This window comes from Streptomyces sp. AM25 (assembly GCF_058146165.1).
Window position 1 is genome coordinate 110,253 of record NZ_JBKIWN010000017.1, and the last position, 113,496, is coordinate 223,748.

At 71.1% G+C, this 113,496-nt stretch carries 94 protein-coding genes, 2 tRNA genes and 2 pseudogenes (2 of these 98 running past the window's edge); 38 read left to right on the forward strand and 60 right to left on the reverse strand.

Annotated elements, in window-relative coordinates; all coding sequences use genetic code 11:
• Nucleotides 1-1,130 carry the 3' portion of an MFS transporter gene (locus ACLHRZ_RS23785; RefSeq protein ID WP_490420514.1) on the forward strand. The gene continues 409 nt to the left of window position 1, outside the view, so 1,130 of the gene's 1,539 nt are visible here — the last part of the coding sequence; the start codon falls outside the window, past its left edge; it ends in the stop codon at nucleotides 1,128-1,130.
• A 57-nt stretch (nucleotides 1,131-1,187) separates the two neighbouring features.
• On the opposite strand, the gene ACLHRZ_RS23790 is transcribed toward ACLHRZ_RS23785, so the two are convergent.
• The 4 genes from ACLHRZ_RS23790 to ACLHRZ_RS23805 form a co-directional block, all read right to left on the reverse strand.
• Nucleotides 1,188-1,508, reverse strand: coding sequence for a hypothetical protein (locus ACLHRZ_RS23790; RefSeq protein ID WP_490420515.1), 321 nt, complete (start codon nucleotides 1,506-1,508; stop codon nucleotides 1,188-1,190).
• Nucleotides 1,509-1,933: 425 nt separating this feature from the next.
• Nucleotides 1,934-3,424, reverse strand: coding sequence for a glycoside hydrolase family 18 protein (locus tag ACLHRZ_RS23795; RefSeq protein ID WP_490420516.1), 1,491 nt, complete (start codon nucleotides 3,422-3,424; stop codon nucleotides 1,934-1,936).
• 60 nt (nucleotides 3,425-3,484) lie between these two features.
• Nucleotides 3,485-4,918: a sensor histidine kinase gene (locus tag ACLHRZ_RS23800; protein ID WP_490420517.1), complete on the reverse strand. Its 1,434-nt coding sequence runs from the start codon at nucleotides 4,916-4,918 to the stop codon at nucleotides 3,485-3,487.
• Nucleotides 4,915-5,604 carry a response regulator transcription factor gene (locus ACLHRZ_RS23805; protein WP_490420518.1) on the reverse strand — a complete coding sequence of 230 codons (690 nt, stop codon included), beginning with the start codon at nucleotides 5,602-5,604 and terminating at the stop codon, nucleotides 4,915-4,917. The genes ACLHRZ_RS23800 and ACLHRZ_RS23805 overlap by 4 nt, the downstream gene beginning before the upstream one ends.
• A 73-nt stretch (nucleotides 5,605-5,677) precedes the next feature.
• On the opposite strand from ACLHRZ_RS23805, the gene ACLHRZ_RS23810 reads away from it, so the two are divergent.
• Nucleotides 5,678-6,283, forward strand: coding sequence for a hypothetical protein (locus ACLHRZ_RS23810; RefSeq protein ID WP_490420519.1), 606 nt, complete (start codon nucleotides 5,678-5,680; stop codon nucleotides 6,281-6,283).
• Between the two features lie 135 nt (nucleotides 6,284-6,418).
• Complete coding sequence (locus tag ACLHRZ_RS23815; RefSeq protein ID WP_490420520.1) at nucleotides 6,419-6,601, forward strand: hypothetical protein; 183 nt, start codon at nucleotides 6,419-6,421, stop codon at nucleotides 6,599-6,601.
• On the opposite strand, the gene ACLHRZ_RS23820 is transcribed toward ACLHRZ_RS23815, so the two are convergent.
• A complete protein-coding gene (locus tag ACLHRZ_RS23820) occupies nucleotides 6,589-6,960 on the reverse strand; it encodes a WhiB family transcriptional regulator (protein ID WP_490420521.1) in 372 nt (123 codons plus the stop codon). The genes ACLHRZ_RS23815 and ACLHRZ_RS23820 overlap by 13 nt on opposite strands.
• Before the next feature lie 202 nt (nucleotides 6,961-7,162).
• Here ACLHRZ_RS23820 and ACLHRZ_RS23825 point away from each other — a divergent pair, with 202 nt between their 5' ends.
• The 7 genes from ACLHRZ_RS23825 (at nucleotide 7,163) to ACLHRZ_RS23855 (ending at nucleotide 14,273) form a co-directional block, all read left to right on the forward strand.
• A complete protein-coding gene (locus ACLHRZ_RS23825; protein ID WP_490420522.1) occupies nucleotides 7,163-8,047 on the forward strand; it encodes a peptidoglycan-binding domain-containing protein in 885 nt (294 codons plus the stop codon).
• A gap of 45 nt (nucleotides 8,048-8,092) precedes the next feature.
• Nucleotides 8,093-9,169: an alpha/beta fold hydrolase gene (locus tag ACLHRZ_RS23830; RefSeq protein ID WP_490420523.1), complete on the forward strand. Its 1,077-nt coding sequence runs from the start codon at nucleotides 8,093-8,095 to the stop codon at nucleotides 9,167-9,169.
• Nucleotides 9,170-9,250: 81 nt separating this feature from the next.
• Nucleotides 9,251-10,153, forward strand: coding sequence for a hypothetical protein (locus tag ACLHRZ_RS23835; RefSeq protein WP_490420524.1), 903 nt, complete (start codon nucleotides 9,251-9,253; stop codon nucleotides 10,151-10,153).
• A 112-nt stretch (nucleotides 10,154-10,265) separates the two neighbouring features.
• Nucleotides 10,266-11,183, forward strand: coding sequence for an FKBP-type peptidyl-prolyl cis-trans isomerase (locus ACLHRZ_RS23840; protein ID WP_490420525.1), 918 nt, complete (start codon nucleotides 10,266-10,268; stop codon nucleotides 11,181-11,183).
• Nucleotides 11,170-12,486 carry a ferredoxin reductase family protein gene (locus ACLHRZ_RS23845; protein WP_490420526.1) on the forward strand — a complete coding sequence of 439 codons (1,317 nt, stop codon included), beginning with the start codon at nucleotides 11,170-11,172 and terminating at the stop codon, nucleotides 12,484-12,486. The genes ACLHRZ_RS23840 and ACLHRZ_RS23845 overlap by 14 nt, the downstream gene beginning before the upstream one ends.
• A 369-nt stretch (nucleotides 12,487-12,855) precedes the next feature.
• Nucleotides 12,856-13,590 carry an RNA polymerase sigma factor gene (locus ACLHRZ_RS23850; RefSeq protein WP_490420527.1) on the forward strand — a complete coding sequence of 245 codons (735 nt, stop codon included), beginning with the start codon at nucleotides 12,856-12,858 and terminating at the stop codon, nucleotides 13,588-13,590.
• Nucleotides 13,587-14,273: a response regulator transcription factor gene (locus tag ACLHRZ_RS23855; RefSeq protein ID WP_490420528.1), complete on the forward strand. Its 687-nt coding sequence runs from the start codon at nucleotides 13,587-13,589 to the stop codon at nucleotides 14,271-14,273. Before ACLHRZ_RS23850 ends, ACLHRZ_RS23855 begins: the two co-directional genes overlap by 4 nt.
• A gap of 5 nt (nucleotides 14,274-14,278) precedes the next feature.
• Here the strand turns inward: ACLHRZ_RS23855 and ACLHRZ_RS23860 are convergent, their stop codons facing one another.
• From ACLHRZ_RS23860 to ACLHRZ_RS23880, 5 genes are all read right to left on the reverse strand, one after another.
• Nucleotides 14,279-14,947: a response regulator transcription factor gene (locus tag ACLHRZ_RS23860; protein WP_490420529.1), complete on the reverse strand. Its 669-nt coding sequence runs from the start codon at nucleotides 14,945-14,947 to the stop codon at nucleotides 14,279-14,281.
• A gap of 28 nt (nucleotides 14,948-14,975) precedes the next feature.
• A complete protein-coding gene (locus ACLHRZ_RS23865) occupies nucleotides 14,976-16,187 on the reverse strand; it encodes a sensor histidine kinase (protein WP_490420530.1) in 1,212 nt (403 codons plus the stop codon).
• 45 nt (nucleotides 16,188-16,232) lie between these two features.
• A complete protein-coding gene (locus tag ACLHRZ_RS23870) occupies nucleotides 16,233-16,664 on the reverse strand; it encodes a roadblock/LC7 domain-containing protein (RefSeq protein WP_390776921.1) in 432 nt (143 codons plus the stop codon).
• Nucleotides 16,661-18,922: a sensor histidine kinase gene (locus ACLHRZ_RS23875; protein ID WP_490420531.1), complete on the reverse strand. Its 2,262-nt coding sequence runs from the start codon at nucleotides 18,920-18,922 to the stop codon at nucleotides 16,661-16,663. Before ACLHRZ_RS23875 ends, ACLHRZ_RS23870 begins: the two co-directional genes overlap by 4 nt.
• Nucleotides 18,923-19,120: 198 nt before the next feature.
• Nucleotides 19,121-19,807, reverse strand: a complete 687-nt coding sequence (locus tag ACLHRZ_RS23880; RefSeq protein WP_490420532.1) for a response regulator transcription factor — start codon at nucleotides 19,805-19,807, stop codon at nucleotides 19,121-19,123.
• Nucleotides 19,808-20,013: 206 nt separating this feature from the next.
• On the opposite strand from ACLHRZ_RS23880, the gene ACLHRZ_RS23885 reads away from it, so the two are divergent.
• The gene (locus tag ACLHRZ_RS23885) at nucleotides 20,014-20,802 is read left to right on the forward strand and encodes a peptidoglycan-binding domain-containing protein (RefSeq protein ID WP_490420533.1); all 789 of its coding nucleotides are present in this window, start codon (nucleotides 20,014-20,016) and stop codon (nucleotides 20,800-20,802) included.
• A gap of 81 nt (nucleotides 20,803-20,883) precedes the next feature.
• Here the strand turns inward: ACLHRZ_RS23885 and ACLHRZ_RS23890 are convergent, their stop codons facing one another.
• From ACLHRZ_RS23890 to ACLHRZ_RS23915, 6 genes are all read right to left on the reverse strand, one after another.
• Nucleotides 20,884-22,947, reverse strand: coding sequence for an ATP-binding cassette domain-containing protein (locus ACLHRZ_RS23890; protein ID WP_490420534.1), 2,064 nt, complete (start codon nucleotides 22,945-22,947; stop codon nucleotides 20,884-20,886).
• 136 nt (nucleotides 22,948-23,083) lie between these two features.
• A complete protein-coding gene (locus tag ACLHRZ_RS23895; protein WP_490420535.1) occupies nucleotides 23,084-24,193 on the reverse strand; it encodes a hypothetical protein in 1,110 nt (369 codons plus the stop codon).
• Between the two features lie 154 nt (nucleotides 24,194-24,347).
• Nucleotides 24,348-26,441, reverse strand: coding sequence for a glycosyltransferase (locus tag ACLHRZ_RS23900; RefSeq protein WP_490420536.1), 2,094 nt, complete (start codon nucleotides 26,439-26,441; stop codon nucleotides 24,348-24,350).
• Nucleotides 26,438-27,208, reverse strand: coding sequence for an HAD family hydrolase (locus ACLHRZ_RS23905; RefSeq protein WP_490420537.1), 771 nt, complete (start codon nucleotides 27,206-27,208; stop codon nucleotides 26,438-26,440). The genes ACLHRZ_RS23900 and ACLHRZ_RS23905 overlap by 4 nt, the downstream gene beginning before the upstream one ends.
• Nucleotides 27,205-29,379 (reverse strand): non-hydrolyzing UDP-N-acetylglucosamine 2-epimerase, encoded by a 2,175-nt coding sequence (wecB, locus tag ACLHRZ_RS23910; RefSeq protein ID WP_490420538.1) that lies wholly within the window; start codon nucleotides 29,377-29,379, stop codon nucleotides 27,205-27,207. Before wecB ends, ACLHRZ_RS23905 begins: the two co-directional genes overlap by 4 nt.
• 63 nt (nucleotides 29,380-29,442) lie before the next feature.
• Nucleotides 29,443-30,204 carry a PIG-L deacetylase family protein gene (locus ACLHRZ_RS23915; protein ID WP_490420539.1) on the reverse strand — a complete coding sequence of 254 codons (762 nt, stop codon included), beginning with the start codon at nucleotides 30,202-30,204 and terminating at the stop codon, nucleotides 29,443-29,445.
• Between the two features lie 467 nt (nucleotides 30,205-30,671).
• On the opposite strand from ACLHRZ_RS23915, the gene ACLHRZ_RS23920 reads away from it, so the two are divergent.
• Together ACLHRZ_RS23920 and ACLHRZ_RS23925 are read left to right on the forward strand one after the other, a co-directional pair.
• Nucleotides 30,672-31,325, forward strand: a complete 654-nt coding sequence (locus ACLHRZ_RS23920; RefSeq protein ID WP_490420540.1) for a response regulator — start codon at nucleotides 30,672-30,674, stop codon at nucleotides 31,323-31,325.
• Between the two features lie 5 nt (nucleotides 31,326-31,330).
• Nucleotides 31,331-32,500, forward strand: coding sequence for a sensor histidine kinase (locus ACLHRZ_RS23925; protein ID WP_490420541.1), 1,170 nt, complete (start codon nucleotides 31,331-31,333; stop codon nucleotides 32,498-32,500).
• Between the two features lie 338 nt (nucleotides 32,501-32,838).
• Here the strand turns inward: ACLHRZ_RS23925 and ACLHRZ_RS23930 are convergent, their stop codons facing one another.
• Nucleotides 32,839-35,655 carry an RICIN domain-containing protein gene (locus ACLHRZ_RS23930; protein ID WP_490420542.1) on the reverse strand — a complete coding sequence of 939 codons (2,817 nt, stop codon included), beginning with the start codon at nucleotides 35,653-35,655 and terminating at the stop codon, nucleotides 32,839-32,841.
• 305 nt (nucleotides 35,656-35,960) lie between these two features.
• Between ACLHRZ_RS23930 and ACLHRZ_RS23935 the strand changes: the two genes are divergently transcribed.
• Nucleotides 35,961-36,626, forward strand: a complete 666-nt coding sequence (locus ACLHRZ_RS23935; protein ID WP_490420543.1) for a response regulator — start codon at nucleotides 35,961-35,963, stop codon at nucleotides 36,624-36,626.
• A gap of 35 nt (nucleotides 36,627-36,661) precedes the next feature.
• Here ACLHRZ_RS23935 and ACLHRZ_RS23940 read toward each other — a convergent pair whose 3' ends face one another.
• From ACLHRZ_RS23940 to ACLHRZ_RS23950, 3 genes are all read right to left on the reverse strand, one after another.
• Complete coding sequence (locus ACLHRZ_RS23940; RefSeq protein WP_490420544.1) at nucleotides 36,662-36,976, reverse strand: WhiB family transcriptional regulator; 315 nt, start codon at nucleotides 36,974-36,976, stop codon at nucleotides 36,662-36,664.
• Between the two features lie 38 nt (nucleotides 36,977-37,014).
• A complete protein-coding gene (locus tag ACLHRZ_RS23945; protein WP_490420545.1) occupies nucleotides 37,015-37,452 on the reverse strand; it encodes an ATP-binding protein in 438 nt (145 codons plus the stop codon).
• Nucleotides 37,453-37,709: 257 nt separating this feature from the next.
• Nucleotides 37,710-38,876: an esterase/lipase family protein gene (locus ACLHRZ_RS23950; protein WP_490420546.1), complete on the reverse strand. Its 1,167-nt coding sequence runs from the start codon at nucleotides 38,874-38,876 to the stop codon at nucleotides 37,710-37,712.
• Nucleotides 38,877-39,109: 233 nt separating this feature from the next.
• On the opposite strand from ACLHRZ_RS23950, the gene ACLHRZ_RS23955 reads away from it, so the two are divergent.
• Both ACLHRZ_RS23955 and ACLHRZ_RS23960 read left to right on the forward strand, forming a co-directional pair.
• On the forward strand, nucleotides 39,110-40,261 hold the full coding sequence (locus ACLHRZ_RS23955; RefSeq protein ID WP_490420547.1) for a sensor histidine kinase: 1,152 nt from the start codon (nucleotides 39,110-39,112) through the stop codon (nucleotides 40,259-40,261).
• A 105-nt stretch (nucleotides 40,262-40,366) separates the two neighbouring features.
• Nucleotides 40,367-41,032 (forward strand): response regulator, encoded by a 666-nt coding sequence (locus ACLHRZ_RS23960; RefSeq protein WP_490420548.1) that lies wholly within the window; start codon nucleotides 40,367-40,369, stop codon nucleotides 41,030-41,032.
• Between the two features lie 33 nt (nucleotides 41,033-41,065).
• Here ACLHRZ_RS23960 and ACLHRZ_RS23965 read toward each other — a convergent pair whose 3' ends face one another.
• From ACLHRZ_RS23965 to ACLHRZ_RS23975, 3 genes are all read right to left on the reverse strand, one after another.
• A complete protein-coding gene (locus ACLHRZ_RS23965) occupies nucleotides 41,066-41,761 on the reverse strand; it encodes a response regulator (RefSeq protein ID WP_490420549.1) in 696 nt (231 codons plus the stop codon).
• Nucleotides 41,758-42,984 carry a sensor histidine kinase gene (locus ACLHRZ_RS23970; RefSeq protein WP_490420550.1) on the reverse strand — a complete coding sequence of 409 codons (1,227 nt, stop codon included), beginning with the start codon at nucleotides 42,982-42,984 and terminating at the stop codon, nucleotides 41,758-41,760. The genes ACLHRZ_RS23965 and ACLHRZ_RS23970 overlap by 4 nt, the downstream gene beginning before the upstream one ends.
• Nucleotides 42,985-43,247: 263 nt before the next feature.
• A complete protein-coding gene (locus tag ACLHRZ_RS23975) occupies nucleotides 43,248-44,501 on the reverse strand; it encodes an FAD-dependent oxidoreductase (RefSeq protein ID WP_490420551.1) in 1,254 nt (417 codons plus the stop codon).
• Between the two features lie 262 nt (nucleotides 44,502-44,763).
• Here ACLHRZ_RS23975 and ACLHRZ_RS23980 point away from each other — a divergent pair, with 262 nt between their 5' ends.
• From ACLHRZ_RS23980 to ACLHRZ_RS23995, 4 genes are all read left to right on the forward strand, one after another.
• On the forward strand, nucleotides 44,764-45,396 hold the full coding sequence (locus ACLHRZ_RS23980; protein WP_490420552.1) for a chorismate mutase: 633 nt from the start codon (nucleotides 44,764-44,766) through the stop codon (nucleotides 45,394-45,396).
• A 193-nt stretch (nucleotides 45,397-45,589) separates the two neighbouring features.
• On the forward strand, nucleotides 45,590-46,750 hold the full coding sequence (locus tag ACLHRZ_RS23985) for an acyl-CoA dehydrogenase family protein (protein ID WP_490420553.1): 1,161 nt from the start codon (nucleotides 45,590-45,592) through the stop codon (nucleotides 46,748-46,750).
• On the forward strand, nucleotides 46,747-47,013 hold the full coding sequence (locus ACLHRZ_RS23990) for a MoaD/ThiS family protein (protein ID WP_490420554.1): 267 nt from the start codon (nucleotides 46,747-46,749) through the stop codon (nucleotides 47,011-47,013). The genes ACLHRZ_RS23985 and ACLHRZ_RS23990 overlap by 4 nt, the downstream gene beginning before the upstream one ends.
• 1 nt (nucleotide 47,014) lies before the next feature.
• Entirely contained in the window at nucleotides 47,015-47,878 is an 864-nt protein-coding gene (locus tag ACLHRZ_RS23995) for a hypothetical protein (RefSeq protein ID WP_490420555.1), read from the forward strand.
• A gap of 62 nt (nucleotides 47,879-47,940) precedes the next feature.
• Here ACLHRZ_RS23995 and ACLHRZ_RS24000 read toward each other — a convergent pair.
• The 10 genes from ACLHRZ_RS24000 to bldG all read right to left on the reverse strand — a co-directional run bounded on the left by ACLHRZ_RS24000 (nucleotide 47,941) and on the right by bldG (nucleotide 64,311).
• Nucleotides 47,941-48,014, reverse strand: a tRNA-Thr gene (locus tag ACLHRZ_RS24000).
• A gap of 111 nt (nucleotides 48,015-48,125) precedes the next feature.
• On the reverse strand, nucleotides 48,126-49,766 hold the full coding sequence (locus ACLHRZ_RS24005) for an alpha/beta hydrolase (protein WP_490420556.1): 1,641 nt from the start codon (nucleotides 49,764-49,766) through the stop codon (nucleotides 48,126-48,128).
• A 217-nt stretch (nucleotides 49,767-49,983) separates the two neighbouring features.
• Nucleotides 49,984-51,189 (reverse strand): DNA polymerase III subunit delta', encoded by a 1,206-nt coding sequence (locus tag ACLHRZ_RS24010; RefSeq protein WP_490420613.1) that lies wholly within the window; start codon nucleotides 51,187-51,189, stop codon nucleotides 49,984-49,986.
• Between the two features lie 84 nt (nucleotides 51,190-51,273).
• Complete coding sequence (gene tmk / locus ACLHRZ_RS24015) at nucleotides 51,274-54,699, reverse strand: dTMP kinase (protein WP_490420557.1); 3,426 nt, start codon at nucleotides 54,697-54,699, stop codon at nucleotides 51,274-51,276.
• A gap of 136 nt (nucleotides 54,700-54,835) precedes the next feature.
• Complete coding sequence (topA, locus tag ACLHRZ_RS24020; protein WP_490420558.1) at nucleotides 54,836-57,730, reverse strand: type I DNA topoisomerase; 2,895 nt, start codon at nucleotides 57,728-57,730, stop codon at nucleotides 54,836-54,838.
• Between the two features lie 423 nt (nucleotides 57,731-58,153).
• Entirely contained in the window at nucleotides 58,154-59,683 is a 1,530-nt protein-coding gene (locus ACLHRZ_RS24025) for a DUF7059 domain-containing protein (RefSeq protein WP_490420559.1), read from the reverse strand.
• Between the two features lie 108 nt (nucleotides 59,684-59,791).
• Entirely contained in the window at nucleotides 59,792-60,364 is a 573-nt protein-coding gene (locus ACLHRZ_RS24030) for a small secreted protein (RefSeq protein ID WP_490420560.1), read from the reverse strand.
• A gap of 223 nt (nucleotides 60,365-60,587) precedes the next feature.
• Nucleotides 60,588-62,990, reverse strand: a complete 2,403-nt coding sequence (locus ACLHRZ_RS24035; protein WP_490420561.1) for a sodium-translocating pyrophosphatase — start codon at nucleotides 62,988-62,990, stop codon at nucleotides 60,588-60,590.
• A 332-nt stretch (nucleotides 62,991-63,322) separates the two neighbouring features.
• Nucleotides 63,323-63,796 carry an ATP-binding protein gene (locus tag ACLHRZ_RS24040; RefSeq protein ID WP_490420562.1) on the reverse strand — a complete coding sequence of 158 codons (474 nt, stop codon included), beginning with the start codon at nucleotides 63,794-63,796 and terminating at the stop codon, nucleotides 63,323-63,325.
• A gap of 173 nt (nucleotides 63,797-63,969) precedes the next feature.
• Nucleotides 63,970-64,311: an anti-sigma factor antagonist BldG gene (gene bldG / locus ACLHRZ_RS24045; RefSeq protein WP_490420563.1), complete on the reverse strand. Its 342-nt coding sequence runs from the start codon at nucleotides 64,309-64,311 to the stop codon at nucleotides 63,970-63,972.
• A 54-nt stretch (nucleotides 64,312-64,365) separates the two neighbouring features.
• Between bldG and ACLHRZ_RS24050 the strand changes: the two genes are divergently transcribed.
• Nucleotides 64,366-66,861: a DEAD/DEAH box helicase gene (locus ACLHRZ_RS24050; RefSeq protein ID WP_490420564.1), complete on the forward strand. Its 2,496-nt coding sequence runs from the start codon at nucleotides 64,366-64,368 to the stop codon at nucleotides 66,859-66,861.
• 5 nt (nucleotides 66,862-66,866) lie between these two features.
• Here the strand turns inward: ACLHRZ_RS24050 and ACLHRZ_RS24055 are convergent, their stop codons facing one another.
• From ACLHRZ_RS24055 to ssd, 7 genes are all read right to left on the reverse strand, one after another.
• Complete coding sequence (locus ACLHRZ_RS24055) at nucleotides 66,867-67,202, reverse strand: Rv3654c family TadE-like protein (RefSeq protein WP_490420565.1); 336 nt, start codon at nucleotides 67,200-67,202, stop codon at nucleotides 66,867-66,869.
• A gap of 7 nt (nucleotides 67,203-67,209) precedes the next feature.
• Nucleotides 67,210-67,554: a TadE family type IV pilus minor pilin gene (locus ACLHRZ_RS24060; RefSeq protein WP_490420566.1), complete on the reverse strand. Its 345-nt coding sequence runs from the start codon at nucleotides 67,552-67,554 to the stop codon at nucleotides 67,210-67,212.
• Complete coding sequence (locus tag ACLHRZ_RS24065) at nucleotides 67,541-67,738, reverse strand: DUF4244 domain-containing protein (protein ID WP_490420567.1); 198 nt, start codon at nucleotides 67,736-67,738, stop codon at nucleotides 67,541-67,543. The genes ACLHRZ_RS24060 and ACLHRZ_RS24065 overlap by 14 nt, the downstream gene beginning before the upstream one ends.
• A 126-nt stretch (nucleotides 67,739-67,864) precedes the next feature.
• A complete protein-coding gene (locus tag ACLHRZ_RS24070) occupies nucleotides 67,865-68,605 on the reverse strand; it encodes a type II secretion system F family protein (protein WP_490420614.1) in 741 nt (246 codons plus the stop codon).
• Nucleotides 68,606-68,763: 158 nt separating this feature from the next.
• Nucleotides 68,764-69,444 (reverse strand): type II secretion system F family protein, encoded by a 681-nt coding sequence (locus ACLHRZ_RS24075; RefSeq protein ID WP_490420568.1) that lies wholly within the window; start codon nucleotides 69,442-69,444, stop codon nucleotides 68,764-68,766.
• 221 nt (nucleotides 69,445-69,665) lie between these two features.
• Nucleotides 69,666-70,823, reverse strand: a complete 1,158-nt coding sequence (locus tag ACLHRZ_RS24080) for a TadA family conjugal transfer-associated ATPase (RefSeq protein ID WP_490420569.1) — start codon at nucleotides 70,821-70,823, stop codon at nucleotides 69,666-69,668.
• On the reverse strand, nucleotides 70,820-71,893 hold the full coding sequence (gene ssd, locus ACLHRZ_RS24085) for a septum site-determining protein Ssd (RefSeq protein WP_490420570.1): 1,074 nt from the start codon (nucleotides 71,891-71,893) through the stop codon (nucleotides 70,820-70,822). The genes ACLHRZ_RS24080 and ssd overlap by 4 nt, the downstream gene beginning before the upstream one ends.
• A 487-nt stretch (nucleotides 71,894-72,380) precedes the next feature.
• Here ssd and ACLHRZ_RS24090 point away from each other — a divergent pair, with 487 nt between their 5' ends.
• Nucleotides 72,381-73,280 (forward strand): HAD family hydrolase, encoded by a 900-nt coding sequence (locus tag ACLHRZ_RS24090; RefSeq protein WP_490420571.1) that lies wholly within the window; start codon nucleotides 72,381-72,383, stop codon nucleotides 73,278-73,280.
• 279 nt (nucleotides 73,281-73,559) lie between these two features.
• Here the strand turns inward: ACLHRZ_RS24090 and ACLHRZ_RS24095 are convergent, their stop codons facing one another.
• Nucleotides 73,560-74,381, reverse strand: coding sequence for a Fic family protein (locus ACLHRZ_RS24095; RefSeq protein WP_490420572.1), 822 nt, complete (start codon nucleotides 74,379-74,381; stop codon nucleotides 73,560-73,562).
• 101 nt (nucleotides 74,382-74,482) lie between these two features.
• Between ACLHRZ_RS24095 and ACLHRZ_RS24100 the strand changes: the two genes are divergently transcribed.
• Complete coding sequence (locus tag ACLHRZ_RS24100; protein ID WP_490420573.1) at nucleotides 74,483-75,472, forward strand: ATP-binding protein; 990 nt, start codon at nucleotides 74,483-74,485, stop codon at nucleotides 75,470-75,472.
• On the opposite strand, the gene ACLHRZ_RS24105 is transcribed toward ACLHRZ_RS24100, so the two are convergent.
• Entirely contained in the window at nucleotides 75,453-76,775 is a 1,323-nt protein-coding gene (locus ACLHRZ_RS24105) for a polysaccharide deacetylase family protein (RefSeq protein ID WP_490420574.1), read from the reverse strand. The two genes, ACLHRZ_RS24100 and ACLHRZ_RS24105, sit on opposite strands and share 20 nt — an antisense overlap.
• Nucleotides 76,776-77,081: 306 nt before the next feature.
• On the opposite strand from ACLHRZ_RS24105, the gene ACLHRZ_RS24110 reads away from it, so the two are divergent.
• The 6 genes from ACLHRZ_RS24110 (at nucleotide 77,082) to ACLHRZ_RS24135 (ending at nucleotide 84,917) form a co-directional block, all read left to right on the forward strand.
• A complete protein-coding gene (locus ACLHRZ_RS24110; protein ID WP_490420575.1) occupies nucleotides 77,082-79,274 on the forward strand; it encodes a carbonic anhydrase in 2,193 nt (730 codons plus the stop codon).
• Between the two features lie 143 nt (nucleotides 79,275-79,417).
• Nucleotides 79,418-81,391 (forward strand): acetate--CoA ligase, encoded by a 1,974-nt coding sequence (gene acs / locus ACLHRZ_RS24115; RefSeq protein WP_490420576.1) that lies wholly within the window; start codon nucleotides 79,418-79,420, stop codon nucleotides 81,389-81,391.
• Between the two features lie 224 nt (nucleotides 81,392-81,615).
• On the forward strand, nucleotides 81,616-83,013 hold the full coding sequence (gene nhaA, locus ACLHRZ_RS24120; RefSeq protein WP_490420577.1) for a Na+/H+ antiporter NhaA: 1,398 nt from the start codon (nucleotides 81,616-81,618) through the stop codon (nucleotides 83,011-83,013).
• Nucleotides 83,014-83,129: 116 nt separating this feature from the next.
• Complete coding sequence (locus ACLHRZ_RS24125) at nucleotides 83,130-83,588, forward strand: phage holin family protein (protein ID WP_490420578.1); 459 nt, start codon at nucleotides 83,130-83,132, stop codon at nucleotides 83,586-83,588.
• The gene (locus tag ACLHRZ_RS24130; RefSeq protein ID WP_490420579.1) at nucleotides 83,585-84,583 is read left to right on the forward strand and encodes an alpha/beta fold hydrolase; all 999 of its coding nucleotides are present in this window, start codon (nucleotides 83,585-83,587) and stop codon (nucleotides 84,581-84,583) included. The genes ACLHRZ_RS24125 and ACLHRZ_RS24130 overlap by 4 nt, the downstream gene beginning before the upstream one ends.
• 133 nt (nucleotides 84,584-84,716) lie before the next feature.
• Nucleotides 84,717-84,917, forward strand: a complete 201-nt coding sequence (locus ACLHRZ_RS24135) for a hypothetical protein (RefSeq protein WP_336410603.1) — start codon at nucleotides 84,717-84,719, stop codon at nucleotides 84,915-84,917.
• Between the two features lie 58 nt (nucleotides 84,918-84,975).
• On the opposite strand, the gene ACLHRZ_RS24140 is transcribed toward ACLHRZ_RS24135, so the two are convergent.
• From ACLHRZ_RS24140 to nth, 3 genes are all read right to left on the reverse strand, one after another.
• Nucleotides 84,976-86,175: a MarP family serine protease gene (locus tag ACLHRZ_RS24140; RefSeq protein WP_490420580.1), complete on the reverse strand. Its 1,200-nt coding sequence runs from the start codon at nucleotides 86,173-86,175 to the stop codon at nucleotides 84,976-84,978.
• Between the two features lie 84 nt (nucleotides 86,176-86,259).
• Nucleotides 86,260-86,961 (reverse strand): NUDIX hydrolase, encoded by a 702-nt coding sequence (locus ACLHRZ_RS24145; protein ID WP_490420615.1) that lies wholly within the window; start codon nucleotides 86,959-86,961, stop codon nucleotides 86,260-86,262.
• A 13-nt stretch (nucleotides 86,962-86,974) separates the two neighbouring features.
• Entirely contained in the window at nucleotides 86,975-87,808 is an 834-nt protein-coding gene (nth, locus tag ACLHRZ_RS24150) for an endonuclease III (RefSeq protein WP_490420616.1), read from the reverse strand.
• A gap of 250 nt (nucleotides 87,809-88,058) precedes the next feature.
• Here nth and ACLHRZ_RS24155 point away from each other — a divergent pair, with 250 nt between their 5' ends.
• Complete coding sequence (locus ACLHRZ_RS24155; protein WP_004939715.1) at nucleotides 88,059-88,733, forward strand: Crp/Fnr family transcriptional regulator; 675 nt, start codon at nucleotides 88,059-88,061, stop codon at nucleotides 88,731-88,733.
• A gap of 87 nt (nucleotides 88,734-88,820) precedes the next feature.
• Here the strand turns inward: ACLHRZ_RS24155 and ACLHRZ_RS24160 are convergent, their stop codons facing one another.
• From ACLHRZ_RS24160 to sp36, 4 genes are all read right to left on the reverse strand, one after another.
• The gene (locus tag ACLHRZ_RS24160) at nucleotides 88,821-89,657 is read right to left on the reverse strand and encodes an MBL fold metallo-hydrolase (RefSeq protein ID WP_490420581.1); all 837 of its coding nucleotides are present in this window, start codon (nucleotides 89,655-89,657) and stop codon (nucleotides 88,821-88,823) included.
• On the reverse strand, nucleotides 89,654-90,568 hold the full coding sequence (locus tag ACLHRZ_RS24165) for an NUDIX hydrolase (RefSeq protein ID WP_490420582.1): 915 nt from the start codon (nucleotides 90,566-90,568) through the stop codon (nucleotides 89,654-89,656). Before ACLHRZ_RS24165 ends, ACLHRZ_RS24160 begins: the two co-directional genes overlap by 4 nt.
• A 79-nt stretch (nucleotides 90,569-90,647) precedes the next feature.
• Nucleotides 90,648-91,112 (reverse strand): RidA family protein, encoded by a 465-nt coding sequence (locus tag ACLHRZ_RS24170; RefSeq protein WP_490420583.1) that lies wholly within the window; start codon nucleotides 91,110-91,112, stop codon nucleotides 90,648-90,650.
• Entirely contained in the window at nucleotides 91,109-91,267 is a 159-nt protein-coding gene (gene sp36 / locus ACLHRZ_RS24175; RefSeq protein ID WP_171085219.1) for a Sp36 family protein, read from the reverse strand. The genes ACLHRZ_RS24170 and sp36 overlap by 4 nt, the downstream gene beginning before the upstream one ends.
• 172 nt (nucleotides 91,268-91,439) lie before the next feature.
• On the opposite strand from sp36, the gene bagA reads away from it, so the two are divergent.
• Nucleotides 91,440-92,417: an ATPase BagA gene (bagA, locus tag ACLHRZ_RS24180; RefSeq protein ID WP_490420584.1), complete on the forward strand. Its 978-nt coding sequence runs from the start codon at nucleotides 91,440-91,442 to the stop codon at nucleotides 92,415-92,417.
• A pseudogene (bagB, locus tag ACLHRZ_RS24185) lies at nucleotides 92,414-93,829 on the forward strand (ATPase BagB); the annotation flags it as partial. The gene bagA and the pseudogene bagB, both read left to right, overlap by 4 nt.
• Nucleotides 93,830-94,115: 286 nt before the next feature.
• Here the strand turns inward: bagB and ACLHRZ_RS24190 are convergent.
• Entirely contained in the window at nucleotides 94,116-94,451 is a 336-nt protein-coding gene (locus tag ACLHRZ_RS24190) for a WhiB family transcriptional regulator (RefSeq protein WP_336410594.1), read from the reverse strand.
• Nucleotides 94,452-94,836: 385 nt separating this feature from the next.
• Here ACLHRZ_RS24190 and ACLHRZ_RS24195 point away from each other — a divergent pair, with 385 nt between their 5' ends.
• Complete coding sequence (locus tag ACLHRZ_RS24195) at nucleotides 94,837-97,152, forward strand: transglycosylase domain-containing protein (RefSeq protein ID WP_490420585.1); 2,316 nt, start codon at nucleotides 94,837-94,839, stop codon at nucleotides 97,150-97,152.
• An 84-nt stretch (nucleotides 97,153-97,236) separates the two neighbouring features.
• Here the strand turns inward: ACLHRZ_RS24195 and ACLHRZ_RS24200 are convergent, their stop codons facing one another.
• Entirely contained in the window at nucleotides 97,237-97,701 is a 465-nt protein-coding gene (locus ACLHRZ_RS24200) for a GatB/YqeY domain-containing protein (protein WP_490420586.1), read from the reverse strand.
• 140 nt (nucleotides 97,702-97,841) lie between these two features.
• Between ACLHRZ_RS24200 and ACLHRZ_RS24205 the strand changes: the two genes are divergently transcribed.
• Together ACLHRZ_RS24205 and ACLHRZ_RS24210 are read left to right on the forward strand one after the other, a co-directional pair.
• Entirely contained in the window at nucleotides 97,842-98,768 is a 927-nt protein-coding gene (locus ACLHRZ_RS24205; protein WP_490420587.1) for a metallophosphoesterase, read from the forward strand.
• A 119-nt stretch (nucleotides 98,769-98,887) separates the two neighbouring features.
• Nucleotides 98,888-98,961: transfer RNA gene (locus ACLHRZ_RS24210), tRNA-Pro, on the forward strand.
• 77 nt (nucleotides 98,962-99,038) lie between these two features.
• On the opposite strand, the pseudogene ACLHRZ_RS24215 reads toward ACLHRZ_RS24210, so the two are convergent.
• The 7 genes and pseudogenes from ACLHRZ_RS24215 to ACLHRZ_RS24245 all read right to left on the reverse strand — a co-directional run.
• A pseudogene (locus ACLHRZ_RS24215) lies at nucleotides 99,039-99,215 on the reverse strand (site-specific integrase); the annotation flags it as partial.
• Nucleotides 99,216-99,362: 147 nt separating this feature from the next.
• Nucleotides 99,363-99,647, reverse strand: a complete 285-nt coding sequence (locus ACLHRZ_RS24220) for a helix-turn-helix transcriptional regulator (RefSeq protein ID WP_490420588.1) — start codon at nucleotides 99,645-99,647, stop codon at nucleotides 99,363-99,365.
• The gene (locus tag ACLHRZ_RS24225; protein WP_490420589.1) at nucleotides 99,628-100,287 is read right to left on the reverse strand and encodes a hypothetical protein; all 660 of its coding nucleotides are present in this window, start codon (nucleotides 100,285-100,287) and stop codon (nucleotides 99,628-99,630) included. The genes ACLHRZ_RS24220 and ACLHRZ_RS24225 overlap by 20 nt, the downstream gene beginning before the upstream one ends.
• 131 nt (nucleotides 100,288-100,418) lie before the next feature.
• Nucleotides 100,419-101,681: a hypothetical protein gene (locus tag ACLHRZ_RS24230; RefSeq protein ID WP_490420590.1), complete on the reverse strand. Its 1,263-nt coding sequence runs from the start codon at nucleotides 101,679-101,681 to the stop codon at nucleotides 100,419-100,421.
• A complete protein-coding gene (locus ACLHRZ_RS24235; RefSeq protein ID WP_490420591.1) occupies nucleotides 101,678-103,429 on the reverse strand; it encodes a hypothetical protein in 1,752 nt (583 codons plus the stop codon). The genes ACLHRZ_RS24230 and ACLHRZ_RS24235 overlap by 4 nt, the downstream gene beginning before the upstream one ends.
• Nucleotides 103,430-103,654: 225 nt before the next feature.
• Nucleotides 103,655-104,434, reverse strand: coding sequence for a toll/interleukin-1 receptor domain-containing protein (locus tag ACLHRZ_RS24240; RefSeq protein ID WP_490420592.1), 780 nt, complete (start codon nucleotides 104,432-104,434; stop codon nucleotides 103,655-103,657).
• A 160-nt stretch (nucleotides 104,435-104,594) separates the two neighbouring features.
• Nucleotides 104,595-105,803 (reverse strand): helix-turn-helix domain-containing protein, encoded by a 1,209-nt coding sequence (locus tag ACLHRZ_RS24245; protein ID WP_490420593.1) that lies wholly within the window; start codon nucleotides 105,801-105,803, stop codon nucleotides 104,595-104,597.
• A 252-nt stretch (nucleotides 105,804-106,055) separates the two neighbouring features.
• On the opposite strand from ACLHRZ_RS24245, the gene ACLHRZ_RS24250 reads away from it, so the two are divergent.
• Together ACLHRZ_RS24250 and ACLHRZ_RS24255 are read left to right on the forward strand one after the other, a co-directional pair.
• Nucleotides 106,056-106,532: a hypothetical protein gene (locus ACLHRZ_RS24250; protein WP_490420594.1), complete on the forward strand. Its 477-nt coding sequence runs from the start codon at nucleotides 106,056-106,058 to the stop codon at nucleotides 106,530-106,532.
• A 50-nt stretch (nucleotides 106,533-106,582) separates the two neighbouring features.
• The gene (locus ACLHRZ_RS24255) at nucleotides 106,583-110,521 is read left to right on the forward strand and encodes an NACHT domain-containing protein (protein WP_490420595.1); all 3,939 of its coding nucleotides are present in this window, start codon (nucleotides 106,583-106,585) and stop codon (nucleotides 110,519-110,521) included.
• A 367-nt stretch (nucleotides 110,522-110,888) separates the two neighbouring features.
• On the opposite strand, the gene ACLHRZ_RS24260 is transcribed toward ACLHRZ_RS24255, so the two are convergent.
• Together ACLHRZ_RS24260 and ACLHRZ_RS24265 are read right to left on the reverse strand one after the other, a co-directional pair.
• Complete coding sequence (locus tag ACLHRZ_RS24260; protein ID WP_490420596.1) at nucleotides 110,889-111,494, reverse strand: hypothetical protein; 606 nt, start codon at nucleotides 111,492-111,494, stop codon at nucleotides 110,889-110,891.
• The gene (locus tag ACLHRZ_RS24265) at nucleotides 111,491-112,705 is read right to left on the reverse strand and encodes a Shedu anti-phage system protein SduA domain-containing protein (protein WP_490420597.1); all 1,215 of its coding nucleotides are present in this window, start codon (nucleotides 112,703-112,705) and stop codon (nucleotides 111,491-111,493) included. The genes ACLHRZ_RS24260 and ACLHRZ_RS24265 overlap by 4 nt, the downstream gene beginning before the upstream one ends.
• 658 nt (nucleotides 112,706-113,363) lie before the next feature.
• Here ACLHRZ_RS24265 and ACLHRZ_RS24270 point away from each other — a divergent pair.
• Nucleotides 113,364-113,496, forward strand: partial view of a S9 family peptidase gene (locus ACLHRZ_RS24270; RefSeq protein WP_490420617.1) — the 5' end (the start) only. It continues 1,676 nt past the right edge of the window; only the first 133 of its 1,809 coding nucleotides appear in the window; its start codon is at nucleotides 113,364-113,366; its stop codon lies off the right edge, out of view.

Genomic DNA, 113,496 nt, shown 5'->3' on the forward strand with positions numbered 1-113,496 from the left:
TGCAGGTCTTCGACGCCGAGGAACGCCCCCGGGCCATCGGCATCTGGAGCGCGGTGAGCGCCCTCGGCTTCGCCGCCGGGCCGCCGATCGGCGGCGTGATGCTCGCCCACTTCTGGTGGGGCTCGATCTTCCTCCTCAACATCCCGGTCGTGCTGGCCGGCCTGATCGCCGTCAAGTTCCTCGTCCCGGAGTCGAAGAACCCGGGCAGCGGCCCGCCCGACCTGTTCGGCGCCCTCCTCTCCGCCGCGGGCATGACCGCGCTCGTCTACGCGATCATCCAGGTGCCCGAGACGGGCTGGGGCTCGGCCGAGGTCCTCGTGCCGGCGGCGACGGCCGCCGTCCTCCTGGCGGCCTTCGCATGGTGGGAGCGGCGCGTCCAAAACCCCATGCTGGACCTGCACTTCTTCCGCAACCGGCAGTTCGTCGGAGCGGTCTCGGGCGTCGTCCTCATCACCTTCGGCGCCAGCGGCGTGCTCTATCTGCTCACCCAGCAGCTGCAGTTCGTCCGCGGCCACACCCCGCTGGAGGCCGGGCTGCGGATGGTGCCGTTCGCCGCCACCATCGTGGCCCTCAACTTCACGGGCGTCGCCGCGCGGGTGGGCGCGCGCCTGGGCCGCCCGCTGTCCATCGCCGCGGGCATGGCCCTGGCCGCGGCGGGCTTCGCCGTCGTCGCCTGCCTGACGACGGACGCCTACCCGCCGCTGCTGCTCGGCCTCCTCCTCATGGGAGCGGGCTGCGCCCTCGCCAACCCCGCCATCGTCGAGGCGGTCATGAGCGCCATCCCCGAGGACAAGGCCGGCGCCGGAGCCGGCGTCGACGGCACCATGAACGAGGTCGGCAACAGCCTGGGCGTCGCCGTCCTGGGCGCCGTCATGAACTCCCGCTTCACGGCCCTCCTCCCGGCGGCCTCCGCCGGCGCCGCCTCCCTCCCCGCGGCCCAGGCCGCGGCCCCCACGGAGGCGGACCGCGCAGCCGTCCTCGACGCCTTCGCGACGGGAGTCCGCGATGCCCAACTGGCGGGCGCGGCCGCCGTACTGGTGGGCGGCTGCGTGGCGGGACTGCTGCTGTGGCGGGCGGACCGGGGGGAAGGGGGCGGCAGCGAAGACCCACGGCACCACGAAGCGGCCTGACGTCCGTGAACAACCGGCCCCGCCAAGGGGCCGGTTGTTCACGCGTGAGGGTCGAGCTCAGACCTTGTAGCCGATCGGGCGATAGTTGAAGACCTGGTTCGGGTGACCGTTCCACTCGTTGAGTGCGATGTTCCCCTTGCCTTCCTCGGTGTCGAACACCGCCTTCGCCCGGTTGCCCGAAAAGCGGCCGTCACCGATGAATGGTGTGGTGGTCGTCATGATCGGAATCACGTGACCCTTTTTACCGTCGTCATAGTTCGGCATGACGAACGAGGTGTTCTTCTCGCACGGGATTGCCCTCGCCAGCCTGCCGTCCGGGTCCCGGCCGAGGTCCCGGCCGACGCACTCCCCCTTGTGCGGACCCTGGGTGATGATCATGCGATACAAAGGCCAATTGCCGCCATCGGCCTGGTAGGTCCCTCCCGTCCTCTGGTAGGCAAACATGCTGGCGGGGCGCTGCGCATTTTCCGAGTCGTTCCGACCGCGAGCGGAGCAGCGGCCGCAACAGCGAGAAGGCCGAGGACGGCCTTCCTGGATCGGGGGATTCTCGTCATCATTGGCAAGCCTTGTCGTTGGTAGACTTTTGCCGTTCACCAGACCTCATGCACCGGTGCGCCGCGTGGGCGGCGTGGAATCGACGGATGCCGAGGCCTGTGCCTTGAGCGTGACAGCCAGGGGCACGCCGACCGACCCGACTTCGGGCAGTTTCTTGACCCTACGAAAGGCGGGTCCGGAATTTACCGGCGCCCCGGAAAACGCATGCGAAGGGCGCCCGGCCTCGGCCGGGCGCCCTTCGTGCGACATCAGCCGGTGTACTTGGCGAACTCCTTGCTGAACTCCAGCGGCTTCTGCAGGATCGAGCTGCACGTGGCGTCGGCCCACTGGGTCTCGCCCTGCGGGCACTGCTTGTCCCGCGTGCCGGACCACATGGACAGCCAGGCCAGCTTGTTCTGCTGGGCAAAGTCGACGAGCTTCTTCGCATCGGCGGGACGGAAGATCTCGCCCTGGACGTCGTTCTGGCCGATCATGGGGGTGACGGCGAGCTTCTTCCACGCCTGGGCGTCGTTCAGGCCGAACACGCTCTTGACCGTGGACTGGGTCGCCTTGGCGGCGCTGATGGCGTAGTCGCCCATGTTGCCGCTGTAGGCGGGGCCGTAGTCCATGGCCATGATGTTGACGGTCGGGTCGCTCACGCCGTTGGCCCTGGCGTTCTTCAGCAGCTCCGTGCCGTCGTTCGTCAGGCCCTCCGGCATGACCGGCAGGGTGAAGCTGACGTCGAGCTTCTCACCCTTGGCCGCCGCCCTCTTCTGCAGCTCGGTGATGGCCTGCGCACGGCGGGTGTTGGAGGTGCGGTCGGCCAGGGCGCCGCCCTCGATGTCGAAGTCGACCTTGGTGAGCCCGTAGGCGTCGATCACCTTCTGATAGGCGTCGGCGAGCGCACCGGCGCTGGTGCACGCCTGCCCCAGCTCCATGCCGTTGGCACCGCCGAAGGAGGCGCGCACATCGCCGCCGTTCTTGCGGAACGCGCCGATCTGGGCGGCCACCGCATCCTTGTCGAGGCCGGTGACACCGCCCCACTTCGGAGTGCAGGAGTTGTCGGCGGCGACCACGAACGCCAGGTTGAACTCCTTGACCCCGGCCTCCTTGCCCGTGGCGGCGAGGTCGAAGGGCGGGTAGAGGGATGTGTCGACGTACGGGGTGAAGGACGCCTGACCGCCGTTGCCGGGTGGCGGCGTGGTCGGCGGGGTGGTCGGAGGCGTGGTGGGCGGCGTGGTCGGATGAGTCGGATCCGGGGTCGGGGTGGAAGTGGGGGGCGGCGTGGTCGGGGGTGTGGTCGGCGGCGTGCTCGCCGAGCACTTGTCGCCGTTGATCAGGCAGCCCGTGGGATCGGCCCCCGAACCGCTGCCGTGCGCCGCGCTGAAGCCGATGGTCACCTTCCCGCCGGGCTGGATCTTCTCGGTCCAGCTCTCCGGGGTCACCACCACATGACGGCCGTCGACGGTGTACTTGCCGTTCCACAGCGACTGGATGCTCAGCCCGGCCGGCAGGTCGAACTCCAGCTTCCAGCCGGACTGCACGGAGCCGGTCCCGTTGGCTATCTCGTAGACGCCTGTGTAACCGGTGTCCCACATCGAGGACTTGGAGAACGCGACGCCCGGCGCCGATGCGTTCGCTGTCGCCGGCACGAGCAGCGCCATGCCGCCGACGGCCAGGGCGGTCAGTGAACCGCCGATCACCTTTGCCTTCCGGGAACGCCTCTCCCGGTGCAGCGCGGGCTTCTTCGACTTCGACATGGGGGTGCTCCTCGATCGCCTCGTGACGTCCAGCCGCCCGCAAGGCTAGGAAGTCCGATGTCAATTCGGCGATCGCCAAAGGTGCCTTCTCCGTGCCCGCCGTCCGTCGTGCCGGACGGCCCGCCTGCTGCGCATGCGTCGTCCGTGCCCGCGGCCGGGTTCCCGCCCGCCGCCGGCGCCGTGCAGGCAGAGCCGGACCCGGATCTCCGCACCGCCGAGCACGGAAGGTCCGATGCGCACGTCGCCTCCGGTCGACTCGGCCACCCGCCGCGCGATGTCGAGGCCGAGCCCCGTGGAGCCGTCCTCGGCACCGCTGTTGCCCCGGGCCAGTGCGGCCTGCGGGTCGGCGATGCCGTGACCCGCGTCCGACACCAGCACGATCACCGCTTCGTCGGCACGGTGCACGTCGACCGCGAAGGCCGTGCCCTCCGGCGTGTGCCGGAAGACGTTGCCGAGCAGCGCGTCCAGGGCAGCGGTCAGTTCCGGCCGGGCCACGGGGACGTGCACCGGGCGGTCCACGCCTGCGGTCCGGGCCGCACGTCCCTCGTCCTCGGCGAGCGCCGACCAGAACGCCATCCGTTCCCGGATGACCTCCGATGCGTCGCAGCCCGCACCGGCCGCGGCCGGCCCGGCCGCCGGCCGGGTCTCGCGGGCGGTCCGGATGATGGCGTCGACGGCGCGTTCCAGCTGCTCCACCGCCGACCGCGTCTGGTCGGCGGCGGGACCGCCGCCCAGCGACGCCGCGTTGAGCCGCAGCACGGTCAGCGGGGTCCTCAGCCGGTGCGACAGGTCCGCCGCGAGTTCCCGTTCGTTCTCCAGGAGCCGGACGACCTGCCCGGCCATCGCGTTGAACGCGGTGGCGGCGGAGCGCAGTTCGACCGGCCCTTCCTCCGGCACCCGGGTGCCGAGCCGCCCGTCTCCCAGCTCGTGCGCCGCTGCCGCGAGTCGCCGGGCCGGGCCGACCAGCCGGGTGCCGAGCCGGTCGGCGACGGCGACGGATCCGACGACGAGGGCGACGCCGACGCCTGCGAGCGCCAGCCACGCGGTGGCGACGCCACGGGTGGCCTCCGCCGCCGGTACGAACGCCTCGACGACCGCGACCGCCCCGGATCCGAGCAGCACCGGCTGGAGCAGCGCCCATCCGCCCGGCACGCCGACCCGCGTCGTCCGCCCGTTGCGGCGGGCGGCCTCCTGGTCCCGGGGCGCCGACCGCAGGGTCCCGACCCGGACGTCGTCCCCCTGCGCCCCGGCGCCGGGAACGTGCACCCCGATCCGCCCCCGGGCGCCGAACCCGGTCGCGGCGAGGGCCTTCTCCAGCGCGCTCCGCTCGGTGGTCACGGTCAGGGCGGGGCCGATGGCCGCCGCCTGCCGTTCGGCGTTGGTGAACGCCCGGTCCCGGGCCATCTCCTGCACGACCAGGCCGAGCGGCACCGCGAAGGCGATCACCACCATGGCCGTGACCGCGAGGCAGACCCGGACCAGCGCCCATCTCACCGAGGTGGCTCCAGCTTGACGCCGACCCCCCGGAGCGTGTGCAGATAGCGGGGCGCGGCCGCGGTCTCCCCGAGCTTCCGCCTCAGCCAGGACAGATGGACGTCGACCGTCTGGTCGTCGCCGTAGGGCTGCTGCCACACCTCGGTGAGCAGTTCCTTGCGCCCCACCACGACACCGGGACGCCCGGCGAGGAAGGCCAGGAGGTCGAACTCGCGCCGGGTCAGCTCCACCGGGCTGCCGTCGAGCTCCACGAGGCGGCGCAGGGGGTCGACGGTGAGACCGCCGACGCGGAGGTGGGGCGCGGCCTGCCCGCTGCCGGCCGCCGCCCGGCTCCGGCGCATCACGGCGGCCATCCGGGCCGAGAGGTGCTCCACGGAGTAGGGCTTGGTCACGTAGTCGTCGGCACCGTCGTTGAGGACCCGTACGATGCCGGCCTCATCGTCCCGGGCGGTCGCGACGATGACGGGCACGTCGGTGATCCCGCGCAGCATCTTCAGCGCCTCCGCCCCGTCGAGGTCGGGCAGCCCGAGATCGAGGACGACGACGTCGAAGCGGTGGTGGGCCACCTCGCGCAGCGCCTCCAGCGCCGTGCCGACGCTGCGCACGGCGTGCGAGGCCTCGGTGAGGTGCCGGATGAGGGCGGAACGCACGGACGGATCGTCCTCGACCACGAGCAGGCTTGCCATGGTTCGCACCGTACGCTGACCGGGTCAATCGGTACTAGCGCCATAAGTCGGGACTGCTCAGGGTGATGTGGACATGATGCGCAGAGCGCTGATATCGGTGCTGTCGTGGTCGCTCGCCACCACGGCGGCGGCCACCCTCTGCTGGTGGAGCGTGCGGACGGTCATGGCCGGCACGGCGTACGACGAACCGGGCGCGGTCCCGCTCGCGAGCTCGGACGGTGCCGGTGCCGGGTCCCCGCCGCCCCTCTCCGGACTTCCCGGCGGACGAGGCGCCGCCCCGGCACCGACGGACGCATCCGGCTCCCCGCTGCCCGGAGGGCCGCCGTCCCGCCAGCCGTCCGGTCCGGCGACGGCATCCGGCGACGGGAGCACGCCCCGGCCCGGCCCGGAAGCCGGCGCGGCACCGGACGCCCCCGCTCCGTCCTCGCCCGCACCGCCCGCCGCTCCCGCCGCGCCGGGGAAGGTGGAGTCCTACGACGTCACGGGCGGGCAGGTCGTCCTCGAACTCTTCGCGGATTCGGCCCGGTTGGTGTCGGCGACACCGGCACCCGGCTGGCAGATGCAGCACTGGAAGCAGGACAAGTGGATCCGGGTCATGTTCAGCCGGGGCGAGGACGCGGTCTCGGTCTTCTGCACATGGCACGACCACGCGCCGCTGGTCACGGTCGACGGCGGATGACGACTGCCGCGGTACAGCCCGTCAACCCCGCATCAACATAACGGGATCCGGGTCGACTTCCGGGTGTTCCGGGGACCGGAAGCGCCTGCCTACCGTGTGCTCGATCCCGACCCCGATCCCGTCGAAGGCCCGATCATGCACGCATCCGATTTCCACGGCGCCCAACAGACGGCTCCCGCCGCCCCGTTCAGCGAGACGCCGATCTACGACGAACTCCTCACCGCCCTGGGCGACCCCCGGATGAACCCCATCCCGCTCGAGCCGCCGGAACTCGACCGGGAGAGTTCGCTGGGCTATCTGCCCTCCTACGCGGCCTGACCGGACACGCCCGGCGGCGGCTGCGTGTCCGCCCGCCCGGGCCGGGTACCCGTGGCCCGGTGCGGGCCGGACCGGTTCCGGATGGCGGGCGGATGACCGGCCGCGGCACGTCCGGCCTCGGTCTCACCTCCCCAGATCCCGTACTCGCGTCCCGCACGGCCCGCCTCGCGACAGGGCTCCCAGAGGTGGCACCGGCCGCACTGCGCGACGGCCCGCGCACGCGACTTCGCATCCTCGGCGTACCAGAGTTCCGGCTGCTCCGCACACGGCAGCCTCCCGGCGAAACCACCCAGCAGAACCCCGAGTTCATTCCTGCCGCCCGTATCGGCGGAAGACCTTCCCGGCCGTTCGGCAACCATGTGCGGCCTCCCTTTCCGATGTCGCGGCCTTCGCACTCGGCAGCCTAGGGCGGCGGTTTCGCGCCGATTGCAACCTTTCGTCAACGGGCGGTCATCCTTCGCAGGCAATTGAATTCCCTTCTGCGCAGCCCGTCATATTTCCGGGGCCCATCGGCTTCTTATGTGTGAAGTCCCCATCCGCGATCCGCCGACAGAGGTCCCCATGTCCGAACTCCCCGGCATTCCGGCCCACCTGGTCACCGTGGTGCCCGCCTCGTCCGGTGCCCACCGCAGGAACGTCCTCAGGAGGAGGCCCCGTCGCTGGTGGACCGCCGCCGTCGCACTGTGCGCACTGGCCGGCACCGGCGCGCACACGCTGCTGTCCGGCCCCGGGAACAAGTCCGACGGCCGGCGGATGGAACCGGCGCTGTCCCAGCCGGACTTGATGACGGCGGCCGACGCCGACACGGGCGGGGACCGGGGCCGGGCGGGGAGCGGCCAGGAGCAGTCGGCGGGCAGGGCGCAGCCCGCAGGCGGCACGGCCGACAGCACGGACGGCAGCCCCGAGCAGGCAGGCGGAACCGCGTCCGGTGCGTCCAGTACCTCCAGGAACGGCCGCAGCACACCCGTGGCCGTGGCCCGGCCGGCCGTCGACGCACCTCCCCCGGCGCCCGTGCAGGCGCCGGAGCCTCCCGCCCCTCCGGCGCCCCCGGCCCCGCCCCTGCCGGAACCGCCCGCAGCGCCCGCCCCCGCCGTCCCGCCGGAGGTCCCCGCGGACCACGTCACGCTCGCCAAGGGCGATGTCGGTCCGCAGGTCCGGGATCTCCACACCAATCTGCGGGCGTTGAGCCTGCTCTCCATCGAACCGTCCGACACCTACTGCGATACGACGGCGGAGGCCGTACGCACTTTCCAGGAGCAGGAAGGCGTGAGCGGCGACGCACCCGGGGTCTACGGCCCTCACACGCATCGAGCACTCACCACGAAGGTGGCCGCGCTTCCGGAAAACACCGGCGAGCCGGCGGTTCCGGCCGGTCCCGGAAATCCGCCCGCGGCGCGTCCCGGGGACATCGCGGTCTCCGGCCCGGATACCGCACCCGCTCTCTGAACACCCACCCCCCTTCTCGGATCCCAGAGAAAGCACGGATTCACCATGCGCCTCGTCAGCGGCGGAATCACCGCCGTCCTCCTCGGCCTGGCCGTTCAGGGCGTCGCCGCACCCACGGCCTCGGCGGCGGACAGCCCGGCTGTCGCCGAGGCCAGGAAACTCCAACTGCCCAATGTCACCAAGGACATCAACGACTGGTCCTGCCACGCCGAAGCGGGCAAGGAACCCGTCGTGATGGTGCACGGCACCTTCGGCCTCACCGGCTACGGCGACGAGGACCCCCTCGACCGCTGGGGCCGCATGGCCGAGCCCCTGAAGAAGGACGGGCACTGCGTCTACGCGCTGCAGTACGGGGTCGGGCTGCTGGACACGCCCGGCGTCACCGAGATCGAGAAGTCGGCCGCGCAGCTGAAGACGTTCGTGAACGGGGTCAAGGAGTCCAGCGGCGCGTCCAAGGTGAAGCTGGTGTCGCACAGCCAGGGCGGGCTCGTCTCCCGCTATTACCTCAAGGACCTCGGCGGTACGGAGTCCGCCGACGCCCTGATCGGGCTCGGCACCCCGAACAGGGGCACCGAGTACTTCGCCGCAAAGGTCGGGGCGTTGGTCTATCCGGCGGTCAAGCAGATGCTGCCGGACTCGGACTTCCTCAAGAAACTGAACAGCGGCGGAGACCTCCGCCCCGGGGTGGCGTACACGATGATCGCCACGGAGGCCGACGAGACGGTGACGCCGTACACCAGCGCGCACCTCCAGGGTCCGGCCTCGCAGCTCACCAACGTGACGCTCGGCGGGAAGAACCCGCCGTCGCACGACCACCTGCCCAACTCGGCCGAGGCGATCGCCTGGGTCAGGGAAGCGGTGCGCTCCGACGGGCCCGCGTCCCCCTCCTTCCGCCCGGGGCAGGACGCCCCCGACGGCACGCCCCCGGCCACGCCGTCGCCCGCCCCCTCGGACACCCCCTCGGCCGCCCCGGGCGAAGGGTCCGGCGGCTCCGACGGCGGCGACAGCATCGACGCGCCCCTCGCCCAGCCCACCGTGCTGGCCGCCGCGGCCTCCGTGGTCCTTCTCGTCGGCGGCCTCCTCGCCTACCTGGGCAACCGCCGGTTCCGGTCCGGCCGCTGAGCACAGCCTTCCCCTTCCCGAAGAGCCATCCCGAAGCGCCATCCCGAAGCGCATTGTCAACGCCCTCTCGCTGGAGATCCCATGTCGAAGCGGAACCACCTCGTCCGACGCTCGCTCGCGCTGACGGGAGCAGCCGGAATCATCGGACTGCTCTCGGCCGGCACCGCCCAGGCCATCGACTGGCCCACGTTCGGCTACCAGTCGGGCTGGGGCTACGTCCAGGACCGCGGCGGCAACCTGCCGCAGGCGTACGGCCACCTCGTGGCGGTCAAGGCCCCCCTCTTCGAGACCGGCATCACCTACGGTGCCGCGCACTCGCCGACCGTCCCGGGCAAGTACCCGAACGACTCGTACAAGCCCGACCTGGACGTCAGCATCCTCGGCGTCGTCGAGGCCAGTTCGCCCAGCTTCACGCTGAAGCACGACGACACCAAGGGCACCGCGTCGTACGAGGGTTCCGTCGGAAAGCTCGATCTGACCGTCCCGGCAGGCCTGGCGAACGTCCGGTTCGTGGCGAGCGGCCTGGACTACGGCCTGAAGGCCGAGCCCGGCAAGGACCTGGAGACCAGCCACCAGATCCTCGGCGCGAAGTTCCAGCAGAAGAACTCGGCCGGCGAGTGGGAGACGAAGAACGAACTCTCCGTCGGCGCCACGGTCAAGGTGGGCATCCCGAACGTCGTCGAGGGCGTCTACGCCGAGACGATCTACACCGACAAGAACGGCAAGCCCACCGCGGACAACAAGCCGTCCGAGAACGGGTACTTCAACGCCTTCCGTGCGTCGGCGCTGGGCGGCATCGCAGGGGAGATCTCCTGCTGCCACGGCGCCGTGATCGCCGGCGAGAAGCCCACCGACGTCCCGGTTCCGCTGATCGGCACGGCGACCGCGGCGGCGGCCGCCGGACTGATCGGCGGCGCCATCGCCCTCAAGCGCAAGCGCCGGGCAGCCGCCCAGGGCACCGTCACCACCAACTCGGCCCAGTAGGGCCGCACACCGTGTGCTCGGGGCCCCGGGCAGCACCGCCCGGGCCCCGGGCGCATCCCTGTCCCGGCGCGGCCACGCGACCGGGGCACACCCATCGAACCCGGAGAGTGTCATGCAACACCGTGTCATCGGCGGACTCATCGGCGCCGGGCTTGCCGTCTCACTGCTCGCGGGCTGCGCCGGGCAGGGCACGGCACGCGCGGACGTCACCGTCACCGGCACGTACGGAGAGCGTCCGGCCGTGGAGCGGAAGGGCACTCCCCCCAGGTCCCCGCAGATCGACGTGGTGAGCAACGGCGACGGCAGGACCGTCGAAAGCGGCGAGATCGTCATCGCCGACATCGACATACGCGTCTGGAAGGACAACCGGGAATACCTGACCACGTTCTCGGAGAACGGCCACCCCAACAGCGTGATCATGGACGGCACCCACGTGAGCCGCACCTGGGACAAGGCGCTGATCGGCAAGAAGGCGGGCAGCCGTGTCGTGCTCACCTCCCCGGCGAGCGAGGGCTTCGGCCCCAACCAGCTGCCGCCCACGGGCACCACCGCCGCCGACACCCTCATCGTCGTCTTCGACATCCTCGGGTCGTACGCCCCCACCGCGGCGGCCGAGGGGGAACCGGTCGAGGACCAGGAGAGGCTGCACCTCCCGTCCGTCTCCTACGACTCCGCCGGTGTGCCGGCCCTCGGATTCCCCGACGGCCCCGCCCCGGAGGAGCCGTCGGCCGGCACCCTCATCGAGGGCAAGGGGAAGAAGGCCGGGGAACACGACGCCGTCGTCGTCCAGTTCTCCCACCAGCCGTGGGATTCCCCGACCCCCGACCAGACCTCGTACAGCCCCAGGGCACCCCGCGCCTTCAACCTCGACGGAGAAGGCGTCCCCGCGTCCTGGAAGCAGTTCGTGGCCGGAGCCCGTGTCGGCAGCCGCCTCGTCGTCGCCGAGCCCGGCGACCCGCAGAACCCCGAGGACAAGGGCGGGGCGTACGTCATCGACATCATCGACTCCGTTCCCCATGGCAACCGCTGACCCGGCCGTCTCCCCCAGAGTCCTGGGCACCGCCCTCGCGGCCGGTGCCGTCGCCGTGTCCGGGCTGTGGGCGGCCGGGGTCCGGCCGGCGTGGCAGGCCGATGTGCTGTGGTCGGCGGCGGCCCGCTGGTGCGGCCTGCTCGGGGGCTACGGGATCCTGGTCATGCTGTTCCTCATGGCCCGGGTGCCCGCGGTGGAACACGGGGTGGGCGCCGGCCGGCTGGCACGCTGGCACGCCCGGGGCGGCCGCCATGTGCTGTCGCTGTGCGTGGCGCATGCGGTGTTCGCCGTGCTCGGTCACGCCGCGGCCGCGGGACTCGGCCCCGTCGACGCCGCCGTCGCCCTGCAGCGCTATCCGGCGATCGCCGCCGCCTCCGTGGGCACGCTCCTCCTGCTGCTCGTGGGCGCCGTCTCCGTCCGGGCCGTGCGCCGCAGGGTCAGCCACGAGACGTGGAGCCTGGTCCACCTCTTCAGCTACGCGGGCGGCGCACTGGGCTTCCTCCACCAGCTCGCCGGACCGGACGTCTCGGTCTCCGACGTCAGCCTGTGGGTGTGGTCGCTCCTGCACTCGGTCGTCGCAGTGGTCCTCGTCTGGTACCGCATGGTGGTACCGGTCGCCCGGGCGGTGCGGCACCGGCTGCGGGTGACGGAGGTCCTCGACGAGGCGCCCGGCGTCGTCTCCGTCGTCATGGAAGGGCGCCGGGTGGAGGAACTGGGCATCGCACCCGGCCAGTTCTGCCGCTGGCGCTTCGCCGGCCGCAGACTGTGGCGCACCGCCCTCCCGTTGTCCCTGTCCGCTCCCGCCGACGGCGACAGGCTGCGCATCACCGTCAAGGCGGCCGGCGACCACACGCGCCGGCTGCGCCGACTCCGTCCGGGTACCCGGGTGTTCGCCACGGGACCGTTCGGGGCGATGACCGCCCGCCGGCACGACGGCGGCAAGGCGCTGCTCCTCGCCGGAGGAATCGGCATCACCCCCATGCGTGCGCTGTTCGAGGCGGTACCCACGCCACCGGGAGGACTCACGCTCCTCTACCGGGCCTCGCACGAGGGCCAGTTGGTACTGCGCCGGGAGCTCGAAGCGATCGCCGGGCAAAGGGGCGCGGAGCTGCACTACCTGCTCGGCCGGCGCTCCGACGCCGATCCGCTGGCGCCCGCGGCGCTGCTCGCACTGGTCCCGGACCTGGCGGACCGCACGGTGTTCCTGTGCGGTCCACCCGGCATGGTCGACGCTGCAAAAGCCGCCCTGACCCGGAACGGGGTGCCTGAACGGCGCATCCATTCCGAGTCGTTCACGCTCTGACCCGCCCGGCCACCCCCGGCATTCCCCGGCATTCCCCGGCATTCCCCGGAGACGACGCATCACCATGGGAAGACACCGCAAGCCCCGGCCGCCCGCCCGGCAGTCCCCCGCCGCACGCGCCGTGCTGGCCTGCACGCTCCTCGGGGCCGGCGCCCACCTCGCCACGCTCATCGCCGGCCGCGGGACGCCCGCCGCACCGCCCGGACCCCGGGACACCCGGAGCGCCCGAGAGGTGATTTCTCTTGCCACTCTCCTCCATCGAGGATCCACCTCCGGCAATACCCCGGCGCCGGACCGCCCGAAAGAATTCCTTCCATGGGCCGTCAATTCGACGCCATGCCCGCCGAATTCGGAGAGCAGGTAATCCCTATGGCGTCTGCCGGTGCACACAGGGCGCCGTCCGTCCGCTCCACCGACCGGGAGCTGTGCGACAGGATCAGGGCAGGTGACCGGGAAGCCTTCCGGTACGTCTGGCAGGACCACTGCACGGCCGTGCACCGGTACACCGCACGCGTGGGCCGGCTGTCCGCCGACGAGGTGGAGGACGTGGTGGCCGACACGTTCGCGTCCACGCTGAAAGCGCTCCTCAACGGCCACGGGCCGCAGGACGAGGTGCGCCCCTACCTCTTCAGCGTTGCGCGCAGCCACTGCCAGCGGACGTACGTGCGCCGCCACCGCGAATACCTCGTCGACACCATCGACGAGAACTGCGGCGTCGGCGGCTTCGAGGAGCACTCCCCCGCCGAGGCCGACGAGATGGCCGAACTGCTCGCGGAGCTCGTCCCGTCGCACCGGGAGGCCCTCCGGCTCCGCTACCTGGACGGGCTCACGGTGGTGGAGGTGAGCGCCCTGTTCGGGGTCACCGCCGGAGTGATGACGGCACGCCTCTACCGGGCCCGCGGTGCCCTGCGCCGGGCTTACGTGCGACGGCAGTTGGAGCAGGCTGCGCCGGGATGCCGCGGTCATCTCTCCGGCTTCCTCAGGATCGTGGCGAACCCGGCGGCGGAGGGCCGGCACGCCGTGTTCTCGTGCGAGAAGTGCTCGCCCATCGCGGAGCAACTGGGCGTCATGCTGCGCGTCACAGCCGAAAGGATCCGCCCATGACCGCCCGGGTCGTCATCGCCGACGATCACGCGATCGTCAGAGCCGGACTCCGGATGACGGTGAACGGCTTTCCCGGATACCTCGTCGTGGGCGAGGCCTCGGACGGCGCCGAGGCCGTCGCCGTCGGCCGGGCGGCGCAGCCCGATCTGGTCCTGATGGCCATGCACATGCCCCGGATCGACGGCCTGGAGGCGACCCGGCAGCTGCTGCGCCTGCACACCCCGCCGAAGGTGGTGCTCCTCACCTCCCACCCCGTCGACAGCAGGGTCCTCGACGCGCTGCAGTCGGGCGTCTGCGGCTTCCTGCTCAAGGACACGCCGCCCGCGGAGCTCCGCCCGGCTCTCGACGTCGTGGTGGCCGGCGGGCAGATCGTCTCGGCCGACGTCGTCTCCCTGGTCCTCGCCCGGGCCGGGAGGCACGGCGCCCTGTCCGGCCCCGGCGCACACGACCGGGTCGGCGCGCTGAGCCAGAGCGAGCGGCGGGTGCTCGAACTGATCGGCAGCGGCCTCTCGAACGTGCAGATCGCCCACCAGCTCCATCTGTCCGTGGCCAGCATCAAGACGTACGTGTCCCGGCTGCTCGCCAAGGTGGGCGTGGACAACCGCACCCAGGCCGCGATCCTGGCCCACGAGACCGGGATCATGGGCGAGAGCCAGAACGCACAGGGCCGGCAGGACGGCTGACCGTGTCAGTCCGGACCGTCGGCGTCGACGAGTCCCGCCTCGTACGCGACGATCGCCGCCTGCGTGCGGTTCTCCAGGCCGAGTTTCACCAGCGTCCGCGAGACGTACGTCTTCACGCTCGAAGCGGACAGGTGCAGGTCCTCGGCGATCTGGGCGTTGGTCTTGCCCGCGCCGAGGAGCGCCAGGACGCGCTGCTCGCTCTCCCCCAGTGCGGCGAGCTTCTCGTGGACCGCGCCGACCCGGATGGGAGTGCGGCGGATGGCCTGGCGGACCAGGGCCTGCAGCACCGAAGGCGTGAACACCCGGCCGCCCTTGGCCGCCGCGTGCAACGCCGAGGACAGCTCCTGCGGGCAGAGGTCCTTCAGCAAGAACCCGCTGGCGCCGGCCTCCAGCGCCTCGATCACCCGCGCGTCGGTGTCGTACGTGCTCAGCACGAGGACACTCGGCGGGTCGGGCATCCGCATCAGCCGTACGGTCGCCTCGACGCCGTCGGTCCGGGGCATGTGCAGGTCCATCAGCACCACGTCGGGACGGAGTTCGGCCACCCGGGAGACGGCCTCTGCACCGTCCGCGGCCTCGCCCACCACCTCGAAGTCCCCTGACGACTCGATGAGCATGCGCAGTCCGGACCGGATGATCACCTGGTCGTCGACGATGAGTATGCGGTGAGCCATGGAACCGGCCTCTCTTTCAATGGGCGCGTCATGCCCGGTGGTCGTCCCCCCGGGCGGCACCCGCGGGGACGTCGTCGTCCTGGCACGGAAGCGTCGCTTCGAGCAGGAATCCGCCGGCGGACGCCGGACCGGCGGCGAAGGAGCCGCCCGCGGCGGCGACCGCCGCGCGCAGGCCGCGCAGGCCGAGGCCTCCCGAGTCCTTCACGATGGAGATGCCGCGGCTCGGTCCGGTGCGGACGGAGAGGGACACGGTGTTCCCGGCGAACGTCAGCGTCATCCCCACCGGTGCCCCCGAGGCGTGCTTCGCGGCGTTGGTGAGCGCCTCGTGGCTGATCCGGCGCAGCAGCCGTTCGGTCTCCGCGGGCAGCGGGCACGGCCGGCCGGCCGACCGGTAGTCGATGTCCATGCCGACGGCCGCCATGTTCCGCGTCAGGCTCTGCAGGAACTCCGCGCACGGGATCCGCTCGCCCAGCCGTTCGCCGCCGTCCTCCGGGGCGAAGAGCGTGTCGACGACCCGCCGGAGTTCATGGGCCACCTCCCTCGCCGCGTGCTGCATCGCGTCCACGATGCGGCGGGCCTCCGGTGCCAGATCCGTGCGCTGCTGGAGCGCCCCGGCGTACAGGGTCAGCACGGTGGCCTGGTGGCCGGCGTTGTCGTGCACCTCGAAGGCCAGCCGGGTGCGCTGTTCGAGTGCCGCGAAGCGCGCCGCGTGCGTCATCGAGTCCTCCACCTGGGCCAGTTGCCGGTGGAGCAGTTCGTTGAGCATGCGCTGCCGGCGGACCACCGCGCCGAACAGGGCGGGCATGACGATGATCAGCAGGGCCGCGTACAGGAACATCTCCACGCTGGGCGCGGACGTGCCGGTCAGCGTGCGGCTCAGCAGGTAGAGCGCGATGGCCGTTCCGTAGCTCCAGAACCGCAGCACGCCGCCGTACCGGGCGACCGAGTAGGCGCCGACGGCCAGAACGGTGCGCTCGTCGGAGACGAGGCTGGCCAACAGCCCGGCGCACAGGCAGATTTCCGGGCGGCTGCGCCGCCAGAACAGGGTCCCCGAAGCCAGCACGGCGATGAGACAGTTCGCCGGATAGCTCATGACCAGCCCCGTGCTGGCCACCGAGCTGTCGAGGAGCACCAGGCACGCGGCCCCCGCGGTGAGCACGACGATCAGCCAGTCGAGGCAGCGCTCGCGGCGCTGCGAGCCCGGCGGCCCCAGCGCGTGGAGGGCCTTGTGCCACGTCACCACGTCACTCCGCAATCCTTCACTTCGTCCGCCTCGCACCCTGGTTCATGCCGACTGGTGCCACTCCAGGAGCTTCTTCCGCATCTCCGCCCGCACGGTGGGCGTGAGGACGGCACCGGCCTGGTCGACCAGGCGTGCCGCCTCGAAGGCCACGAGCCCAATGTCGCATCCGGCGTCGGCCAGCACGGCCAGGGACGATCCGTCGGCGATGGCCATGAGGCACAGACAGCCCTGCTCCATGTCGATCATCGTCTGGTTGACCCGTCCGCAGCCGTACAGCTCCGCGGCGCCGCGGGTCAGTGACACCAGGCCCGAGGCCACGGCCGAGAGCTGTTCGGTGCCGGCCCGGTCGAGCCCCGGGGACGAGGCGAGTTCCAGTCCGTCCGAGGAGACCACGAGCGCGTGCCGCACCCCGGGGGTGCGCTCGGCGAACTCGGCGATCAGCCAACCGACGTTGGCGGCCATGGCCGCGGTCATGAGGGTTCCTCCTGGGGCTCCGCTGGGGGCGGGGTGCGGGGTGTGTCCGGGGGCGGGTGGGGGGACCGGGCCTGCCGGGCGCCGTGCCAGAAGCTCGCCGCCCGCTGCCGCAGTTCGTCCGCCTGCACCGGAGCGGCCCCGGCCGGCCCGGCCGCCGCCCCTCCGGCCGAGCCCGGCCGGAGGGCGGCCTGCGGCACGCGCACGGGGAGGCCGGACGCCGCCCGCTGCCCGGTGGCGGACGGGACGGGACCGGCCGGCACCGCGGGGACGGCTTCGCGGGCCGGCTGGTCGGGCTGCCTCGGCAGCCGCTGCTCCGGGACCGCCCAGGCCGGAGCCGCCGGCTGCGGCGACGGTTGCGGGACGTGCGCCGCCGGGGGCGCGGAGAAGGCCAACAGACGGGCGGGCAGGAGGACTTCCGCGGTCGTGCCGCCAGGGCCCGACCGCAGCAGGACCTGCATGCCGTGCCGGGACGCGAGCCGGCTGACCACGTAGAGCCCCATGCAGCGGGTGACGGCCATGTCCACCGCCGCGTCCCTCGCCAGGCGGGAGTTCAGCGCGTCCAACTGCTCGTGCGGAATGCCGACGCCGCCGTCGTGGATCTCCAGGACGAGCCCGCCGTCCGGTGCCCCGGCGGCGGAGACCTGGACCGGGGTGCCGGGCCGGGAGAACTGCGTCGCGTTCTCCAGCAACTCGGCCAGCAGGTGCGTGACGTCATGGGTGACGGGACCGCACACGGCGACCTCGGGGATCCCGACCGGCACGATTCTGGTGTACTGCTCGACCTCCGCGGCGGCGGCCCGGACGACGTCGACCAGCGGCGCCGGCTCGGACCGCCGACGCCCGGGCTCCTCCCCCGCGAGCACCAGCAGGTTCTCCCCGTGCCGGCGGATGCGGGTCGCCAGGTGATCCACCCGGAACAGCTCGGCCAGGGTCACCGGTTCGCGTTCCGTGTTCTCCAGCGCGGTGATGACCTCCAGCTGCCGGTGGACCAGTCCCTGGCTGCGCCGCGACAGTGCGACGAGCATGGCGTTGATGTTGGTGCGCAGGACGGCCTGTTCGGCCGTCTGCCGCACGGCCTCGCGGAAGACCGCGTCGAAGGCACGGGAGACGTCCCCGATCTCGTCCTCGACCCCGAGGTCGATGGGCGCGGCCTCCAGCGTCACCGGCTGTTCGCCGCCCCGGTCCGATATCTGCTGGACCAGGTAGGGAAGTTGGACGTCGGCGACCTGGAGTGCCGCATCGCGCACCCGCTTCAGCCTCCGGACCAGGGTGCGCGCCATCAGCACGGCGACCGTCATCGCGGCCAGCAGCGCCAGGACCGCGAGGGCCGCGCCGGTGACGGCCGCCCGCTCGGCGGACCGCTTTCCTTCGGCCGCATGGTTCAGCAGCCTCTGGGCCGCAGCGGTCTCCACCTCGTGGATCTGGTCGATCATGGCCGTCGAGGCCCGGTGCCACTCCTGGACGGTCACCCCGCCCGCCTTCTTCCGGTCGGCGAGCACCCGGTCGAGCAGCTTGCTGACTTCGGCGCCGTGGACGATCCGGTCGTACCTGGCCCGGTCCTCGCCGAGGTCCAGGAAGCGGAACTCCTGCAGAGAACGCTGCTGCACGCCGCTCAGCTCCCGGACCGCCGCCTCCTCGTCGGCCTTCAGGCCGCCGTCGGCCAGTGCGGCGTTCAGCAGCGCCCGCTGCCCGGAGAGCGCCGCCTTCTCCATGGAGAGCGCGTGCAGCGCCCAGCCCTCCGCCATCGGCTGTTCGTCCCCGAAGTCCAGCTCGGTGTCGAGGGCCAGCATCGGCGTGACGATGTCGTCGTACGAGCGCTGCGTCCGCACGGGCCCGGAGTGCGGGCCGTAGGCCTCGCGCCGCAGCGCGGGAAGGTCGTCCAGAGCCCGCTCGACGGTGGCCAGCCGCTTCGTGAACCCGGCCCCGCCACCGACCGCTCGGGCCTTGGCGCGGAAGTCCTGCAGCGCCTCGTCCGTCGCGTTGCGGTGCTTGGTCACGTCGTCGGTGGTGCGGCCGGGGGAGAGTGCGGCGACGTCACGCTCGTTCTGCAGCGAGTGCGCGGCGACCGTGGCGGCGAAGACGAGCCGTGTCTTGCGCTCGGCCGCGGCCTTGCGGTCGGCGAGGGCCAGGGCGTCGGCGACGTGGACGGCGACGAGGGCTGCGCACAGGACAGCCGGGACGGCGAGCGCCACGGCCAGCCGCGTGGTCAGACGCCAGGCACGGCGGCGGCGCGGCCCGCCCACGGATTCGGGATCCAATTCCCACTCACCAGCCTCTGCGTGATTCTCGGACCGCATTCCTGCAGTAAACATTAGTAGAAGGAGGGTCGACCAAATCGCGGAGAAAGACTGATTCTTCCGCTACCAAGGATGACACTTTCCCCGCACGGGCAAGACGTTCGTAGGGTGAGATACCGGCGGACGACCGAATAGAATTCGCGGCCGCCGGGGCCCGGTTCAGGCCGCGGGTTCCAGGATGCGCTCGTTTCCGGCCAGACCGGCCTCGTAGGCCAGAATCGCCGCCTGGGTACGGTTCTCCAGGCCCAGCTTGCCGAGCAGCCGCGAGACGTACGTCTTCACACTGGCCGAGGACAGATGCAGCCGCCGGGCGATGTCGATGTTGGAGAGGCCCGACCCGAGCAGCGTGAGCACCTTCGACTCGCTCTCGTTGAGCTCCGGCAGCAGCGCGCACGCGTCGGCGAACTGCGAGGTGCCGGGTCCCGTGATCGTGCGGACGATGCCGTCCAGCGCCTCCGGGGAGACGACCATCCCGCCGGCGGCCGCGGCCCGCAGGGCGCTCCGCAGCTGCCCGGGCAGCATCTCCTTGGCCAGGAACCCGCTGGCCCCGGCGTCGAAGGCGTCGACCGCCCGGGCGTCGGCCGCCGCACTGCCGTCGGTGAGGACGACGACCGCGGCGGGAGAGTCCAGGGCCCGCAGCCGCACGGTGGCCGTGATCCCGTCCACGTACGGCATGTTCAGGTCCACCAGGGCCACGTCGGGACGGTGGCGCCTGGCCTGGGACACCGCGTGTGCGCCGTCGGCCGCCTCGGCCACGACCGTGAAGCCGGGGCAGGCCTCTACGAGCGCCCGCAGGCCGCAGCGGACGATGTCCTGGCCGTCGGCGATCAACACGGAAATCGTCATGGGTCTGTTTCTCCTGGGCGGACTTGCCGGGTGTTCCGGGGACGCGTCCAACGTGCCACGTCCGCGGTTAACGGCCTCGTAGCCGAACCATAAGGAACGATTAAGCCGCCGGAGCCGGCCGGAGCCCGCGTCCGGGGAAGATCGCTTTCCTGCCGGTTAGACTTCCCGGGATTCCGTTCGCAAGTAATTCATCGGAGCGTTGTCCCGTGTGCGACCAGACCGAAGACCGGCCGGATTCCGGTGAATTCCCGGAGCAGCCCGCCCGGCGCCGCACGCGCCGCACCTGGGTTCTCGTGGGCTGCGGCGTCGCGTGCTGCGCCCTGTCCGTCGTGGCCCTGCTCGGGACGGGCGGCACCCAGGGGCTGATCTCACGGCTGCCCGGAGCGGCGGGCGCCGCCGACTTCCTGGGCCTGTCGGGCGGCGGCCACGGCGGTGACACGGCCGCCCGCTCCGGGAGTTCCGGCCCGTCCGCCTCTTCCTCGCCCGAAGGCGGCGCGTCTCCCGAAGCGTCACCGGGCGGGACGGCGACCCCCGGCTCCGATGCCGATGCCGACCGGGGCCCGGATTCCGGCTCCCGCTCCGACTCCGGCTCCGGTGCGCCGCCCGGCGACCGGAACCCCTCGGGCCCGGCGGCCTCGCCGGGCAACGGCGGAAACGGCGGCACCCCCCAGCAGCCGCCGCCCCAACTGCCGCCGTCCGTCCCGGAGACCGGCCGCCCGCCGGCCGACCCCCCGAACGACGGTGTCCCCGACACCCCCTCCGACCCGGCGCTCCGCCCAGGCGACAGCGGCTCCGCGGTCACCGCGATGCAGCAACTCCTCTACGGGATCGGCCTCTACCACGGCTGGCGTTTCGGCACGTACGACGCGGACACCACCGCCGCGGTCCAGAAGTTCCAGGAGTGGAGCGCGGTGGCCGCCGAGTGCCGCGAGGACCCGCGCGGTGTCTACGGCCCGGCCACCCGGCGGGCGTTGGAGCGGGTCGCGTCCGCCTGAGCGGGCGCGATAGCGCCCCAAAGGGGCGCGGGGCACTGCGCGACCAGCCACAACGCGCCCGCAGTTGACGCACTGCAGCCGTCACTCCCTGCGCAGCGCCGCAGGCTCGTGCCGGCGCAGCATCCTGACCACCAGCAGGGCACCGGCCGCGCACATCGCGAAGAGGATGCCGAAGTCCAGGAGCCACTGCACCGCCTGGTGCTTCCACACGGCGTCCGCCAGCTTGGGATCCGTCGCGTCGGCGGGGGGACCGACCTTTCCGAGATCCAGCGTCGCGGCCAGTGCCCCCACGGCCCACCGGGAGGGGGCGAGCCAGGCGAGCTGCGCCAGTACGTGCCGGTTGAATATCGGGAACACCGCACTGGTGGCCATGATCTGGAAGAGCGTCGCCACGACGAGCAGCGGCATGGTCTTCTCCACGGTGCGCACCAGCGCGGAGACCATCAGGCCCAGGATCATCGAGGCCACCGACAGCATCGCGATGACGAGCAGCAACTCGGCCGTGGGCCAGGAGAGAACCACCCCGTCCTTCGGCAGGGGGCGCCCCAGCAGCCCGATCCCGGCGATGCACAGCCCCTGCAGCGCGGTGATCGTGCCCAGCACCGCGACCTTGGACATCGCATAGGCGGAGCGCGACAGACCGGTCGCCCGCTCCCGCTGGTAGATGACCCGCTCGTGCACCAACTCCCGCACCGAGTTGGCCATTCCGGTCAGGCATGCGCCGATGGCCAGCATCACCACCACGCGGGAGGCGTCCGTGTTGAAGCGCGGCAGGCACAGTGTGGTGTCGATGCCGTCCTGATTGGCCGTCATGAATCCGTCGGGGGCCGGAACCGACCGGCTCAGAACGCCCATCAGAAGCGGCAGACAGACCAGCAGCACCGCGTACCCGCGGTCGGCCGCGATCACGGACAGGTGCCGGAGCACGAGGGTGCGCACCTGCGAGGTCCAGCGGGGCGGCCGCGGGCCGGCCCCGCTCCGCCGCAGGGCGGCCTGCGGCGCGACCGCGCGCGCGGCTTCGGAGATGTACATCCGGTGCTGCGCCGATTCCCGGTAGCCGTCGGCCCAGTAGCGGTTCGGGGAGAGTTCGAGGTCCTGGAAGACGTCGGCCCAGTCGTCCCTGCCGAAAAACTCCAGCCCTTCGGCGGGCGGGCCGAAGTAGGCGGTCCGCCCGCCGGGCGCCAGGACGAGGAGCCGGTCGCAGAGGGCCAGGTTGGTGACGGAGTGGGTGGTGAGCACCACCGTGCGGCCCCCGTCGGCCAGGTCCCGCAGCATCTGCATGACCTGCCGGTCCAGTCCCGGGTCGAGACCCGACGTCGGCTCGTCCAGGAACAGCAGGGACGGCTTGGTCAGCAGTTCCAGGGCGACCGAGACGCGTTTGCGCTGGCCTCCGGAGAGGGCGTCGATCCTGGTCCCGCCCCGGTGCGTGAGGCTCAGTTCGGCCAGCACATCCTCCACGCGCCGGTGGCGCGCGCTCCTGCTGGTGCCGCTCGGACAGCGCAGTTCCGCCGCGTACCGCAGCGCGGTGCGCACGGTCAGCTGGGTGTGCAGGATGTCGTCCTGCGGCACGAATCCGATCTCGCGGCGCAGGGCGGAGAAGTTCTCGTACAGGTCGAGACCCTGGTAGCGGACCTCCCCCTGGCCGGCGGGCTCGTATCCGGTCAGTGCACGCAGCAGGGTCGACTTCCCCGCGCCGGACGGACCGATCACCGCCACGAGGGAGTTGGCGGGCAGGCTCAGCGTGACGTCGTCGAGGAGCGTCTTGCGCCTGCCGTACTGCCGCAGGGATGTGCTCAGCGACCGGGCGGTGAGGCAGATGTCCCCGGCGCTGCGGACCACCCGGGCCAGCCGGCCGCCCACGAGCCGGAACTCGGCGTGTTCGATGTGGACGACATCGCGCCGGCCGACCGTGGCGCGCTCCACCGGGCGGCCGTTGACCCAGGTGCCGCCCGGGCTGTCCAGGTCCTCGATCTCGTACGTGCCGTCGGCCGCCCGCCACAGCCGGGCGTGGTGGCGGCCCGCCGCACCGGAGGGCACGACGACGTCGTTGTCCGCCGCGCTTCCCACCCGTGTGACCAGCACCCGTCCGGCGGCCGGGGGGACGGTATCCCGTGCTGCCGCCGGTGCGAGCAGGGAATCGGACATGTGCAGCCTCTCAACAGTGCGGTGCGCATGACGTGTTCGCACGACAGGACTTGATGCGTGAAGGGACCCGGTCGCCCTCGGACTCCGCTGGGGGGAACGGGAGACACGAGGACGACCGGGTGCTCAGCGGAGCGGGTCAGCCGGCCTGCGCCCCGCGCCGGCGCCGGGCCAGCCAGAACCCGCCGCCGGCCAGTGCGGCCGCGGCGCCGGCCGCACCGATCGCGGTGGCCGACATCATCGGGGAGTCGACCTCGTCGGCCTCACCGTAGAAGACGCTGCCCACCTGGAAGGCGTCGGACATCTTGTTGTAGTCCCAACTCGCCTGGCAGGCCTGGCCATTGAGGCTCTTCGCCTGTGGCCAGGCGAGCAGCTTGTAGTAGCCCGGGCCGTCCTGGGTGAAGTCGGTCTGCTGGGTGAACTCGATCTTCTTGGACCGGTCGTTGCCGTGCGGCGTCACGTTCAGCGGCTGAGGGGTGGGCGTCAGCTTGGAGGGAGTGCCGTCGGACCGGACCCACTGGTAGTAGACGGTGTCGGTGATGTCGCAGGGCAGGTTGGAGCCGTAACGCGGGTTGGACGCGTCGATGATGAACTTGTTCCCGGGCACCTTGCCGTTGTCCGCGATGTAGCCCCAGCCGTCCTGGCTGTTCCCGTCCGGGCTGCCCCAGGCGTTGTCCCACGGCAGCCGGACGACCGGGCGGCCGCCCTCCTTGCCGGCCCCGTCGCACCTGTCGAACCACCGCATGTCCATCGTCGGTGTGACGACCTGCTTGGTGCCGTCGGCCAGATTGATCTCGACCCTGACCGGATATGCCGTGGTGGGGCAGCCCTTTCCGCCCGGACCGAAATCGCCGCGCAGCGTGAAGGTTATCTTGTCCTGGCCGTCGACCGTCTTCGTGCTGACGATCTCGTATTCCTGGCCCGTTCCGCCCTTGCCGCGGGAGACCTCACGCGCCTGCATATTGGCGATTCCATTGCCGTTGTACGAGTAGTAGATGCTCTTGATTCCCACCCCCTCCGGCGCGGTGACAATGCCGTCGTAGCGGAATTCGGAGTCGATGCTGTTCGGCCGGTTCGAGAACCCCAGCGTGTAGACGGGCTCGGCCGCACCCCGCGTTTCGGCCTTCGACGCACTCGAGTCCGGTGCGTCCGCGGCCGAAGCGGCGGGGGAGCCGGCCAGCGCCAGGGAGCCGACCGCCACCACGATGCCCACACCGGACATCAGCGACCGCCGCAGCTTGACAGTCATGTGCCAGATCCTTTCGATTCACATTCTTGCGACAGGTGAATCCTGCAGGTTCCCGGCCACCCTTTCCCCGCGGCAAAGTGGATCAGAATTCCTTAAAGATGACATCGAAATCCACTCAAGTACCGCACCGGCCGGACGGCCCACCGGAAAATGCTCACGAGGCCAGCCGGACCCGACTGCCGGGCCCGCTCACCATGAACAGCACCATCAGACCGGCCAATACGAATCCGAAGGAAAAGAGCGAGGCCACGGTATCGTGAATCACAACCACGTCACGGGTCGGCAAATTCTTGGCGAGCAGCGCGAGAAGGGAAATGCGCAGCACATTGCCCGTGAGGATGAGGGCGACACAGGCCAGGACCCCGAGCACCAGCTGCGGCGGCCGGACGATGCTGCGCATCGTCACCGCGATGGCCGCCGCCGCCATGAACAGCGGTCCGACCGAACAGCTCGCGGTGATCCGCAGGTACAGCAGCGATCCCGCCTCCGTATCGCGCCGGACGAAGAGCCCTGGGCCCTCCACCCACGCGTCCAGCGACGGCGCGAAGAGGTGCGCGAACCACACGCTCGCCGCTCCCTCGAACTCGCGCACCGGATCCTTCGCCACGAAATAGGCGACGAGTCCCACGGCGAGCAGCGCCAGCGTCGCCACCGGCGCCCAGCGCACGCTGGACGCGAGGCCGGCCCGCGAGCGGCCGCCCGGCTGCCGGCCGTGGGCCCGCAGGAAGCGGTCCCGCAACTCTCCGCGCAGCGCGGCCGGCAGCTCCTCGACGCCCCCCGCCTGCAACGGCTCGCCACCCTCCGGACCGGCGTCCGGGCCCTCCTGCCCCTGCCCGCCGCGATCGACCCGGGCGGTCTTCGCCCAGCCGCCGGCCCGGCCCGTCACCCCGTCGAACCACGCCTTCGCCACGACCAGCAGGCCGAAGACGTACAGCGGGAAGTACACGGGCAGCAGCAGATACCGGCTGACCGGTGCCCGGGTGGCCACCAGCGCCGTGCCCAGCTGGATCAGCGGGCCGTAGAACAGCACCGGCCACAACGCGACCGAGATCGGCACGAGTTCCTCCGGATACGCCGTGAGGAACGCGCCGCCGACCAGGCCGAGCAGGCTCAGCAGGGGCAGGTGGTAGATCACCAGGTAGTAGACGAGCTCGATCTTCCGCGGCAGCGAGATCCCCTTGTGCCGCAGGATCGGCCGGAGGTAGTCGCGGCACACCTGCTGGTGGCCCATGGCCCAGCGGCGGCGCTGGCGCCAGTAGGCCCGGGCGGTGGTGACCGCCTCCTCGTAGTCCAACGCATCCGGCTCGTACTGCACTTGATGGCCTGCGAGCAGCACCCGCAAGGTCAGATCGGTGTCCTCGGTCAGCGACCGCTCGTTCCAGCCGCCGATGTCCCGCAGCACGCTGTGCCGGACCGCGCAGTTGGCGCCGCCGTACGACGGCATGCCCGCGTACGCGCTGCGCCCCTGTTCGCCGACGATGTAACCGCCGAGGTAGTCGACTGCGACCAGCCGGGCCAGCAGACTGTCGTCGCCGTTGGCGATGACGCACCGGCCCTGGGCGGCACCGACCCGGGGATCGTCGAAGCAGGCCGCCAGGTAGCGCAGCGCACTGCGCTCCGGGGCGTGGTCGGCGTCGTACACGACGATGACGTCGCCCGTGGCGTGCCGGGCGGCGTGGTTGAGCGCGCCGCTCTTCCCGCCCGCGCCCTCCGTGCGGCGCAGCACGAGGAGCCGGTCCGGGTGACGGCGCTGCCGGCCCTGGAGGATCTCGTACGTCGCATCCTGCGATCCGTCGTCGACGACGATCAGCTGCAGCAGCTCCCGGGGGTAGTCGAGTTCCAGCAGGCTGCGCACCATCCGGTCGGCCACGGCCGCCTCGTTGTGGCACGGGACGACGACGGTCACCCGGTGCCGTGCCTCCGGAGTGGACCGGCGCCGGCCGGCACGTCGCATGGCCGACTTGGTGGCGGCGTTCACGAGGGTGAGCGTGCGCAGCCCGGACACGGCGAAGCAGAACAGGCACAGGTAGAGGACGATCGTCACCGGGCCGGCCGGGCCGATGAGCCACAGGCCGAGGGCCGTGACCAGGACGACACCGATGGCCCACAGCCCGAGTTCGCCCACCGCGGCCCGGGGTGCCGCACGTCTGCCGGGCGCCCGGACGCCGCGCTCGGGTTCCGGGGCGGCATCCGGCAGGCCGTCGGCCCATGGTGCGCGGCGCCGCCCTCGGGGCGGGGCGGCTCTCACGGCCGGTGCCGGGGATCGTGTGCCGCCCGCATCAGGTGGACCAGCGCCGACGCCGCGTCGGGGAAGCAGCCGAACCTGGGCGCGCCGCACGGCCGTTCCCGGTACTCCCCGGTGCGGACCCGGATCGCACCGAGCAGACCGGCAGCACGCGCTCCCGCCACGTCCTTCTCCGGGCGGTCTCCCACATGGACCATGCCGCGCGGCGGGACGCCCAGCCGCCGGGCGGCCGCCAGGAACGGCTCGGGGCGGGGCTTGCGCAGCTCCCGCGTGCCGAGCTCGTCCGAGACCACGATCGCGTCGAAGAGGTGGTCGAGCCCCAACGCGGCGAGTTTGTCGCGCTGTTGGGGAGGATGTCCGTCGGTCACCACGGCGACCGGAATTCCGGCACGGCGAATGCCCAGCAGTGCGGCCGCCACCCCGGGGTAGGGGGACAGGCAGCCGACCCGGTGCGAGCGGAACGCCTCGACCAACGGTTGCACCGGCACGTCGGCACCGATGCCGGCCAGGGCCCGGTCGATGATCCCGCCCCTGTCGCTGCCTTGGCCGGCCTGCCCGGCCAGCGCCGCGTACAGCCGCTGCTCCGGGATGCGGAACCGGCGGGCCGCCTCGTGCGCCACTGTCCGCAGCGCACCGTCCAGCCACACCTCCTGCGGGTAGAGCGTGTCGTCCAGATCGACGGAGACGGCGGCGAGCCGGGGTGCTCCCGGTGCCGCGAAGAATCCTTCGACGTCCGTCCCGGCGCAGCCGGAGCACAGGTTCCCGTTCATCCGGCCATCGCCCTTTCCCCGGCGGGTGCCCAGACCGAGGGCACCCGCCCGTCGGTGAAGTCCGGTTCGCGCAGCCGGATCCGCTGCCAGGTGCTCTCACGGCCGAGGATCGCGGCGACCCGGCCGGCCGTGCGGCCGTCGCCGTACGGGCAGTCGCTGCCGAGCAGTTGCCTCATCGGCCCCGGGGCGGTGACCTCGGCGACGGCCCGGCACACCGCATCCCGCCGGACGGGGCTCAGCCGGGCCAGTCCGTCCTGGATCCCCTCCCAGCGGGGAGTCGAGCCGCGCATCACCACGGTGGGGACGCGCAGCCACGCGGCCTCCTCCTGGAGCCCGCCGGAGTCGGTGACCACCGCCCGGCTGTGCCTCATCCGCTCCAGCAGCTCCGCGTACGGCAGCGGCCCGAGGAGCTCGGCGCCGGTGGCGGCGAGCCGGTCCACCAGGCCGAAGGCACGGAGCCGGTCCGCGGTGCGGGGATGCACGGGGAACACCACCGGCCCGGCCTCCTGCACCAGCGCGGCCACGATGCGGACGACCTCGGCGAGCCGCTCGGGCGAGTCCACCGTGCTGGGCCTGTGCGCCGTGACCAGCACGCCCTGCCGTTCCCCGGCCGGGACTGCCCGGACACCCAGGGCACGCAGCGGATCGAGGCCGGGGTTCCCGACGACCTCGATGCGGTCGCCGGGGACGCCCTCGGCCCGCAGGACCTCGGCGGCCCGGCCGGTCGGTGCGAGATGCAGGGCGGCGAGAGCGGCGGCCACGCGCCGGTTAGCCTCCTCGCGGGAGAGCGGGTTGTACGAGCGCAGGCCCGCCTCCAGGTGCACCACGGGCACCCCGGCATCCACCCCGGCCAGGCAGAACGCGGGCACGGTGTGGGTGTCGCCCAGCACCAGAGCCGCATCCGGACGCCAACGCTCCAGACTCCGGGCCGCGTTGGCCATGAGGGTGCCCAGGCGTGCGGCACCGGACCCGGCCGCTGTTGTGCGGACGTCCCACCGCTCGGCCGGTTCCATCCCGAACTCCGCCAGGATCGCGTCGCCGAGTCCGGCCGAGGCGTGCTGACCGGTGAACACGACCTGGACGTCGTGCCGTTGGCCGAGTGAAGCGACGACCGGGGCGAGTTTGACGATCTCGGGGCGGGTGCCGAGCGGGACGAGGATGCGGCGCGGGGCGGCCGGGGCCGAGGACGGTGCGGGATGCTCCGCGGGCACCGGGACGGGCCGCCGGACGGGGGTCCGGGCGCCCGGGGTCTGGGTGAGGTAGCGCACCACGCGCCGGCCCGGCTCCCACGCACACAGCTCTCCGGGCACCGGCCGCCCCGTCGCCAGGGCGATGTAGGCCCCGACGAAATCGGCCCCGGCCGCCAACGAGATGGGCAGCCCGCCGGAGAACCGCGGGTTCATCTCGAAGAACGCGAAGGCCCCGTCCTCCGTCCGGCATCCCTGCACATTGGCCATGCCGCGGTAGCCCAGCGCCTTCACGAGCCGTTCGACCTGCTCCTCGATCCCGGGCGCCCGGAAGGCCGTTCCCGCGGTGGAGACGCCGCCGCGGACCTGCTCGCGCCAGCGGGGCACCTGCACGACGACCTCGCCGTCCGGGCCGCACAGCACGTCGACGGTGAACTCCCGCCCGGTCAGGCGGGTCTGCACGATGCTGCCGGGCGACTCGGCCGCCAGCCGGCCGGCCTGGGCCGCGGCGTCCGCCAGGTGCACACCTCGCGACCCGCGCCCCTCGCGGGGCTTGACGATCCACGGGCCGGGCGGCATCGGCGTATGGGGAAGCGACGTCTCGGGCACCGGTATGCCGTGCTGCTTGCACACCTGCACGAACGCGTACTTGTCGCAGCAGAGAGCGATCGCGTCGGGGCCGGGCAGCAGGACGTCGCACCCGGCCCCGCGCAGCCTTCCGGCCTGCGCGTGCAGGGCGGGGAGTTCCTCGGCGACCGTCGGCACCAGGACGTCGATGCGCTCGTCGACGACCAGGCGCAGGACTTCCTCCCCGAACAACGGATCGTCTCCGGGCGGAAGTTGTGCGCCCACATCGGCCATGCGGTGACCTGCGGTGTCCGGCTCCGCGTCGGCGGCCACGACCACGTGGTCTCCCGCCCGCAGGTGCTCGATCACGGCCACGCCGGCAGGCCCGCCCGCGCCCGTCACAAGGACCCTCGCCATGTCGTCTCGTTCTCTCTCTCGTCGTGCAGTTGCCCGCGCAGTCGCCGCAATCGCCGCAGTCGCCTAGCTGATGGAGCGGCGTACCACCATGCCGACCGGCGGCAGCTCCCCCTGACGGGAGCGGGAACCGGTCCGGGCGGTACGCCCGGGCACGGCCGTCGGCAGCACCAGCCGCCGCGCGGCGAACCCTTCCGCATGACTGCACCTGGCCTGCGCCCCGCGCACGCGCATCAGCGCCTCAGTCGCCCGAAGGTCCACGCGCCGGCTCGAAGCCACCTGTGAGGCATGCGCCTTGAGGGCGGAGAGCTTGCGCCCGGCCGTCCGTGCAACGTCCACGAACACCGTGGGGATGAAGCCGAGCGCGGTCGGCGACTCGTAGAAGAGCAGGGTCCGCACTTCGCGGGCGGCCGACTCGACTGCCCGGGAGACGGCCCGATGGTCCTGGTGCGAGTCGTCCGGGGTGTGGACGTAGACGACGTCCGGTGCGGTCTCCGCCATCAGCCGCTCGACCGTGGCGATGGTGTCCGCACCGTCCGGGATCCGGCCGTCCGGGAAGTCGCCCCAGTACAGTTCGGCCCCGATGACGCGCGCGGCCAGGCTCTGCTCCGCGCGGCGCTGCGCAACGGTGGCGCCGGGCCCGCGCTCACCCGCAGACATCACGAGCATCACCACCCGGTCGCCCGCGTCCGCATGTGCCACCAGCGTTCCGGCACAGCCCAGTTCTATGTCGTCCGGGTGGGCGCCGACAGCGAGCACGGTGCGTTGCTCCGGATCGCTGTCGGCGGTGTTCCGGCTGTGCGGTGCCGCACCGGGAATGACCAGCATGTCCAGCCTCTCTTCTGCCCTGCAGGAGTGATTCATGTACTCGGAACCCTCACCAAAGGGCCGACGGCGGCCGGATGTTCCCGTTCGGGACTCCATCGTGCTTTTCTCTCGGCATCGCCCGCGCACCCGCCGAGGGGGCGGAACCGGAAGCGCGGGATACCACTGGCAGCGCCAGTCCTCACTGTAGGCGTGATCCGCACGGCAGTTGACGTAATAGGCGCACAGCGCGATAGACCAACGTCTAGAAAAACATCCACCTTGGTGCCGCGCATGGCCACCGGTGATGCAGGCGGCAGCGCCCGGTCGAACCCGTCGGAAGTCGGCGGCCTTTCCGGGCCGGCCCCTGACTTTCGTCAGGTCCGAAAACCCCACCAAAGAGAGCCGGGCAGCCGGATTCCGGCTGTCAGGCTGGAAACGGGCAGGTGACTGCGGCTTGCTCGTTCCTTCACCCGGAGAGGCAGAAACCGGTGATCAAGGTGGTTCTCGTCGACGACGACGCAATCGTCCGACAGGGTATGCGGGCCATTCTGGAATCGGTTCCCGACGTGACCGTCGTCGCCGAGGCCTCCGATGGTGCCGCCGGCGTCGACGCCGTGCAGCGCCTGGCGCCGGATGTGGTGTTCATGGACATCCGCATGCCCGGGATGGACGGTCTCGCCGCGACCCGTGCGATCAACCGGCTCGCGCGCCGTCCGAGGGTCGTCATGCTGACGACCTTCGGGCTCGACGAGTACGTCTCCGCGGCGCTGCGGGCCGGCGCAGTGGGTTTCCTGCTCAAGGACAGCGGCCCCCAGGAACTGCTCGACGCCCTGCGGGCGGTCGTGGACGGGAACGCACTGCTGTCACCGAGCGTGACGCGGCGGCTCATATCCGCTTACGCGGCCCAGGTGCCGGTGCTCGACGCCGACGACCTGTCCCGTATCGAGTCGCTGACCCCCCGGGAGCGGGACGTGCTGGTACTGCTGGGGTGCGGACGGTCCAACGCGGACATCGCCGCCGCGCTGTTCCTCGGCGAGGCCACGATCAAGGGGCACGTCAGCCGGATCCTGGACAAGCTCAAGGTGCAGAACCGGGTGCAGGCCGCCATCATCGCGCACAAGGCCGGACTGACCAGGGACTAGATGACATGCCGTCCCCGTCCCGCTTGCGAGCCGCGCTCACCGTTGCACGGCCGACGACCGCCGACGTGGCCGCGGCCGCGGTCTGCGCCGTCATCGGTGTGCTCGACGGGATAGGGGGCACGCATGACGGGCTGCTCATGCACGACCACGCTGCGGCGGTGGCCATGGGAGGGCTGGCGGGTGTGGTCGTCGTGGCGCGCCGGGCCTTCCCGCCGGCCATGGGGTGCGCCGTCGGTGTCGCCCATCTGCTGGCGTTCACCCCGGCCGCGTTCGTGGTGGCCATGTACACCCTGGGCCACCGCTACCGCCGGCACCGCCTCGCCCTGTCGGCTGCCGCCGCCCTGGGCCTGGCCGTCCATCTGACCGCTGTCGCCATCAGCGCCGGCGACCCCGGCGCCACCGCCTACACGCTCGCCTTCGTCATCGGCCCCTTGGCGGTCGGCTCTTCCGCCGGGCTGCGCCACGACCTGACGGAGCGCCTGCGCCACGAAGCGGAACGCCTCAACGGCGAGCAGCAGTTGACGGCCGAGAAGGCGCGGGAGTGTGAACGGGGGCGCATCGCGCGGGAGATGCACGACGTGGTCTCCCACCGCGTCAGCCACATCGTGCTGACCGCCGGCGCCCTGGAGGTCACCGCCCGGCGGCAGCCCGACCATGTCGTCGACCAGGCCGCCAAGATCCGCTCCTACGGGCAGCAGGCACTGACCGAACTGCGTGAGATCCTCGGCGTCCTCAACGCCTCGGGCCCGTCCGGCAGGGCCCCACGGGCCCCGCAGCCGACCCTCGACGATCTGCCCAGCATGATCGACTCCGCCGGGCGGGCAGGGCAGATGGACATCACCCACTCCGTCCAGCTCGGCGTAGCCGGCCTGCCCGTCACCCTGCAGCGGACCGTCTACCGCATCGTGCAGGAATCACTGACCAACGCGATCAAACACGCCCCCGGGGCACCGGTCACCATCACCGTCCGCATCGGCGACGGCGCCGTCATCGCCACCGTCACCAACGGGCCGCCCCGGCGCGCAGGGCATGCCGACGTCCCCGGCAGCGGCGCCGGAATCATCGGACTGACCGAGCGCGTACGCCTCCTGGGCGGGACCCTGACGACCGCCCCCACGCCCGGGGGCGGTTTCCGCACGAGTGCCGTCATCCCCCTCGGTGGGGATCCCTCGTGACAGCCGGGCGGCGAGACAGGGCCTCCTCGCCACTCGCAGGAATCCGCACCCGCGAGCTGCCAAGAGGGCCCTGTCTTCATGCCCGAGCCATTGGAAGGTCAACCGATCGCGCATGCTGGACAAGGAATTCGCCAACCTCAAGGCCCAATCCGTCTCCGAGAATGTCTAGCACCGGACCGCCCGACAGGGTCCACACACCCTTCAGGCCCGGATAGGCGTCGTAGACGTGATACGGGTTGTCGGCGGCTATTTTTCCGGCGTACCGGGCCACGATCGGCAGCGAATGTTGCAACCTGCGCAGCTAAAGCTGCACCGGCCCATGGATCACTCGCGCTCCGTCACGGCTGCACATGGACGGTGTAGACACCGGGCGTGGCATGCGGTTCACCGACGGCCGTCATGGTGACCTTGAAGTCGCCTTCCTTGTCACCCGCGTGCAGGACCGGGGCGGTGGCTTCGCCGTTGTCGTCGGTGGTGACCTTGACCTTGGTCACGTGCTGTCGCTCGTGTTCGAAGTACAGACCGCTCCCCTCGGGGACCGAGAACTCGACTTCGACGCCCTCGGCATTCTTGCCGTCGCGCAGAACCCGCGCCTTGAGACCCTCGCTGCCGCCCTTGCCGAGAATCCCGCCCGGCTCGGCGGTGTAGTCGTCGCCGAAGCCGTTCACGCTCACCGCCGGGCCGGCTTCCTCATCGCCTGCACTGCCCCGGGTGCTCACCTTCCTGAGCGTCCAGGTCCTGTCCGTCTCGTTCGCCGTCTGCGTGGTACCGATCAGGTTTCCCGCGGGCCCGGGCCTGGTGAGGGCCGTCCCGTGGCGCACGTTCACGATCCTGACGTGGCCGTCCCCGGAGGCGGCGGGCTCGAAGGTCCAGAGCTGGTCCTCATTGGTGTTGCACGCGTAGGTGAAGACCTCCTGGTTGTGCGAGCTCCCCGCGAGGCAGTACTGCGGGCTGTCCGCCACGCGGATGCGGTACCGGCCTCCGACGTCCTCCATCTGCCAGTTCATCGCCGCGCCGCCGCCGGAGAGGGCGACATCCAGCCTGTTGCCGGCAATGCGCCTCACCACGCCCGGGTTCAGGGGCCCGGTCGTGTGGATGGAGTAGACACCGTCCGCGACCGACCCCAGGGGCGGAACCGCGATGGGCTTGATCTCCGTTGGGGTGACGAGGGAACGAAGCCGGTCGTCGCCGGGCAGCCGGTCCTTCGCCTTGTCCTGGAAGAGATCGCGCTTCACATTGTCACGCACGTCCAGCGCATGCTGTCCGGCCTGCGAGAACCGGTCGAGCGGCAGGCTGTCCAGGTAGGCGTCGGTGAACGCGTTGAACGGGGAAGCCTGGCCGTTGGCCTGGCGGGACAGGATCGTCCGGGCGACCTCTCCGTTGTTGTAGAAGACGTAGTACGAGCTGGAGTTCCTGACCGGCAGGAGCGCCGTCATTCCCGTGAAGCCGAGGCCGTTCAGGCCGGGCAGCTGTTGCGCGTCCAGGTGCGCGGCCACGCCGGGTGCCGTCCCGGTCGTCCACAGCTGCTTGGCGCCCTTGCCGTCGAGGACGAGTATCCGGTTGTAGCCGGTGCCGGTGGCCCCGGCGGGGGCCGTGACCTGCGGCTCGATGGCGCTCGTGCCGAACCTGGCAGACACCCAGCCCGACTCCTGCACGGCCCCGCTGCCTATGTTCACCCGGACGTACTTCGGAGCCTCTCCGGGCTTCTGCGTGAACAGGAAGACTTGGTCCCTCTGATCGCCCCTGTTGGTGGTGGCCCAGCCCGTGATCCGGGAACCCGCACGGCCCTCCTCGAGGACGCCCTTGAACTTGGACTGACTGATCGGGACCGGCTTCTCCGTCATGGCGACCCTGCCGTTGTCGCCGGAGTAGATCTGCGCGACCTTGTCGCCGGAGAACAGCCAGAAGTAGTCCGCGATGCCTCCCCAGTTCCCGTTGGTCGGGACGACGGAATCGACCTGGGTGATGCCGCCCTCGGACAGGCCGGGGAGCGTGTCCGAGAGCTTCTTGCGCCGGGAGGCGTCGGTGTTGGTGGCGAATTCCTTGACGGCGTCGACGGCCATGTCGGGGAACTTGGTCCTGGCTTCGGACGCGAACTTGCCGAGCTCGCCGGTCAGGTTCTCGCGCAAATCCTCCTTGCCCTTCCGGAGAGCGTCCTTGTCGGTCTGGCCGACCTGGGCGATGTGTGCGTCGAGCACGGCCTCGGCAAGCGCCGTACCGTAGGCACCGTCCTGCTGGGCCTGCTTCCAGGCACTCTCGAGGTGGGGCACGACGGCGTCCTTGAGGTGCTCCTCCAGCGTCTTCTTCCAGGCCTCGTCGCGGCCGGCGCGGAACTGGCCGACCAGCTCCTGGTAGCTCGGCTGGCTGATGATCGCCTTGACCATGGTCCAGATCATCCCGACGGCCATGAGCACCACGCCGACGGCGATCGCAGCGCCGCCCGCGATGACGCCCAGGACCACGTTGTGAAGACTGAGCAGTGCCAGGGAGAACGAGATCCAGTCCTGCTCCTGGGCGGCGAGGAACATGGCGTAGGCCGGCGAGAAGAGCTGCCCGGGCAAGGTGAGCCCCGCAACCTGGGTGGCGACGGCAATCCAGTCCTGCTGAATGCTCTTGACCGACAGGTCCGCTATCCACTGGGGCCACTGCCAATTGGGCGGCGGCGTGACGATGCCGCCGCCCCAGACGCGGTTCAGCTGCTCCGCGGTCTTCGGCATGGGGAGGTAGACGTCCTTGTCCTTGTGGGCAAGGTATTCGTCCAGGTCGGATGTGAACTTGCCCCCGGTCGACTTGAGCTTGGCGACATCCTTGCGGGCGTCGAGAAGGAGCTGGTCGTAGGACTGCTGCTCGGACTTCTGCCCCGGCACAGGAGATCCGGTGTCCACCTGTTCCAGGAAGGTGAGCACGGACTGCTGCTTCGCGCTGTCCTTGACCGTGGTCTTGAGCTGGGCGACGACCTTGCTCTTGAAGGCCGGGTCGAGATTGATCCCTGTGCTCAGGGAGAGCGCGTTCGCCACCTGGGCTCGAGCGGCGGCGACCTGCTTGCCCACGGCTTGGGCCTGAGCCGGCCTGAGCATTTCGACGGTGCCCATCGTGGCCAGGACCACCGTGGTGGACGCGAGGATGAGCCGGGCATTCATCGTGTTGGTTCTCATGGATGCTTCCGAATTCGTGACGTGATGGCGATGCCACCGATCCGATCAGGGCGGCGGGACAGCGCATCGCAGCACCGTCGCAGCAGCGCCTCGCGCCCTTGCTGTCCAGTCTCCGGCCATTTGTTGGCGAAATATGCAGCAAATGATGCAAAGTGATAGCGCAAGAAGCGCACGTGCCGATCGCGCACCCTGTCCATGGCAACTGCCCATCGGTACCGCGACTTTCGTAGCAGAGCCCGGGGAGGTCGCAGTGCCTGCGACCCCTCGCACCGAAGTGGACGGGTCTGGCGATGGGAGATGGGCCGATGGTCGTACGGATCGTGGTCGCCGACGACAGCGAAGTCGTGCGCCGCACGACGGCGGAGGTCATCGACGCGAGCGGAGACCTGCACGTGGTGGCGCAGGCCTGGGACGGGCGTTCGGCGGTGGAGGCCGTGCGCGTGCACGCGCCTCAGGTGGTGCTGATGGACATCCGCATGCCCGGCATGGACGGGATCGCGGCCACCCGGCAGATCCGGCGGATGCCGGACCCACCGCGCGTGCTGATCTCGACGATGTTCAGCAAGGACGTCTTCGTGGACGACGCGGTGCGAGCGGGAGCAGCGGGCTTCTTACTCAAGGGCACGCCGCCGGCCGAACTCGTGCGGGCCGTCCGGGAGGTCGCCGCCGGGAATGCCATGCTCGACCCGGCAGTCACGTCCCGCGTGCTGCAACTGGCCACCGCCCCCACCGACATCGACCCCCGCCGGCGTCTGTCCGAGCGCGAGCGGCAGCAACTCGGCCTGCTCACCGAGCGGGACCTGACGCTGATGCGGTTGATCGCCCTGGGGTTGTCGAACGCGGAGATCGGAGCCCGGCTGCATCTCGCCGAGCCGACGGTCCGCAGCCAGGTCAGCCGACTGCTGGCCCGGCTGGGATTCGGCAACCGGGTCCAGGCGGCCCGGCTCGCCATCCGCGCCGAGCTGGACTGACCATTCGGCCCTGGGCCAGGGCCTGTCCCGCGCCGTCACGTACGGTCTCCCCCGACGTAGTCGTACTTGCCGGGACGCCAGCCGAGCGGAGCCCGGCCCAGACGGTTGCGGTCTCTTTCATCCTCGCCGCCCCACATGCCGAACTCACGGCCCTGACGGCCGGCTTGGCGGCACTGCACGAGGGCCGGGCAGTGTCCGCACAGTTCACGGGCGCGTTCCTTGTCCTCGTACCTGGTCGAGTGCCACAGTTCGGGCGCGCGCGTACAGGGCAGCCGGCGGGCGTCGATCTCGGGGAACGGGACGGGGGTCAGCAGCGCGAGCACGTTGCTCACGGACGAAGCACGGTTCATGTCGAAGTGACCTCCTTGATCAATGCCTGGGGCGCGGGTCAGGCGGCGGCTGCCGTCCGGACCGGGCCGCGGTCGGCGATACGGAACCAGACCCACTTGCCGCTCTCACCGACCCTGGTCACGCCCCACGCGTCGGCCAGCGCGTCCAGAATGTCCAGGCCACGGCCCGTCTCCAGCTCGTCCGGCGGACCGTCGCCACGGCGCCGCCCCTCTCCCATCCCGACCGTGGAGTCGAACACCGCCCCGGTGACCGAGCCGCAGACGTCGTCACGGGAGACGACCACCTTGATCGTGGAACCCTTCGCATGACGCACGGCGTTGGAGACCACCTCGGAGAGCAGCAGCGCCGCAGCGTCCTCGGACACTGCTTCCCCGGTACAGACGGCTGACAGAACGCGCCGGGCCTGCGCCGCGGCGCGCTCGTTGCGCAGCAGGACGACGGTGGCACGGGTGCTGGTGAAGTCGACGGCACACATGAGGGGGCTCCCGGGGTTCCGGCGGTAAGGGCGGGAGACCGGTGTGCCGACCTCCGTGCTTTCCAGCGTGACCGCGCTGAACAGGGGGAACGGCCTGTCCTTGGCCAACCGTCGGACATGACGAAAGTGTCGCGACGGCGGGCAAAAGACATGCCCCCTCGGTCACCGTGAGTGACCGAGGGGGCATGGAGCCACTCACAGCGCGGCTGCGGCCCCGGCATCACGGGATCGGTTCTTCGCGTCCAAGGGCAGGGTGTTCAGCGTTCTCTGTTCGGGCACCGACGGTTGCGCACGCATGCGAAGGTCCCGCCCATGAGAAGCACCGCCACCGCCCCGGCGGAGACGTACGGACCGGTGAGCGGGGTTTCGATCTCGGGGATCTGTTCACTGGCGGACGGCTGCTTCTCATCGACGGGCGCGTCAGGTGCGGCGGACTGATCGTTCCGATCGCTCACATGCTCAACGGGCCTGCTTTCGCCGACCGTTGACTCGCTACCGCTGTTGCTTTTGCTGTCGCTGTCCGGATCGAATGACGGGTCTGCAGGCCCGTTCGAGCGCAGGGCCTCGCGCGCCCAGGCGATGGCTGCCGGGTTGAAGGGGAACTCCTCGTGCGGGTCCCCCTTGCTGCCGGGGATGCCCGGCACGTCCGCGACGGTGAGCTGCTCCCTCGGACCGTTCAGATAGGCACTGGTGTAGGGCTGCACAGTGTCGTCGTCGGGGGTGGCGAGCATGGTGTAGGAGACGCCCGGCATCAGATCGCCCCCGGCGTTGAGCTTCCGCAGGAAGCCCGACTTCGGGAGCATCTGGTCGACGGCGTCGTAGATCCATGAACCCCACCACGCCCGGGTGACCTCCGTGCCCCGGTTGGGGACCACGAGGCCGACCATCCTGTCGACCGAAGCGGCCCCGTTGAGGTTCTTGAGGTAGTAGCGGGAGACGAGCCCGCCCTGGCTGAAGCCGACCAGGTCGACCTTGCCGGAACCGCTCGCGGCCTTCACCCCGTTGACGAACGTGTTGAGCTGCCCCGCCGACTTCGTGATGTCGCCGGTCGCAGGGGTGCCGAAGAAGTTCTTGCCGTACTCGAGGGCATAGACGCAATACCCGTCACTCTTGAGCCCGCGCGCCATTGCGCTCCAGCGGTCCTCCGCCAACTGCCCGCTCTTGAAACCGAACGTGCCGTGCACCAGCACCACCGGATTCCGTCCGCCGGACGGAACGCACGACCAGTCGTTGATGTCGCGGCTGACATTGGGCAGTGCCAGTTCCTTCGCACGGTCGACGGCCGGCTTCTGGTCCGCTGTGGCCGGGCCGGCCGGCAGCAGGGTCATCGCCGCGGCGGCGAGGCCGGTCACGGTCACTGCGGCGGCCCGGCGCAGGCGGGCCCTGTGCCGGGGGAACGTGGATGCGGCGTGCGAGGTGGACATGGCATCTCGATTCGCGGAAGTGCAGACGGTCCACGGGGGCGCAGGCCCCCGCACCAGGACCGTAGGCAGGGCGACGCCTCGTCCCCCGGTGCCGGGAGTGGACAAACCCCGCTGGATTCCGACGTCTTGAGATGCCGATGGATACATCACACCATCCCTTCTTCCGGCGCGGCCGCGCCGGGCCGGGACCGCATGCCCGGCCGAACGCCGCGTGCTCGTCTTACGGTGGTCTGGTGCCGCACGAAAGACATCCCCGCTGGTCACCGCGGACGGCCGATGCGGTCCTGGTCGGCGCCGTCGTGACCGTGAGCGTGCTGAACAGCTGGGTCAAGGGCAGCAACGGCCTGCTCGGCCACGCTCCCGTGTCCGTCATCGCGACGGTGTCGGCGGCGGTCGGCACCCTGCTCTGGTGGCGGCGGCGCCGGCCGGGCCCGGTGGCCGTGGCGATCATGGCCGGCTTCGTGATCGCCTTCACCCCCACGCCGCTGGCCGTGGCGATGTACACCGTCGGCACCGCCTACCGCCGGGTACGCACCCTGGTCCTGTACGCCCTGGCGGCGAGCGCCACGGCCTTTCTGGGCATGCTCACCGGCCGGCCGCCCAGCAGCCTGCGGGAGACCCTGTACGTCCTGTCCCTGGTCCTCGGGATGCTGGTCCTGGGTCAGACCGTCGCCGTCCGGCGCGACCTCGCGGCAGCGGCCCAGGCGAAGGCCGAAGGACTCGAACGCGAGCAGCACCTGCTGGTGGAGCGCGCGCAGGTGGACGAGCGCGCCCGCATCGCCCGCGAGATGCACGACATCGTGGCCCACCGGATCAGCAACATCGTGCTCTCGGCCGGTGCCCTCAAGGTCGGACCGGCCGCCCGCTCGTCGCCCGAGGTCGCCCGCGCCGCCGAGGAGGTGCGCGACGAGGGCCACCACGCGCTGGAGGAGCTGCGCGACATCCTCGGCATCCTCACCCCGGAACGAGACGGCCGGCGCGCCCCCCGCGCCCCCGCCCCCGACGCCTCGCAGCTGGGCCGGCTCGTCGAGCGCGCCGCCTCCCGCGGCCTGGACGCCCGGCTCGAGGTGAACGGGCACCCGGAGACCCTGCCCGCCCCCGTCCAGCGCGCGATCTACCGCATCGCCCAGGAATCCCTCACCAACGCTGCCAAACACGCCCCCGGAGCCGCGGTCGCCCTCACCGTCGGCTGCCGCCTCGACGGCGTCCACGTGACGGTCGTCAACGGCCCGCCCACCCGGGCGGCCACCCCCGACACGCCCCCCAGCGGCGGCAACGGCCTCATCGGCCTGGAGGAACGCACCGCCCTGCTCGGCGGCACCTTCACCGCCGGCCCCCACGGCAACGGCTTCAAGGTCGAGGCCCACATCCCGCCACACGCGTGAAACCCCCGTGCGTTCGATCGAGCGCCGGGCGAGCCGTAGCGTAGGCCGTGGGACGCAGCTCCGCAGGGCGGGACCGGCCGTGCGACGACAGACGGAGACTCGGCAATGAACACCGCGAGGGTGATCCAGATCCTGGTGGCCGACGACAGCGAGATCGTGCGCCGCGGGCTGAGCGACGTGCTCGAGACCAGCGGGCACCTGCACGTGGTGGCCCAGGCCTGGGACGGGCACAGCGCCGTGGAGGCCGCCCGCCGCTTCTCGCCCGACGTCGCGCTGGTCGACATCCGCATGCCGGGAATGGACGGGCTCAAGGCCACGCGCGAACTGCGGGCGCTGCCGCATCCGCCGCGCGTGGTCATCCTCACCACCTTCGGCGAGGACGAGTACGTGGACGAGGCCGTGCGCGCAGGCGCCAGCGGCTTCCTCCTCAAGGACACCCAGCCCGAGGACCTGATCCGGGCGGTCCGCGACGTCGCCGCGGGCAGAGCGACGCTGGACCCGGCCGTCACCGGCAGGGTCCTGGACACCCTCGCCCACCAGGCGCCCCGGCTGGATCCCCGGGAGGAGAAGGCGCTGGCCTCGCTGACCGAGCGGGAACTGGAGGTCCTGTGCCTGGTGGGACGCGGCCTGTCGAACGCCGACATCGGCAGGCTGCTCCACATCACCGAAGGCACGGTGAAAGGACAGGTGAGCCGCCTGCTGATGAAGCTGGGAGCCGAGAACCGGGTCCAGGCCGCGCGGCTGGCCTACCGCGCCGGGCTCGAACGCTGAACGCGCCGCTCCGCGGCATCCCCTGCGGGCGGCTCAGGCTCCCCGGCTCCGGCGGCGCAGGACCCGCAGGGCTCCCGGGCCGGCGATCCCCGCCTCGTAGGCGATGATCGCCGCCTGGGTGCGGCTGCCGAGCCCGAGCTTGGCGAGGATGCGCGAGACGCACGTCTTCACGCTGGGCCCCGACAGCTGCAGCGTGCAGGCGATCTGCGCGTTCGTCATGCCCTCGCCCACCAGCGCGAGGACCCGCCGCTCGCTCTCGCTCAGCAGCGCCAACTTCTCGCCGGCCCCGTTGATCCGGATCGGCGTGCGCTCGGCCGCCCTGCGCACCAGGCTCGCAAGCACCGCGGGAGAGAGCACCCGGCCGCCCACGGCGACCGTCTGCAGCGCCGCGGACAACTCGTCGGGACTCAGGTCCTTCAGCAGGAATCCGCAGGCCCCTGCGCGCAGCGCCGCCGGCACCCGGTCGTCGGCGCCGGAGACGCCGAGCAGCACGACGCCGGGCGGACGGGGCAGCCGGTTCAGCCGGCGGGTGGCCTCGACGCCGTCGGTCCGCGGCACGTCGAGATCCATCAGCACCACGTCGGGGCGGTGCTCCGCCACCTGTGCCAGAGCCTCGGCGCCGTCGCCCGCCTCGCCGACGACCTCGAACCCGTCGGAGGAGCAGATCAGCATCGCCAGCCCCCTGCGGACGACGGCCCGGCCGTCGACGATCACCACACGGACGGTCATGGTTCCCGCCTCGCTCCCGCATCCCCGCCCGTGACCGGCGACGGGTCGGGGGCCGGGAGCTCCGCCAGCAGCCGGAAGCCGCCGTCCGGCAGCGGCCCGACGCTCAGGAGCCCACCGGCCTGCTCGACCCGCTCCAGCAGCCCGGCCAGCCCCATCCGCCCGGAGTTGCACAGCGGATCAGCGCCGGCGGACGGACCGTTGCGCACCTCCAGGGAGACCAGACCGGCGGAGAAGGTCAGATCCGCCCGGACCGGCGCGCCCGGCGCGTGCTTGGCCGCATTCGTGAACGCCTCCCGGCACAGGCGGTACAGCAACTGCTCGGTGGCGGGCGGCAGCGGACGGACGGCGCCGTGCTGCCGGTACTCGGCGGCCATGCCGACCGCCGCCATGTTGCGGACGAGACCGGCGAGGAACTCGGCACAACTCGTCGGCCCGGTCAGGGCGATGCTCCGCCCGTCGGTGTCCCGCCGCGCATCCGTGATCTGCCGCAGCTCGCCCAGCACCCGCTGTGCCGAACCCTTCACGGCGGCCGCGGCCTCGCGGGCCTCCGGCGGCAGGCCCGGCATCCGCTCCAGCGTCCCGGCCCGCAGCACCAGGAAAGTGGCTTCGTGGCCCACGTGATCGTGGATGTCGAAGGCCAGCCGGGTGCGCTCCTCCAGCAGCGCGAAGCGGGTCGCGCTCCGCACGGCGTCCTCGGCCCGCACCAGCTGCTCACACAGCAGCTCGCGCAGCTGCCGCTGGTGGCGGACGAGCCCGCCGAGCACCGCGGGAAGGACGATCTCGACGCCGACGGCGTAGGAGAGCTGCCGGTGATCGGCACCGGCCATGCCGATGAGGTGCCGGGTGGTCACGTAGTCGAAGGCGATCACGGCGACGAGCAGATGACGCCACCGCCCGCCGTAGCAGGCGACGGCGTACGCGGCGGCGATCAGCGGGGTGCGCTCGTCGGAGGCGAAGCTCGCGGCCAGCCCGGCGAGCAGGCAGAGCCCGGGAAGCCGGCGGCGCAGCACCAGGGTCGCGGAGGCGCCGACGGCGACCGCCGCGGCGAGCGGGTAGCTGCGCACCAGACCGGTGCCGCTCACCGCCGCCGCGCGCAGCTGCACACAGGCCGCGATCGCGACGAGCAGCGCGATGCCGACGTCGCACAGCAGGCGCCTGCCCTCCGCGCCGGGCAGGGGAAGGGGCCGGCGCGGGCGGATGAAGATGAAGTGGTCTGCGAACATGGGGAATACGCTTCTCTGAACCGGGGTCCGGTGGTCGCTCCCCCCGTTTCCGCTCTCCAGCCAACCACCCCGCCGCGCCGCGGAGCACTGCTGAACGTCGTCCTCTTGCCACGACGAAAGTCAGGGGCCGTCCAGTCGAAGTGCACTGCGTGATCGCGACCCGAAGGGCGCGCGGGGCTGATCCGTGTGCGGCTCCGCCGCGTGGGCACGACCAGCCACGATGCGCCCGCAGCAGCACATCAGGGCGTGCCGCTGCGCCGCCTTCACACCATGGCTCCCTGGCGAAGCAGCTCCACGCGCACCGCACGAACGTCATGCTCCGTGCCCTGCGCGTGGAGGGCGGCGGCCACCCCCGCGGCATGGCCGGTGGCGAAGGCCGTGCCCATGACCCGCAGGGACGCGAAGGCGTCGTCGTCGGAGCCGGTGAGCCGGCCGGCGGCCCACAGATTGTCCGTGTCCGCCGAGCAGATCGCACCGTAGGGGATGTCGTACCAGCCCTTGCCCTCGATGGGGACGTACCGGGTGACGCCGGGGCCCGCGTGGTCCTCAACGGGCCAGCCGCAGCGGGCCACGGACTCGCCGGGCCGCTTGCGGGCGGTGAGGACGTCGCTGCCGCGCACATCCTCGCGGGCGCGCAGCCGACGCGACTCGCGGATGCCCAACTGGGGGCCGGTGACCAGGAGATGGGCGTGCTGCCAGCCGGGCAGGTGCGCGCGGAAGGCGGCGAGGTAGTCCGCGGCCTGGCGGCGGGCGTTGACCTCGGCGGCGGTGAGCGCGGCCGCATCGAGGGTGTCGACGTGCTCGTCGGCCAGGAGGGCGATGACCTCGCCGGTGACCGGGAGGCGGGCCAGGACACCCTGTTCGCGCAGCAGGGGCCGGGACGAGCACCGGTTGTGGGCGGTGACGGCGGCCCGTACGCCTTCGCGGGAGAGGTCCGCGCCGGGGGCCACCCCGCCGTAGCGGGAGACGAGGGTGCTGGTCTGCCGGTCGGCGAGCGGAGCCACCCGCACGCCCGCGCCGGACAGGGCGCACAGCACTCCGTCGCCGCTGGCGTCGACGAAGGCCCGTGCCCGGATGCGGTGCCGCCCGCCGGGGCCGCCGACCTCGATCTCGCGCAGGCGCCCGCACTCCCGCCGGGCTCCGACAAGGGCGCTGTGCAGGCGGACGTCCACGCCGGCGGCGGCCGTCTCCTCGTCCAGAACGGCCTTCGTGGTCTCCACGTCCAGCAGGATGAACCGGTTGCCGCTCCAGGAGAACGAGCCCTCCTGGTACACCCCGCGCTGCCGCAGCCGGCGCAGGACGCTCCCGCCGACCCCGCCGACGACGAGGCGGCGCTTCTGGTCGAAGAAGCCGCAGTAGATCGATACCGAGGAGACCGTGGCGGTGCCGCCCAGGAACGCGTACTTCTCGATCAGCCGGGTGCGGCAGCCGGCGCGCGCCGCGCCCACGGCGGCGGCGACGCCCGCCGAACCGCCGCCCACCACCACGACGTCGAATTCCTCGTCGGGACTCAGCATTCGGCCAGCCTAAGCAGAATCCAGCCATCGGCTCATCGGGCAAAAGGACCGGATCGCACCAGCCGTTCGGCCAGATTTTTCCGGCCCGCATCACCCGACTGTCCGCCTTCGGCTCCCATCGAGCTCTCCTTTGCCGACTGCTCCCTCTCCTGCGCGGTGGGGAAGACTCAGAACCGAGACGTGAGATGTGAGACGCGAGAGAAGAGGGTCAAGATTGTCTTCCCCGAACGAACACAGCCGCAGTACTCGCCGACGGCTCACCATGGCCGCAGGGACAGCCGCCCTCGCGGTCGCGTCCGTCATCGCCGCGTCCCCCGCCAACGCTGCCGTCACGTCCCCGAGCACGCAGGTCTCCACGTCCACCGGCAGGCATGCGGACCGGCACGCCGAAGCAGCCGTCCTGCAGCTCGCGCGGCTGGCCGCCGAGCGTGTCATGACCGCCGACCTGGTCGCCGCATCCAAGTGGATTTCCGGAGCACCCATCAACGACCCTGCGAGAGAAGAGCAGGTCCTGCGGGACATGGATGCCAAGGCCCAGGAACTGGGCATCGACCGCCCCACGGTGCAGCGGGTCTTCAAGGACCAGATGGAAGCGAACAAGCTGGTCCAGTACGCACTTCACGACCAGTGGCGGGACAACCCCGAGGACGCCCCCACCACCGCACCGGACCTGAGCGAAATCCGTGACCGGATCAACCGCATCAACGGCGAGCTGCTGACGGCCATCGGCGAGGCCGCACCCGTCCTTCCCGCTCCTCAGTGCCGTGCCGTCCGCGATCGTGCAGCCGGCACCGTGACCGAAGAGGAACATCTCAACCCCCTTCACGCCCAGGGGCTGCGGCGCGCCCTTGCAGGACTGTGCACCGTACCCCCGCCCGGCCCCGGGAACGCATGAAGCGCCCACGCATCTCTGTGCGCCCCCTGAACTCCCCCTGGGCGCACGGGCGGAACAGGCTTACCACCGGCACCTCGGGCGCCCGCCCGTTCGCCCTGTGCACACGGGTGACCGCGAATACACACTGAGAGCCGTAGGCCAGCGGTTCGCGTCAACAGGCGTGTGTGCACGGGGAGATGAGTCCGCCATGCGGATGAGCGACGACAAGGTCGCCGGACTGGTCCGGTCGCGGTGGGGGGATCTCCTGGCGGAGATCGGGGACGGGGCGGTCGAGCGGTACGCCGACGGCATCCCCGTCCCCAGGCGGGCCTTCGCCGCCGCCGGTGCCCTGGGGCTGCAGGCCTTCTCGTTGCCCTCCGCCGTGTCCGGCGAGGGCGCCGACGCCGTGACCTGGGGGCGGGCGCTGGAGGAGATCGGGTACCTGTGCGCCGACCCGGCGTTCCCGACCGTGGTCAGCATCCACACGGGCATCGCACATCTGCTGTGCGCAACGGGAAGCGAGTACCTCGTCGACGCCTACGCGGTTCCGATCAGCCGCGGCGAGTGCCTGCCCGCACTGGCCTTCTCGGAGGGCACCGACCTGCTCTCCATGCGCACGGAACTCACCGCATCCGGGCCGGACTTCCGGCTCTCCGGCAGGAAGTCCTTCATCACCGGCGGACTGCTCGCGGACGTCTTCCTCACCTATGCCGCCACCGAGCGGGGCGACTTGGCGGCGTGCCTGGTGGCGGCGGACGACGACGGCATCGAGGTGGAGCCGGCCCACGCCGCCGGCTTCCGGACGGCGGGCGCGGCGTCGGTGACGTTCAAGGACGTGCGGATCCCGGCCACCCGCGTCCTCGCCCCGGCCGACGGGCTGAGCCACGCGCAGCAGTACCTGAACGCCCGCCGCGTCGTCATCGCGTCGTTCACGACCGGCCAGATACGGAGGCTGCTGGAGAGCACAGTGGCCAGGCTCCGGGAGAGCGTCCGCTACGGGCAGACGCTCATGGACCTGCCCAATGTGCAGGCGGCCGTCGGCCGGATGTACATCGCCGTCGAGGCTTCCCGCGCGATCGTGCACCGGGCCCTGTCCCGGCTCGACGCGGGAGCCGGCGACCCCGTCTTCGACCCGGTGGTCTCCGCCGCCAAGCACCACGTCACCGAACAGGCCCTGGCCGCCCTGAACGAGGCGTTCCGGGTCCTGGGCGGGCACGCCTACTTCGGCGACCCCCGCTACGGCATGTTCCTCCGCGAGGTCCACGGGCTGCACGCGGGTGCGGGCACCCAGGACCTCCTGGAGATCAACCTCGGCATATGCGCAGCCACATATACAGCCGCATCTGCAGCAGAGAAAGGCAAGAACCCCACGTGATCGTCCGATTCAGCGGCATCATGCTGCGCCTGGTGAACTACGAACGCACCGTGCGGGTCGAGGCCGGCACCCTCGGCGCGGCCCTGGAGCAACTCGAAGGCCGGCACCCGCAGTTACGGCAGGTCCTGCGCGACGCGAACGGGCAGATCCGCCGCAGCCACCAGCTCTTCCTCAACGGCGAACGGGTCGCCGGTCCCGATCTCGGCATGCCGCTGGCGGAGGCCGACCAGGTGGAGTTCCTGACCGCCATCGCGGGAGGCTGACGTGACCGCCGCCGCCCGCGAGACCGCCTTCCGCGAACCCCTGTACCCCACCCGTTTCAGCCCGTTCCAACTGCGGCCGCGCACCCTCCTCGACCTGGCCGTCAACGGCTTCGCCCGCTGGCTCGCCGAACACCTGACACCGTTCCCGCACCTCGTGCACAAGCACCGCACCGCGGTCGTCGTCCGCACCGTCCGCCTCGACTACACCACCCCCGACCTGCGTTTCGCGGACACCCCCTGGCTCGACGTCCGGGCCCGGACGGCCACCACCGGCTCGGGCGAGTGGCTCGTGCTGAGCATGGCCTACGAGGCCGGGGGCCGCACCGCCGCCCGGGCCCGCCTCGTCCTGCGCGTGCTCTCCGTCGCCGAGCCCGAGGCCCTCTCCGCCGAGCCGGGTGCCCTCCCCCCGGGCCTCCTCGCGGAGTTCACCGAGGCCGAGCGCCTGCCGCCGGACGCGTTCCGGGAACAGGCACGCACCCGGCAGCCGTTCGGCCTGGGCGCGGAGCTCCTCGCCCCGCGGGAGTGGGAGACCGCCCTCTCCCGCAGCCAGTGCGAAGTGGCCGACCAGTGGTCGTTCATCGAGATGACCGAACTCGCGACGACCGCCCGCGAACGCCTCTTCACCACCCCCGGCCCCGCCCTGCCCGCCGGCACCGCGCTCCCCGCCGTCCGCGCACCGCTCCGCAGCGTCGTCGCGTTCTTCCAGCGCCCCATGTTCGTCTTCGACACCTGCCGCACCGTCACCCGCGCCCACCACACCCCCCGGGGCGGCCGGACCGTCTTCCGCCACGACATCGGCCACGCGGGCCCGCACCGGCCGACGGCGGCGAGTCTGCGGGTGTGGGAACTGCTCGACGCGGCGTGACGACCATCACGCCGGCAAACCGAAAAGCCCGGCTCAGACAAGTCTGAGCCGGGCCGTCCCGGAGCCGCCTTCGGGATTCGAACCCGAGACCTACGCATTACGAGTGCGTTGCTCTGGCCAACTGAGCTAAGGCGGCACGCTGTGTCAGCCAGAGGCCGTCATCAGCAACGCGCCCAAGTCTACACAGTCTCCGGGGGTGCTCCGTACACGGTGCTTCTGAGGGGGTTCCGGCTGGTCAGGCGGCTGGTCAGGAGCAGCGCCGGGAGGCGGGCGGCGGGGTGGTGGTGAGGAGGTACTCGTTCACCGCGGTGTCGATGCACGTGCTGCCGCGGGTGTAGGCGGTGTGGCCGTCGCCGTCGTAGGTCAGCAGGCGGCCCGAGGACAGCTGGGACGCCAGGGAGCGGGCCCAGGGGTAGGGGGTGGCCGGGTCGCGGGTGGTGCCGACGACCAGGATGGGAGCGGCGCCGCGGGCCGGGATGCGGTGGGGGGTGCCGGTGGCGTGGACGGGCCAGTAGGCGCAGCTCAGGGAGCCCCAGGCGAAGCTCTCGCCGAAGGCCGGGGAGGCCTTCTCGAACTCCGGGAGGGCGCGGCGGACTGCCGAGGGGCCGCGGTAGGCCGGGGGCAGGTCGAGGCAGTTCACGGCCGAGTTCGCCGCCATGAGGTTGGCGTAGTGGCCGTGCTGGTCGCGCTCGTAGTAGATGTCCGAGAGCTTGAGCAGCAGGGCCCCGTCCCCGGTCTGGGCGTCCCGCAGGGCCTTGCGCAGCACCGGCCAGGCGGCCTCGTCGTACATGGCGGCGATCACGCCCGTGGTGGCGAGGCTCTCGGTGAGCTGCCGGGAGGTGCCGGTGGCGAGGGGGTGGTGATCGAGGTCACGGAAGAAGCGTTTGAGGGTGTTGCCCGCGTCGGTGACGTTGTCGGAGCCCAGCGGGCACTCCTCGTGGGCGGCGCAGTCCTTCGCGAAGGAGGCGAAGGCGGTCTGGAAGCCGGTCGTCTGGTCGCGGTTGACCTGCTCCGCGTTGAGGGAGGGGTCGAGGGCGCCGTCGAGCACGAGCCGGCCGACGCGGGACGGGTAGAGCCCGGCGTACGTCGCGCCGAGGAAGGTGCCGTAGGAGGCGCCGACGTAGTGCACCTTCTCGTCGCCGAGGGCGGCGCGGAAGATGTCCATGTCGCGGGCGGCGTCGACGGTCGAGACGTGCGACAGGAGCCGGGCCGAGCGGCTCGCGCAGCCGTGGGCGAACTTCTTGTAGGACGCGACCAGTTGCCGGACCTCGGTGTCGCTGTCCGGGGTCTGGTCGACCTGGGCGTAGGCGTCCATCTCCGCGTCGGTCAGGCAGGAGATCGGCTCGCTGCCGGCCACGCCGCGCGGGTCCATGGCGACGATGTCGTACCGGGCGCGGACGGCGGCGGGGTAGCCGCTGCCCGCGTACTGCTGGAGGAAGCCGACGGCCGAGCCGCCGGGGCCCCCGGGGTTGACCATCAGCGAGCCGAGGCGCCCGCCGGGGCCGGTGGCCCGCTTGCGGGCCACCGCGAGGCGGACCTCGCCGCCGGAGCGCGGCCTGCCGTAGTCCAGCGGGGCCTTGAGGGTGGCGCACTCGAAGCCCGCGCCCTTGGCGCCGGTGCAGCCGTGCCAGGTGGGCTTCTGCTCGTAGAAGCGCCGCAGGGCCGCGGGCACCCGGGCGGGCAGCGGTGCCAGCAGGGGTGCGGCCGCGGGTACGTCCGAGAGGACGGGGCGCTGCCCGCCGGCGGCCGGGTCCGGCGGCAGGCCCGCGGAACGGCCGTCGCCCTCGCCCTGCGGTCTCACCGTCGCCTGGGCCGCGACGCCGGAGAGGAGCAGGGCCGCGGCCGCGAGCACGGTGCCGGAGGTGCGGAGGAGACGGCTGGTGTCCATTCGGCTGGTCCCTCTGTGTGGAGACAGGTGGGCATAAGACATACGTAGGACATGCGGACATGCGTAGAACTACGCGCGCATACGGAGCGTATCCGGACGGATACCGGAGTTGGCCAGCCTTGAAGCTCACTCGGCCTCGTACGAGTGAGGAATCACCCAACCTGCGGTGTGCCCACTCCTCCTCGTACTACTCACCCTCCCCTCGGGCACCACGGGATCAGCCGGCCCGCAGCGCCACCGTCATCGCCTCGACCGCCAGCAGCGGGGCCACGTTCCGGTCGAGCGCGCGGCGGCAGTCCAGGATCGCCTCGATCCGGCGCAACGTCGGCTCCGGACCCGAGGCGCGGGCGATCCGCTCCAGGGAATCGCGCGCGTCGGCGTTGGCGAGCTCCGTCCGCGAACCCAGCTGTATCGCAAGGACGTCGCGGTAGAAACCGGTCAGGTCGGTGAGGGCGAGGTCCAGGCTGTCGCGCTGGGTGCGCGTCGCGCGGCGCTTCTGACGGTCCTGCAGCTCCTTCATCGCGCCCGCGGTGCCGCGCGGAAGACGGCCGCCGGTGCCGGCCGCGGCGCCGAGCGCGGCGCGCAGCTCCTCGGTCTCCTTCGTGTCGACCTCCTCGGCCACCTGCTTGGCGTCCTCAGCCGCCGCGTCGATCAGCTCCTGCGCCGCTTTGAGGCAGCCGCCCATGTCGTCGACGCGGAGCGGCAGCCGGAGCACGGCCTCGCGGCGGGTGCGGGCACGCTCGTCGGTGGCCAGGCGGCGGGCCCGGCCGATGTGCCCCTGCGTGGCGCGGGCCGCCTGGGCGGCGAGCGCGGGATCGATGCCGTCACGGCGGGCCAGGACGTCGGCGACCGCCGCCACGGACGGCGTGCGCAGCGTGAGGGAGCGGCAGCGGGAGCGGATCGTCGGCAGCACGTCCTCCAGGGACGGCGCACAGAGCAGCCAGACCGTCCGCGGGGCGGGCTCCTCCACGGCCTTCAGCAGGACGTTGCCCGCGCCCTCGGTGAGCCGGTCGGCGTCCTCCAGCACGATCACCTGCCAGCGGCCGCTGGCGGGCGACAGCTGGGCGCGGCGCACGAGGTCGCGCGTCTCCTTGACGCCGATGGACAACAGGTCCGTACGGACGACCTCGACATCGGCGTGCGTCCCCACGAGGGTGGTGTGGCAGCCCTCGCAGAAGCCGCAGCCCGGCGCGCCGCCCAGCGCGCGGTCCGGGCTGACGCACTGCAGCGCGGCCGCGAACGCGCGGGCGGCGGTGGCCCGCCCGGAACCGGGCGGGCCCGTGAACAGCCACGCATGCGTCATCTTCGAGGCGGCCGGCGAGGCCGCCCTGTCCGCCGTGACCAGCGCGTCCGCATCGCGCGCGGCAGCAGCGAGCTGCTCCGTCACCCGGTCCTGGCCGACCAGGTCGTCCCACACCGCCATGGCTTCCTCCGCGCTGTCGTCCTTGCGGTTTCCCATTGTGGGTCACGGCACTGACAACGCGGGGTCGCCACCCGTCACGGAGCGTCAGCGACGGCCGCGGCGGCGCCCGTCGTCGTCCTTCTCGTCCCGCGGGCCGAGCAGGTCGTCCGCGAGGGAACGGCCGTCCGCCCACTCCGGCCGGCGGCGCGACGAGCGGCCGGACTGCTGCCCATCGGCGTCGACTGGCGGCAGCTCGCGGGTGCGCTCACTGTCCGGGTCCGCGGCCGGGGCGGCTGGCTCGCGCCGGTCCTCGTCCTCCGGCCGGAACAGCCAGGACGGCACGCGCTCGGCCGGGTCCTCCGGCCGCTCGGGCGCCCGCGTCCGCGGCTGCGTCGGCTGCTGCGGCTGCTGCTGCTGGGACTGCATGCCCCAGGTGACACGCTGCTGCTGCACCGGCTGGGCCACCACGGGCCGCACCGGCGGCAGGACGGCGGTCTCGTCCTCGGCGCCGGAGAGCGCGGTGTTCGGGTCGTGCTTGTGCGCGACGGGCGCCTGCGCGGTCTCCGCGGCACCCGGCCCGGCGGCGGGGGCGGGCGTCTCGACGGTGGGGGCGTCGACGGCGCCGTGCGGAGTCTCCACCGTCGGCGCGTCCGCGGCCGTCGGAAGCTTCCGCGTCTCCTCCGCCGCCGGTGCACCGACGGTCTTCGGGAGCACCCGCGTCGCATCCGCATCGGCAACAGCGTCGGCAGCGGTGGTCCGGGGCTCCACGGTGGGCGCATCGGCAGCACCGCCCGGCGCCGGCGTCTCCACCGTCACCTCGTCCTCGGACGGCACGCGCAACTGCCGCGTCTCATCCGCATCACGCACCTCAGGCTTCTCGTGCGAGTGCGCACCCGGCGCCCGGGTCTCCACGGTCGGCGCGTCGCCCACGGGCGCATCCGCATCGGCGACCGCCCCGGCCTCCTCCGCCAGCCGCGCGCGCTCCGCGCGCAGCAGCGCCTCCTCGGCCCTGCGCTGCTTCTCCAGGCGGCGCTCCTCGGCCTCGGCGCGCAGCCTGGCCTCCTCCGCCGCCTGCTTGCGCAGGCGCTCCTGCTCCGCGGCGTGGGCGCGCTCCTCCGCCTCGCGGCGCCTGCGCTCCTCCTCCGCCTTGCGGGCGGCCTCCGCGGCCAGGCGCTCGGCCTCGAGCCGCGCCGCCTCCTCGCGCTCGCGGCGCTGCCGCTCCTCGGCCTCGGCGCGCTCCTTGGCGAGCTGCGCCTGGCGCTCGCGCTCCAGCCGCTCCTCCTCGGCCTTGCGGGCAGCTTCCTCCGCCTTGCGCCGGGCCTCCTCCTCGGCCTTGCGCCGCGCCTCCTCCTCGGCCGCCTTCCGCGCCTCCTCCTGGGCCTTGACCTCGGCCTCGGAGAGCGGGAGCAGCTGGTCGAGCCGGTGCCGCACGACCGTGGAGACGGCCTCCGGCTCCTGGCCCGCGTCCACGACGAGGTAGCGCGCGGGGTCGGCGGCGGCCAGGGTCAGGAACCCGGTCCGGACGCGCTGGTGGAACTCGGCCGGCTCGGACTCCAGCCGGTCGGGCGCCTCGGTGAAACGTTCGCGCGCAGTCTCGGGCGAGACGTCGAGCAGCACCGTCAGGTGCGGAACGAGGCCGTCCGTGGCCCAGCGCGAGATCCGGGCGATCTCGGTGGGCGCGAGGTCGCGCCCGGCGCCCTGGTACGCCACCGACGAGTCGATGTAACGGTCGGAGATGACGACCGCGCCGCGCTCCAGCGCCGGACGGACGACGGAGGCGACGTGCTCAGCGCGGTCGGCCGCGTACAGCAGGGCCTCGGCCCGGTCGGACAGGCCGGCCGACGCGACGTCGAGCAGGATCGCCCGCAGCCGCTTGCCGACGGCCGTCGCGCCCGGCTCGCGCGTGACGACGACCTCGTGGCCCTTGGCGCGGATCCAGTCCGCGACGGCCTGGACCTGCGTGGACTTGCCGGCGCCGTCACCGCCCTCGAAGGCGATGAAGAAGCCGGTCCTCGACGGGGCCTGCTCGGGGTCGCCGCCGCGCAGCACCTCCATCAGGTCGCGCCGGAACGGTACGCCGTGCCGGTCGTCGGTCTTGCCGAGGACGACGGCGGCGACCGGCAGCAGCAGGGCGCCCACGAGCATCAGCGTGAACGCCGCACCGCCGTGCGCGAACACGAAGCTGCCGCGCTCGATGCGGTGCGGCCCGATGACGGCGGCCAGCAGCGGCGCCGCTACGGCGCCCACGGCGACGGCGACGCGGACGACCGCGTGCAGGTGTTCGGTCGTCCGGGCCCGGCGGTCCTCCTCGGTCTCCTGGTCGAGCTGGGCGTGCCCGGTGTTCGCGACGATGCCCGCGCAGAACCCCGCGAACAGCAGGAGCAGCAGCACGGTCGTCGGGTCCGGCACCAGGCCGGCCGCCAGCAGCGCCACGCCCATCAGGGCCAGCGCGAGCACCAGCAGCCTGCGCCGGGAGAAGCCGGGCAGGATGCGCCGGGCGGAGCGGATCCCGAGGACGGGCCCGCCACTGAGCGCGAGGACGAGCAGCCCGAAGCCCACCGGGCCGCCGCCGAGGTCGGCCGCCTGGAGCGCGGCGACGCCGACGGCCGCGGCCACCGCACCCGCAATGGCCGCGCAGGCCAGCACGAGCACGGGCACCGCACCGGTGCGGCCCGTGTCGGCGCTCTGGCCGGAGCCCTTCCGGGGCCGGCGCAGCCCCTCCAGCGGGGAGTGCGCGCGGACGCCCTGCGCGGTGGGCAGTTCGAGGGAGTACAGGACGCCCGCGGAAGCCCCGAAGAGCCCGGCCGCGAGGTAGCAGGCGAGGGCCGGCTGGTGCAGGTGGAACCAGTCGATGCCGGAGCCGAGCAGGTTCTCGAGGAGCGTGACGACGACGAGCGCGGCCGCGGCGGCGGGCAGCGCGAGGAAGGTCGTACGGAGCGACAGCCGGCGCAGCGCGTCGAGGTGGTCCGGCAGCGGGCGGACGGCCGCGCCGCCGGGCGGCGGCATGGGGAGCAGCACGGGGGCCGCGCCGTCCTTGGCCACGGTCCACACCCGCTCGGCGACGCCGATCACGAAGGCGGTGGCCAGCAGCCAGGCGAGCGCCCGGTCGCCGGTCCAGTCGATCCAGGTGGGCGCGACGGCGAGCAGTGCGAACCGCACCCCGTCCGCGCCGATCATGGTCCAGCGGCGGTCGAGCGGGCCGTCCGGCGCCAGGAGCGAGGACAGCGGCCCGAGCAGGACCGCGCCGGAGAGCAGCGTCGCGAGCAGCCGCGCGCCGACGACGGCGGCGAGGGCGAGCGCTGCACCGCGGTAGCCGCCGCCCAGCGCACCCGTCTCGACGGCCGCCTGGAGCGACAGCAGCATGAGCACCAGAACGGCAAGGGCGTCTCCGGTGCTGCCTGCGGACTGGGCGGACCACAGCTTCCTGAGCGCGGGGATGCGCAGCAGGGATCGCAGGGCACGCTCGCGGGAGTCCTCGGCCAGCGCCCGGGATACGGGGTCGACCTGTGTTGGCTGCTCGGCTCGCGTCATCCTGCCAGCCTATCCGGAGTGCCCGAATCGCCGCCGTCCGCGAACGAACGCCTGAGCGAACATCACACAGGGCGTCCCACGGGACGGCTTGTGCACGAGGGCGGTGACCGGCCCACGGTCACCGCCCTCACCCGGACTACTCCGCGGAAGCCGACGCCGGCTCCGCCGCCGCCTTCTTCGCGGCGGCCGTGGTCTTCTTCGCCGCCGTCTTCTTGGCGGCAGCCGCCTTGGTCGTCGTCTTCTTCGCGGCCGTCTTCTTGGCCGCGGTCTTCTTCGCCGGGGCCTTCTTGGCCGTGGTGGTCTTCTTCGCGGCCGCCTTCTTGGCGGTCTTCTTGGCCGGGCCCTTGGCGCGCTTCTCGGCCAGCAGCTCGTAACCGCGCTCCGGCGTGATCGTCTCCACGTCGTCGTCGCGCCGCAGGGTCGCGTTCGTCTCGCCGTCGGTCACGTACGGACCGAAGCGGCCGTCCTTGACCACCACGGGACGCTCGCTGACCGGGTCGGTGCCCAGCTCCTTCAGCGGCGGCTTGGCCGCGGCGCGCCCGCGCTGCTTGGGCTGCGCGTAGATCGCCAGGGCCTCCTCCAGCGTGATGCCGAAGAGCTGGTCCTCGGTCTCCAGCGACCGCGAGTCCGTGCCCTTCTTCAGGTACGGGCCGTAGCGGCCGTTCTGCGCGGTGATCTCCACGCCCTCGGCGTCGGCGCCGACCACCCGCGGGAGGGACATCAGCCGCAGCGCGTCCTCGAGCGTCACCGTGTCGAGCGACATCGACTTGAACAGCGACGCGGTACGCGGCTTGACCGCGTTCTTGCCGGTCTTCGGCGTGCCCTCGGGGAGGATCTCGGTGACGTACGGGCCGTAGCGGCCGTCCTTGGCGACGATCTGGTGGCCCGACTCCGGGTCCCGGCCCAGCTCGAAGTCGCCGCTCGGCTTGGCGAGCAGCTCCTCCGCGTACTCGACGGTCAGCTCGTCGGGCGCCAGGTCGCCGGGCACGTCCGCCCGCTGGTGGCCCTCGGAGTCCTTCTCGCCGCGCTCCACGTACGGGCCGTAGCGGCCGACGCGCAGCACGATGCCGCTGCCGACGGGGAACGAGGACACCTCGCGGGCGTCGATCGCGCCCAGGTCGGTGACCAGCTCCTTCAGCCCGCCGAGGTGGTCGCCGTCGCCGTTGCCGGCGTCGGCGGCGCCGCCCTCGGGGCCCTCGCCGAAGTAGAAGCGGCGCAGCCACGGCACGGCCTGGGCCTCGCCGCGGGCGATGCGGTCGAGGTCCTCCTCCATGGAGGCGGTGAAGTCGTAGTCGACGAGTCGGCCGAAGTGCTTCTCCAGCAGGTTGACGACGGCGAAGGAGAGGAAGGACGGGACGAGCGCGGTGCCCTTCTTGAAGACGTAGCCGCGGTCGAGGATGGTGCCGATGATCGACGCGTACGTCGACGGGCGGCCGATCTCCCGCTCCTCCAGCTCCTTGACCAGCGAGGCCTCGGTGTAGCGGGCCGGGGGCTTGGTGGCGTGGCCGTCGGCGGCGATCTCCTCGGCCGTCAGCGCGTCGCCCTCGGTGACCTGCGGCAGCCGGCGCTCGCGGTCGTCCAGCTCGGCGTTCGGGTCGTCGGCGCCCTCCACGTAGGCCTTCATGAAGCCGTGGAAGGTGATGGTCTTGCCGGACGCGCTGAACTCGGCGTCCCGGCCGTCGGCCGACCGGCCGGCGATCTTGACGGTGACGGAGTTGCCGGTCGCGTCCTTCATCTGGGAGGCGACGGTCCGCTTCCAGATCAGCTCGTAGAGCCGGAACTGGTCACCGGTCAGCCCGGTCTCCGCGGGGGTGCGGAAACGATCACCCGAAGGACGGATGGCCTCGTGCGCCTCCTGGGCGTTCTTGACCTTGCCCGCGTAGGTCCGCGGCTTCTCCGGCAGGTAGTCGGCCCCGTAGAGCTGGGTGACCTGCGTCCGGGCGGCGGTGACGGCCGTGTCGGAGAGCGTCGTGGAGTCCGTACGCATATAGGTGATGAAGCCGTTCTCGTACAGCTTCTGGGCCACCTGCATCGTCGCTTTGGCACCGAAGCCCAGCTTGCGCGAGGCCTCCTGCTGCAGCGTGGTGGTGCGGAACGGGGCGTACGGGGAGCGGCGGTACGGCTTGGACTCGACCGAGCGCACCGCGAAGGAGGTGTCCGCGAGGGCGGCGGCCAGCGCGCGGGCGTTGGCCTCGTCCAGGTGCAGGACCTGCGCGGAATCCTTGAGCTGCCCGTTCGAGCCGAAGTCACGGCCCTGCGCGACGCGCCGGCCGTCGACCGCGCTCAGCCGCGCGGCGAAGGTGCCGGGGTCGCTGGCGTCGCCGCCGCGGCCGGATGGGGGTCCCCCCGCTCGAGCGAAGCCGAGAGTGGGGGAAAAGGTGCCGGTGAGGTCCCAGTACTCGGCGGAGCGGAAGGCGATGCGCTCGCGCTCACGCTCGACGACGAGGCGGGTGGCGACGGACTGCACACGGCCGGCCGACAGCCGCGGCATGACCTTCTTCCACAGGACCGGCGAGACCTCGTAGCCGTAGAGACGGTCGAGGATGCGGCGGGTCTCCTGGGCGTCGACCAGCTTCTTGTTGAGCTCGCGCGGGTTGGCGACGGCGGCCTGGATCGCGTCCTTGGTGATCTCGTGGAAGACCATCCGGCGGACCGGGACCTTGGGCTTGAGCACCTCCTGGAGGTGCCAGGCGATGGCCTCGCCCTCGCGGTCCTCATCGGTGGCGAGGAAGAGCTCGTCGGACTCGGACAGCAGGTCCTTGAGCTTCTTGACCTGGTCCTTCTTGTCCGTGTTGACGACGTAGATGGGCTGGAAGTCGGCATCGACGTTCACACCCAGGCGGGCCCAGGGCTCACCCTTGTACTTCGCCGGAACCTCGGCGGCCCCGTTCGGCAGGTCACGGATGTGCCCGACGCTCGCCTCGACGACGTATCCGGGGCCGAGGTAGCCCTTGATCGTCTTCGCCTTGGCAGGCGACTCGACGATGACGAGTCGGCGGCCGCCCTGTGCGGTCTCGCTGGTCGGGGACAACTTCGCTCTTCTTCCGGTCGACACTCGGTATGGGCGTTGCGGTGACGCTGCGGAGTGTGACGGTACATCCCGCCCCCGTGTCAAACGGAAAAAGCCCGCAACGCCACTCGAACGGTAACCCGACAAGCGTCCTGTCTGCCGCCCGGACCGTCACTCGACGGGTGTGACGGTGCCATCGCCGCCACGTCGTGGCTGGTGGGAAGGGGTGCGGCGGCAGTGCCCGGTGGGGTGCGTGTGGCGTTTCGCGGCAGGGGCCGGCGTCCTTGCCCGGGGGCTCGCACCGGCCCGGGCGGATGCCCGCGGGCGGCCGCGCGCCCCCGCCCGCTCCGGCAGCCTCCCCGCCCCGCCGCGCGCCGGACACGCAAACATGACGTGAACGCGACCCCTCCATCCGCCCGTCCCGTCCGTCGCGGCACTCCCGCCTCAGCCCTCCAGCGGCGTCAGGAATCCCTGCTCGACGAGCAGCCGGATGGCCTCGGGCGTCCGGTCCCGCAGCAGCACCGGGTCCTCGCCGAGCAGCTGGGCGATGGCGTCGAGGATGCGGCCGGCGCCGAGTGATCCGTCGCACACGCCGGCGAAGCCCGCGCCGACCGTGTCCACCTTGGTGGCCCGCCGCATACCGCGGTTCTGCCGGAGCACCACGTGCTCCGGATCCTCCGCGCCCGGCAGCCCGACCTGCTCCTGCACGACCTCCGGGGCCAGCCGGAAGCGGGTGGCGAGCAGGGCCGCGTCGTCGTGCGAGCGCAGGAAGTCCTGCCGCTCGAAGTGCGCCCGCACGGCGTCGCCCAGGGGCTGCTCGACGGGGTGCGGCCACTCCTCGGCGATCACGGACGGCTGCTCGGCACCCGTTTTGCGCAACGTGATCCAGCCAAATCCGATGCCCTTGGTCTTCCGGGCCTCGAACTCCTCCAGCCAGGCGTCGTAGCGGGCCGCGTACTCCTGCGGCGCGGCGCGGTGGTCGCCGGCGTCCCGCAGCCACAGCTCGGCGTACTGCGCGACGTCCTGCACCTCGCGCTGGACGATCCATGCGTCGCAGCCGCGCGGCACCCAGGACGCCAGCCGCTCGCGCCAGTCCTCGCCCTCCACGTGCTGCCAGTTGGCGAGCAACTGGCAGTAACCGCCGTCGTTGAGCCGGTCGGCGGCCTGCTGAACGAGGGTGCGGCACAGGTCGTCCCCGCCCATGCCGCCGTCGCGGTAGGTGAGGCGGGCGCCGGGGGAGATGACGAACGGCGGGTTGGAGACGATCAGGTCGAACGTCTCGCCGGCGACCGGCTCGAAGAGGGACCCCTGGCGCAGATCCGCCTCGGGGGCGCCGGACAGCGCCAGCGTGAGCCGCGCGATGTGCAGGGCGCGGGGGTTGAGGTCGGTGGCGGTGACCCGGGTGGCGTGCTGGGAGGCGTGCAGCGCCTGGATGCCGGAGCCCGTGCCGAGGTCGAGGGCGCTCGCGACGGGCGTGCGCACCGTGATGCCGGCGAGCGTGGTGGACGCACCGCCGACTCCGAGGACGAGCTCGGAGCGCTCCACGCCCTCCGGTCCCCCGGTGCCTCCGGCGATGCCGCCCGCGCCGCCGACGGCGCAGCCGAGGTCGGAGACGATCCACCAGTCCTGCCCCTCGGGACCGCCGTACGAGCGCACGTCGACCGTCGCCCGTACGAGGTCGCCGTCCTCGCGGACCAGCCAGCCGTCGGCGAGGCAGTCGTCCACGGGAAGGGCCGCGGCGGCCTGCCCGTAGGCGACCGTGCGCTGCAGGAGGAAGAGCCGGACCAGCGTCTCCAGCGGGCCGTCCCCGCGGGTGGCGCGCAGGGCGGGGACGGTTTCGCTGCGGGCGAGCGCGGCGTAGGCGGGGGCTCCGAGCAGGTCGAGGAGGCCGTCGGCGGTGAAGGAGGCGGCCAGCAGGGCGTCGCGCAGCCGGGCGGTGCGCGTGCGGTCGGCGGTGGGCAGGTGCGTACTCACGGACCCATTGTCGCGGGCACCACCGACAAAAGGCGAAACCCGGAGCGGGGTGGCGGCGGGATGCCCCAACCCCGGCCCGGGCGGCGCTACTTCATGCTCACTTCACGTTCACTTCTTGCTCGCCGACGGCGAGACCGAGGTCTTCTGGCAGCCGGGCTGCTTGGCCATCGCCTTGCCGACGTCACCGGACAGCAGGGTCTTGAGCGCGTCGTCGCTCTTGCCGCCGAGCTTGCCGATGTCCCCGGCGATGCCGTTCAGGCTCTCCGAGAACTTGCCCTGGTCGCCGGTGTCCAGACCGTCCACCCGCTTCTTCAGCCCGGCGTACGCACCCGAGAGGTCGTTGAGAGCCTTGACCGCGTTCTTCTGATTGGTCTCGCCGTCCTTGACGGGCGGAGCACCTGCGCTCTGCACGGCGTTGGCGAGCGCCTTGTACGCGTCCACGTTCGTCTGGAAGGCCGTCGAGTCGGTCTGCTGTGTCTTCTTCGGGTCGGTCTCGTTGGCGACCGAGCCGATGGCGGTGTTGGCGTCCTGGATCTTCTTCACCTGGGGGCCGATGCCGCTGCAGGCGGTCTTCGCCCAGTCGTCGAGTTTCTTGTTGCCGCCGTTGTCGCTGCTGCAGCCGGTCAGCGCCAGCACGAGTGCCGCCCCGCCGGACAGTGCAGCCGCAAGCTTCTTGTTCACCGGATTGGTCCCTTCGATGGCTCTCGGCCCCGGAACTTACACGTCCCGCCTGGAGGGGCTCCGAGCCGAGGGTGCGGTTGGCACCGTTTTGCTGCTGTTTGCACCACGATGTTCGTGGTGTTCGCCGCACCGCAACCCGAGAGCATGCAGACGGGCGGCCGGAGCGCTGCCGAGGCGCTCCGCCCGCCCGTATCCGCCGGCTCCTGTCGTTCCTGATCCGCCCTTAGGACACCACCGCCGGATCCACGGGCGTCTTCGCCGGCTCGGCGTTCCCGTCGTCGCCCACGGCCACACCGCGCCGCTTGGAGATGTACACCGCGACGACGATGACGACGATGGCCAGCACCGCGACACCGGCCCGCAGGCCCTTGCTGGCGTCGGCCCCGTAGGTGAACTTCACCACCGCCGGGGCGATCAGCAGCGCCACGAGGTTCATCACCTTCAGCAGCGGGTTGATCGCAGGACCCGCCGTGTCCTTGAACGGGTCGCCGACGGTGTCGCCGATGACCGTCGCGGCATGGGCCTCGCTGCCCTTGCCGCCGTGGTGGCCGTCCTCGACCAGCTTCTTGGCGTTGTCCCACGCGCCGCCGGAGTTGGCCAGGAAGACCGCCATCAGGGTGCCCGTGCCGATCGCCCCCGCCAGGTACGCGCCGAGTGCGCCGACCCCGAGCGAGAAGCCGACGGCGATGGGGGCCATGACGGCGAGCAGTCCGGGCGTGGCCAGCTCCCGCAGGGCGTCCTTGGTGCAGATGTCCACCACCCGCCCGTACTCCGGCTTCTCGCTGAAGTTCATGATCCCGGGGTGCTCGCGGAACTGCCGCCGCACCTCGTAGACCACCGAACCGGCCGACCGGGACACGGCGTTGATGGCGAGCCCGGAGAAGAGGAAGACGACCGCCGCGCCGAGCACGAGCCCGACGAGGTTGTTGGGCTGCGAGATGTCCAGGTTCAGCCCCAGCGCGCTGGTGTCGGCCTGCACGTCGTCGACGGCCGTCGCGATGGCGTCGCGGTACGAACCGAACAACGCCGAAGCGGCCAGCACCGCCGTGGCGATGGCGATGCCCTTGGTGATCGCCTTGGTGGTGTTGCCGACGGCGTCGAGGTCGGTGAGCACCTGCGCGCCCGCGCCCTCGACCTCGCCCGACATCTCGGCGATGCCCTGCGCGTTGTCGGAGACCGGCCCGAAGGTGTCCATGGCGACGATGACGCCCACGGTCGTCAGCAGCCCCGTGCCGGCGAGCGCGACGGCGAACAGCGCCAGCATGATCGAGGTGCCGCCCAGCAGGAACGCCCCGTACACGCTCAGCGCGATCAGCACGGCCGAGTAGACCGCCGACTCCAGGCCGACCGAGATGCCGGCGAGGACGACCGTGGCGGGACCGGTCAGCGACGTCCTGCCGATGTCCCTGACCGGGCGCCTGCTGGTCTCGGTGAAGTAGCCGGTGAGCTGCTGGATCAGCGCCGCGAGCACGATGCCGATCGCGACCGCGACGAGCGCGAGCACGCGCGGGTCGCCGGAGTGGTTGCGGATGGTCTCGTCGCCCAGACCCGTCAAGTCCGCGTAGCTGGACGGGAGGTAGGAGTAGACGGCCACGGCGACGAGAGCCAGCGAGATGACGGCCGAGATGAAGAAGCCGCGGTTGATCGCGGTCATCCCGCTGCGGTCGGCACGGCGCGGGGCCACCGCGAAGATGCCGGCCATGGCGGTGAGGACACCGATGGCGGGGACGAGGAGCGGGAAGGCGAGACCGCTGTTGCCGAAGGCGGCCTTGCCGAGGATGAGCGCGGCGACGAGGGTCACGGCGTACGACTCGAAGAGGTCGGCCGCCATGCCCGCGCAGTCGCCCACGTTGTCGCCCACGTTGTCCGCGATGGTGGCGGCGTTGCGGGGGTCGTCCTCGGGGATGCCCTGCTCGACCTTGCCGACGAGGTCGGCCCCGACATCCGCGGCCTTGGTGAAGATGCCGCCGCCGACCCGCATGAACATGGCCAGCAGCGCCGCGCCGAAGCCGAAGCCCTCCAGCACCTTGGGGGCGTCGGCCGCGTACACCAGCACCACGCAGGAGGCGCCCAGCAGGCCCAGGCCGACGGTGAACATCCCGACGACCCCGCCCGTACGGAACGCGATCTTCATGGCGCGGTGGGACACCACCGTCAGGTCCCGTGCTGGCTCGCCCTCGGCGGGCGTCGCCGCACGCGCGGCAGCGGCCACCCTGACATTGCTGCGCACCGCGAGCCACATGCCGATGTAGCCGGTGGACGCGGAGAACAGCGCGCCCACCAGGAAGAAGGCCGAACGGCCCCAGCGCTGCGTCCAGTTGTCGGCCGGAAGCAGCATGAGCAGGAAGAACACGGCCACGGCGAAGAAGCCGAGGGTGCGCAACTGCCGGGCGAGGTAGGCGTTGGCGCCCTCCTGTACCGCCGCGGCGATTCTCTTCATGCCGTCGGTGCCCTCGTCTGCGGCGAGCACCTGCCGCACCAGCACCACCGCCACCACCAGTGCCGCGAGCGCCACTGCGGCGATCACCATCACCAGGGTGCGGTTGCCGCGGGTCAGTTCGACCGCGAGGTTCTGAGCCAGATTCCGATGAAAGTCCACCTGTTCAGGGGTGAAGTGCCCCGCCATTCGTCCTCCTTGACGTTTGGCACATGGGCGCGCAGCCGGCCCGCGACCGCGGAACAGCCGCCACGCTCAGGCGTCCTGAGCTCAAGATGCACGGATTGTAGGGAGCATGGCGAGATCAAAACAGAGCGCGGCAAACGGAATGAGCCTGTACAGGACCGGCCCTCCGGGCTGCGCCGCGGGACGGGCCGAAGGGCCGCGGGGGATCGGGGGGAGGGCGAAAATCCGCTCCCCTCCACACCTGTTCTCCCTCGTCAACACCCGGAAAGCCCGGATACGACGGAGGCGGGAGGCGGGACGCCTGCAGAAGGACGAGGCCGGACTACGACGCCGGACTAGGACAGCGCGGGCGCCGGAGTCGTCGGCCAGCTCATCCGGATATGACCGCCCGTCTCGTCGGCCGACACCTCGACGTCGTCCACCAGACCGCTGATCACGGCGAGGCCCATGTCGTCCTCGCCCTCGGCGCCGCTCTCCTCCACGGCGGGAACCGCCGTCCCGGAGCCGGCGCCCGCGGAACCGGCCCGCGCGGCAGCCGTGGCCTCGACCACCACCACGTGCGGCGCATCGTCCGCGACCTCGATCGAGAACTTCTTCTCGTCCTCGATCAGCACCACCCGGACCGGGCTCGCGATCCCATGGCTGACGTGCAGCCCGACCGCGCGCGAGCACGCCTCACCGACGGCGAGCCGCACCTCGTCCAGCACGGCCTCGTCGACCCCGGCCCGGCGCGCCACCGCGGCCGCCACGAGCCTGGCGGTCCGGACATGCTCGGGAAGGGCACTGAAGAGCAGTTCGACGGTGGCCATGCCATCCCCCTCGGTGGTACGTGCCCTCTTTCCTTCTCCGGGAACAGGGCTGACTCGCGGGGGGACCCGGACCTGCCGGTCCGGAACCCCCGGCGCAACTGGGTCGTCGGGCGGCCGCGGACGGCCGCCCCGGCCGCCGGCGGTCACCGGGCCGCCGGCAGACCGCAGGGTCGTCAGTCGGTCGCCTGCACCGCGTCCTGGACCGAGGTGTGGATCGGGAACACCTTGGTCAGGCCGGTGATACGGAAAATCTTGAGAATGCGCTCCTGGTTGCAGACCAGCCGCAGCGAGCCCTCATGGGCACGCACCCGCTTCAGGCCGCCGACCAGGACGCCGAGCCCGGTGGAGTCGAGGAAGTCGACACCCTCCATGTCCACGACGAGGTGATAGCTACCGTCGTTGACCAGCTCGACCAGCTGCTCACGCAGCTTGGGCGCGGTGTACACATCAATCTCGCCACCGACCCGGACAACCGTACGGTCGCCTACGGTCTCGGTCGACAGGGACAGGTCCACGGATCCTCCAGCACCTTGCATCGAGCGGTCGCCCCCCATGGATCGGCAGCCGCGATGGCATTCAATCACTTACCGGCAGGCGTGCACGACGCCTTGGCACCATTGTCCGTCACGCCGGTGACACACTCGGTGTCGATGGCCAACGATCAACTCCCGCCGGAGGCGGGCGTACATCCCGCTCCCCGGACGGTCCTCGACCGACTCACCGCCGGGGCAGGCCGGGCTGCACGCATCACTCATACGGAGCACTTGCCCCCTCGTCCCGGACGTCATGCCCCCTGGCCCGAGAAGATCCGGCCGGAGGTGATCGACGCCATCCGGGCCGCCGGCATCGAGCGTCCCTGGGCCCATCAGGCGCGCACGGCGGAGCACGCCCTGCGCGGCGAGTCGGTCGTCGTGGCCACCGGAACCGCCTCCGGCAAGTCCCTCGCCTACCTCGCTCCCGTCCTCAGCACCCTGCTGGACGGCTCGGAGGCCCCCAACGGCCGGGGCACCACCGCGCTCTACCTCGCCCCCACCAAGGCGCTCGCAGCCGACCAGCGTCGCGCCGTACGCGATCTCGCCGCGCCCCTGGGCAAGGGCGTCCGGGCCGCCGTCTACGACGGGGACACGCCGGTCGAGGAACGCGAATGGGTGCGCCAGTACGCCAATTACGCGCTCACCAACCCGGACATGCTCCACCGCTCGATCCTGCCCTCCCACCCCAGATGGGCCTCCTTCCTGCGCGCCCTGCGCTACGTCGTCGTCGACGAGTGCCACACCTACCGCGGCGTCTTCGGCTCGCACGTGGCCCAGGTGCTCCGCCGGCTGCGGCGCGTCTGCGCCCGCTACGGCTCCGACCCCGTCTTCCTGCTCGCCTCCGCCACCGCCTCCGACCCCGCCACGGCGGCGGCCCGGCTCACCGGCGTGCCGGTCACCGGAATCACCGAGGACGCCTCCCCGCGCGGCGAGCTCGTCTTCGCCCTGTGGGAGCCCCCGCTCACCGAGCTCCACGGCGAACGGGACGCCCCCGTCCGCCGCACCGCCACCGCCGAGACCGCCGACCTGCTGACCGACCTCGCCGTCCAGGGCGTCCGCACGGTCGCCTTCGTCCGCTCCCGGCGCGGCGCCGAGCTCGTCTCCCTGATCGCCCAGGAACGCCTGGCCGCCGTGGACCGCTCCCTCCCCTCCCGCGTCGCCGCCTACCGCGGCGGCTACCTCCCCGAGGAGCGCCGGGCCATCGAGCGCTCCCTGCACACCGGCGAGCTGCTGGGGCTCTCCGCCACCTCCGCCCTGGAACTGGGCGTCGACGTCGCCGGCCTCGACGCCGTGCTCCTCTGCGGCTACCCCGGCACCCGCGCCTCCCTCTGGCAGCAGGCCGGCCGCGCGGGCCGGACGGGCCGGGGCGCCCTCGCCGTCCTGGTCGCCCGGGACGACCCCCTGGACACCTACCTCGTCCACCACCCCGAGGCGCTCTTCCGGCAGCCCGTGGAGTCCACCGTGCTGGACCCGGACAACCCCTACGTCCTGGCCCCGCACCTGTGCGCCGCGGCCGCCGAACTGCCGCTCACCGAGGCCGACCTGTCACTCTTCGGCCCCGAGACCCACAACCTCCTCTCTCAGCTGGAATCCCGCAAACTGCTCCGCCGCCGCGCCGCCGCCTGGCACTGGACACGCCGCGAACGCGCCGCCGACCTCACCGACATCCGGGGCGAGGGCGGCCGCCCCGTCCAGATCGTGGAGGAGGGCACGGGACGGCTGCTGGGCACGGTGGACGCGTCGGCCGCCCACACCACCGTCCACGAGGGCGCCGTCCACCTCCACCAGGGCCGCACCTACCTCGTGCGCCACCTCGACCTGGAGGAGTCCGTCGCCCTGGTCGAGCAGGCCGATCCGCCCTACTCGACGACCGCCCGCGACACCACGGCCGTCTCCGTCCTGGAGACCACCACCGAGATCCCCTGGGGGGACGCACGGCTGTGCTTCGGCTCCGTCGAGGTCACCAACCAGGTCGTCTCCTTCCTCCGCCGCAAACTCATCACCGGCGAGGTCCTCGGCGAGTCCAAACTGGACCTGCCGCCCCGCACCCTGCGCACCCGCGCCGTGTGGTGGACCGTCACCGAGGACCAGCTCGACGAGGCCCGCATCCACCCCGAGGCCCTCGGCGGGGCCCTGCACGCCGCGGAACACGCCTCCATCGGCATGCTCCCCCTCTTCGCCACCTGCGACCGCTGGGACATCGGCGGCGTCTCCGTCCCCCTCCACCCCGACACGCTCCTGCCGACCGTCTTCGTCTACGACGGCCACCCGGGCGGCGCCGGCTTCGCCGAACGCGCCTTCCGCACCGCCGCACGCTGGCTCACCGCCACCCGCGAGGCGATCGCCTCCTGCGAGTGCGACACGGGCTGTCCGTCCTGCATCCAGTCCCCCAAGTGCGGCAACGGCAACGACCCGTTGGACAAGCGGGCCGCCATCCGGCTGCTCACCCGCCTCCTGGCGGACGCACCGGCGGAGGACGGCGGCGAGGGCACTCCGCCCCCACCGCCGCCGGCACCGGATCAGCCGGGGTAGGCGGATCAACCGGCATAGGCCGGGCCCTCCGCCTCCGGCGGCCCCGCACGGGAGCGGACCCGCACCCGGTACGGCCCCGCCCGGGCCTCGGCCGCCACCTCGGCGAACTCTCCGACGACGGCGCACCGCACCACCGCCGCCTGCTGGGCGGCCGCGACCTTGCGGGCGAGACCGCAGGCCACGTCCTTGCCGAGCAGGGCGTGATCCGCCGCCGCGAGCGCGGCCAAGTCCGCCGCCCCGCCTGCACGGTGGCGGGCGACCACCGCCTGGCCCATCGCCAGCACCGCGGCGAGGACCACGCAGAACGCCGTCGCGGCGACCGCCAACCAGATCGAGGCCATGCCCCGGTCACCGAACCGTCTCCTCCGCAAGAGCCACCGCCTCCCCGCTCACCCGGACCGCCAGCGGACCGGGACCGGCCGCCCGGGCCTCGACCCGGACCCGCACCAGATCGCCCCGGCGCTCCACCCCGATACGGGCCCCCGCCGGTGCGGCCGACCTGGCCGCCGCGACGGCCACGGACGGCGGGTCGGACCGGGCCGCGGACCTGGCCCCCGCCCTGGCCGCATCCACGCACTCGATGTGCGCGGCGGCGGCCATCAGCCCCCAGAGCAGCGTCATGCCGAACAGCACCAGGGTCGGCAGTACCACGGCGGCCTCCGCCGTCACGTAACCACCGTCAGAACGGCGCATGGAGCGCCTTGCCGATCAGCGACTGCAGGGCGGAGCTGACCGCTCCGCTCGTCACCACCTTGTAGAGCACCGCCGCCAGCGCACACGCTGCCAGCGTTCCCACGGCGTACTCGGCCGTGGTCATGCCTGCCTCGGCCGCCTCCTTCATCCGTGCCCAGCGCCGTGACCACCACGACATCACCATGACTGCGTCCTCCTTGTTTGTTCTTGCTCGTCTTGTGTTTCTCGTCTGTCCTGATCCGTTTGTCTTCTTGCCTGTCCTGATCCGTACTTGGTCGATCCATTTCCGGCCGCTCTCCGGGATCCCGCGTCAACTCCCCTTCATGAGCCCGCCGGCCAGCCCGTACACCACGGGCACCACGCCGACTGTCAGGAAGGCGGGGAGGAAGCACAGCCCCAGTGGCGCCGTGGCCAGGACGCCCGCCCGGCGGGCGCGTATGCCGGCCTCGCGGGTCCGGGCTGCACGCAATTGGGCGGCCAGTCGCGACATGGGCTCCACGGCGGGCACGCCCGTCGCCTGGGCGCGCTCCAGGCAGCGCGCCAGCCCTCCGGCACCGGGAAGGCTCCCCAACCGCCCCCAGGCCACCGCCGGATCCCCGCCCAGCCGTACTTCCGCGGCCGCTTGGGCGAGCCGTTCACCCACCGGGCCGCCCAAGGACGCCCCGACGGCCTCTGCGGCTTCGCGAGGCCCGGCACCGGCGGCGAGGCAAGCTGCCAAGAGATCAGCTGCGAGGGGAAGTTGCCGCGCGATATCCTCAGCCGACACCTCATGCCCGGCCGACCGCCGCGCCTTCATCCGCCACCGCCACACGCCGTACGACGCAGCGACGCCCGACACACACCCGGCAGCACCCCCGACGAGGGCGAGCACGACAACTCCCGCACCCGCTGCGAGAAGCCCGTCACCGGTAGCCGCCCGCCGGGCCCGGACCCGCAAGCGGGCAACGGCACTTGACCGGCGGCCGTCTCCCCACAGCGATGCCGCCCGGCACCGCACTGCACGCCTGCCGCGGACCTCGTTCACCAGCACGGCGGCCCCGACCGCGGCCATGGCCAGCAGAATCGCAACTGCAGCGCACAGAAACAGGACTGCAAGCGGGGCAGCCGGCCCCAGGCTGCGGACGACTTCACCGATCGCGTCCTCGTTGCTCACGCCTCTGCTGATCGCGCCTCTACCGATCACGTCTCCGCTGATCACGCCTGTGCCGATCACGAGCGACCACCTCCCCCGGCCTCCCCGCCGGCGGACCGGACGATCCGCCCCGTCCACACGAGCCCCGCCCACTCCAGCAACCCTCCGAGCACCAGGCAGCCGAGCCCGGCCGGGGTGTGCAACAGCACCCGCAGCGGGGCCGCCCCGAGCGCCGCCCCCATGAAGAGGGCGAGCACCGGGAGGACGGCGAGCATCACCGCGGTCGATCTCGTGCCCGCCAACTGGGCCCGGAGCTCCTCCCTCTGGTCCCGTTCGGCAGCGAGGGCCGCAGCCACCCGCTCCAGCCCGGAGGCGAGCCCTGCTCCCCCGTCCACCGCGACCCGCCAGCAGGCCGCCACACCGTGCAGCCCCTGCGCCCCCGGACCGCTCCCGGCCTTGCGCAGAGCCCCCGGGACGTCCCCGCCGAACCTCGCGGCCGCGGGCACTGCAGCCCAACCCGGCCCGAGATCCTCGCAGTCGGCCTCCGCCACGGCCTCGCCGGGCTGCCTTCCGGCCCGCAGGTCGCCCGCGACGCTCCCGCACAGATCGATCACCGCGGCTTCCCGCGCCTCCCGTTCACGCTGCCGGGCGCGGGCGGCGAGCCACCTCCGCACCAGGGACACCGCCAACACCCCGGCCAACAGCGGGAGCACCGAATGCCCCAGCAGGGCCACCAGGCAGCCGAGCGGCAGGCACACCCACTCGCGCCTTTCCCGCCAGGCCCTGCGCAGACGCCTTTCCCCTTCACGAAGCCACGGCCACGGGGCGGGCCCCTGCGATCCGGCCGTGCCGCAGCTCGCGAAGAGGAGCCTGGCACGGCGCACTTCCCGGCCCGGCCGCGACAGGGCTCCGGCAGCCGCTGCCGCGCAGAGCAACGCTGCGCACCAGGACACGGCCTGCGGCGACACCACGGGGGCGGTCATGGCGCACCCCCACCGCGCTCGCACAACTCCGCCAACCGGGGCCATCCCGGCCCCCGTTCGAACTCTGCACGACCCCATACGGCTGCAGGGACGGTCGTCACGAAGCCGTTCCGGTCCCGGTCGAGCACGTGCACCTCCGCGATCCGTCTGCGCCCACGGCGGTCTCGGGCCAGGTGGATCACCACCGACAGCGCGGCCGCCAACTGGCTGTGCAGCGCTGCCCGGTCGAGCCCCGCGGTCGAACCCAGCGCCTCCAGCCGCGCGGGTACGTCGGAAGCGGCGTTCGCATGCACCGTCCCGCATCCTCCTTCGTGGCCGGTGTTGAGCGCGGCCAGAAGGTCCAGCACTTCGGCGCCGCGCACCTCGCCGACGACCAGGCGGTCCGGGCGCATCCGCAGCGCCTGGCGCACCAAATCCCGCAAGGTGACCAGACCGGTGCCCTCCTGGTTCGCCGGCCGACTCTCCAGGCGGACCACATGAGGGTGGTCCGGGCGCAGCTCGGCCGAGTCCTCCGTGAGCACGATGCGTTCGTCCGGCGCAACCAGCCCGAGCAAAGTGGACAGCAACGTGGTCTTCCCACTGCCCGTGCCCCCGCTGATCACGAACGACAGCCGGGCGGCCAACACGGCTTGCAGCAGCCGCTGTCCGCCAGGCGGAACCGTCCCCGCAGCCACCAACTCGTCCAAGGAGAAGGCGCGGGGCCGGACGACGCGCAGCGACAGGCAGGTCGATCCGACGGCCACCGGTGGCAGCACGGCGTGCAGCCGGGTGCCGTCGGGCAGGCGGGCGTCCACCCAGGGCCGGGCGTCGTCCAGGCGGCGCCCGGCGATGGCGGCGAGGCGCTGCGCGAGCCTGCGCACCGCCGCCGCATCGGGGAACGCCACCCCGGTCCGTTCCAGTCCTGCTCCGCGGTCCACCCACACCCGGTCGGGGGCGGTGACCAGCACATCGGTCACGTCGGGGTCGGCGAGGAGGGGTTCCAGCGGGCCGGCACCGGTCAGCTCGGAGCGCAACCGGGCCGCGGCACCGAGCACTTCGGCATCGCCGAGCAGCCGTCCCTCGCTCCGCAGGGCTTCCGCGACCCGGGCGGGGGTGGGCTCCAGCCCGCTCTCCGCCAGCCGCAGCCGTACGGCGTCCAGCAGGGCGCCCTTCATACCGGCACACCTCCGTCGCCGATCTGCACCGCGTCCCAGAACCGCGCGGAGAAGCGGGCCAGCGGACCTCGCGTGCTGCCGCCGGGAGGTCTGCCGGAGACCAGGGCCTGCGACAGGCCGGGCTCGGGCGGCAGTTCACCGGCCAGGCGCAGGCCGACCAGTCGCGCGATCTCGTCCCCGTCGAGTCCGGATCCGAACGGGCCACGGGCCACGACCCGGAGGTCGTCCAGCACCATGCCCACCGTCGCCGCCACGCTCCGGGCCGCCGCGACGGCACGCAGCTCCGCGGGCACCACGACCAGCCCCACATCGAGCTGTTCGAGGGCGGCGAGGGCGGCGTCGTCCAATCGGCGCGGCAGATCCACGACCACGACCCCACCGCGCCGCCGGGCCGCGGCGAGCACGGCCCGCATCGCGTCGGGCGGCACCACGGTGCAGTCGCCCCGGTCCCAGCTCAGCACCCGCAGGGCGTGCATCTCGGGCAGCGCCTCCTCCAGCGCCTGGCCCGCCACCCTGCCCCGCGAGTCGGCGAAGGCGGGCCAGCGGAGACCTTCCGCCCTCTCCCCTCCGAGCAGCACATCGAGCCCACCGCCCAGCGGATCGCCGTCGATCAGCAGGGTGCGCAGCCCCGCGCGGGCCGCGGCGAGGGCCAGGGCGCAGGCCAGCGTGCTGGCCCCGGCGCCTCCTCTGCCGCCGATGACCCCCACCGTGAACGCGGCGCGTCCCACGCCCTCCACGGCGTCGGCGATCCTGTCGACGAGCCATCTCTCGCCGTCGGGCAGCAGTGCCACATGGCAGGCGCCGATCCCGACGGCCCGCTGCCAGACGCCCGGATCGTCCATGTCCTTGCCGACGAGCACCACCGCGTCCCTCCGGCCGGCGGCGCCGAGCCGGCCGGCGCAGTCGTCGCCGACCAGGACGAGCGGCGAGGATTCCCAACTCGCCCGGCGCGCGGGCGTTCCATGGGCGACCTCGGGAACGGCCCCGGCAGCGGCACACAGCCGCAGCAGGTCGTCGAGCAGTCCTTCGTCCTCCGTGACGATCAGCGGCCCGTTCTGTCTGCCGGGCATGGAAGCGTGCCAATCGGATGTATGGGATCCGGTCACGGTGCCCTCCCCTCTCACTACGCGCTCTCGCATCCGCGGGCATCGCGGAAGTCGCGGGGAATCACCGTGCAGCGAACCGGGAAATCGTGTGGATCTTGGTCAAAAACTGTGGACAACTCAGCGGATGTGAATATCCCGCTCACCTATACCGGTGACTTCCGGAGAGCGGCGGTTTGATTACGCTGCGTCACGAGCACGAAGGGGGCAGGAGCGCCGTCGGACACGGCCGCACGAGGGGAGGAAGGCCCGATGGGGATGGACGAAACACATCCGGACATGCGACGACCCCCGCCGGGGGGGAGAGCGGGGGTCGTCCCCACGGCCGACTCGGGGGGGGAGGAGCCGGACCGGGTTAGACACGGTCGCGAACGATCCGTGACTTCCATGGTGTACCCGAGAGCCTTCTCAGGCAAACCCACACGCCTCAGCTTACGCCGAATGGAGGGCCCCTATGCTCGGCGGAGTGGAAAACCACTCCCTGCCCCGGACGGCCGCCTTCTTTGATCTGGACAAGACGGTCATTGCGAAGTCGAGCACGCTCACCTTCGGCAAGTCCTTCTACCAAGGCGGCTTGATCAACAGGCGTGCCGTGCTGCGCACCGCGTATGCACAGTTCGTCTTCCTGGCCGGCGGTGCCGACCACGATCAGATGGAACGCATGCGCCAGTATCTCTCCGGACTCTGCCGCGGCTGGAATGTCCAGCAGGTCCGCGAGATCGTCGCGGAAACCCTGCACGAGCTCATCGACCCGATCATTTACGACGAGGCCGCCTCGCTCATCGAGGAGCACCACGCGGCCGGGCGCGACGTCGTGATCGTCAGCACCTCGGGCGCCGAGGTGGTCGAGCCGATCGGCGAGCTGCTGGGTGCCGACCGGGTCGTCGCCACGCGCATGGTCGTGGAGGACGGCGCCTTCACCGGGGAGGTCGAGTACTACGCCTATGGGCCCACCAAGGCCGAGGCCGTCAGGGAGCTCGCGGAGTCGGAGGGCTACGACTTGGCGCGCTGCTACGCCTACAGCGACTCGGTGACGGACATCCCCATGCTGGAGTCGGTGGGCCGTCCGCACGCCGTCAATCCCGACCGGGCCCTGCGCCGCGAGGCCGTCGCCCGCGACTGGCCCGTCCTCACCTTCAGCCGGCCCGTGCGGCTCAGACAGCGCGTGGCCTCCCTGGCCATGCCTTCGCGACCAGCGCTGGTCATGGCCGCGGCGTTCGGTGCGGCCGCCGCCACCGCAGGTCTGGTCTGGCTCGCCGGCCGCCGCCGCAACTACCCGCCCGCTTTGCCTGGATTTGGCAGCAAAAGCAAAGAACTGTGGCCCGGACTTCCGCTTCTCCGGCGACAGGAGTAGAAAGGACTTGACGGCCCGCGAGACCAGGGACATCCGGGAGGACGCCCTTCACGCACCAAGGCCCCACGGACCGCGCACGAACGTCGGGCACCCACGCGACGCCGACCCGTCGATTACGGGCCAGCCGCACCAGGTGACGGGCGAAGTCCCCGACCTGATGGGCAAATTTCGTGCACGCATGGTAACCCGGCGGACGTGCCAGCGGCGGTACCAGTGCAGGACCGGTACCGCCGCAACCCTGTGCACAGGCGCACCACGGCACGCCCCTTCGGAAGCCCGTCAGGCGGCGCCCCGCTGCAGCGCTTCGCAGACGGCCGTGCTCTCCCGCACCCCCAGCTCCACCGCCCGTCCACAGTGGGCGATCCAGGCGGCCACGCCCTCTGGCGTTCCGGACACGTACCCTTCGAGCGCCGTCGTACAGGCCTCGCGCCCCAGTTCCGCATGGCCCACCTCGGCCGGGCAGACGGCCTTGGGGTCCAGCCCGCTGCCGATCAGCACGATGCGCTCGGCCGTCCTGGCCACCAGGCCGTTGTACGACCCGAAGGGCCGCAGGGCCAGCAACTCGCCGTGCACCACGGCCGCCGTGACCAGCGCCGGCGCCTCGCTTCCCGCGATCAGCAGACCGGCCAGCCCCTCGAGCCGGCCCGACACCTCGTCCGCATCCGGCAACGGCAGGCCGATCAGCGGCTCGTCGACGGGCTCCCCGGCGAACCGGGGCCGCCCCACCCGCGCGTCCGAGGCGTCTCCGCCTGCGGCCACGAGATGCAGCCGGGCCAGCACGCGCAGCGGCGACTGCCGCCACACGCTGAGCAGTTGCCCCGCCTCGGCGGTCAGACGCAGGGCGGCACCCACCGTGCGCGGTTCGCCCTCGCCGCCGAAGTCGGAGCGGCGGCGCACCTCTTCGAGCGCCCAGTCCGCGCCGGACAGGGCCGCGGAGCCGCGCGCACCGCGCAGCGCCGCTTCGGAGGTGATCTCATTGCTGCGGCGGCGCATCACGCGATGCCCGTACACCCGGTCCACCGCCTTGCGCACGGAGTCCACGGAGTCGGCAACGCCGGGCAGCGAAGCCAGGGCGGCGAGCGGGTCGGCTGTCGTACTCATGGGCAAAACCCTACGCACTTCGGACTCACACCCCTCGAACGAGTGGTCTTCTTCACTCGCGACTCTCACACCGCGCGTCCCCGCGCCTACGCTTGGTGAATATGAAGATCGCTTTCGTAGGGAAGGGCGGCAGCGGGAAGACCACGCTGTCCTCGCTCTTCATCCGCCATCTCGCCGCCGCCCACGCCCCCGCCGTCGCCGTGGACGCGGACATCAACCAGCACTTGGGCGCGGCGCTCGGACTCGACGAGGCGGATGCCGCCGCGCTGCCCGCAATGGGCGCGCAGCTTCCCTTGATCAAGGCCTATCTGCGGGGCACGAATCCGCGGATCGCCGTCGACACCATGATCAAGACCACCCCGCCCGGCGAGGGATCCCGGCTGGTGCGCATCGGCGAGGACAACCCGGTGTACGAGGCGTGCGCCCGCCCTGTACGGCTGGACGAGGGCGCTCCGGTCCGGCTGATGGCGACCGGACCGTTCACCGAGTCCGACCTCGGTGTCGCCTGCTACCACTCCAAGGTCGGCGCGGTCGAGCTCTATCTGAACCATCTCGTCGACGGCGCCGGCGAGTACGTCGTCGTCGACATGACGGCCGGCAGCGATTCCTTCGCCTCGGGAATGTTCACCCGCTTCGACATGACCTTCCTGATCGCCGAGCCCACGCGCAAGGGCGTCTCCGTCTACCGCCAGTACAAGGAGTACGCACGGGATTTCGGGGTCCGCCTGAAGGTCGTGGGCAACAAGGTGCAGGGCGGTGACGACGTGGACTTCCTGCGTGAGGAGGTCGGGGACGACCTGCTCACCACGTTCGGCCACTCCGACTGGGTCCGGGCCATGGAGAAGGGACGCCCGCCGCGCTTCGGCCTGCTCGAAGAGGCCAACCGGCAGGCCCTGGGCACGCTGCGCGCGGCGGCCGACGCCACGTACGAGCAGCGCGACTGGCAGCGCTACACGCGCCAGATGGTGCACTTCCACCTGAAGAACGCGCAGAGTTGGGGCAACGCGAGGACAGGTACCGATCTGGCGGCGCAGGTCGATCCGTCCTTCGTCCTGGACGAGCGGATCCTGGCTACTCCGCAGCCCGCCTGACGCCCGCCCTCCTCGCCTTCTCGTCGGAGTCGTCCCTCTTGCCGGCGTCCTTCCCGGACGCCTTGCGGGCGGAGGCGTGCGAAGCGGCAGGCCGGTTGCCGAGGAACCGTCCCCATCCCTTCTTCGGTGCCTCGCCGACATCCAGGGTGCGCAGCTTCGCCAGCACTCCGGGGTCCTGCACGTCGAGCCAGTCGGCGAGTTGCTTGAACGACACGCACCGCACGCCCTTCTTCCCGCAGACCGTCTTGATGACGCGCTCCACGGCGTGCATGTACGTTCCGCCGTTCCAGGACTCGAAGTGGTCGCCCACGAAGAACGGGGCACGGTTGCCTCGGTAGGCCCGGTGGAAGCCGGCGAGGAGACCGCCGCGCATCTGGTCGCCCCACTCGTCACGCAGGGAGGGGTCGCCCTTGGTGATTCCGGACTGGTTGGCAAGGAAGTTGTAGTCCATCGACAGTGTCTCGTAGTCCTGGCCGGGCACCGGGATGTCCTGGAGCGGGAAGTCCCAGATGCCGTCGGCCCTCCGGGGCCAGACCTGCCGACCGCCGATGGAACTGGCGTCGTAGCGGAAGCCCATGGCCCTGGCCGCGGGGATGAGGTTGTGCTGTCCCTCCAGACAGGGGGCGCGGCCGCCGACGAGTTCCTTGCTGTAGTCGAACGGCAGGGGCGGCTCGCCCCGCAGGCCGGTGTTCGTCTTCCACCTCTTGACGAAGGACTCGGCCTGCCGGATCTCGCTCATCCACTCCTCGGTGGTCCAGGTGCCGACCCCGCCGTCGGAGCCGCAGAAGTGACCGTTGAAGTGTGTGCCGATCTCGTTGCCCTCCAGCCAGGCGCCGCGGAGCTGCCTGACGGTGTCCCTGACGCCTTTGATGTCGCCGAAGCCGATGTCGGACGCGCCGGCGGCGTGCCTGGGCGGGTCGTACAACTCCCTTTTGTCGGCAGGGAGAAGATAGACGCCGCTGAGGAAGTACGTCATGGTCGCGTGGTACTTCCTGCCGACCGCGCGGAAGCGGGAGAACAGCTTCTGGCCGTCCTCGCCGGATCCGTCCCACGAGAAGACGACGAACTGCGGCGGCTTTTCACCGGGTCCGAGGCGACGAGGCTTCGGCTGCCGGGGCTGGGGGCCGGTCTCGGCGGTGGAGCCGTCGCCGATGAGCCGCGAAGGGCGTTCGACCGCATTCGGCACGGCTGCCCCCTCGTCCGGCCCCGCGTCGCCGCGCGTTGTCCCGGAACAGCCGGACGCCCCGGTCGCCAGCGCCAGAGCGGCGAGGCCGCCCAGCGCGAATCTCCATGCAGCCGCCATCGGCGCACCTCACCCTTCGGCCGGACCGGCCGATCCGGCGCTCGGCCCGTCACGCGGCGCCAACGTCACACGAACCGAGGAGAGAGAAAAGTATGACAAGCCGAAGAACATACGGATTCACGCGTTAGAGGGAAGGTCGCCCGCCTTGCTCCGCTCGCCCTTCCGCCAGGCCTTTACTCTCCATTACGATTCATTTACTGAGAGTTGAGAAAGTCCCTGCCGAAGCAGCCGCTCCCGCCGCTGCCCGCCGTGACCACGGCCGCGCCACGACACGGCCGCGCCGCCCCGACGAAGACGGGAACGACCATGCACGCTCAGCCGATTCCTGCACCCCTGCCCCCGCCCGATTCCTCCCTGCACCGCCGGCCCGAGCCCGCGGGACCGGCCAGGCGCCCCGTGTCCTCCTGGCGCCGGGATCTGCGCACCTCGGTGACTGTCTCCCTAGTAGCGCTCCCCCTCTCCCTGGGGATCGCGCTCGCCTCGGGTGCACCGCTCCAGGCAGGCCTTGTAGCGGTGGCCGTGGGGGCCGTGGTCTCCGCCGTGCTCGGCGGGGGGCCGCCCCTGGCGGGCGGCGCCGCCACCGGGCTGGTGGTGGTGACCGCGGAGCTGGTCCAGCGCTACGGCTGGCGGGTCACCTGTGCGATCACGGCGCTGGCCGGCCTGGCCCAACTCGCCCTCGGTGCAGCCAGGGTGGGCCGCCTGATGCTGGCAGCCGGCCCGGCGGTCGTACACGGTCTGCTCGCCGGGGTCGGTGCGGCCATCGCGTTCGGGCAGGTGCCCGCCCTCCTGGGCGGCAGCCCAGGAGGGCCGTTCCCGGAGAGCCTCGGCACCCTTCCCCCGCAGTTGGCGCACCCCCGGCCGGAAGCGCTGCTGATCGGCGCCCTCACCGTGGCCGTGGCGGTCTCCTGGGGCCGGATCCCGGGGCGGACCGGGCGGTGGCTGCACAGGATCCCCGCCCCCTTCGCGGCCCTGGCCGTGGCAACCGCGGCCGGCGCCGCCACCGCCGCGCCCCGAGTCTCCTTCTCCCCGTGGGAGTTGCAGGCGCCGACGACTCTCCCCGGCGGTCCGGTCCTGGGAGTCTTCGCGGCCGTTCTGACGGTCGCTCTGGTCGCCGGTATGGAGTCCCTGCCCGCCGTGATGGACCTGCGCCGGAGCCGGGCCGAACAGCCCGCCGGGCAAGGGCGGGAGCGCGCGGACGGAACCGCCGACGGGCCGGACCGCGAGATGGCCGGGCAGGGTCTCGCCACACTGGTGTCCGGATTGCTGGGCGGACTGCCCGTCGCCCGCGGCACACGACCGGCACCGGGCGAAGGCACGGCCGTGCCGATCGACACCGCCACGTCACGTATCCCACACGGAGTTTGGGTCCCGGTGTGCGCGGGGGCTCTGGTGCTGGCGGTTGCACTGCAGTTGGTTCCGCTGGTCGCCCTGTCCTCCCTGGTTCTGGTGGCCGGGGTGCGGATGGCCGTGTCCGCCCACCGCGGGCTGATGCCGCACGGATGGAGGGAGTTCGCCATGTACGGGGCCACGTTCGGTTCCGTCACAATGCTCGGTGTGCTCCAGGGGCTCGCGGTGGGGCTGGGCGTCACGGTGCTTCTCTCGCTGGGCCGGATCTCGCGGCTCGCCCGCGCCAAGGCCTACGAGGCCATCCGCGCCGGCTCCGGGCGCGCGTCCGGTGCCGCGGCCACCGGCGCCGCCGCTTCCGGGGCGCCCGTCGACTCCCACGTCTGCCACCCCTGGACGCCGTGGCGCAACCACCACTGCACCCACCCCCGCACCACGGCCGGACCGCCCGAGCCGGTCGGCGGGCGGCAACTCCTGGGAGGCGTCAGCGCGTTCCAGCGGAACACCGCGCCACGGGTGCGTGACGAGCTGGCACGCCTCGCCCGCGAGGGGCAGTGCCCCGGGCACCTCTTCCTCACCTGCGCCGACTCCCGGCTGGTGACCAGCATGATCACATCGAGCGGTCCCGGCGATCTGTTCACGGTGCGCAACGTGGGGAACCTGATGCCGCCGCCGGGCAACGACGGCACCTGTGACTCGGTCGGGGCGGCCGTGGAGTACGCCGTCGACGTGCTCCGGGTCGGCACCATCACGGTGTGCGGACACTCCGGCTGCGGAGCGATGCAGGCGCTGCTCAACTCCGCCGCCCCTCCCGGTCCGCAGCCGGGATCCGCGATGGAGAGCTCGCTCGGCCGGTGGCTGCGGCACGGGCGGCCGAGCCTGGCCCGTATGCAGCGCATCGGCCGGCTGGGCCGCGGGGAGGTCGCGCTGGACGACCGGCCCGTGGCCGACGACGGGGAGCGGCTCGCCCTCGTCAATGTGATGCAGCAGCTCGACCACCTGATGGCGCACGCCTGTGTCGCCCGGCGCGTGGCCGAGGGTTCGCTCCATCTGCAGGGCATGTACTTCGATGTCGCCCGGGCCCAGGCCTATGTGCTGGATCAGCGGTCACACACCTTCAGCGCCGTCCGGCCGGAGGTCCTCGATGCCGTCTGACCCCTCTGACCTCGGCTTCCCCACGATCGGCCACCCGAATAGAGGTCTAAACCAGTTTTTGCCAACACCCCTTGTCAGGGTGTGCCCCGGGCTGATGAGCTATGGGACGGGACGCAACGGGCCCCCTGGAAAAGGGAGATGTCGTGAGCAACGAAAGCCTGGCCAACCTTCTGAAGGAGGAGCGCCGCTTTGCACCGCCTGCCGGTCTGGCCGCGGAGGCCAATGTCACCGCCCAGGCGTACGAGCGGGCGAAGGCGGACCGGCTGGGCTTCTGGGCCGAGCAGGCCCGGCGACTGAGCTGGGAGACCGAGCCGACGGAGACGCTGGACTGGTCGAACCCGCCGTTCGCGAAGTGGTTCGCCGACGGCAGGCTCAACGTCGCGTACAACTGCGTCGACCGGCACGTGGAGAACGGCCTGGGCGAGCGGGTGGCCCTGTACTTCGAGGGCGAGCCGGGCGACACCCGTGCGATCACCTATGCCGAGCTGCAGCGCGAGGTCTCCAAGGCCGCCAACGCGCTGACCGAGCTGGGTGTCCGGGCGGGCGACCGGGTCGCGATCTACCTGCCGATGATCCCGGAGGCGGTCGTCTCGATGCTGGCCTGTGCCCGCATCGGCGCCCCGCACTCCCTGGTCTTCGGCGGTTTCTCCGCCGACGCGCTGGCGACCCGCATCGTCGATGCCGACGCCCGCGTCGTCATCACCGCCGACGGTGGCTACCGGCGCGGCAAGGCCTCCCCGCTGAAGCCCGCCGTCGACGAGGCCCTGACCCGGCCGGGCACGGAGAACGTCCGCAGCGTGCTCGTCGTCCGCCGCACCGGCCAGGAGGACCTCGCCTGGGCCGAGGGCCGCGACGTCTGGTGGCACGACCTGGTCGAGCGCCAGTCCGATCAGCACACGCCCGAGGCCTTCGACGCCGAGCACCCGCTGTTCATCCTCTACACCTCGGGGACCACGGGTAAGCCCAAGGGGATCCTGCACACCTCCGGCGGCTACCTCACCCAGATCTCGTACACGCACCACGCCGTCTTCGACCTCAAGCCGGAGTCCGACGTCTTCTGGTGCACGGCCGACGTCGGCTGGGTGACGGGCCACTCGTACATCGTCTACGGCCCGTTGAGCAACGGCGCGACGGAGGTGCTCTACGAGGGCACCCCGGACTCCCCGCACCAGGGCCGCTGGTGGGAGATCGTCCAGAAGTACGGCGTCACCGTCCTCTACACCGCGCCGACCGCCATTCGCGCCGCCATGAAGTGGGGCGACGACATTCCGGCGAAGTTCGACCTGTCCAGCCTGCGCATCCTGGGCTCGGTCGGCGAGCCCATCAACCCCGAGGCCTGGGTCTGGTACCGCAAGCACATCGGCGCCGACCGGACGCCCGTCGTGGACACCTGGTGGCAGACCGAGACCGGCGGCATCATGATCAGCCCGCTGCCCGGGGTCACCGAGACCAAGCCCGGCTCCGCGCAGGTGCCGCTGCCCGGCATCGCCGCCACCGTCGTGGACGACGAGGCCCGTGAGGTCCCCGACGGCCACGGCGGCTACCTCGTGCTCACCGAGCCGTGGCCCTCGATGCTCCGCACCATCTGGGGCGACGACCAGCGGTACCGCGACACCTACTGGTCGCGCTTCGAAGGGCGTTACTTCGCGGGCGACGGCGCCAAGAAGGACGAGGACGGCGACATCTGGCTGCTCGGCCGCGTCGACGACGTGATGCTGGTCTCCGGCCACAACATTTCCACCACCGAGGTCGAGTCGGCGCTCGTCTCGCACCCCAAGGTCGCCGAGGCAGCGGTCGTCGGCGCCACCGACCCGCAGACCACCCAGGCGATCTGTGCCTTCGTCATCCTGCGCAGCGGCGTCGCGAGCGAGGACGAGCAGGGTCTGGCCGAGGAGCTGCGGGCGCACGTCGCCAAGCAGCTGGGCCCGATCGCCAAGCCCAAGCGGATCCTGCCGGTGGCCGAGCTGCCCAAGACCCGCTCCGGCAAGATCATGCGCCGGCTGCTGCGCGACGTGGCCGAAAACCGCACTCTCGGCGACGTCACCACGCTGACCGACTCCTCGGTCATGGACCTCATCCAGGCCAAGCTCCCGTCGGCCTCCGGCAACGAGGACTGACGCACGGACCGCAGCAAGGACTGACTGCTCAGAGGCCCTGTTCCGACCCACCGGTCATGAGAGGCACCCGGCATCCCGCCGGGTGCCTCTCACTCTTTCGGGTTAGGGTAAGTACTGGTCGCGTAAAAATCGCGACAAGAATCAGGGGCGCGCCGGGAAGTCTGGTCGGCACACAGCACACGTGTACCCACGTGTTTCAGTCGACCCCCAGGAGGTCCACCGCCGTGGCCGCGCCCAAGAACCGCCGTTCCGTCTTCCTCGGCAGGCTGCCCCTGCCCGAACGGAACTATCTGGCAGAAGCACTGCGCACCGAGACCGTCGGCGGCGTGCTGCTGCTGGTGGCGGCCGTCGCGGCACTGATCTGGGCGAACACCCCACTGCGGGAGAGTTATGAGGCGGTCCGGTCCTTCCACCTGGGCCCCGGCTCCCTCGGGCTGAATCTCTCCGTCCAGCACTGGGCGGCCGACGGCCTGCTGGCGGTCTTCTTCTTCGTCGCCGGCATCGAGCTCAAGCGCGAGCTGGTCGCCGGTGAGCTGCGCGATCCCAAGGCCGCCCTGCTGCCCGTGGTCGCCGCGATCTGCGGCATGGCGGCGCCGGCGATCGTCTACTTCACGGTCGCGAAGAGCGGCGGCGGTTCCCTGGGCGGCTGGGCCGTGCCCACCGCCACCGACATCGCCTTCGCCCTCGCCGTGCTGGCCGTCATCGGCACGTCCCTGCCCTCGGCGCTGCGCGCGTTCCTGCTGACGCTCGCGGTCGTCGACGACCTGTTCGCCATCCTGATCATCGCGATCTTCTTCACCCAGAAGATCAACTTTGCAGCGCTGGGCTTCGCCGTGCTGGGGCTGGCCGTCTTCTGGCTGCTGCTGCGCAAGGGGGTGCGCGGCTGGTACGTCTACGTCCCGCTGGCGGTGGTCAACTGGGCGCTGATGTACAACAGCGGCGTGCACGCGACCATCGCGGGCGTCGCCATGGGCCTGATGCTGCGCTGCACCCGGCACGACGACGAGCGGCACTCCCCCGGCGAGCACATCGAGCACCTCGTGCGCCCCCTCTCGGCAGGCCTGGCCGTACCGCTGTTCGCACTCTTCTCGGCGGGCGTGGCACTGTCCGGCGGCGCACTGTCGGACGTCTTCCGGCGGCCCGAGACGCTCGGCGTCGTGCTCGGCCTGGTGCTCGGCAAGGCGATCGGCGTCTTCGGCGGCACCTGGACGGCCGCACGGTTCACCAGGGCGGAGCTGAACCCGGACCTCAAGTGGCCGGACGTGTTCGCCGTGGCCACGCTGGCCGGCATCGGCTTCACGGTGTCCCTGCTGATCGGCGAGCTCGCCTTCGCCGGCGACGACGTGCTGACGGCCGAGATCAAGGCGGCCGTGCTGGTCGGGTCCCTGACGGCGGCGGTCCTCGCCGCCACCCTGCTCAAGCTGCGCGACAACAAGTACAAGAAGCTCTGCGCCGACGAGGACCGGGACGAGGACCACGACGGCATCCCGGACATCTACGAGCAGGGCAACCCCGACTACCACCTGCGCATGGCAGCGCTCCTCGAGGCGAAGGCCGCCGAGCACCGCAGGCTGGCGCAAGTCGCCGCAGGGCGCCCCACCGGCGAGGATGGTCCGGCATGATCTGAGAGTCTTTACCTCTGCGGAACCCGCGAAAACCGGCCCGCCGTACGCACGGTGGGTAGGTACTCGCCGGATCTCCGCGGAGGACGAAGCTGATGACGATGAGGGAGCAGCCGATGAGCGCAGCCGACGACGGCGCGAACCGCAGCCTCGGCCAGCTGGTGGCGACGGCGACCACCGAGCTGTCCGCGCTGATGCACGACGAGATCGCGCTGGCCAAGGCCGAGCTGAGGGAGGACGCGCGGCGGCTGGGCATCGGCGGCGGCGCGATCGCCGCCGCGGGAGCCCTGGCGCTGTTCTCCCTGCCGGTGCTCAGCTTCGCGGCGGCGTACGGGATCCACAACCTCGGCCTGGGGCTCGCCTGGTCCTTCCTGATCACCGGCGCAGCGTTCCTGCTGATCGCCGCCGTGCTCGGGCTGCTGGCCGTGGCCAAGTTCAAGAAGATCTCGAAGCCTGAGAAGAGCATCGCCTCGGCGCGCGAGACGGCGGCGGTGCTCGGCGCCGTCAAGCCGCACCCGCGTTCTCCGGCCGACACCAGCCGGACGGACGCATCTGTGACACGCTCGTCCGTATGACGGTGCCCGACTCTCCTGCAGCGCCCGCGTCCCGCGACCCCGACAGGCCCGCCGTTCCGGGTCTCCCGTCGGCCGCCACGGCCTCCCCCGCCTCGGTCGTCCGTCCCGACGGCCCATGGACCCACCGGGAGGTCGCGGCGAACGGGGCACGGTTCCACATCGCCGAGATGGGCGAGGGGCCGCTGGTGCTGCTGTTGCACGGCTTCCCGCAGTTCTGGTGGACCTGGCGCCATCAGCTGCCCGCCCTCGCGGAGGCGGGGTTCCGTGCGGTCGCCATGGACCTGCGCGGGGTGGGCGGCAGCGACCGTACGCCCCGGGGCTACGACCCGGCGAACCTGGCCCTCGACATCACCGGGGTGATCCGCTCCCTCGGCGAGCCCGACGCCGCGCTCGTCGGCCACGACCTGGGCGGCTACCTGGCATGGACCGCGGCCGTGATGCGGCCCAAGCTGGTGCGCCGGCTCGCGGTGTCCTCGATGCCGCACCCGCGCCGCTGGCGCTCCGCGATGCTCACCGACGTCCGGCAGAGCGCGGCGGGCTCCTACGTGTGGGGGTTCCAGCGGCCGTGGCTGCCGGAGCGTCAGCTGGTCGCCGACGACGCAGCGCTGGTGGGCCGGCTGGTACGGGACTGGTCGGGGCCGCGGCTGCCGGACGACGAGGCGGTCGAGGTCTACCGACGGGCCATGTCGATCCCCTCGACGGCGCACTGCTCGATCGAGCCGTACCGCTGGATGGTGCGGTCGATGGCACGTCCGGACGGCGTCCAGTTCAACCGCCGGATGAAGCGGCCGGTGCGGGTGCCCACGCTGCACCTGCACGGATCCCTCGATCCGGTGATGCGCACGCGCAGCGCCGCGGGCTCCGGCGAGTACGTGGAGGCGCCGTACCGCTGGCGCCTCTTCGACGGGCTGGGGCACTTCCCGCACGAGGAGGATCCGGCGGCGTTCTCGTCGGAGCTCGTCAGCTGGCTGAAGGACCCGGAACCCGACCGTTAGGTGCCACCCGGCCCGGCCGACCGCTGAAGCCGCCGGACCGGGTCCGGGTCCGGCGGCCACTTGCCCGGCGCATAGGCCAATTGCCGGACCCGCAGGCGATTACCGACCTCCGGGCCCGGGCAGAGCTTTCGGTATGGGCTGGACGCACGACTACCGTGACGTGACGCAGGAGCGCAGCACCAAGGGTGATGCCGCGCTGGCTGTGACGGAGGCGCCCGAGCGGGGCGGTCACCGGCCGGAGGCCGGGCACGATCCCCGCATCGGCATCCCGCGCATCATCCACCGCCGCGCCCGCTGGGTCTCGGCGCGGCTGCGCCATCCGCGCAGCCGCTGAGCGCACCTTCCCGGTTCCGGGCAGAGCCCACCCCCGTAAGACACCCGCAGGGCCCGCGTCAGAGGGCGCAGCCCTGCGTGTCCGCTCTGCCCGTCGCCGTACGGCCGTTCACGGCGTCCTCGCGCACCTCGTCCGCGGTGAGGGCGTAGCCGGTGTCGGCGTCGTCGAGGGACTTGGCGAAGACCACTCCGTAGACCTTGCCCTCCGGAGTGAGCAGCGGGCCGCCGGAGTTGCCCTGCCGCACGGTGGCGTAGAGCGAGTAGACGTCGCGACGGACGTTGCCGCGGTGGTAGATGTCCGGACCGTTGGCCTGAACTCGGCTGCGGATGCGGGCCGAGCGCACGTCGTAGGCACCGTTCTCGGGGAAGCCGGCCACGATGGCGCTCTTGCCGCTCTCCGCGTCGGAACCGGCGAAGTGCAGGACGGGCGCGTCGAGTGACGGCACGTCGAGGACGGCGATGTCGCGCTTCCAGTCGTAGAGCACGACGCGCGCCTCGTGCAGCCTGCCCTGGCCGCCGATCTGCACGGTGGGTTCGTCCACGCCGCCGACGACATGGGCGTTGGTCATCACCCGGCCCGGCGCGAAGACGAAGCCGCTGCCCTCCAGGACCTTGCCGCAGCCGGGTGCGTTGCCGACGACCTTGACGATGCTGCGCTGGGCCTCGGCGGCGACGGGGCTGCCCGCGAGCGCCGGGTCGGGCGCGGGCACCGAGGTGATGGGCTCGGTCGAGAACGGCGCGAAGACCTGCGGGAAGCCGTTCTGCGCGAGGACGGTGCTGAAGTCCGCGAACCAGGTGTTGGCCTGCTGCGGGACCACCCGCGCGACGCCGAGCAGCACCTTGGAGCTGCGGACCTCCTTGCCCAGCGTGGGCAGGGACGTCCCGGCGAGGGCGGAGCCGATCAGCCAGGCGACCAGCAGCATGGCGACGACGTTGACGAGCGCGCCGCCCGTGGCGTCCAGGGCCCGGGCCGGGGACCAGGTGATGTGCCGGCGCAGCTTGTTGCCGAGGTGGGTGGTGGCGGCCTGGCCCACGGAGGCGCAGACGATGACGATGGCCACGGCCGCGATGGCCGCGACGCCGCCCGGAGGGGAACCGCCGGTGGCGCTGTCCCAGATCACGGGCAGGGCGTAGACCGCGGCCAGCCCGCCGCCGAGGAAACCGATCACCGAGAGCACGCCGACGACGAACCCCTGGCGGTAGCCGACGACCGCGAACCACACGGCGGCGAGCAGCAGCACGATGTCCAGCACGTTCACCGAAAAATGCCTCGCTCGGGGATGGTCGGCCGGGTCGCCGGCTTCCGGGGGTGGGGTGGCGCGGAGGTCACCGTCTCATGCCCGTCAGCCACGCCAGTCCACCGGTACCTGCCGCTCGCGGTCCCAGGGGCGCTCCCAGCCCGCGTAGTGCAGCAGCCGGTCGATCACGCCGGCGGTGAACCCCCAGACGACGGCGTCACCGACGCTGAAGACCGGGCCCTGGTGGCCGCTGGGGTGGACGGCCGTCGCGCGGTTGCGCGGGTCCGTCAGCTCGGCGACCGGGACGGTGAAGACCCGGGCCGTCTCCCGCGGGTCGACCGGCCCGACCGCGCTGGGCGCGCGCCACCAGCCGAGGACCGGCGTGACGACGAAGTCGCTGACGGGGATGTAGAGCCGGGGCAGCACGCCGAAGACCCGGACCCCGGAGGGGTCGAGGCCGGTCTCCTCCTCCGCCTCGCGCAGCGCGGCCCGCACCGGCCCGCTGCCGGCCGGATCGCCATCCTCCGGGTCGAGGGCGCCGCCGGGGAAGGACGGCTGGCCGGCGTGCGAGCGCAGGGTCCCGGCGCGCTCCAGGAGCAGCAGCTCCGGGCCCCGTTCGCCCTCGCCGAAGAGCACCAGCACGGCGGACTGCCGGCCGCCCTCCTGCGGCGGCAGGAAGCGGCTGAGCTGCTGCGGCCGGATCGTCTCGGAGACCTGTACGAGGGGATCCAGCCATTCCGGGAGCCCCTCGGTGCTCACTTCGGCTCCCGCGGTCCGGCGGACCTCCCCGCCGCAGGCGCTCGTCATGCGTTTCGCCATGTCATTCGGCTCCCAGCGGGGGCGCGGGCGGGCCCGGGAAGTCCGGCGGGGGCTTGAGCCGCTGGCCCGGACCGCCGCCCATCTCGTACTTGAGCAGCTTCCTGGCCTTCTCCGGGTCCGTCTCGCCCTCTCCGTACGCCGGGCAGAGCGGGGCGATCGGGCAGGCGCCACAGGCGGGCCTGCGCGCGTGGCACACGCGCCGGCCGTGGAAGATGACCCGGTGCGAGAGCATCGTCCACTCGCTCTTGGGGAAGAGGGCGCAGACCTCCGCCTCGACCTTCTCCGGGTCCTCCTGCTCCGTCCACTTCCAGCGCCGGACGAGCCGTCCGAAGTGCGTGTCCACGGTGACGCCAGGGACGCCGAAGGCGTTTCCCAGCACCACGTTGGCGGTCTTGCGGCCGACGCCGGGGAGGGACACCAGATCCTCCAGGCGGCCCGGCACCTCGCCGCCGAAGCGGTCGCGCAGGGCGGTGGAGAGCCCTATGAGGGACTTGGCCTTGGCGCGGAAGAAGCCCGTCGGCCGGATCAGTTGCTCCAGCGTCTCGGGGTCGGCGGCCGCCAGGTCCTCGGGCGTGGGGTAGGCGGCGAAGAGCGCGGGGGTGGTCTGGTTGACGCGCAGGTCCGTGGTCTGTGCGGAGAGGACCGTGGCGACCAGGAGCTCGAAGGGATTCCCGAAGTCCAGCTCGGGGTGGGCGTACGGATAGACCTCGGCGAGCTCGCGGTTGATCCGGCGGGCGCGGCGGACCAGCGCCGTCCGCGACTCGGGCCCCGCGGCGGGCTTCCGTTTACCCCCTGCCACACCCTTCGCGGCTTTTGCCGGGGCGCGTTCGCCCACAGCAGAATTACCGGCCGAGGTCACCCTCCCGGCCCCCTTGCCCTGTGCTCTCACCGGCGTATTGGACACCCGGCCAGACTAAAGCCCAGCACCGACATCCGCCCCGGCCGCAGGAAAACCACAGCCCAATCGGACCCCTGCCGTAGGGCTTCGTGCGACGATGCGCCACACTTGTGTTTGATCACACAGTTTTACCGACGGGCATCATGGGGACCACGGTCCCCTGTGCATGTCGACAAGGAGAGAACTCGTGGACGACGTTCTGCGGCGCGCCCCGCTCTTCGCGGCGCTCGATGACGAGCAGGCCGCTGAGCTGCGCGCCTCCATGGGCGAGGTCACCCTCGCGAGGGGCGACGCCCTGTTCCACGAAGGCGACCCGGGCGACCGCCTCTACGTGGTGACCGAGGGCAAGGTGAAGCTCCACCGCACCTCCCCCGACGGCCGCGAGAACATGCTGGCGGTCCTGGGCCCCGGCGAGCTCATCGGCGAGCTGTCCCTCTTCGACCCCGGCCCGCGCACCGCCACCGCCACCGCGCTGACCGAGGTCAAGCTGCTCGGCCTGGGCCACGGCGACCTGCAGCCCTGGCTCAACGCCCGCCCCGAGGTGGCCACCGCGCTGCTGCGTGCCGTCGCCCGCCGTCTGCGCCGCACCAACGACTCGATGTCGGACCTCGTCTTCTCGGACGTCCCCGGCCGCGTCGCCAAGGCCCTGCTCGACCTGTCGCGCCGCTTCGGCGTGCAGTCCGAGGAAGGCATCCACGTGGTGCACGACCTCACCCAGGAGGAGCTCGCGCAGCTCGTCGGCGCCTCCCGGGAGACCGTCAACAAGGCCCTCGCGGACTTCGCCGGCCGCGGCTGGCTCCGCCTGGAGGCCCGTGCCGTGATCCTGCTGGACGTGGAGCGGCTCGCCAAGCGCTCGCGCTGACCCGGCGACGGCCGGACATCGGCGCACCAGGGCCCCGTCCCGCACACGTGACGTGCGGGACGGGGCCCTGGCCATGAGGGCGCGCCGTCAATCGCCGATCAGGCCGTGCTCGTCCAGGTAGTCCAGCTGCGCCCGCACCGACAGCTCGGCCGCGGGCCACAGCGCGCGGTCGACGTCCGCGTACACGTGCGCCACGACCTCGGCGGCCGTGCGGTAGCCGTTCTCGACCGCCGTCTCGACCTGGGCCAGACGCTTGGCCCGGTGGGCCAGATAGAACTCGACGGCGCCCCGGGCGTCGTCCAGCACCGGACCGTGGCCGGGCAGCACGGTGGTCACGTCCTCGTCGACCGCGAGCGAGCGCAGCCTGCGCAGCGAGTCGACGTAGTCGCCCAGCCGCCCGTCGGGGTGCGCGACGACCGTGGTGCCGCGGCCGAGCACCGTGTCGCCCGTGAAGACCGCCCGGTCGGCGGGCAGATGGAAGCACAGCGAGTCGGCCGTGTGCCCCGGTGTGGACAGCACGTGCAGTTCCAGGCCGCCGGTCGTGATGACGTCGCCGATGCCGAGCCCCTCGCGGCCCAGGCGCAGCGCCGGGTCCAGCGCCCGGACGGCCGTCCCCGTCAGTTCGGCGAACCGGGCGGCGCCGCCCGAGTGGTCGGCGTGGCCGTGGGTGAGCAGGGTCAGGGCGATGCGCTTGCCCGCCGACTCGGCGGTGGAGACGACCGTCCGGAGGTGCGTCTCGTCCGGCGGGCCCGGGTCGATGACGACGGCGAGGTCGGAGCCGGGTTCGGAGACGATCCAGGTGTTGGTGCCGTCGAGCGTCATGGCGGACGGGTTGGGTGCGAGCACGCAGACCGCGCGCTCGGTCGCGGGGCCGCCGATGGCGCCCGGGCGCGGCCGTCCGGGGAGGTCGGTTGCGTACGTCATGCGTCGGCTCCTGAGGGTCCGGGAGGGGTGCGCCCGGCGGCGCGGTCGGGGGTCTGCTCGACGTGCCGGGTGAACTCGTCGTGCCCCGGCCAGCTCAGCACGATCTCGCCGCCCGTGAGGCGGGCACGGGCGAGCACGGGCGTGAGATCCCGCCCGGGCGCCGCCGCCAGGACCTCCGGGACGCTCGCGTACGACTGCAGGGCACGCAGGGTGGAGATGGTCGGCGGCATCATCAGCAGCTCGCCTCGGTCGTAGCCGGCGGCGGCGTCGGTGGGGGTGGTCCACACCGTGCGGTCGGCCTCCGTGGAGGCGTTGCGGGTGCGCTGGCCCTCGGGGAGCGCGGCCACGAAGAACCAGGTGTCGTAGCGGCGGGGCTCGAACTCCGGGGTGATCCAGCGCGCCCAGGCGCCGAGGAGGTCGCTGCGCAGCAGCAGCCCGCGCCGTTCGAGGAAGTCGGCGAACGACAGCTCGCGGCTGACCAGCGCGGCCCGGTCGGCCTCCCAGCCCTCGCCCGTGGTGTCCGCGACGACCGTCTCCGGTGCGGGGCCGGCCAGCAGGACGCCCGCCTCCTCGAACGTCTCGCGGACCGCGGCGCAGACGATGGCCTGGGCCTCGGCGGGCCCGGTGCCCAGCCGCTGCGCCCAGTCGGACGGGGACGGGCCCGCCCAGGGGACGTCCCGTTCGTCACGCGGGTCCACGGAGCCGCCCGGATACGCGTACGCGCCTCCGGCGAAGGCCATGGAGGCGCGTCTGCGCAGCATGTGGACGACCGGGCGGCCGTCCGCTCCGGCACGCAGCAGCAGGACGGTCGCGGCGCGGCGCGGCGCCACGGGCCGGAGCTCGCCGCGCGCGAGCGCTCTGATCCGGTCCGGCCACTCCGGCGGGTACCACTGGCCGTTCGAAGTCGACATGGCCGGATGCTATGCGCTCATGCGCGGATGTTCGAGAGGACTTCGAGCGAACAAGGTCTTGCGGAGAACAGCAGGACCGTCAGTCCTGCACCTCCACCACGATCTCGACCTCGACCGGCGCGTCCAGCGGCAGGACGGCCACGCCGACGGCCGAGCGCGCGTGCACGCCCTTCTCGCCCAGGACCTCGCCCAGCAGCTCGCTCGCACCGTTGAGCACACCCGGCTGCCCGGTGAAGTCCGGCGCGGAGGCGACGAAGCCCACGACCTTGACCACCCGGACGAGCTTGTCCAGATCGCCGATGACGGACTTCACGGCCGCCAGAGCGTTCAGCGCGCAGACGCCCGCGAGCTCCTTGGCCTGCTCGGCGCTCACCTCGGCGCCTACCTTGCCGGTCAGCGGGATCGCACCCTTGACCATGGGCAGCTGGCCGGCGGTGTACACGTACGCACCCGACCGCACGGCCGGCTGGTACGCGGCGAGCGGCGGCACGACGTCAGGAAGCGTCAGACCGAGCTCGGCAAGCCTGCCCTCGACGGCGCTCACTGCTTCGGCCGCTTCAGGTAGGCCACCAACTGCTCGGGGTTGTTCGGCCCGGGCACGACCTGGACGAGCTCCCAGCCGTCCTCGCCCCAGGTGTCCAGAATCTGCTTGGTCGCGTGCACCAGCAGCGGCACGGTCGCGTATTCCCACTTGGTCATGCGCCCGACTGTAATGCCTGCCACCGACAGCCTCGTGCGTAGCCCGCGCGGCACTTGGTTAGGCATCACACGCCGCGCTCCGAAAAGGCGTGACGACCCTCACCACTCGAACATCCCGGAGACTGCACCCTGCCGTCCCCGGGGCTGTTGCAAACGAATTAGGCTCCGATCCATGACCAGGCTCCATGTCGTCAGCGGCAAGGGCGGTACCGGCAAGACCACGGTCGCCGCAGCCCTCGCGCTTGCCCTCGCCGCCGAGGGAAAACGCACACTGCTGGTCGAAGTCGAAGGCCGGCAGGGCATCGCGCAGCTCTTCGAGACGGAGGCACTGCCCTATGAGGAGCGGAAGATCGCCGTGGCACCGGGCGGCGGCGAGGTGTACGCACTCGCCATCGACGCCGAACGGGCCCTGCTCGACTACCTCCACATGTTCTACAAGCTCGGCAGCGCCGGGCGGGCGCTGAAGAAACTCGGTGCGATCGACTTCGCCACGACGATCGCACCCGGCCTGCGGGACGTCCTGCTGACCGGCAAGGCGTGCGAGGCGGTCCGCAGGAAGGACCGTTCCGGCGCGTTCGTCTACGACCACGTCGTGATGGACGCACCGCCCACCGGACGGGTCACCCGTTTCCTCAACGTGAACGACGAAGTGGCGGGTCTGGCCCGGATCGGGCCGATCCACAACCAGGCGCAGGCCGTCATGCGCGTCCTCAAGTCGCCCGAGACGGCTGTGCACTTGGTGACGCTGCTGGAGGAGATGCCGGTCCAGGAGACGGTGGACGGCATAGCCGAGCTGCGCGCGGCGAACCTTCCGGTCGGCGGGGTCGTCGTCAACATGGTCCGGCCCGGTGTCCTGGACGAGGCCGCCGTCGAGGCCGCCGCCAACGGCCGTCGTACGGCCGTGGCGGGCGCCCTGGCGCACGCGCTGGGGCGCACGGGCTCCGGCAATGCGGCGGAGCCCCTGGTCGGTCCGCTGCTCGATCAGGCCCGCGAGCACACCGAGCGGCTCGCGCTGGAGCAGCAGGGCCGCGCGGAGATCGCCAAGCTGGACCTGCCCTCCTACGAACTCGAACTGCTCGGCGACGGCGTGGACCTGGCGGGTCTGTACCGCATGGCACGCGAACTGCGGACGCAAGGAGTCGGCCGGTGAGCCTGGATGACACGACGGTGCTCGACATCGACCCCGTTCTGGACAACCCCCGGACCCGCATCGTCGTGTGCTGCGGCTCCGGCGGCGTCGGCAAGACCACCACGGCGGCGGCGCTGGGGGTGCGGGCCGCCGAGCGCGGCCGGAAGGCCGTCGTCCTCACCATCGACCCGGCCCGCAGGCTCGCCCAGTCGATGGGCATCGAGGAACTCGACAACGTGCCGCGCCGGGTGCCCGGCATCGACACGTCGGCGGGCGGTGAACTGCACGCCATGATGCTGGACATGAAGCGGACCTTCGACGAGATCGTCGAGGCGCACGCCGACCCGGAGCGCGCCCGGGCGATCCTGGAGAACCCCTTCTACCAGTCCCTGTCGGCCGGTTTCGCCGGCACGCAGGAGTACATGGCCATGGAGAAGCTCGGCCAGCTCCGCTCGCGGGACGAGTGGGACCTGATCGTCGTGGACACCCCGCCCAGCCGCTCGGCGCTGGACTTCCTGGACGCCCCCGGGCGCCTGGGGTCGTTCCTGAACGGCAAGTTGATCAAAGTGCTGATGGCGCCGGCGAAGATCGGCGGCCGGGCCGGGATGAAGTTCCTGGGCGTCGGCATGTCGATGATGAGCGGCCCCCTGAACAAATTGATGGGTGCTCAACTCCTCCGCGACGTACAGACCTTCGTCGCTGCGATGGACACCATGTTCGGTGGCTTCCGTACCCGTGCTGATGCCACCTACCGGCTGCTGCAGGCGCCCGGCACCGCCTTCCTGGTCGTCGCCGCGCCCGAGCGGGACGCGCTGCGGGAGGCCGCCTACTTCGTCGAGCGGCTGGCCGCGGAGCGCATGCCGCTGGCCGGGCTCGTGCTGAACAGGGTGCACGGCAGCGGGGCGGCGGAACTCTCGGCGGAGCGCGCCCTGGCCGCGGCCGAGGTGCTGGCGGACGCCTCCGGCGGGGACAGCGGCCCCGGGGGGAACGGGCGAACCGGGCGGAGCGCAGCCCCCGTTGGGATCACGCGACCATCGGAATACCCAGAAAATCTTGACGGCTCCGGCATTGTGGATCGTGACAGCGGGCAAGCTGGCTCACGTACCGCTGACGACCCTGGCACCCTCGCTCCCACCGACACGTCCTCTCCCGAGAGCGGCTTCCCCCAGCCCGTGTCGCCAGGAGCACCTTCCGCATCGCCGCCCTCACCGGTGCCGGACGTCCCGACCGGCACCGCGGACGGCTCCGCTGCACGGATCGCCGCCGGGCTGCTGCGGCTGCACGCCGAGCGCATGCAGGTACTCGCCCGCGAGCGCCGCACGCGGGACCGTTTCACCGCCCTCCATCCGGAGGTGCCGGTGGCGGAAGTGGCGGCCCTGCCCGGCGATGTGCACGACCTCGTGGGGCTGCGCTCGATCGGCGAACGGCTGGCCGCACAGTCCGCGGACCACGGCACGACGGAGGGCACGGAGAGCGCGGCGGAGGGAGCCACTGCGCAGGAAGCCCAGGAAGCCGGGGAGACCGAGGACGCCGAGGGCGGCAGACGGACCGACGCCACCGGGACCGTGAACGCCACGGTCGGCACGGCCGACGGCAGTGAAGGGGCCGGCACGCCGTAGCATCGGCATGTCGTGGACGCCGGTTGTGCAGACGCCGGTATGCCGTAGCGGAGCGCATCAGCCGGGCGGGCCGCTGTGCTGCTGCAGGGCAGCGGGGCGGCTAGCCCACGGCGGCGTACTCGTCGTACTCCTCGTCGCCGAGGGGCAGGATGCCGGCGCCGCGCTCGTACTCCGTGCGGGCCGTCTCCAGGAGCCTGCGCCAGGAGGTGACGGTCGGCCTGCGCCGCAGCAGGGCCCGGCGCTCGCGCTCGGTCATCCCGCCCCACACCCCGAACTCGACGCGGTTGTCCAACGCGTCGGCCAGGCACTCCGTGCGCACCGGGCAGCCGGTGCAGACCGCCTTGGCCCTGTTCTGCGCTGCGCCCTGAACGAATAGTTCATCCGGATCGGTCGTGCGGCAGGCGGCCTGCGCACTCCAGTCGGTTACCCAGCTCATGCTGGCGCCGTCCTCTCCCGAATCGAGGCTCCCCCACGGCGGCAGCGGCATATTCACCGTTGCCAGTTGAGGACGTTACGGAAGGCGGACAGGGGGCAACACCCCCTTCGGGCCCAATCTTGAATGGCCCGAACGGACTATGCGTACGCGGCAGATCACCCAACGGAGTGAGCTGACGACATCAGCGACTTTCCCCTGCATACGAGGGCGTTTCGCCCGCCTCGCAGCGGGCAACCACCGACACAGGCGGCAATACGGACACACCTCATCACCCACAAGAGTGAGGGCGAGGGTGATGCTGGAGCGCATCGCAGTGACTGGCGTGAATCAGCGTAGGCGAACACATGGGCGTCTGTCCGCCGAATGAGAACGTAGGCTTCCCTCCATGGCTATGAAGCGCTCCGGCGGGGGTCATCCAGTGACCCGGCAGGCCGCGAAGTTCCTCGGTGTCAGCGTCCTTTCAGGAGTCGTGCTGGCAGGTCTGGCCCTTCCGGGCATCGGCGCATTCGGCCTGGTGGCCAAGGGCTCGATGGAAGGCTTCGACGAGATCCCGGCCGACCTCAAGACACCGCCCCTGAGCCAGCGCACCACCATCCTCGACGCCCAGGGCGGCGAGATCGCGAAGGTCTACTCCCGCGACCGCACCGTGGTTCCGCTGGACCAGATCTCCCCGTACATGCGCAAGGCGATCGTCGCGATCGAGGACTCGCGCTACTACGAGCACGGAGCGATCGACCCCAAGGGCGTGCTCCGCGCGATAAACAGAAACGCCCAGTCGGGCGGCGTCTCGGAGGGCGCGTCCACCCTCACCCAGCAGTACGTCAAGAACGTCTTCATCGAGGAGGCCGGCGACGACCCCGACAAGGTCGCCATGGCCACCCAGCAGACCATCGGCCGCAAGGTGAAGGAGCTCAAGTACGCGATCCAGGTGGAGAAGGAGCTCGGCAAGGACCGGATCCTCGACAACTACCTCAACATCACCTTCTTCGGGCAGCAGGCCTACGGCGTCGAGGCCGCCTCCCAGCGGTACTTCAGCAAGCACGCCAAGGACCTCGACCTCGGCGAGTCCGCGCTGCTGGCCGGCCTCGTCCAGTCGCCCAGCCGCTACAACCCCGTCCTCGCCCCGAAGGAGGCCACCAAGCGCCGGAACACCGTGCTCCAGCGCATGGCCGAACTCAAGGACATCACCCCCGCCCAGGCAGCGGAGGAGCAGGCCAAGCCGATCCGTCTGACCGTCAGCAAGCCCAAGAGCGGCTGCATCACGGCGGTCGACGGTGCGGGCTTCTTCTGCGACTACGTCCGCAACGTCTTCCTCCAGGACCCCGTCTTCGGCAAGACGAAGGAGGCCCGGGCCAAGCGCTGGAACGAGGGCGGCATGACGATCCGCACCACCCTCGACCCGCAGACCCAGAAGGCCGTCCAGAAGTCGATCACCGATCACGTCTACCAGACCGACCCGGTGGCCACCGCCGTCTCGATCGTCCAGCCCGGCACCGGCAAGGTGCTCGGCATGGGCCAGTCACGACCGTACGGCTTCGGCGAGAACCAGACGCAGATCAACTTCTCCGCCGACCACGCCATGGGCGGATCCAGCTACGGCTTCCAGACCGGTTCGACCTTCAAGCCGTTCGTCGCGGCGGCGGCCCTGGAACAGGGCACCTCGCCGTACCAGACGTACCCCTCGCCCTACCGGATGCCGTACCCGGACTCGGTGGACAAGTGCAAGGGCACCTGGGAGAACTCCGAGGGCGACATGGTCAGCAACGAGAACCGGAGCGAGGTCGGCCCGTACGGGATGCGGGAGGCGACCGCCAAGTCGGTCAACACCTACTTCATCCAGCTGATCGGTGACGTCGGCATCTGCCCGGTGACCAAGATGGCCGCCAAGATGGGCGTGAAGCCCGCCGACGGCAGCAAGATGGAGCAGGTGCCGTCCATCGCGCTCGGCACCGAGGGCATGTCCCCGCTCACCATGGCGTCCGCCTACGCGACCTTCGCCAACCACGGCACGTACTGCTCCCCCGTCCTCGTCGAGTCGGCCACCGGCCCCGACGGCAAGGCCCTCCGGGTGCCCAAGTCGCAGTGCTCACGGGCGATGTCGGAGCAGACGGCCGACACGGTCAACTCCCTGCTGAAGGGCGTGGTCGAGGACGGCACCGGCAAGGAGGCCGGGCTGGACGGCCGGGACAGCGCGGGCAAGACGGGTACGACGGACGGGCGCCGGGCCGCCTGGTTCGTGGGCTACACCCCGAACATGGCCGGTGCCGTGTGGGTCGGCGGCCCCGGCACCAAGGGCGTCGACATGGAGAACATCACCATCGGCGGCGTCTACCACGACAAGGTCTACGGCGCCGACACCCCGGGCCCGATCTGGCGGGACGCCATGAACGGCGCGCTGGACGGCCGCGACGCACCGGCCTTCGCCCCCTCCGCGGCCGACGACAGCAGCACGGGCCCCGCCACCGGCACCGGGGACGACCACTCCGGCACGGGTCAGGGCACGCACAAGCCGGGGACGGGCAAGCCCGGGACCGAGAAGCCGGGCGGCGGGTCCCACAAGCCGGGGCACAACAAGCCCGGCAGCCCCAAGCCCGACCCGCTGCCCGGACTCTCCCTCCCGCCTGGCGTGATCGGCGGCGGGACCGGCAACGAGCAGCAGCCGGGGCAGTCCGGTCAGCAGGGACAGCCGGGTCAGCAGTAGGCGGTCACGGTTGTCAGATGCACGGAAGGGGCGCCCGACCACTGGTCGGGCGCCCCTTCCGTCGTTCCGTGCTGCGACCGGGCCTCAGCCCGCGAGCAGCCGCTTGACCGCGGCGGCCACCCGGCCGCCCTCGGCGCGGCCCGCCACCTTCGCGTTCGCGAGCTTCATCACGGCGCCCATGGCCTTCGGGCCCTCGGCGCCGCCGGCCTTCGCCTCGGCCACGGCCTCCGCCACGAGCGCGGAGAGCTCCTCGTCCGACAGCTGCTTCGGCAGGTAGTCGGCGAGCACCTCGCCCTCCGCGCGCTCACGCTCGGCCTGCTCGGCGCGGCCGCCCTTCTCGAAGGCGTCGGCGGCCTCGCGGCGCTTCTTCGCCTCGCGCGTGATCACCTTCAGCACCTCGTCGTCCGAGAGCTCACGGGCCACCTTGCCTGCGGTCTCCTCGTACCCGATCGCGGAGAGGGTGAGGCGGAGCGTGGAGGAGCGCAGCTCGTCGCGCGCCTTGATGGCGGACGTGAGGTCGTCCTGAAGCCTGGACTTGAGCGTGGTCATGCCGCAATCTTCGCATCCCGCACCCCCGTGTGCTCCGTATTAACCGCCGGGCGGCACCCCGGGCGGGCCGGGAACGGCGAACTCCCTTGCGCGGACCGGCCGGTGAGCCGGTACCCGCCGCAGTCTGCGACGATGGGCCCATGCGTGCGCGATACGGAGTACCCCTGGGCATCACGGCGGTCGGCGCGGCCGGCCTCGCCTATGCAGCCGGTTTCGAAGTCCGCTCCTTCCGGCTGCGGCGGGTCACCGTGCCCGTGCTGCCGCCCGGCATGCGGCCGCTGCGGGTCCTCCAGGTCTCCGACATCCACATGGTCGGGGGCCAGCGCAAGAAGCAGCGCTGGCTGCAGTCCCTCGCCGGGCTGCGCCCCGACTTCGTGATCGACACCGGCGACAACCTCTCCGACCCCGAGGCCGTGCCCGAGACCCTCGACGCCCTCGGCCCGCTGATGCGCTTCCCCGGCGCGTACGTCTTCGGCTCCAACGACTACTACGGGCCCAAGCTGCGCAACCCTGCGCGCTACCTGATGGAGCGGGCCACCGGGCAGCACGGCCTCAACGGCAACAAGCCGGTCGTCGGCGCGATCCACAACCCCTGGGAGGACCTGCGCGACGGCTTCGACCGCGCGGGCTGGGTCAACCTCACCAACACCCGCGGCTCGCTCAAGATCGACGGCATGGAGATCGCCCTCACCGGCCTCGACGACCCGCACATCAAGCGCGACCGCTACGCCCGGGTGACCGGCGGGCCGCAGGACGACGCCGACTTCTCGATGGCCGTCGTCCACGCCCCCTATCTCCGGGTGCTCGACGCCTTCACGGCCGACCGCTACCCGCTGATCCTCGCCGGGCACACGCACGGCGGCCAGCTCTGCATCCCCTTCTACGGGGCGCTGGTCACCAACTGCGACATCGACACCGGCCGCGTGAAGGGCCTCTCCACCCACCAGGCCGGCGGCCACCGCTCCTACCTGCACGTCTCGGCGGGCTGCGGGACGAACCGCTACACCCCCGTCCGCTTCGCCTGCCCCCCCGAGGCCACCCTCCTCACCCTCGTCGCCCGCGACTGACCCCGCCCGGAGCCCTGCAGGTGAGGCCCCGGGAAACCGGATTTCACCTACGGGCTCCGGTCCGCTAAAGTAGTCCTCGTTGCTCCGGCGGCCCGGGAAACCGGGAGACGGAAGCACATCGGGGTGTAGCGCAGCTTGGCAGCGCGCTTCGTTCGGGACGAAGAGGTCGTGGGTTCAAATCCCGCCACCCCGACAGAGCAGTATCAGGTCAGGGCCGGTTTCCTTCACGGGAAACCGGCCCTGATGTGTTGTGCGGGGCTAACTGCGTGACTACCGCTTTGCATCTTCCTTGAAGATGATGTCCATCACGAAGGCTCCCGTCTGGATCACGGGTCGGGTCTGCTTCCGGTAGACCTCCGGTGACGGCCGTCCCGGAGTGGCCAACCAGTCGCGAGACTCCTTCGAGCGGGAGCCCCTGCCCGACAAGATCGAGACGAAGGACGTCCGGCAGCGGACTCATTCGGACCTGAGAACAAACAGTGAAGCGCGCTTGAGGCAACCCCTCACGAGTTCGAATCCCGTCCCCCGCCAGTGCCTCATCAGGCACGTTGTCGATGGTCCCGCTGCAAACAGTGGGGACCATCGACGTTCTTCTCAGACGTCGCTCTCCCCAGAAGCGAACCGTGCTCCTGTTTCGACGTCGTCGTAGCGCACCCGGACATCCTGAATGCCGAGTGCGCGCATCAAGTCCGGAAGCCGGACCACGTACCGTCGCCCGGTCCTGCGCACCCGGCAGGGAAAGTCACCGTTCCTCACCCGCCGGTAGGCAGTGCTCGGGCTCAGGCTCAGAGCCTCCGCGGCCATGCGCAATCCGACCTCGGCGGGGAGTCCGAACATCGCCGAGAAGGACACTGACTCGTCACGCCGGTGCTTCATCATCCGGCCTCCTCAGCTCGAACAGGCAAGGCTGCTGACTCGGCTCCGTCGGCTTGTGATGGAATCCGGCACGCGGTTGGCCTTGTCGGGACCGGCGCTGTCGGCGGACAGTGCGCACGTGTGCCAGGAGACCCATGCGATACGCGAGCGCACCCAGTCGTTCGCCCTGCGCCCGCTGGGCGAGTGCACCGGACATCGCACCGACGTGCACAACCTCGTCCAGAGCGAAGGTCAGTGAATCGGGCACGACCGTCTCCGGCTTCGCATCCCACTCGCCGACTCCCGTCGCCGGCGTTTCCTTGGAGCTACGCCGCCCAGTCCGCCATCCTGCGGAAAATGCCGCATCGACCAAGTGCTCCTCGATCTCGGCTGCATCCGTATTCCCGACGGTCCGAGCAGCTTCCAGCACCCCCTGCAACAGAGCGGAGCAGACATCGGCGCGCTCGGCACCCGTACGGCGGGAGAGCGCATACGACGCTCGCCGCAGGCGGGGAGCGAGCAGGAACACCGCGATCAGCGTCCAGTCGTATTCCTGCCCGGTCGCCGCTTCTTCGCGCAGGTGACCGGCGACGTGCAGCCACGCGGTGGTTCGTTCGAGGCACCCGCGCTCACTGCGGGCTGTGCGGGACATCAGATCGTCCAACGTGCGCTCCGCTCCGTCGCAGAGTGTCGTGGGACACCGGGTCGTACGCCCGCACAGCGGCGCCGAGTCGGCGTACCGCTCCTCCACGGACCGGCAGATCCGGTCGAAGACATCATGTGCCGAGGGCATGCTCACCGATCGCCCCTTTCAGGAGTCGGGTCGAGGCCATCGGGTTCTGGTTCTGTACGGCGCCACCAGTCCGTCTCGTCCGCTTCGGACACCGTGCCGTCCGGTGTGACCTGCCAACCGGCGACGCGAGGAGGTCGGGTGGCTTCCTCTACCCTGTAGCCGTCCGGCTCACCGTGAGCACGTGGCGGCGCCTCCTCCCGTCTCTCCGCACGCATTCGCCTGCGGATGTTCTCCGCGGCCTCCTGCCGGCCGGCAGCTTCCGACATCTCCGCGAGGCGACGCAGGAACACCGCGCCTTCGACTGATCCTTCATCGATCCCCATGCTCGCCAGCAGGCCGGTCAACTGATCACCCATGGAGTGCTGGTACTCCACCGTCGGCCGGTGGGAAGGACTGGTCGCCGCGGCCTCCTCGCCGATCGGCTCCGGATGGTCGAAGCCGCCCGCCGGGTCGACCCCCGGCACCCCTGCATGAGGCTGCGTCATGACGCGGTAGTCCTCCGGTATCTCTTCGTCGTTGGCAGCCGCCGACAGGACCGTCAGAGGGGCGATCATCTCCACCGCGCGTTCGATCTGATCGTCGTGGCGGGCCATCCACCAGACGACCGCGCTGCCTGGGGTCTGCAGGACGTCGCCGCCGAGGTACTCGCGAACATTGCGTTCGTGCTGCTGGCGGCTCTCCCACGTGTCGACGGCCTTGCGCAGCCCCTCCAGTTCGTCGAGGTGCTCTCGGTCCATCGGCCGCAGGGTGAGCCGGATGTCCGTGGCAAAGGTGATCACCAGTCCCTCTGCATCGAGAACGGGCTGGCCGAGTTCGCTCTCCATGGAGTGCTCCAGGAACAGGCACCGGTTGGGGTGCTCCTCGGACGTCAGCCGCTGAACATGCCCCAGAACGGACGTCGAGGCCAAAGCACCGGGATTGCCGTGCGACAAGGGTCTGTCCTGATCGGCTGGTCGCCACCAGACGGTTGCCGAGAACAGGAACGGGCAGTCTGCAACGGAGCTTTCCACCGGTACCGAAACCACTGAGGTCGTCCGGTAGGGGCTCTCGGCAGGATGCTCCGGAACTACCTCCTCCGGCTCGGGAGCCGAGGCCCAAGGCTTTCTCTCGGAGCGCGGTACCCGTATGTCGATCAGGAGCGCACCGGCGCAGATCGTGGGAAGCAGATACCACACCCATATCGGCCAACCGTGGACGGCTGCCGTCACCAGCACGGCGGTCAGAAGGCCGACCGACAGGAAGCGCGTAATGTGACGGATCTTCATGTTCCTTCCCCCGTAACTCCTGCGCCAGGAGCGGAGGAGACGCCGCCGACTCCTTGTGCGCGATCAATTTGCCGGCAAAACACCTCTGCGATCCACGTTCTGTCCTCGCGTCGCGTGTGTCCGACGCTGTTGTCGACGGGTGAGTCGGCCCAGTCGTAGGTGGTGACGTAGAGCTGGTTCAGCAGGTCCCGGTCGCCCGAGGCCGCCAACAGCAGAGCGTCAAGCACCCGGTTGCTCGCTCTCCGCCGCGCCAGCAGACCGAGCCAGCGCTCTACGAGGGGGCGCCAGACGGCAACCGGTTTCCCTCCCATGACCACTCGCCATGCCAGCGCGAATGGCTGTCCGGGAGGTTCGATCGCCAGATGCACAGGATCCAGGAGAGCAAGGAGGACATCCAGATTCCCGCTCTCCGCCCCCGTTTTCGGCAACAACGGCATGACTGCGCGCGCGTACATTCGCCGGTTCCTGCCGGCGAGTCGCAGCAGTGCCACACGTGCCTCTTGCCTGAGTTCCCCGGCCGTATCCCGGCGCAAGGCGAGATGACGGAGTCTGACCACGGCCTGCTCCGGGTGCGTCACGGCGATGACATGCCGGCAGACACCGATCAGCACGCGTGCGAGATCAGGCCTCAGACTCCTTGCCGTCGCCCACTGGTAGACACGGAAACGGAAGTGGGTACCGTACTGTTCATGGCTGAGGCCCAGTTCCAGGGCCGTCGCGGCTGCGGCACTCAGCCTGCCGCCTACCGAGGACTGGGTCCATCTTTCGACGAGTACACACAGGTCCTCGGGCCGGCCGGTGGAGAGCACTTGTTCTGCGAACCGGCCGACGAGGCGACCACGGTCCTCCGGGCCCAGTTCCGGGACTTCTGCGCAGCGCCCCACCCAGTCCCGGAAAACCTCGCGAAGGTCCGGGAAGTTCTCCCAGAAGTGCCGTCGGACCGCAGCGTCGTAGGCAAGTCCTCCGAAGCAGACCCGTCCATCGGATTCCCGGATGAGGGACAGCTTTTCGAACTGCTCCCCCAGACCCACCTGAGCAAGTCTCGGCGTCTCGTCCTTCGGGTGTTCCGCGAGTTCGAGCAGTCGGCCCGCGGCACCCATGATCGTTTCCGCTGCCGCGCCGCTCATCATCGCGGCTGCCAGCAGCAACGCCCGCTCCGATCCGCTCCGATGCTCCCGCAACTGTTGCGCCACCTGCTGGGACCAGTTCGTCGCGGCAGCCAGGGCTTCGTCCCGCCAATGGACGAAGTCCGTGCCGTAGCGGGCTCCGTTCCGTGCTTGCACCACCAGCTCCGCCAGGCGGTCCAGCTCTCGCATCGGCGCGATGTCGAACATATGGCGCAGTTCGTCCGTGCTCAGCTGCTCGTACTCGAACCGCACGCGACGTACGCGCAAATGCCTGCTGAAAACCGCTCGCCCTCGGGGCCGTTCGAGGGGCACCGCGAGTTGGGCGAGCTCCGCGTCCAGCATCCACTCCAAGCCTGCCGGGAAGACAACGACCATGCGAGCACCGCGCCTTTCCACGAGTGAGCGGTATCTCATCAGCGTGCGCTGGGCCGCCGCGTATCCGTCCTCGGCCACGCGAGAGAGGTCCAGCAGGTAGCGGTCGTCGGGCGACGGATCTGGGCCCTCCTCCTTCAGATCCGCCTGCAGTTCCTCGATCCGGCCACCGTGTGCAGCCGGGTCTCCCAGCAACATCGTCGCCGCCGCGCGTCGGCCCGTCCCGGGAACACCCTGCAGAACCACCACCGCACCGGGGCGTGCCAGCAGTTCGGCCGCCCCGGCCGTAGCCGCGTGGGCGGACGAAGCACTGGGCCAGCCGGAGTTGGTACTCTCGTACGATCTCCAGCCGGTCAGTACCGGCTCTGGCCAGCGATTCTTCGCTCCCCATGAACCAGTGGTAGTTGTACTGGTTCCCTCCTCCACTGTGCAGAGGACCCTGCGGGTTGTTGACCGATGTACCGCCTGGACCAGTCAAAGCTGTCCGTCCTCGTCCCCGTGATGGTCGACCACAGGGTTCAGCCCACCGTTCTCGCTCGAGCCGTACAGACCGAGGCGCTGCTCACGAGCCTGATAGAGATGCCCGCTCCCGGTGTGGACGGGGCCTTGGGGCTCACTGACGAAAGTCCCGGAGAAGTCACCGTTGAGGTTTCCGATGCCGCCACGCTGGCGGTGCTTGATCACCTTTGCCCGCACCCTGGCACCGCCGGAAGCGCCCGCATCCTCCTCACGCTCGTCGTCCGATGCGGTCGAGGGCGATCGGTAGTTGTTGCTCTCAACGGATGCGGCGAGTTCGGGCGATAGCTTCACGAGGTCGTCGGCCAGCCTCGTCAGATCGGCTTCGGCATTCCGGTGGTTGAGCCGCCGGTACTGGCAGTCGGCGAGGTCCTTGATGTCCGCGGGGAGGTCCTCTTCAGCCAGCCGCTTCACTCCGCCGACCAGGAGAGGGATGACGACGGCCCCAGTCTCGAATGCTTCCCGGATTTCTCGCCGCGTCCAGTCGCTCTCGTCCTCCAGGGGGCTCCGGCCTCCGGAGCCCCCTGCCGTCAGCCAGCGAGGACCGATCACGGCCAGCAGCACATGACTGCGGCGGACTGCGGTGAGCAGTTCCTGGGGAAACCGGCTGCCCGGCCCGATCGACTTGCTCGCCCGGAAGACGTTCTCATTGCCGAAAACCCGGGAAAGTTCCCTGTCCACGAGTGTGGCGGTGGATTCCTCGTCGTCGGTCCGGTAGTTCACAAAGATCTGAGGCATGTGGGTCTCCGTTCTGAATGAAGTCGTCCGATGCGAAGGAGAATCGAAATTGCCACATAGAAGGGCGCGAGAGCCAGCCACCCGGAATGCAGAATTCTCGACCGGGTAGACAGTAAGTACCTGCAGTTTTCAACCGATAGGAATGGCAGAAATCCGGCCGCTACTGAGCGGGATTCAGCACATTGGCGAGAGCGGGCCGCAGACTGCGTACCGCCGCGTTTCCGTGGAACCGTGACCATTCACGGTCGAGCCGTCGTACATCGGTACGCACTGTGGCGGACGGGACGACGGCCATGAAGGAGAACAGTTCACGAGCCGTTTCGCAGGAGCTCTCGATCTCGCCTACCGTGGCAAGCGACAGGGCATGCCGCATGCCGTACCGCATACGGGTGTTCAGGGCATACGGCGCGATACGCCGGCACTCACGTTCCAGCTTCTCAGCCGCCTCGCGGGGACGGCCTAGGTCGTACAGGCACCAGCCGCTCACCATGGAGACGGGGTCGAGGAGTTGCTTCGTTCCCAGCACCGGACCGTCGGAGAGGTCTTCTGCCTGTCCGAGCAGCTCGCGCGCCTGCTCCAGAGCCTGCCCACAGGACCGTTCATCGCCGAGGAGCGCGTGCCCCTGGGCCTCACGCTGCGCCGCAAGGCCCCTGATCCGCGGCGGCGCGGTTCCGCGCTGCGCCTGCTGGGCCAGCGCGATCGTCCGGGACGCGTCTCCGCCGTAGTACGTGACGAGTGCGCGACGGACCAACGCGTAGTCCGCGAGGTGCTCGTCGCCGCCAGCCTGCGCCAGTTCGACCGCCTCGGCTGTAGCGCTCAGCGCCAAGGTCTCGTCGCCGCCCTCCTGTGCCATCCATCCGATGTACTCGGCGAACCGGGACGCCGTGACCAGCAGGCCAGCCCGAGAAGATCCGCTGCTCCGGGAGGCCAGCGCAATCACATTCGTCACCTGAGCGCGCAGGACGGGCAACATCGCGCCCGGCGCCAGGTTCTGACCCAACCGCTTCATCTGGTCGAGCTGATCCTGGAACAGCTCCCCCGGCGGCAGTTCCACGTCGCGCCCGCCGTCCATCAGGCCGGGGACGAGCAGCGAACTCATCCCTGCGGCCACCACCTGGCGACGCGCCGGCCGCGGCTTGGCCCCGGCGAGCCCCACCTCGGCGGCGTACGCCCTGCGCAGTCGTCCACCCGTACGGAAGTACACGTCACAGCGCTGCACCAGGTTCATGGCGGGGGGCTTGTCTCCCCGCTCGATCTTCGAGAGGTGCCCTCTGCTGTAGTTCGTCTCCTCGGCCAGTTGCTGAAGCGTCATACCGGCGGCCTCCCGCAGCCGACGCAACTCCGCCCCGAAACGTAATGGCACGTCCACGCCTCCGCCTTTCTTCACGACCCAGGTCGCCGAATTACTGTTCTACCTCTGACGGAGGAGAGTCTTACATGATCCGGCACCCGTTTCGCCAGGCAGGATAGAGTTTCATGTTTCCTATTTCGACGCACGCACGACACCGAATGATTCCAGCCACCTCATGCCACTGTTTCGCACGACTCAATGGCCGTAAAAGGCTGCTGACGGCCTGCTCAACTGGCTATCGTGACTCCGGGCCGGACTGAAGGGGGACGTATGCTGCCGGAGAGATTGCGCGCTATCGCGGCCGAAGCAGGAATCGCCGTCGTGGCGACGGCGGGAACGGCGCTCTGGCCGTCTTTTGAACCGCAGATCGCATCATGGCTCGCCCAGTGCGAAAGGGAGGCCGAGCGTACAGGAGTCGCCCGGCTGGCGGAGACTGCGGCCGCCCTGCAGACAGCCAGCAGCGGCTGTTCCGCAAGCATCACCGCTCAGCACGCGCTGAGTTGGCAGGCCTACTTCACTGAGACGTTGGAGAAGCTGCAGGCCGACGCACGCATGCAGGCGGCGGAGCGTCTTCAGCGTCTTGTGCACGAGCACTCGGCCTCCTCCACTGGCCCGTCTCCGGCCTCCGGCGCCGTCACCGGAGAGAACGTACGTATCCAAGCCGACCATCATTCATTCGCCGCAGGCGTGGTGAACGGGGAAGTGCACATGACTTCCCCTTCCGTCCCGGACCCGACGCGGGGCTGAACGGACCGGGTGATTCAGGCCCACTCGCTCCACACCGTCCTGATCAGAAGGTGCTGCCCTCCGCCGCAGGTGAGGCCCTGACCGGGCAGCCGCTGCACGTTCAGGCATCCGACAACGCCGCCGCCGTGGGCGTCGTGCAGTACCTCCTGTTCGGAGCACAGCAGGCGGAGGGCGCGGCCCCCGACCTCTCGGCAGGGCGCGATCCATCCGAGCCGGACGTCGCCACCGACTGGCGGGCCGTTCAACAGGCTCAACGACGCTTCCTCCGGCGCGCAGAACGCGTACGGCCACCGTTCGGACTGGCCGCGCGACCTCAGGCGCAAGAGCTGTTCGACCGCCTGATCGCAGGAGGAGACGGGCCGTCCACGGTGGTGTGCGACGGACCGGCCGGCATGGGCAAGTCCACGGTGGCAAGCGAGGTCATCTGCATGGCGGCAGCTCATGGGTGGCCGGTCCTGCCCTTCCGGATGGACGAAGTGGAGGCGACCGACCGCACTGCTGGATCCGTAGGCCGTCGACTCGATCTCCCCGCCTGCCCCGCAACGTTGATCGCCCGGGTGGCCAAGGGCTCTCCGGCGCTGCTGGTGGTGGACCAACTCGACGCGGCGAGCACCTACAGCGGCCGCATACCCGACGTCTTCGAAGCCGTGGACGAAATGCTGGAGGTGCTCTCCGGCGCACCGAACGTCAAGGTCGTCTTGGTGGCACGGACGATCGACGTCGAGAAGGACCCACGGCTCACCAGCCTGGTCGGCCAGGAAGGCGTCGTCGAACGGTTCTCACTCGGTCGGCTGGAGGACCATGCCGTGCGCGCGGTGCTCGAGGCCAGCAGCACGCCGTCGCTGTCACTGGGCGCCAAAACGCTGGCTCTCCTGCGCACCCCGCTGCACCTTGCGATCTTCTGCCGCTTGTCGGCGCGAGCACGGACCACCGCGTACGGAAGCCTCCAGGAGCTCTACGACCAGTACACCGACGAAACCCGGCGCGAGGCGGAGCGAACCCTCTCCCATGAGGCGTGGCAGGCCATCATTCACCGGCTCGTCGAGGAAATGAGCCGTCGCGAGACCATCACGGTCCCGTACGCCGTCCTGGACCGGTTCGCCAGGACCGACGTAGCCGTACTCGTCTCGGGAGGGATCCTGCTCCATGCGGACAAGCGCGTCGGGTTCTTCCATGAGACGTACTTCGACTATCTCTTCGCGCGAGCCTTCGTACTGATGGGCAGGGACCTCCACGACTTCCTCGCGACGAGCGGGCAGGCTCTTTTCCGCCGGGCCCAGACACGGCAGGTCCTGGAACATCTGCGTGACACAGACCGCGATGCGTTCAGGGACACGGCGGTTCGTCTTCTCGGGTCGGACGTGGTCAGGCCCCACCTGCGGTTCGTGGTTCTTGCAGTGCTCGAACAGCTCGATGCCACGTGCGAGGACTGGGTCGCGGTAGAGCCCTACGCGTGGGGAGAAGACGTCACTGCGAGCAGGCTGCGCAACCTGTTGGGGCTTTCTGCCTGGTTCAAGGCCGCTGACACCGGCAACTGGGAAAGATGGCTGGCCGACCCTCAGCTGGCACCGCTGGTCTTCCCTCAATTGACCTGGTGTGCGGCGGAGTCGGCCCGGCTGGTGGAACTGCTCGAACCGTACCGGGACGCCGACGGTCCTTGGCGGCAGCGTCTGCTCGACTGGGTCACCACACGGCCTTCGCTGTTCTCGGCGGAGCTGGTGCTCGCCTTCATCGAACGGGGCGACTTCGATGACGTGCCCGGTAGCGGTGACATTGCGGGCAGGCGTTTCTGGGAACTCTTCGAGCATCTGGGCGAGAAAGATGCGCTCTCGGCTATCCGTCTGTTGGGAAGCTTCCTGAACCGCGGATTGCAGCACACTGTCGCGACAGGGGAAGGCGATCCTTTCGCGTCGGGCCATCTTCCCGTACCGCTTGGCTCACATCTGGAGACGGTTGTCTCCGAGGTGGCCGAGGCTGCTCCTGCAGCCATGCTTGAGCATGTCCTGCCGTTCGTGATCGCTGTTGCGGAGGCCAGCCATGCTGCGCATCCGGGCAGGTCTGCGTGTCGCGCTCGATGGGCTCGTCAGCCTTCACCCATCAGCCCGGATTTCGATGAAGCCCTGTACTTGGCGGTGCATGACGCCCTGCGATTCCAGGCCCAGCAAGACCCGTCCTCTCTCACGGAGATCATGGGACCGTTGGCAGGGAGCAGCGCGAAGGCTCTGCGATTCCTTGCCTGCCGTACCTACGCCGTTTGGGATCGCCCTGACGAGGCGCTCGCCTGGCTGACGGGCAATGTCGAACGCCTTCGCATCGGCTGGTCGGACAGTCCTCACTGGGCTGCACGTGAACTCATCGCCAAGGCGACGCGTGACTGCGGGGAGCACCATTTGCGTCGGCTCGTCCAGCTGCTGCTCAATCACTTCCCCGACTGGGAACGTCACTCCGAGTACCGGAAGGCCTTCGGTCATACCCAGTACGTGCTCCTCAGCGGAATCGCCGAAGAGCGTCGGAGCGGTGAGGTGGCGAAACGTCTGGGGGAGCTGGAGCGGAAGTTCGAGCAGCAGCCCCCGACCGGGCCCCGCACCGTGGAAGCCCACTGGGTCGGGTCCCCGGTGCCGCCCTCCGCCAGCGAGCACATGACAGACGCCCAGTGGCTGCGAGCACTGAACAAGTACGACGAGGAGGGAGTCGATTGGAGCCAGGACCCTCCGACAGGAGGGGCGACCGAGTTGGCGTCCCTCCTGGAAACTCTGGCCAAGCAGCAGCCGGAGCGGTTCACACACCTCGCGTGCTCTTTCAACGCAAGCATCCCGCCGCCCGCTTACCGTGCTGTGATCAATGGCGTCGCCGGCAAGGTGGACGCCGACCGCCTGCTGGACCTCTGCGCGCATGCCGTCAGGCACATCGGATCGGAGATAGGACGAGACGTCTGCTCAGCAATACGCATCGCTGCGCCGGAAGCGGCGGAACACCCCGTTACCTTCGACCTGTTGCGCAGGTTCGTCCAGGATCCGCACCCCGACTCCGAAGTGGCCCGAGTCGATACAGGATCCGGCTCGTACACCTACGCCGGTGACCTGCTGGCCGCAGGGGTGAACTCCACGCGCGGGGAGGCCGCGCTCGCGATCAGCTCCCTGCTGAGGACGACGGGCGCCGCTGTCCAGGACCTCCTCCCGATGCTCGACCGACTCGCTCACGATCCGATCATGGCCGTTCGGGCCTGCGCGGCAGAGGCCGTGACCGAGCTCATCCGCCACGCTCCGGAGGTCGCCCTCGATCTCACAGAAGGCCTGTTCGCAGGCGTTCCCGTCGACATCCACGAGGCACGAACCACCCACATTCTGCTCACTCGGGCCTTGCTCCGTGATACGGAACGCTTCGCACCGGAATTGGCCAGGGGTCTCGCTGGCTCCGCGACTGCCGCTCAACATGCGGGAGTTACCTGGGCCGTTCTTGCGATGCAGAGGAAACTGCTGCCCTGCATGCCTGCGAGCATCGCCGACCTCACTCTGGCGGCTCGCGAAGGGGCTGCCAAGGCTGTCGCCAGTGATCCTGCTTATGGCGCGTCCCTGCTTCAAGAGATGTTCCACGACGACGACTCGGCAGTCCGCACAGCGGCAGCACACTCCCTCACCGGGATGGCGTCGCTGCCACCAGACATCGCGGACGATCTCATCGATTCTTTTCTCACCAGCCCTGCTTTCCCGGAGCATCCAGAAAGGCTGGCTCGCGCGCTTGCTCAAACGACGCTGCGGCTGCCGTCTCGGGCACTTGACGCGTGCCGGGCATTGGCGACGTTCTCCGGAGAGGGCAGCAGGGTCGGACGACGCGGATACGCATTGATCCAGCGCTACCTCATTGATGTAGTGCTGCGCCTGTACCGCCAGGGGAATCCCTCGACCCGAGCCCAGTGCCTCGACATCATCGATGACCTCTACCTCGTGAACGCGCATGAGCTGACCGACGCGCTCTCCGACGAGCGCTGAACCCGCTCGGCCTCCCGGCCAAGCCCCCGGCACCCGTGCCGCCCCCAGACTCTCCCCGCCGCTAAGGCTTCCGCCATCACGGTCTCGTCCGACAGGCACGCCTCTCGTACCGCCACGTCCGCTCCAGCCGGTGTGATCGGGGAGCGGTTGAAGGTGCTGACTGCCCAGGCGTCCGTGGGAGAGAGGAGAACTGCATCAGGAACGGCAGGCACACGATGTGCCAGGTGTCGGCGAGCCGTTGAGGAGTGGCGTCGGGTTCCATGGGGAGCCAGCCCAGGGAATCAGAGGATCAGTCCGCCCAGAGCCTCGTGCCCCGTGCCGAGTGCTGTCAGAGCCAGCCAGCCGTAGCCGCAGGGGGTGACGCCGGTCAGGTCGCCCGGACGTCGGTGCCGCCCGCCGGGTCCTGGAGGAAGAGCCGGGCCTCACCGCACTTCAGGCTGAGGCGTTCCAGAGCGCCCGTCCATTCGTCCCAGTCGACGCCGACCACGGAGTCGAGGTTGCCGGACACCAGCCACCAACCGCCCAGTTCGGGCATGACGCCAGAACGATGGGAGTCAGCCTTGTTGGCTGGCTCCCATGTGTTGCTCCTATCTCCACCTCGCCCGAGGCGCCCCAGGTCAGGCCTTGGCTCGCTTCTATACGTCTCAGGCACGTCACGTCCCGGGCGCAAATGGCGAGAAGCCGCCAAGCAGGAGGAGAGCCATGTCGCCTCGGAGCGGTTGATGATCAGGTCGGCCACGGTGATCACCCCTTCCATGGGCCCGTCGAGCCGTATCGAATGATCACCGACCCGGACCATCTCCCAGTCCACGTCACTGTGCCAGAGCCTGGCGGTCTTGTCGCCCCGCCGCTGGGCGAAAACGAGCTCCTCGCCGTACTCATTCATGAAGTAGCCGACGTAGTCCTTGCCACTGATGGCGCCACCGCAGAGCCTCGCCAAGAGCGGCTCGATCGCGGGAGAGTCGTCGTTCATGCCGTGTGTCCCTCAACTTGGCCGGAGGTCTGCTCGACCGACGAGAGCGCCAGCATCCGCTCCACAGACTCCAGCAAGGTCTCGTAGGTGATCACTTCTATACGAGCCATATGCGTGTTATAGGTCCGCAGCGTGTCCGCGACCTGCTGGGGTGTGACCCCCTCACTCACGTACTGCGGATGCCCAATCACGACAGTCGCGGAAGCCCTGCGCGTGTCGACCCCGTACCGCGCGAGGATGGTTTCACGGCCCTCGTCCAAGGTCCGTAGATAGTTCTGCGCCTGCGAGACCGCGCGGTGGACCGGGGCGCCCAGCATGAGTTGGCCACTGGGCCGGATGACCAGTTTCTCGATGTTGGCGCGCTTGAGTTCCACCACATGCAAGGAACCGTCTCCTCGCAGCAGCGGAATGTCGAGAATGGTGTCCGGGGTGTACTGGCGGCGGGCCAGCTCAGCCACGAAGGCACCACCGAAGATCCACTCCTGGTTCTTCAAGCAGGCGTGGAGGGCACCCTCGGAGCTCTCAGGACGGTCCACTGCAACGCGCAGGGAGGCGAGGCCCGCCCGCCTGGCCCGCAGTTCCAACAACTGAGCCAGCATTCCAGCATCCGCGTCTTCCAGGAAATCGCTCATCATCCGGGCGGTCTCGGCGGAGGCCGGCCGGGGCAGATCCCGCAGGATCAGCTCCATGTGCCCGTACGCCTGGAGGCGCTTGAGATACTTGGTGGACAGTTGGATTCCGCCCTCTCCGCCTCCGATACCCAGATGGCCGGCGGACCGGGCGATGCCGCGGAAGAGAGCAAGGACGTCGGTGACACTCGCATTGGGATTCTCGGCGCGCAGCGCTTCCAGGGCGGACACGGCTCGATCGGCGCCCATGGCAGTCATTCGCCGCATGAACTCCTCGCTCCGCTGCCGTGCCTCCGCGTCGTAGTAGTTCTCAATGGTGTCGAGGAAGAGCTCACCGCCCGCGTAACCGGCGAACCTCTGGAAACGCTGAGCTAGCGCGAACTCCTCATGGAGCAGGCACTCTTGGGCCACATCCTCCAGGGCGTTCACCAGCGGTCTTCCCTTACCGTACGTCCCTCCAAAGCCATCACCCATGATGCGCAGCACCGCGTCGATCCGTTCACGCACGCCAGCGTGCTCGGTGAGTTTTCGCGCTTCTTCGACCATGAGCCTGAGCGAGTAGCTGGACCGGAATATCGCCATAGCGGGACCATAGGAGTCGGCACTGACAACGTCGGCTCCGACAGCTACGGGTTGCAGCGGTCGGAGCAGGAGGCACAGCACCTCCAGGCACCCGTAAATACCCGAGTTGTTCCGCCGTTCAAGCCAGTCGTCTTCCACGCTTGCTGCTCCGCTCCGAAGCACCCCTTACCGCTTGCCCGCCGCCGAACTCGGTATCCACCTCCCCACCGAGATCGCCCCCACGTAGCCGCAGGTTGTACCGCCTGGGAGCCATTTGGGAGCCGACTCACTCCCCGAGCCCCGGCAAAGCCACGCCACCCCAACCCGCACCAATGCCCTGGCCTGCGACTAAACGATCAGGGCCTGTGACGATCTTCCCCGAACCTCATTCGGGACGAAGAGGTCGTGGGTTCAAATCCCGCCACCCCGACACGCCAGGTCAGGGCCTTGATCCAATCATTGGATCAAGGCCCTGACTCGTTTTGGAGCCGTACGGAAGGCCCGGGGGCCGTCCCCCGGCGGTGAAGTCCCGCCGCGGGCGCGAGGTTTCGCCGGTCAAGCGCGGGCCCGCCCCGTCCCGCCCGCCAACGGACCTCCGGATTCCGGAAGTTATCCACAGGCTCGGCGGGATGTCGGCGGCTCGGCGCAGAATGGGGGCATGACCGAGAGCAACGCATCCATGCCGGACTGGGAGAAGCGCTTCCGGGCGCCGCGGACGGGGCTGCCCGGGTGGGCGCAGGACGCCCCGGAGCGCTCGCTGTTCGCCTCGAACGCCACGGGCACCTTCGAGCTGTACGCCTGGGACCGCGCCA

What these genes read in the sequence shown, in the direction of transcription:
- ACLHRZ_RS23790 (WP_490420515.1), bottom strand. Translation starts at nt 1,508, where the DNA reads ATGATCATCACCCAGGGTCCGCACAAGGGGGAGTGCGTCGGCCGGGAC.
- ACLHRZ_RS23795 (WP_490420516.1), bottom strand. Translation starts at nt 3,424, where the DNA reads ATGTCGAAGTCGAAGAAGCCCGCGCTGCACCGGGAGAGGCGTTCCCGG.
- ACLHRZ_RS23805 (WP_490420518.1), bottom strand. Translation starts at nt 5,604, where the DNA reads ATGGCAAGCCTGCTCGTGGTCGAGGACGATCCGTCCGTGCGTTCCGCC.
- ACLHRZ_RS23810 (WP_490420519.1), top strand. Translation starts at nt 5,678, where the DNA reads ATGATGCGCAGAGCGCTGATATCGGTGCTGTCGTGGTCGCTCGCCACC.
- ACLHRZ_RS23815 (WP_490420520.1), top strand. Translation starts at nt 6,419, where the DNA reads ATGCACGCATCCGATTTCCACGGCGCCCAACAGACGGCTCCCGCCGCC.
- ACLHRZ_RS23820 (WP_490420521.1), bottom strand. Translation starts at nt 6,960, where the DNA reads ATGGTTGCCGAACGGCCGGGAAGGTCTTCCGCCGATACGGGCGGCAGG.
- ACLHRZ_RS23825 (WP_490420522.1), top strand. Translation starts at nt 7,163, where the DNA reads ATGTCCGAACTCCCCGGCATTCCGGCCCACCTGGTCACCGTGGTGCCC.
- ACLHRZ_RS23830 (WP_490420523.1), top strand. Translation starts at nt 8,093, where the DNA reads ATGCGCCTCGTCAGCGGCGGAATCACCGCCGTCCTCCTCGGCCTGGCC.
- ACLHRZ_RS23835 (WP_490420524.1), top strand. Translation starts at nt 9,251, where the DNA reads ATGTCGAAGCGGAACCACCTCGTCCGACGCTCGCTCGCGCTGACGGGA.
- ACLHRZ_RS23840 (WP_490420525.1), top strand. Translation starts at nt 10,266, where the DNA reads ATGCAACACCGTGTCATCGGCGGACTCATCGGCGCCGGGCTTGCCGTC.
- ACLHRZ_RS23845 (WP_490420526.1), top strand. Translation starts at nt 11,170, where the DNA reads ATGGCAACCGCTGACCCGGCCGTCTCCCCCAGAGTCCTGGGCACCGCC.
- ACLHRZ_RS23850 (WP_490420527.1), top strand. Translation starts at nt 12,856, where the DNA reads ATGGCGTCTGCCGGTGCACACAGGGCGCCGTCCGTCCGCTCCACCGAC.
- ACLHRZ_RS23855 (WP_490420528.1), top strand. Translation starts at nt 13,587, where the DNA reads ATGACCGCCCGGGTCGTCATCGCCGACGATCACGCGATCGTCAGAGCC.
- ACLHRZ_RS23860 (WP_490420529.1), bottom strand. Translation starts at nt 14,947, where the DNA reads ATGGCTCACCGCATACTCATCGTCGACGACCAGGTGATCATCCGGTCC.
- ACLHRZ_RS23870 (WP_390776921.1), bottom strand. Translation starts at nt 16,664, where the DNA reads ATGACCGCGGCCATGGCCGCCAACGTCGGTTGGCTGATCGCCGAGTTC.
- ACLHRZ_RS23880 (WP_490420532.1), bottom strand. Translation starts at nt 19,807, where the DNA reads ATGACGATTTCCGTGTTGATCGCCGACGGCCAGGACATCGTCCGCTGC.
- ACLHRZ_RS23890 (WP_490420534.1), bottom strand. Translation starts at nt 22,947, where the DNA reads ATGTCCGATTCCCTGCTCGCACCGGCGGCAGCACGGGATACCGTCCCC.
- ACLHRZ_RS23895 (WP_490420535.1), bottom strand. Translation starts at nt 24,193, where the DNA reads ATGACTGTCAAGCTGCGGCGGTCGCTGATGTCCGGTGTGGGCATCGTG.
- ACLHRZ_RS23905 (WP_490420537.1), bottom strand. Translation starts at nt 27,208, where the DNA reads ATGAACGGGAACCTGTGCTCCGGCTGCGCCGGGACGGACGTCGAAGGA.
- wecB (WP_490420538.1), bottom strand. Translation starts at nt 29,379, where the DNA reads ATGGCGAGGGTCCTTGTGACGGGCGCGGGCGGGCCTGCCGGCGTGGCC.
- ACLHRZ_RS23915 (WP_490420539.1), bottom strand. Translation starts at nt 30,204, where the DNA reads ATGCTGGTCATTCCCGGTGCGGCACCGCACAGCCGGAACACCGCCGAC.
- ACLHRZ_RS23925 (WP_490420541.1), top strand. Translation starts at nt 31,331, where the DNA reads ATGCCGTCCCCGTCCCGCTTGCGAGCCGCGCTCACCGTTGCACGGCCG.
- ACLHRZ_RS23930 (WP_490420542.1), bottom strand. Translation starts at nt 35,655, where the DNA reads ATGAGAACCAACACGATGAATGCCCGGCTCATCCTCGCGTCCACCACG.
- ACLHRZ_RS23935 (WP_490420543.1), top strand. Translation starts at nt 35,961, where the DNA reads ATGGTCGTACGGATCGTGGTCGCCGACGACAGCGAAGTCGTGCGCCGC.
- ACLHRZ_RS23940 (WP_490420544.1), bottom strand. Translation starts at nt 36,976, where the DNA reads ATGAACCGTGCTTCGTCCGTGAGCAACGTGCTCGCGCTGCTGACCCCC.
- ACLHRZ_RS23945 (WP_490420545.1), bottom strand. Translation starts at nt 37,452, where the DNA reads ATGTGTGCCGTCGACTTCACCAGCACCCGTGCCACCGTCGTCCTGCTG.
- ACLHRZ_RS23950 (WP_490420546.1), bottom strand. Translation starts at nt 38,876, where the DNA reads ATGTCCACCTCGCACGCCGCATCCACGTTCCCCCGGCACAGGGCCCGC.
- ACLHRZ_RS23960 (WP_490420548.1), top strand. Translation starts at nt 40,367, where the DNA reads ATGAACACCGCGAGGGTGATCCAGATCCTGGTGGCCGACGACAGCGAG.
- ACLHRZ_RS23965 (WP_490420549.1), bottom strand. Translation starts at nt 41,761, where the DNA reads ATGACCGTCCGTGTGGTGATCGTCGACGGCCGGGCCGTCGTCCGCAGG.
- ACLHRZ_RS23970 (WP_490420550.1), bottom strand. Translation starts at nt 42,984, where the DNA reads ATGTTCGCAGACCACTTCATCTTCATCCGCCCGCGCCGGCCCCTTCCC.
- ACLHRZ_RS23975 (WP_490420551.1), bottom strand. Translation starts at nt 44,501, where the DNA reads ATGCTGAGTCCCGACGAGGAATTCGACGTCGTGGTGGTGGGCGGCGGT.
- ACLHRZ_RS23980 (WP_490420552.1), top strand. Translation starts at nt 44,764, where the DNA reads ATGGCCGCAGGGACAGCCGCCCTCGCGGTCGCGTCCGTCATCGCCGCG.
- ACLHRZ_RS23985 (WP_490420553.1), top strand. Translation starts at nt 45,590, where the DNA reads ATGAGCGACGACAAGGTCGCCGGACTGGTCCGGTCGCGGTGGGGGGAT.
- ACLHRZ_RS24005 (WP_490420556.1), bottom strand. Translation starts at nt 49,766, where the DNA reads ATGGACACCAGCCGTCTCCTCCGCACCTCCGGCACCGTGCTCGCGGCC.
- ACLHRZ_RS24010 (WP_490420613.1), bottom strand. Translation starts at nt 51,189, where the DNA reads ATGGCGGTGTGGGACGACCTGGTCGGCCAGGACCGGGTGACGGAGCAG.
- tmk (WP_490420557.1), bottom strand. Translation starts at nt 54,699, where the DNA reads ATGACGCGAGCCGAGCAGCCAACACAGGTCGACCCCGTATCCCGGGCG.
- ACLHRZ_RS24035 (WP_490420561.1), bottom strand. Translation starts at nt 62,990, where the DNA reads ATGGCGGGGCACTTCACCCCTGAACAGGTGGACTTTCATCGGAATCTG.
- ACLHRZ_RS24040 (WP_490420562.1), bottom strand. Translation starts at nt 63,796, where the DNA reads ATGGCCACCGTCGAACTGCTCTTCAGTGCCCTTCCCGAGCATGTCCGG.
- ACLHRZ_RS24050 (WP_490420564.1), top strand. Translation starts at nt 64,366, where the DNA reads ATGGCATTCAATCACTTACCGGCAGGCGTGCACGACGCCTTGGCACCA.
- ACLHRZ_RS24055 (WP_490420565.1), bottom strand. Translation starts at nt 67,202, where the DNA reads ATGGCCTCGATCTGGTTGGCGGTCGCCGCGACGGCGTTCTGCGTGGTC.
- ACLHRZ_RS24060 (WP_490420566.1), bottom strand. Translation starts at nt 67,554, where the DNA reads ATGCGCCGTTCTGACGGTGGTTACGTGACGGCGGAGGCCGCCGTGGTA.
- ACLHRZ_RS24065 (WP_490420567.1), bottom strand. Translation starts at nt 67,738, where the DNA reads ATGGTGATGTCGTGGTGGTCACGGCGCTGGGCACGGATGAAGGAGGCG.
- ACLHRZ_RS24070 (WP_490420614.1), bottom strand. Translation starts at nt 68,605, where the DNA reads ATGGCCGCGGTCGGGGCCGCCGTGCTGGTGAACGAGGTCCGCGGCAGG.
- ACLHRZ_RS24080 (WP_490420569.1), bottom strand. Translation starts at nt 70,823, where the DNA reads ATGAAGGGCGCCCTGCTGGACGCCGTACGGCTGCGGCTGGCGGAGAGC.
- ssd (WP_490420570.1), bottom strand. Translation starts at nt 71,893, where the DNA reads ATGCCCGGCAGACAGAACGGGCCGCTGATCGTCACGGAGGACGAAGGA.
- ACLHRZ_RS24090 (WP_490420571.1), top strand. Translation starts at nt 72,381, where the DNA reads ATGCTCGGCGGAGTGGAAAACCACTCCCTGCCCCGGACGGCCGCCTTC.
- ACLHRZ_RS24095 (WP_490420572.1), bottom strand. Translation starts at nt 74,381, where the DNA reads ATGAGTACGACAGCCGACCCGCTCGCCGCCCTGGCTTCGCTGCCCGGC.
- ACLHRZ_RS24100 (WP_490420573.1), top strand. Translation starts at nt 74,483, where the DNA reads ATGAAGATCGCTTTCGTAGGGAAGGGCGGCAGCGGGAAGACCACGCTG.
- ACLHRZ_RS24105 (WP_490420574.1), bottom strand. Translation starts at nt 76,775, where the DNA reads ATGGCGGCTGCATGGAGATTCGCGCTGGGCGGCCTCGCCGCTCTGGCG.
- ACLHRZ_RS24110 (WP_490420575.1), top strand. Translation starts at nt 77,082, where the DNA reads ATGCACGCTCAGCCGATTCCTGCACCCCTGCCCCCGCCCGATTCCTCC.
- ACLHRZ_RS24125 (WP_490420578.1), top strand. Translation starts at nt 83,130, where the DNA reads ATGAGCGCAGCCGACGACGGCGCGAACCGCAGCCTCGGCCAGCTGGTG.
- ACLHRZ_RS24130 (WP_490420579.1), top strand. Translation starts at nt 83,585, where the DNA reads ATGACGGTGCCCGACTCTCCTGCAGCGCCCGCGTCCCGCGACCCCGAC.
- ACLHRZ_RS24135 (WP_336410603.1), top strand. Translation starts at nt 84,717, where the DNA reads ATGGGCTGGACGCACGACTACCGTGACGTGACGCAGGAGCGCAGCACC.
- ACLHRZ_RS24145 (WP_490420615.1), bottom strand. Translation starts at nt 86,961, where the DNA reads ATGACGAGCGCCTGCGGCGGGGAGGTCCGCCGGACCGCGGGAGCCGAA.
- ACLHRZ_RS24160 (WP_490420581.1), bottom strand. Translation starts at nt 89,657, where the DNA reads ATGACGTACGCAACCGACCTCCCCGGACGGCCGCGCCCGGGCGCCATC.
- ACLHRZ_RS24165 (WP_490420582.1), bottom strand. Translation starts at nt 90,568, where the DNA reads ATGTCGACTTCGAACGGCCAGTGGTACCCGCCGGAGTGGCCGGACCGG.
- sp36 (WP_171085219.1), bottom strand. Translation starts at nt 91,267, where the DNA reads ATGACCAAGTGGGAATACGCGACCGTGCCGCTGCTGGTGCACGCGACC.
- bagA (WP_490420584.1), top strand. Translation starts at nt 91,440, where the DNA reads ATGACCAGGCTCCATGTCGTCAGCGGCAAGGGCGGTACCGGCAAGACC.
- ACLHRZ_RS24190 (WP_336410594.1), bottom strand. Translation starts at nt 94,451, where the DNA reads ATGAGCTGGGTAACCGACTGGAGTGCGCAGGCCGCCTGCCGCACGACC.
- ACLHRZ_RS24195 (WP_490420585.1), top strand. Translation starts at nt 94,837, where the DNA reads ATGGCTATGAAGCGCTCCGGCGGGGGTCATCCAGTGACCCGGCAGGCC.
- ACLHRZ_RS24200 (WP_490420586.1), bottom strand. Translation starts at nt 97,701, where the DNA reads ATGACCACGCTCAAGTCCAGGCTTCAGGACGACCTCACGTCCGCCATC.
- ACLHRZ_RS24205 (WP_490420587.1), top strand. Translation starts at nt 97,842, where the DNA reads ATGCGTGCGCGATACGGAGTACCCCTGGGCATCACGGCGGTCGGCGCG.
- ACLHRZ_RS24220 (WP_490420588.1), bottom strand. Translation starts at nt 99,647, where the DNA reads ATGATGAAGCACCGGCGTGACGAGTCAGTGTCCTTCTCGGCGATGTTC.
- ACLHRZ_RS24230 (WP_490420590.1), bottom strand. Translation starts at nt 101,681, where the DNA reads ATGAAGATCCGTCACATTACGCGCTTCCTGTCGGTCGGCCTTCTGACC.
- ACLHRZ_RS24240 (WP_490420592.1), bottom strand. Translation starts at nt 104,434, where the DNA reads ATGCCTCAGATCTTTGTGAACTACCGGACCGACGACGAGGAATCCACC.
- ACLHRZ_RS24250 (WP_490420594.1), top strand. Translation starts at nt 106,056, where the DNA reads ATGCTGCCGGAGAGATTGCGCGCTATCGCGGCCGAAGCAGGAATCGCC.
- ACLHRZ_RS24260 (WP_490420596.1), bottom strand. Translation starts at nt 111,494, where the DNA reads ATGAACGACGACTCTCCCGCGATCGAGCCGCTCTTGGCGAGGCTCTGC.
- ACLHRZ_RS24265 (WP_490420597.1), bottom strand. Translation starts at nt 112,705, where the DNA reads ATGGCGATATTCCGGTCCAGCTACTCGCTCAGGCTCATGGTCGAAGAA.